Origin of the sequence: Dactylosporangium sp. NPDC051485, assembly GCF_040682015.1 — a bacterium.
In the GTDB taxonomy this organism is placed as follows: Bacteria; Actinomycetota; Actinomycetes; order Mycobacteriales; family Micromonosporaceae; genus Dactylosporangium.
The window spans coordinates 1-115,343 of record NZ_JBFAZW010000007.1; the positions used below are offsets into that span (position 1 = coordinate 1).

A 115,343-nucleotide genomic window follows, 5' to 3' on the forward strand; every position below is an offset into this window, starting at 1 on the left:
CAGTGTCGTTCACCCGCGCCAACAACCGCCGATCCGGCTCCCCCAACACCACCAAATCACCCACCGGCCGACCCACATCCACCGCCGCAGCTGCGGCTGCGGTGGCCAGGCCAGTCACCAAGCGGTCGACGTACCCATCGGGCACGGCCGAGTCGGTGTCGATCCGGCCTCTGAGCGCCGGGGTGACCTCGTCGACGGTGATCGTGAGGGCAAACTCGGCCGCTCGCTCCGGATCCGGCAGTTGCTCTACCCGTACGTTCGGCAGGTCGAGAGCGACCTTGGGTACGTTCTGGAAGGCAAGGAGCGCATCGAAGACGGGGTGGCCATCCCCTGCGTGTGTGCGCGGCGTCGCCCTCAGGATCCGGTCTGCCTCCATCGGTCGGTGGTCCAGGCCGTCGAAGTGGTCCGTCTCGACGGCGTTGACCAGGTCCTGGAAGGACTGCGAGTCGATGACGTGAACCGGCAGCGCAAGGGTGTCTGTGAACAGACCGATCGCATTCTCGTCGGCGAGGTCGCGAGCGGTGGCGGGATAGCCCAGGACAATCCGGTCGTGGTGGGTCAGCCGGCTCAGGACGAGCGCGAGAAGGGCAGCGACGACAACGAACTCGCTCGTCTCCAGCTGCTCGGCCAAGCCGTGCACCGCCGCCGAAGCGGCCTTAGTCAGCAGCAGGGGCCGGGACTTGGCCGATCCGGTCGCGAGCGATGCGTGCACCACTCCGGACCCTGAGCGATCCAGACGGAGGATGTTCGTCCAGTAGTGCCGGTTGCGTTCCCGCAGCTCGGGAGTGATGCCCTCGGCGTTGCGCGGCGCGAGGGGCTGATCGGCGGTCGCATTTATGGCCGGGGCCGAGCCCGTGGCACAGATCGTGCGGTACGCCCGGGAGACGTCGCGGAACAGGATGGAGGCCGACCAGCCGTCGAAGACGAGGTGATGGATGAGGATGAGCAGGTCCGCCTGCTGGGGACCGTATTGAAGGACGCCGACCCGGATCAGCGGAGGCCGGTCGAGCTGGAAGCCGGCGGCCATGGCGTCGGACATCCATCGCCGACTGACCTCGTCTGGGTCCTCGGCGTCCTCGGCTCCACTCGTCGGGAGAGGGGTGACCACGAAGGGACACCGGCAGGCGTCGGAGACCTGCCGTACCGGACCCTCGTCGGCCAGCCGGAATCCCGTTCGGAGTGACTGGTGACCGCGGACGACGTCATCGAACGCCTCGGCCAGCACTCGCAGGTCGATGGGGCCGATGAGCCGGAGCGCGATTGGGAGCACGTAGGCCCTGGCATCCACATGCGTCTGGGTGTGGAGCCAGATCCCGCGTTGCTCCGCCGACAGTGGTAGCGGCGGTCCGTGCGTCGCGTGGGGATCGAGTGCGCGCCGCGGGGTTGGCAACTGGCTCACCGGCGGTCACCCATTCGTTGATCGACGTCGACGAGAGAACGTCTGATGAAATCGCTCATCTCCGATATAGAAACAGAACGTATCTGTTCGACTACGCGCACGGCATCATCCGCGTGTACGCCGGCGGCGAGCGATTTGACCAGGTCGCTGGCCCATCCGGAGGGGCTGGCGTTGACGAGTAGCCGGGATGCGGCGACGGCCGCACGAGCTTGTTCCAGCATGCCAGGGGCTTGAATGTGTCGTACCAGTTCGGCGCCCGCGATGGTGCGCATCTCGGCGCCCGCCCGGTCGGCGTTGTGGGATGCCACGATGGCCTTGCACGTGAGGACCCGCCATAGACCCATGTCGTCGATCTGGCAGCGCACATCGTAGGACCAGCCGAGCTGCGTTCGGAGCCGATCGGTGAGTAGGCCGGTGCTGGGATCGCCGATCAGGTGCGCCGCGATGTCGGCGATGACTCGTTCGTGCTGGGGCTGATTGGGGACGGCCGTGGCCAGCCGGCAGGCGGACCGGTCGTCCCTGGTGGTCACGTGCCACACGCGCCGCGCGCATCCCCCGAGCTCATGTCCTGCCGACTCATGCTGGGTTTGCGCGATCAGGCCCGGTTCCGGGTGAGCGCGGTCCAGCAGGCTCGCCGCCAATTCCGCTACGGGCTGCGGATCGAGGTCACCAACGAGCACCAGCAACGGCCTCGTCGTCCGCAGTCGGTGCTGCGCTTCGGCAACGTCCTTCGCCGTTACGCTCGCCTGGATGGCGTCCTCGGTGTCGAACGGGCGCGAGTCCCCTAGCAAGATACGCAGGCACTCGCGGTCCGCCACGGTGTCCAGACCGTTGCGGCGGTGCAGCAGGTCCCTGGTGGTCCGGCGGCCGATGACCGCGGCCTGCTGGTCGCTGACGACGTTCTGGGTGAGCAGGGCGAGGATGGCTTGCAGCAGATCGCTCCAACCGTCGCGCCAGCAACTGGCCGCGATGCCGAAGCGATGGTCGTTGGCGTGGGCGGTGAGGTGGCTCGCCGCTAGGACGCCGGAGCGGGCGGACGAGGCGAGGTCCATGACCCTTTCCGCGAGCACACGATCGGCCGCGAGGCCCCGCTTGAGCCTGCCCGGGTGATCCCAGCGAATCCTCAGCTCGACCAGCGGCGAGGTGTGCGCCCTGACGGTGCACACCCGGTTACGCGGGGTCGCGGTCTGTGCCCAGGCCGCTGCGGGGCTCACGTCTCGCACCTCATGACAAGGCAGCCCGTTGCCTCCACGATCCGCGCCAGCGGGTCTGGGTCGTGGGCGGTGGCGCAGAGGACCGTCCATAGGTCCAGCCAGCAGGTGGCGCCGTCGAAAAGCGCCTCCATCGTGCCCAGCAGCCTGGCGCGTTCCATCGGGTGGTCGAATTTCCGGGTCAGGTCCAGCCGGTGCCGCGCGGCCAGGATGTCGAGATCGGGCTGTGACACGCGCTCGATCAAGCCGGGCAGCGCCTGTCGTAGCGCCATGGCCGATTCGGCAAGGCGATCCGAGCCGCCCCCGGTGAGCTCGACGGTCAGACAGAGACCGGTGCGCGACTCCCAGGGATTGTTGAACGTGTTCCACCACATTCGCGCACCGATACCTCGGTACGTGTCCCGTAGCCACGCGGCCACCGGACCGTCCGGAGCGAAGGCCGCTTGGCCGGTGAGGACGCGGCCGACGTGTGCGCGCAGGTCGTCGGCTGGATCGGGCAGGCGCCAGGCTAGCGCCACCGCGGTCGGCACTCCGGCGCGCCGGTACCGGACCTCCCGGTCTTGGACGAGGGGCCCGTTGACCGGCCACGGCTGGCGCGATGCGGGCTGTGCCGGGGCGCCCGCGAAGTATTCGGCGACGACATCGATGACCTCGTCGGGGCTGAAGTCCCCGACTACGCTCAGGACCGTGCGCGCCAGCGTGTAGTGGCGGCCGACGAAGGCGGTCACGGCGGCCGGGGTCTGGCGGTGCAGAGTTTGGGGGTCGCCGTAGCCGGTGCCGCCCTCGCCGACGGTGTCGTAGAGGTGCCGGGCCGCGAGGAACCGGGGAAAGAGCCCGTAGGGCCGGGCTTCGATAAGGTCCTGGTACTCACGTTCGATCAGCGCGGCCTCGATGTGCAATTCGTCGAGTTCGATGCTCAGGCCGGCCGGCCGCAGTACGCCAGCGTGGATCACGCCGGTGAGGGTGCCGCCGGGCGTGACCGCGCCGACGATGCTGTAGTCGCGCCGCGACTCAGCTACGACCTGCGCGCCGGTCCCGCCGCTGCGGGCCGCTCTCCGGGCAGTCCGCCCCATCAGATGCTCGACGAGGTGTGCCATTCCCGCGGTCTGTTCGTCCTCGTCGCGGAAACCTACCCGGTATGTCGTCGCCACGGCCGTGACTGGATGGGGTGCCCGTTCGGTGAGGACCGTCAGGCCGGAGGGCAGGATTAGTCTGGCCCGGCCAGGCCACGGGCAGGACGGGACTGCGGTGCGGAGCCGCTGTTCAGGCATGCCGGCTGATCGCGAGGTAGAAGTTGCAGACCACGCTCAGCCTGTGACCGGCGCGCAGGTCGCCGACGGCGTGCACCGTGTTGCCGGCGAACGCGACGAGATCGTCCTCGACGGGCTGCACCACAACCTGGTCCGGTCCCGTTCCGATGAGGATCTCACCGCCGTCGGTGTCGGACACCTGCGCGTAGTAGACGGCGGTGATCAACGGCGTGGTGCCGTCGCGGTTGTCGATGTGCGGTCGCTGGCTCGGGGGTTGATCGACCGAGCCGCGCATCCACACCGGAAACACCTGCGGGGTGAGCTGGTTCGGGTCGGGCAACCCGAACGCGTCGGCGGTGGCCGCGTAGCACGACGATGCCATGACCTCACGCAAGGTCGTCAGTTCGGCCGAGGTGTATCCAGAGCCGGGCATGAGCTGTTCGACTGCGCCGTTCCCGGTGTGCCCCAGCGTATCTGAGCGCGCCCGCTGGGCGTCCGTGGCTTGAAGGCTCTCGACCATGCGCGTCCGTCGAGTCGGGCCGAGCAGTGCCGGCTGTCGCAGGTAGTTCATCGCGCTCCTCGGTCAAGGTGGAGCTTGCCGTCGTCCAGAACGACCTGACCGCCGTTTAGGTAGGCGATGGTCAGCGCGGTGTGACGCTTCGCGTAGTCCAGCGGCGATTCGCCCTGCGCTTCCGCCTGTACCTTCAGCACCGCCGCGAAGTGGGACACGAAGGCCGCGGCGAACCCCCGCCGGGCCAGGAGGGACCGGGCCCTCATCGCGTCGGCGAGCATGGCCAGTGGTCCGTGCGGGCGCTTGGTAGGCAGGAGGGTGAGCACCAGCCCACGACACAGGTGCGTCGCGGCGGTGGCCGCCTCTGTCCACACCGCCTCGTCGGCCGACGGGATCGCCACGCAGTTCGTTAGCGTGTCGAGGTACTCGGTTGCCGCGGTCGCGGCGGGGAACTCCCACCGGTCGGCCTCGGCGTTCTCGGACAGATGCCGCTGCGCGTGGACCGACACCCGCAGGCACATCAGCCCGGCGCTGACCGGGCCGGTCGCCTCGACCTCCTGCGCAGCGGCCAGCTGGTCATCGCTGAGCAGCGCGCACAGCGCACGGTCAGCGCGGCACACCTCGCGCCGGTGGCGGGCGGGCGACTGGAGGATCCAGCGCGGTCCGTCAACGACATCCGGGCGGTTGGTGGGCGGGAACGCATATCTGCGCAGCGCATCCTCGAAGCCGAGCCTGGCTTCCAGGCCATACTCGTCCAGCATCGTGTTCATGGCGCTCCAGCGGGTGCTTTGGCCAGATCCTGGCTGGGCAGCGGCAGCTTGCTGAGCTGGAACTCGGACCTTGCCGACACCGGAAACACCCAGCAGAGTGGGTCGCCAGCGGCGAGCTCGATGATCTGTCCCGGCTGCGGAATCCGGACGATCGCATTAATGCTCGCCCAGGCGAGGTCTCCGTCGTGGTCCGGCCACAGCCGGTCCTTGCTGGGATACTCCAGCCCAGCCATGACCTCCACGTCGAGCCCGTCGACGAGCTGGGCGTTCGGCAACGGTCCTTGGTACAGGTACATGTCCCGCGGGAAGAAGAGCATCACGCCGGTCTGGATCTTCACGTACTCGGACCCGCTGATCCAGCTCGCGATGAAGCCCGTGTCGCCGATGGGCCACCGGTCGCCGCGGATCTCGGCAACGCCGTACGCGGCCAGCTCGTTTGTGAACAGCCGTTCGGTACGCCGATGCTCGGCGCGCTGCAGGACGACCCGGCCAGGGCACCTGATCATGAAACCGTACCGACTGATGACCCGAATGGGTCCGCAGTCGGCCGGGGTGACAGGACGGCCGAGTGCGGCGGCTCGCTGCAGGTCCTTCGGCGTGGGGGCCGGTCGCGTGCCGTAGTCGAGTCCGAGCTGGACCGGCGGCAGTGCACCGGCGTCACGGACGGCCGGATTCTCGAAGGCCCAGAACAGGTCAGCCATGGTTGACCTTCTTCGACAGGCGTGGGCCAAGCATGGCCTCGCCTCCGGTGCAGTGCCAAGTCTCGACACCGGGCACCAGCACACGGACTGCGGCGATCCCGTCCGGTGCTGCGAACTCGACCACGGCGACGTCGGCGAGGCCGGCGGACTCAAAGGCGTGCAGCACGTGCCCGAGCGGCTCTTCGGGAATGCGCATGAACTGCGCGGACGCGGTGTCGTACGACGTTGGCTCGCCGGGTGTCGCGAGCCAGTGATGGTTGAGCGTACGAGGCAGTCGACGCTTCTCGATGTCGTGCCGGTCCTCCCTGGCCCCTTGCAGGTCAGTTGCCCTGGTCTGAGCGAGTTCGAGCAGCGCGGCCAGGAGGGCTTCTTCCGGGTCACCCCGGACGCCGTACCCGGCGCAGCCGAGCACATGAGCTATCGATATCTGTTCCAGACACGCGGCTCCGAAGGCGGGAAGGTTGAAGTCGTTGGGTAGGGCCTTGACGACGACCTGCAGCCCGGCGGCGCTGAATCGGTCTACGAGTTCCCGCGCGGTAGGTGGGAGGGTTCGCAGATCGACCGTGACCGCGGACGACACGTCATCCCGGTACACGTTGGCCAGCCACCCGACGTCGATGCCGGTCTGCGCCCCGACTGCGGCGAGGAAGGACAGCCCTGCATGCGACGCGATCAGTTCGTAGTGCGAGACGATGTCGCGTTCGGCCACCTCGTACAGCGCATGAAGGATCGCCGCGTCGAGGTCCAAGGCCGCGCCGAGGCCGTTGCTCGTTCGCACCCGAAACGGCGACGCCGCGCGGACATGTGCGGGACGATGGCCGGTGAAGACCATGTCAGCAGGTAGCCAGACGCAGCCCGTTCCCGACACCAGTCGTCCGTTGACCCAAGGGATCGGGGCGGTCGCGGCCGTCCGGCGTTGGCCTTCGGTAAACCGGCTAGGTGCCCAGACCGGCCACGGCGACCGGTCGTCGAGCTCGGCTGCCGAGCACACCACTGTGTCCGCGGCCCACGGCCACAGCGCGCAGGTGCGCTCCAGGCACTCCATGATTGCGACGGCCCTCGCGTGTGGCTGGCTGCGTCCCTTTCCGCTGTAAACCCAGATCACGTCGGCCGTGCCAGGCTTCACGGCGCTGGCGGTAGGAATCCCGGTGCGATCGAGGCCAGTCGTATCGGCCAGCCGCGTGATGCCGAACTCCGCCAGCCTCGGTCGCAGCAAATCTTCCAGAGCGCTGATCTCCGTCATTGCTGGCCGACCTCCGCCAGCCCGGCGGCAAGCGGGCTGGCGTGCCGGGAACCGGCGAGCGCGCGGGCCGCATCGAGCGCTTTGACGTCGAACCTGGCCTCCATCAGCTGGTCGGCCGCCTCGGGTGCGATGCCGGCAGCCGAGGCAAGGCGTCGGGTCTCCGCCCCGGTGCGCTGCTCGAAATGCACGGCAGCCATCGCGGTCAGGAATCGGTCCGCCTGCTCAGCAGCGAGCACGCCCGCCTCCGTCAGGCACACCGCGGCGTACCGGAGGTTAATCAGGAAGAGCGTCACGGCTCGGCCTGTACGTGGGTCGAGCCGCGCAACCAGTTCGTCGTCGGCGGTGACCAGGCCCGACCCGTAGTTCTCGACCACCCATCCGACGCCCTCCATGCCGTGTTTGCGCAGTTCGACGGCACGCAACGCCCCGAGGCTGGCGGCGCCAACCACGCGAACGCGGCGCTGCATCAGCCGGTACACCTCGCTCGGAGACGGCGGATGGTCGTACACCATCACTCCATCGATCAGGAGTACCTCATCGAAGGCCGCCCTGTCGACGGCGTCGAGGTCGCCGCGGCGCGCTGGCGGCCGATACTCAGCCTCGGGCAGGATGCGCCTCGCTGCGGTCTCCGGCAACGATGGGCCGAGGAAGACGAGGGGCCGCGTGCCTTGGGTCATGGCCGCAAGCCGCTGCGCCGGAGCCGCTCACGGAAGGACGATCCGCGGTAGTTGAACGCGAAGACCCGCCGGGGCCGGTCATCGGTCATCGGCCCGCTGCGGTGCACCACGTATGAGTTGTGCACGAGGCAGCCGCCGACCGGAACGGGTGCCGGGACGAATGTATAGGCGAATGGGTCGACGAGTTCCGCACCGAAGTCGACAGTGGCCGACTGGCGGTGCGGCAGCAGAGACCCCTGGGCCGGGGCTGGCGAGCCGTACTCCAAAGTGCCCTGGCCGGTGGTCACCTCCTGTAGTGGGCACCAGAAGGTGATGGCGGGCTCATCGGCAAAGTGGTCCTGGTAGAACACCTGATCCTGGTGAGGTGGCGTGGGTTCGGCGCTCGCCCGGGGCTTTCCGAAGTACTCGGTGTGGATCGGCATGGCTGCTTTGTCGAGCAGAAACTCCGCCATGCCGCGCAGTTCGTCGGTACGCGCCAGGTCGAAGAGGAGTTCACTGCGGGCGTCGAGCCCGTTCATGACGAGGACCCCGCCGCCGTTGTCGGTGGCCGACTGCCGCCCGACGCCCGCCTGGACCGTCGCGAGCAGCCGCTCGCACTCGGTGGTCAACGCATCGAGCAGAGGACCGGGTAGTACGTCCGGGAGCATGGTCCACCCTTGGCTCCAGAGCTGATCGCGCGCGGACCGAAGCATGTCCTCCGGCGGAAGGACCGGAGCGAGAGTGTCAATGGGCGGGCGGGACATAGAGCGTTGGCCGCCTTTCCAGATCGATTTCGTCGGACACCAGGGCCGACAGAGGAAGATCGATGGTCTCTGTTGGCTCGACGAGGAACGCACCCGAGTGGACGATCTTCACCACGTGGTTCTCGCCATAGATCGGTGCAAGGAACTCGACCAACGGCTTGAGGGCGACACCCGTTGGCGTGGTGTTGACGACGAGCGGGTTGCACGTGGTCGCCAGTTGGAAGATGAGCAACGGCACGGCCGCGTTGGGCTGCCAACCATGGTTGAGCAGGCTGGTGCTGTCGTAGATCTGGACGCCATACCCATAGTCAATGCCGAGATCGCACAGCAACGTGTCGAACGAGCTGACCGCCGGCAGGACTGCGGTCACCAGTCCACGCTGCTTGGCCAGCGAGAGGGTGTACTCGGCCGCGCTGACGAGGAAGAGCGGGTGTCCGTGCACCAGGAAGGCGACGGGGCTGCGCCGCTCAGCCTCCTCGACTAGGAGGTTCGCTATGGCGGTGTAGACGTCCTGCCGCACGTCCTGGCCGTCGTAGAGGTGGGCCAGATCGCGAACGTCGGCGCACTGCTGCCGGACGTAGTCGAGCACCATGCCATCCGGATGCAGCACATGGACCGACGTGCAGGTCCGGAGTGCCTGAACCGTCTCGTTGGTGAAATGGAGACTTCCCCGGATGCCAGAACCGAGAAGATAGATGTCTGTGGTCAACCTTGGTCTCCCCGCCTACTCGGATGGTGTGGAGCTGGGGATGCCAGGCGGCGCCGACCAGCGCTTTCCGAGAGCGTTCACACGCGCTCGGACTCCGTCGCCGGTCACCGCCTGGCGTCCATCAATCAGCCGGTCTGGCGCAGTCGTCAGACCGGGTCGATGTCGTCGGGCACCGTGAGCTTGTTGCCGTTGTCGAGAACGAAGGACCGGAAGCTGCGCACGTCCACGCCCCACTCCTCCAACGCCACCCGACGCATCGAGGCGAGGACCTGGGCCTCTTCCTCGGTGAGATCGGTGTCCTTGAGTGCCTCCGTGGGGTTCTGCAGCAGCAGCTCACGGAACTCGATGTCCTCCGAGGCGCGACGCAGCACCGCCTCGACGCGCTCCTTGCCGTCCGCCGCAAGTGGCTGGACTTCGATCGGCATCTTGCCTCCCTACGATCAACGGGACCATGAACCTGACTTCGCACCCGCAAGGGCAAGGCTCCGCCAGCCATCGACTTGGCTGACTTCCCGACTCCTTCAGGTATGACTGCCGCCCGGTGCTACCAGAGGGCGCTCCGCCGATGCCTCGGTGACCCGACCCGGAGCGCTCAGAACTACATCGAGCGACATAACCATTGACTCGCATTCATCTCCGGGTAGCTATAGACGCCATGCGGACGACAGCCTTGTCCGCATGGCGTGCTCACCCAATGAGCACAAATGGCGCGAACCTGGCGCAGTGAGGCTGCCCGCGAACACCCCAGAATGCCGTGGACGAAGGGCTCCTCGAAGGGTTAGAACGGCGTGCCCGGGGCAACGGTGAAGACGTGACGCTCAGCGTCCGCGCACTCGTCGGCGGTTGTCTGGCGATGTGCAATCAGAGCCGCACCCTGCGCAGCCCCACGTCCGGGTCGACGATGTTAGGACTCCCCATGGCCCGGCTTCTCGTCCCCGCCCCATGACCTTGTACCCGCTGCCGGGCAGACGATCCGAATTGCGCTCGGAAGGCGGAACGCCCTGCCTCGGCGGCGTTGACAAAACCCACTCCGTCGCGCCACCGATGCGTGGATGCGGACACTAGCGGTGTCCGCATCGGCCTGGACGTCTTCCCTCAATTGCCGGATGGAAAGCGATGATCAAGCGGTGCGGGCTGCCAGCCCGACGCGGATGTGACTCGCGGTTGCGCCCGGTTGGCGGTCTCTGGGTTCCACCGCGCACCGCGGCGACGCAGGCCCTGGTCGCCGTGATCAAGACAGGCAGGAGACTGAGGACGAGAGAGGCGAACGGAGCAGGGCTGACCGTCAGCTGCCTGGTCCGGCAAGACGCCACCGTCTCCCACTCCGACAACGAACTGGACCTCGTGGCAGTCGTGGCACGATCCTATTGGCAAACAGCACCAAGGTCTGGAAGTCCGAAAAGCCGTTCCTGCTCCGGCATTTCACCCGGCTGAGTTGGTCTTGGGCGCCCGCTCACCAGGTTATCCGTGACAATGAGCGCCCCACCCTACTCGAACATCTCGACCGCGACGATTCGGTACTGCGTACGGTCCGCAGTCTTCGACGACGCGGAGCGAACCGCTGCCGCCCACTCCAGCAGAGTGCTCTGTTCGCCGCGTCATACGCGCCGGCGAATCCAACCGGCTCTGGCGCGTTGAGCTTAGCCGATGTCCTGATCGTTCGCCGTGCCACGGCAGGGTGGTGTCAGGACCCCCTCGGCAACTGCAATTCGTCGGCGAGAATGGCGTAGAGGTCAGAGTCGCGCCAGCCGTCGCGTATACGTTCGGTGCCCCGCATCCGACCCTCGTAGGTCATGCCGATCTTCTGCAACACGCGACTGGACGCGACGTTGCGCGGGTCGCAGGTAGCAAAGATGCGGTGCCGTCCCCGGTCGGCGAAACCGATGCGTAGCAGTTCCCAGGCCGTGGTCGTAGCCACGCCACGGCCCCAGAGCCGTGGATGCACGATGTAGGCGATCTCGGCCGTCGATGGCCCGCGAAGGTGGAGGTCGGCGCTGCCGGCGACGAGTCCATCCACCTCGATCGCGTAGCTGAACCGGGTCTGTGGCCGTACCGTCCAACTGTCGGCCGCGGCGGCGACGAACGCTGCCGTCTGCTCCCACGAGTTCGGTCCCCACGACTGATACCGGCACGCCTGTTCACGCCGCGCCCAGTCGTGGACCGCATCGGTGTCAGCGACGGCCAACGGCCGCAGATAGACCGATACTCGGCCGGCTCCCGCATCGTTGGTCTCAGTGTGATCACTGGACGAGCCGTTGCGGGTCAAGAGTTTTCCGGATTGTGCGCGGCCTCGTGGGCGGCGATCCGTTCACGCAGGACGACGAGCCGGGCAGCGGACTGACGCGATCGAAGCCCTTCGACCCGAAGGGCTTCACGCTGATCCGGCTCGAAGACGCGACGGCCAGCATGCCCCAGGAGAACCAAATTGAGACCAAGAACTGCTGCACACCTACACATGCCGGACCACCATTTGCTGTGCGCCGGCCATAGATAACACCGGCTTCACACGTCTTCCACTTCGTAGACGGAGACATGGCGCGAGCTTGCTGAATCGAAAACCTGTCGGCCCCAATCGTTGACACGCTCCACAAGACGAAGATGATGGAGGCGGCACATTAGGTCAAGTTCGGAAGGCCATATGTATCGTATTAGCATCGGGTACAGTTTAGTCCCGTTCGGTGCAAGCACGACGCGTTGGGAGAAAAGCGTCTGACCTACGGGGTCATGTCGGTTGAAATCCAAGCGGACTTGGTCGGCAGTCATCTCACCGAGTTGGATGCGCTCGGCTTGCTGGAAGTGCGCTGGATTCGGGACGAATGCCTGAACCACGAGCCTGCCATGGCTACGAAGTCGATCACGAACGTTCCCGAGACACCTGACTTGTTCTTCCTGCCTTGTCAGGAAGAACAAGGTGTTGAATACGATGTAGATCAGGTCGAACTGCCCAGGTGCCGCTACGTCGACGAAGTTCCCGATGGTGACGGGCAGGGCGGCACCGCCAGGCTTCGCGCGCAGCTTGGCTACCATCAGTTCGGACGCTTCGACTCCATGCACCTCGATGCCACGGCGAGATAGGGGTAACGCAACCCGGCCCGTGCCGATGCCGAGCTCTAACGCACGTCCGCCGTTAGCCTGCGCGGCGAGGAACACGGCGGCTGCGTCCGCCTCATGCTGGTCGTACGAGCCGACCGCGAACCAATCGTCGTACACGTCCGCAACGACGTCGCCGTAAGCACCCACACGGAGGTCCTCCATGTCGGCGAGCATCGCACGGCGGGCTTGTCGCCCCAACAAAATATCCTCTCGCCGTGACGGCCATGCAGACAGAGCATCGCCTTGGCCGACCTACCACACCTGCACGTCGGCTGACCATATGACATGTCTGCTGGCAGATCGGCTTCTGCCAGTTGAGCGGGTCCGCTGCTACGGATCTACGGTATCGAGGACTTGCTCGGGTCAGGAAGGTCAGGCCAGACGATGTCGGCGCCGGCGTCTCGCAGGGCGTCTTCGCTGTCTTTCCGGATGTGACGGCGACCGCGCCGTCACCGACGGCCGTCGTCACGTCAGCCGGCGCGGACGGACCCGCTCGCTGGCTTGCGCCCGCCGGGACCGGCCTCGGTGCCATACTGCTGGCCGCCGAGACCATGTTGACCACACCCGGCCCAGGCGGCGATCCCCGCGCTCGCCGGCCAATGAGTGACTCCGTCCGCAGGTGGGAAGGATCGGACGCACCTGTCAGGCGCTCTGCAAGGAGCTGCTCCACAACGCATCGTCCGGACCGGCGACAACCGGCGGCGGAACACCCCAACACCTGATCGGAGGGTAGCGGCGATGACCGTGCCCACCACCGAAGCCTCTTCGATGATCGCCGACGTCCTCGCGCACCGCTACGCGTTCGTGCCCGAACGCCTGGTGCAGCTACCGATCGGGCAGGGCACGATCAACTATCGGGCGACGTGCGCGGACCGCGACGTGTTCGTCAAGCACTATCCCCCCGATGCCGACATCGCCCGTGAAGCCGACGCCATCACCCTGTCGGCCCTCGCCGGCCTCGGCGGCGTGCCAGTCGCCGGCCTGCTCCGCAACCGCGACGACCAACCCATCGACACGAGCACGGCGTACGCCGTCTCGGTGTGGGAGTGGATGCCCGGAACAGTCGTCACCGCACAACCCACCCACGAACAGTCGCGGAATGCGGGTTCGGCCCTCGGCCGCATCCACACCATCTTCGCCTCCCTACCCGCCAGCACCGGGCCGTCGCCGCAGGCACAGGCATGGCTCGCCGTCGACCCAGCGGACCTGACCGCGACCGTCGACCGCCTCACCGCCATCATCGACACGCGCATCGCAGCCGGAACCGCCGATACCTTCGACCTCGACGCCGCCGCCACGCTCGCCGAACGGCGGGATTGCATCGGCGAGATTCCACAGCTCGTGGCCGAGCTGCCCGAGCTCACCACACAGGTGCTGCATGGTGACTACAGCCCCGTAAACCTGCTCTTCGATGGCGCCGAGCTCACCGCCGTCATCGACTTCCGGCCGCCGGACCCATTCTTCACCGCCTACGAGATCGGCCGCATGGCCTTCTACCCCAACGTGGTCGCCACCACAACGGACTGGCTTTCCACCGCACGCGCCCTGCTCAAGGGATACCTGCAGGCAAACCCCACGGTCGCCGCCGACGACATCCGCGCAAGCGCCCAGGTCGCGTTGCTGCAACTCCTCACCAGCCTGTACGGGGTCAAACAGCACTACCTCAAGCCAGGCCTGTTCCAGGACGCCGTCGACGAGTTCTGGCTCCTTCGCCACCGCACCGCACGCGTCCTGCTGGACCACAAAGCTGACACCGCCGCGCTCCTGCACGACCTCACCGCACACCGCTGACGACACGCATCTCGCCCGAGAGGTGACACCAGCACCGCGGCCTATCCTGATAAAGATCATCGCCGAGGTTGTGCACCTACCCGCCGAGCCTGACGCATCGCCACCCGGCAGAGCACGCCTCTGCTCGCTGTCACGCCGCGCCGACCGGTAGCCCAAGTACGAGCAGGAACGACGCGTCCAGACCCCCGGAGTGATGGGAAACTGCGTATGGAGTTCCGCCCGATCTCGCGTCTCGCAGGTGCGTTCCAGGAGACCGTGACTGCTGACGATCTCACAGCGATCTGTGCTCGAGTGTTCGGCCTGAAGTCGCGTCCACTCACGGCGACCGAGTTGGGTACCGGCCAATACAACACCACCTACCGTGTTCAGCTCGATGGGCACGCAGACCCCGTGGTTGTTCGGGTAGCGCCGGAGCCTGGGAAGCAGTTCCGTAGCGAGTGGCAGTTGATGCGCAACGAGTATGCGAGCCTGCCGTGGCTGGCGCCGTTGGCGCCGCTGATGCCCAGCGTGATCGCCGCGGACTGGTCGCACGAACTGATCGGCCGGGACTACCTCGTGCAAACGTTTCTGCCAGGTGTGCCAGCGCCGGATCATCTGAGCAACTACCCGCGACCGGCCTGGGCCGGCTTCTTCCAGCAGTTGGGGGAGATCGCCCGTGCAGTCCACGGCATCCGCGGGCCGCATTTCGGTCCCGTCAATGGACCAGGTGCTCCGACGTGGAGCACGGCGCTTGTCGCGGGCTTCGACGACATCGCCGCCGATGTCGAGGCGGCCGGGCTCGACGCCGCAGATCTGCGCAAGGTTTCGGCGGTCGTCGTTGCACGCAGGTCGGTGTTCGACGAGGTGGAGCAGGCACGGATGCTGGCCGGTGATCTGTGGACGGTGAACGTGATGCTCGACCGGGACGCGCCGGTGCCGACGATCACGGGTGTGCTGGACCTGGATCGCACCTGGTGGGGTGATCCGGCGGCGGACTGGACCATCCGGATGGCCTCGGCGAAGCCTGGCACGGAGCGGGATGCGTTCTGGGACAGCTACGGGTCGTTGGACCGCTCGATCGCCGCCCAGCTGCGCGCACGCGTGTATGAGGCTCGCCATCTTGGTGCGGTGCGGCTGGAGCGGCATCGGCTCGGCAACATCGAGGGCGTCGAGTCGACCTATCGTGACCTGGAAGCGCTCCTTGCCGACCTTTCCTGATGATCGGGACCGGGCACGCAGTGAATGCGCTTCGGCACGCAGTGGAGAGGCGGCTGGTGCATCGTTGTTCGCGGCGTTTCACCAGACAGGGTTCGTCGCCGATGCGGTAGCGTTCCGGAAAGCTGCTCGCCGAGTGTGCATGGGCCTGGTCAGGTGAGGCGTCCATGCCGATGGTGAGGGACACGCCGGATGGCAACTTGGGTGCGGTTCCTGCGGCGTAACTGCGGCGGCCCGTGTAACGGCTTGTAGATGCCACTGCGATGAAGGAGTCTCCCAGATGCTCGATCGGTCCACGATCGATGGACTGTTTCCTGCGAGTCTTCCCGAGCCGGACGTCTGGCAGGAGCGTTACCCCGATCGAGTCCTGGCCCCGGGTGCGAAGGTCACCCGGTTCAGTCCCAGCCCAACGGGTCACTTGCATATCGGTGGCGTGTACGCCGCGATGATCGACAAGGATGTTGCCCTGCACTCGGGCGGTACCTACTTCGTCAGGGTCGAGGACACCGACCAGAGCCGCGAGATCGACGGCGCCAAAGAACAGTTCTGGCGCGCATTCGAATACTTCGGGATCGAGCCGCTCGAAGACGACACGAACGGCGTCTACGGACCCTACCTGCAGTCGGCACGCGCTGACATCTACCTCACGTACGTCCGGCAGCTACTTCGTGAAGGCAAGGCCTACCTCTGTTTCGCCAGCCGCGAGGAACTCGCCGCAGCGACAGCAGCGCAGCAGGCCGCCAAGGTGCCGACCGGGTACTACGGGGCCTGGGCACTGTGGCGAGATGCGTCGCCGGTGGCCGTCGCCGACGCGCTCGCCGAAGGCCGGCCCTACGTCGTTCGCTTCCGCTCGCCAGGCGTTGCCGGGAATCGGGTGCAGTACGTAGACGCGATCCGCGGCCGCATCGAGATGGAAGACAACTACAACGACGTCGTCATCCTCAAGAGTTCGAACCAGCCGCTGCGGCTCCCCACCTACCACTTCGCGCATGCTGTCGACGATCACCTGATGCGGGTCAACCTGGTGCTGCGGGCCGAAGAGTGGATCCCCTCGGTGGCGTTGCACCTGCAACTGTTCGCCGCCCTCGGGTTCCCGACAATCGAGTACGCCCACATCGCCCAACTGCTGAAGAAGGAAGGCTCCAGCAAGCGGAAGCTCTCCAAGCGCAAGGACCCCGAGGCCTCGGTCGACTTCTACGTCGAGTCGGGCTTTCCGGTCCCGGCGGTCCTGTACTACCTCCGCGGTCTGGCGAACGGCCGGCTCGCCACCCTGCCACTGACGGAGGCGCTGGCCGCGCCCATTCTGCTGTCCGAATGCGGGTCGTCCGGTGCGCTCGCCGACCTGGTCAAACTCGAGGACATCTGCGCCGACCACGTCGCGACCATGCCGTCCGACGAGATCTACCGGGAGGTGCTGCAGTGGGCAGCGACCCACGACCCGGAACTCTGGCGCGTCATGGCCGACAACCAGGACGTCGCACTCCGCGCGCTCAAGATCGAACGGGAGGGCGTGCCCAATCCGCGTAAGGACCTCAAGAAGTGGTCAGACTTCCGGCCGATCTACGGCTACTTCTTCCACGAGCTCTTTCCGCTGGTGCACGACCTGACCGGGACACCGATGGCGGGCATCGACAGGGCCGTGATGAGCAGTCTCGCAAGCGATTTCGCCCGCTCGTACACGGATCTCAGCGACCCGCAGGAGTGGTTCGACCAGATACGCGCACTGGCACAACGGCACGAGTTCGCCGCAACCCCGAAAGAGCACAAGGCCGCTCCGGAGCAGTACCACGGCTCCGTCCGCGAAGTCGCCCAGATCGTCCGCGTCGCGCTGACCGGATCGACACGGAGCCCGGACCTCCACGCGGTCGCCGCCTCTCTCGGAGAGGCAGAAGTGATCCGACGCATGTCCGCCCTGACGGCGTAGAGATCTGCCAGGCTCGCGACGGACCTGAAGGATGGTGTGGCCGGACCACGTGTTCGTCGCCCGTCTACCAGCGCGGACGGCTCGGCCCCGGGCCGGTGGCGGTGATGGTTGGCGAGGACGAAACCACCTCGACCTCCTCGCCCGCGTCCGCTCCTGCTGGATGCCCCGAGACGTCCGGCACCACGTCATGACACCCGGCACCAGTATCCGCCGCACCATCCGTGCTGGGGCGGCTGGCCGAGCGGCCTGGCCATTGATCGGATTGTCGCCGAAGCACCGCCTGCGCAGCACCTGCAGCTCGTCGTCAGCCGCAGCGAGCGACCGGAACGGCCTCGGCCGGCGCCCGCGCCATATCAGCACTTCCCTCAGCTCGTTGCCCTCGGCTGCCAGTTCGGGCGCCGACCTCGAAGACGGAGTGGCTTCGGCGTACGCGGCAGCAGGAATCTGGACGGGGTCGGGGCCAGGTGCGGCGGATGGGCCATCACGGGCGAACGCGGTGATTTTCCGGGACGGCCGGTGCGGCGGGGCCAGGCCGGCAGACGCGACTTCAGCTCGTGTGTCAGCGGTCCTGGGCAGCCGTCGATGTCGACTCGGTGTGCTCGGCATCGGTGAAGAGGAGGGTGGGTTCGGCGAGGATGTCGCGGCCGGTTTCGCTTTTGTAGATCTCGTCGAACGGGGCCAGCCACTCGCTGTTGAAGCGGAAGTCGGCGTGGTCGAAGTCGAAGAACGGCGTGACCTGCTGACGGTAGGTCTTCATGTTGGCCGCGATGTCGTCATCGGTCAGCGGTGGCCGGTCAGCGACGCGGCCGGACGGGTCGCCGATCTTGGCCGTGATGTCCCGACGATGGGCACCACCCGGTGACCCATGCGCTGGAACCGGCTCGCGATGACCATCGGCACGGCGTGCCCGACATGGACGTCAGCGGCGGTCTGATCGATGCCGAACTTGACGATGACCTGCCGGCCTTCCCGCCCGGCCGAGGCCAGCAGTTCGGCGAGCTGGCCGATGGACGGCAGCAACTCCTGAGAACGCGCGCCGATCAGCGCGGCCTGCTCGGCGGGCGGCAGGTCAGACAGGTCCATCGCCCTGCGCTGGCGCAGCAACTCCAGGATGCCGGTCAGTTCAGGTCCTTCACGCAGGTCCAGAGCAGCACGAAGGATGCTCATCAGCGCGGTGTGGGATGCGCCGAGGCGGGTGTCGGTTGCGGGCATCGCGGATAGCCGTCCTCTTCAACGTTTGGGCATCGTCGGCCGTGGCAGCGCTCAGGTAGACAACCTTGATGGCGTGGATGCGGTTCGACGTCGTGTCCGGCATCCGCTACCGCGGTCGCGTCGACCCGGATGAGCGCAGACGCAATGGCCACCGAGCAGACGCGGACCTCAGGGGAGAAGGTCCCGTCAGTTCACCTGGATTCGGAACCTGTGGTGCGACTCGTCCTGCATCAATAGCTCCGGCCGACCACCGCGACAACGTCGACGGCGTCAGGGTCCGGTGGTACGGCACCCTCTGCGGTCTGCAGGCAGCGCACGCTGATGGCGTCCTCGGCCAGAGCATGCTCGCCCTGCACGCCGAGGATCCTCCACGGGATCCTGGCGAATCCCGTGCGGGCGGCCTCCCGCGCTTCCTGCAGCGACTCGGTGTCGACCATGCGCGACGTCAACCGCCGGACGGCGTTGCCGTGCAGCTCCTGCTGGACGGTGTCGAGCAGCTGTACGACGGTCGTCGCTACCTGCCCGGCCGGCACCGGAGTTTTCGCGCGGGTGTCCCGGCGGATCACGCTGACCTCGCCGTTGGCGAGATCGCGTGGGCCGATCTCGATCCTCAGCGGAACGCCTTTGAGCTCCCAGTCCGTCACCCGCCGGCCGAACCCCTGATCGGTCCGCAGGTCCACCCGCGCCCGTACGCCGGCACCGGTCAGGTCGACCGTCAGCCGGCGCACGGCGTCCAGGACCTGCTCGTCGTCCTTGACCGCCAGCACAACCACCTGGATCGGCGCCAACCTCGGCGGGACGACGAGCCCGTGATCGTCGCCGTGCCCCATGATCAGTCCGCCGATGATCCGGGTGCTGCTGCCCCACGAGGTCGTCCAGCAGTGCTGCCGCTGCCCGGCCGCGTCGGTGTAGGTGATGTCGAACGCCTTTGCGAAGTTCTGCCCCAGCTCGTGGCTCGTCGCCATCTGCAGCGCCTTACCGTCGCCCATCATGGCCTCACAGGACATGGTGTTGACGGCGCCGGCGAACCGCTCCCGCGCGGTCTTCACACCGACCAGGATCGGCAGGCCGAGGACGTTCTGCAGGAAGTCCCGGTACACCTCGAGATGGATGCGCAGCGCATACGCCGCCGCGTCCTCGGCCGTGGCGTGCGCGGTGTGCCCCTCCTGCCACAGGAACTCCGTCGTACGCAGGAACAGCCTCGGCCGCAGCTCCCACCTGACCACATTCGCCCACTGGTTCAGCAGCAATGGCAGGTCCCGGTGACTCTGGACCCACTTCGACATGAGCTCGCCGAACACCGTCTCGCTCGTCGGGCGGACGACGAGCGGCTCGGGCAGCGCCTTCCCGCCCGCGAGCGTCACCACGGCGAGCTCCGGGCTGAACCCCTCCACGTGCTCGGCCTCACGCTTCAGGTAACTCTCCGGGATGAACAGCGGCAGGTACACGTTCTCCGCACCGGTGAGCTTGATCCGTGTGTCAATCTCCGCCTGGACCCGCTCCCAGAGCGAGTAACCGAACGGACGGATCACCATCGTCCCCCGCACGGGGCCGTTGTCGGCAAGTTCTGCCTTGTCCAGCACCTCCTGGTACCAGCGCGGAAAGTCGGCATCCTGGGACGTGAGGACCGAGCCTCGACGAGCTGTGGCCATGAGCGACTACCTTAGGTGTCCGGCCCGTCGCTCGATAGTCAATATGCCCGGTGTGAGCGATAGCTGGCCGGGGTCAGCCTTCGGCGTCGATACACCGCGAGACTGGCGACGTCAGCCACATGTTCGTAGCCAACCGAATCCGACTGCTCCGGCCCTACGCGACCAGAGGCGCTGATCGACTGCTGACGTCCCTGCGCCGCGCCTACCTGGGCGTGCTCGAAATGCCGACAACATGCGAGCTCGTACAGCTGCACAAGGATGCCCGAGGTATTGAGCGCTTGGTCGCAGCGTTCGACGAGATCCTCGGTCGGCCGCCGTTGCGCCTTTTCGATCTTGCCAAGAAGGTCGCCAGAGACATGCACAACGGAACCGAGTCGTGCGAGGGAATATCCCCGTAGCACTCGCCAGGCACGCAACTCGGCGCCGAGGTAGTGAAACGGAGATTCGAAGGGCCTGAGTTCGGACGGTGTCTGGGCCAACTCTCTTCTCCCTCGCTCGAACCTCGACCAGAGATCTTCCCAGTCGGTCTCGGAGGCCGGGGGTGTCGAGCATTCCCCGGTTCAGGCCGCTATCGATCCACGTTGCCGTTACCGTGACGTCCACGCCCCGAAGTCACCGACACAGACGCGCCTGGCAGCAGGACACTTCTGCCAGTTTGGCAAGGTGCCGTCTCCCTCGTAGTCTCATGCTCACCGCAGGTGACATGGAACAACGCGGCTGTCTCCAGGCCGCTCCAAAATCGAGGGACAGCTGGACCGTGGACGATCTCGGCGTAACACTGAGGCGGGCTCGGCAAGCCGCCGGCCAGAGCCTGGCCGGAATGGCGAAGCGCACCGGATTCTCGCGAAGTTACCTCGGCAACGCAGAGACCGGTGAGCGGGCAGTCACGCCCGCGGTGATCCGGGCGTACGAGAAGGTGCTGGGGGACGACTTGAACAGGCGCGAGTTGCTGATCGGCGCCGTGTCGGCGCTCGCGGCAGTCGGCGTGCCAGATGAGGCGAGCGACATCGCCACGAGCGTCCGTGCTGAGCGCTACCACCTGCTCGCGTCCGCGCAGACCTCGCACGCGGTCGACAAGACCATCGCCGCGCTCTTCTCGCAGGACACGCCGAGCCTGGCCGCGTTGACCAAGTGGGCACAGAAGGGCACGCCGGTGCTGCGGGTCAACGCCTCGGGCATACTGGCGAAGATCGGCTCCCCCGTCCTCGACGGTCAGGTCGCCCGTTGGCTCGTCGCCGACGTCGAGGTGCGCGAGCTGTACGTCACCGCGGTAGTCTCCCGGGTCCTCGGGCTGCCGTGGGACGACGCCCGCCAGCTCGCTCGCAGCGGCTTCCCCCTCGCTGAACAGCACCAGCTCGACGCGCTCACCGCAGAAGTCACCAACACCGCCGACGCGGGCGCCCACTGGTGTTCGATCGTGCTGCTCGCCCGGACCAGGCCGGAGGCGCGAACGGCCGTAGACGATGCCCTGACGGGCGCGCTGAAGACCGAGATCAGCGGCGAACACCTACGTGCCATCGGCTACACGCTCGCCGGTCTCGACCCCATCGCCGTGTAGGAGGACAGGTGTTCATCGCCCACGTCGGTCGTGACGAGGAAGTGCTCGAGTCCATCGCCAAGCAGGCGGCAGAACAGGGTGTCAGAGACGCTGCGCTCACGCTGGTCGGCGCGGTACAGGAGTGCACGGTGTCGGTCATGCCGAAGGGCGACCCGCTCGATGACATCCTGACCGACTACGACCAGCCGTTCGAACTGACCGGCACCGGGGAGATCACCGACGGCAAGGTCCACGTCCACGTCACGCTCGGCGGTGACGGCATTGTCGTCGCCGGCCACCTGCACAAGGCGATGGTGCGCGACTGGTTCGTCCGAGCGTACGTCCAGCCGGTGGGTTGAACCGGTCTCACTCCTCGTTGGGTTGCAAGGTCAGCATTGCCGGGCCGTGTGCGGTAAGTCCACCTCTATATCGACGGCCTGGACGAATCGAAGATGAACAGCTCTCCGGTCGCACGCACGCCACCCAACAGCGACAACGATCACCGCCGTACTCGCTGCCGCAGGGGCACGCCTGGACCACATCCTGGGCAGTTCGACCCGCATGCTCGGCGGTCTGATCATGTGTCACGGCGACCCTGTCAACGCCTGTCCGGTTATCGGTCGCACCCCGACATTCAACCTTGGAGCGACGAGTCTGGCGCGGCGGGCGTGAGGCGGCGGACATGACCGGACCCGGCAGCAGCGTCCCGGACAGGCACGCTCAATAAATCGGGTGGTCGTCCCGGTAGGACCACAACCGGGTGCGACCGCCCGCACCGTCGAGATGGACCAGCAGCGGCTCGATCTCGGGCCGCGAGGCGAGAGAGGACGCCAGGACCTGCTTGGCCTCGGCCAGCGGCAACAGCACGGCGCCAGTGACCTTGCCGTCCGGGTCGCGCGGGGCGATCTCGCCGTCCCAGTCCGCGCAGTCGAAGGTCAGCACCACTGCCGAGGGGTACCGCTCGGTCGTCGTGTTCACGACGTAGGCCAGCGGGCCTACGGCGGCCAGCCGCAGACCGGTCTCCTCCCAGACCTCACGGATCAGCGCCTCGGTCAGCAATTCGCCGCGCTCGACGCCGCCACCCGGGATCGACCAGATCTCCTGGCCGTCGCGTTGTTCCCGGACGAGGACGATGTGGTCGCCACGCCACAACAGGGCCGCGACAACCTGCACACCGGGACCGGTGACCGCTGCGGAAACCGTCGTATCGGGTTCAATGGCAGCGATGAGCGCGATCCAGTTCGCCTCGATGAACGCCTTGACGGCCGCCGGCTTCAGGTCGACGGGTAGCTCGCCGTCAGCGCCGAGGACCACCCGGTCGAGGTCGTAGCGACCACTCCCGGGCTCGAGGAACTCCGGCCCGTGACGCCGGTCGAGGTCCAGATGCCGCAGGCGACACACGAAGAAGTGCTGCACCGCGGCCTCGCCCGCACCGATCTGATCCGAGACAAGGAACACTTGCTGCACTGCGGCGACCTCGGCACCGAGTTCCTCCCGCAACTCCCGCACCATGGCTTGCTCCACCGACACGTCGCCCGGTTCGACCCCGCCGCCGGGTGTCGTCCAGTACGGTGCCCGTCCCGGCTTCGTCCGTTTGATCAGTAGCAATCGACCGTCGTCGTCGATGACGATGGCACGGGCCGCGCGCTTGACCACACCGGTCATCGAAAGACCGACCCTTCGCCCGGACACTGGTGGCGGGTAGCCCGGCCGCGCAATCTGGTAGGTGTCCGGATCCTCATCGAAGCTTCGCCGCCGCCGTACCCGCTGATCGTCGTCAGCCACAGCCACCCACCCTGCCGCTGGCCGTAACACCCATCCGTGGCAGAACCAGCCGACAGGTCAAGAACGCGATCACGTCGCCCAAGGTAAATGAACGGTACGGACCGAGTCCGAGAGGCGGCCGTGACTGCAGGTCCGTCACGGCGAATCTCCGCTGAGGATCTTTCGTATCATCGGGAGTGGTAGCGCCTCCTGGCGAAGGCATCTGTTGCTCAGGAGCATCGTCACAACCATCGGCGCGAGTTCTTCGGGGAGCCACCTCGCGGCTGCCTGGATCCGTAGTGGGTCCGCTGGCTCCGCCTCACGGTCGGGCCGCTGTAGCAGGGCCTCATAGAGCTGGACTGCTGGCTGCAGTGGGGGCAAGCCGATGGAGATGCCACGGTCGGATGCGCGTTGCGCGATCTCCAAGCCCTCCACGTCGAGGTCGCCGAAGTACGAGATGGTGACAATACGGTGCCCGGTCTCGACGCTACGTTCGGCCAGCGAGGCGATCGACTGGATGACGAGTTTGCCTGATCCGAGGCAGAGCCAGCCGACCTCTGCGCGGTTGGCCGTAGCCATGTGCCGCAGGACACTCCGCAGGCTGGTGAACGTGGCGACGTTTTCGACGATCAACGCCCAGGGCGCGGAACCGAGTTCCACGATAGGCAGTGGTGGAGGTGTTGCGAAGGCGCGCAGATGCGTCTCCAGCGAGAGGAGCCCGGAGACGACCAGTCGCGATTCGGTGAGGTTGTCGAGGCGTTTTTCGTTTTGGAACAGTTGGTAGGAGCGTTCGCGGAGTGGTATCGGTTCGGCCGTCCGGCCGCCGTCCCGGAGGAAGTCGTTGATGCGGACCAATATGTTGCGTTCCGCTGGCGACAGGACAGCGGTGGCTGCGAATTCCAGTTCGTCCACCCATGCTCTTGGCGGTTCGGGCTGCCGGGCAGTTCGGCGGGCGTTGACGCGTTCGACCCATCGAGGCAGGGCTGGAAGGGCGGCGTAGTCCCATCCGCTAGCGCCGGACGGTAGTCGGACGACGTCGGCTGCGGCCAACTCTTGGAATGCTTGCCAGAGGCGGTCACGTCGATCGGGTTCGGTGAGCAGGCTGCTGTCTGCGGCGTAGGCAGCCTCGATCACGATGTCAGAAGGCACTCGAGCTCGCGGATGTGCGTTTACCGCGTGGGCCATACGTTCGGCGAGCCTGTTCACCTCGCCGTCGGCTCCTCATCGGAGAGACGGAGAGCCGTGCCGGCATCGCCGGTCGGTGCTGGCTCATGATCGGTTGGCTGGTCGGGAACGCGGTACAGGCGGGTTCCGGTGATGGTGTTGTCCTGGGCGTGGCTGACGGCGTCGCGGACCGCGTCGCCGAACCGTTCGACGATCTGGACGTACTGGGTCCGGGTGCGTTCGTCGGTGCCGTTGCGCAGCCGCAGGATGAGCGGGAACTGGCCGATGGCCAGCAGGTCACGCACGGCGGTGGCGTAGACGAGCTGGACGCCGTGGGCCGCAGCGACTTCACGCTGAAGTTTGAGGAACAGCACGTAGGTGGCCTTGCTGAACGGGTTGTCCAGCAGGAGCGTTCCCACACCGCCGGGCAGTCGCTTACCGCGGTTGGCTGCGCGAAGGCGGGCCAGGATGCAGTACAACATGACCGAGACGGTGAGCAACTCCCCGCCGGAGAACTTCTGGATCTGGGTGACGGAGACCCGTTCCACCGCGAGGTTCGGTTTGGGTTTGAGCACCTTGGCAACGACGTGTCCGCTGCCGCCGAGCGCGGCGAGGACGAGCCGTTTGGTCATCATCATCGGCTCGGGCAGGGCGGTGGCCTTCTGACTGTCCTCGGGGCCGACTGCGGCGACCATCCGGTCGATCTCCAGCGACAGCCGTCTGGCCAGTTCTTCGTCGCCGCCCCAGCGGGTCATCTCCAGCCCGAGGAACCGCTGACCCGACCATTTCCCGAGACCTTTGGGCAGGGCCGAGTGTTGGGAGACCTGGTCCAGATCGTCGAACACCGACTTGATCAGGCCTGCGCATTGCTGAACGAGCAGGAGTTGGTCGCGTTCGATCGCCTCCAACGTCGCGGCGACGAGCCGTTCTCGGAGGGTCACGTCGTCGATGAGTTCGTCGATCTTACGGCGGAGGATCTCGGGGTCGTCGGACAGCCGCTCGACGAGACGGCGATCGACGACCTTGGCGTACTCCGGACGCTGCGCGAATCCCTGCAACTGGCGTGACGCCTGAGCGAGTTCCTCTTGCGCCTTGCGGTATCCCTCGGTACGTCGGTTCAGGACGGCCTGGAGCCGCCCCTCCAACGACGGCAGGCCCTTGACGGTCAGGCTGGCCGCGTCTGCCCGGCCCAGGCCACCCTCGCGTTCGAGGATCTCATCGACGTCGGCGAGATCGCCGCTGTCGATGTCCACGACGGGCAGTGAGGCGACGGTGGCGGCCAGGACCCGTTCGGAACTGCGGAAGGTATCTGCTTCGGCTCGCGCCGCCGCGGCCACGCGTTTCCGATCGTCGCGGAGCTGTTCCTGGCTGTTGGCCGCGCTGCGGGCCGTGTTCGACGCGCTCTCCGCTTCGGCGAGTGCCAGGCGGGCGGTGGCCGCGTCGGGGTAGTCCAGCGGACCGGGATCCAACTCTGAGCTGTCGGGGTCGTCCTCGCGTGGGGAGGTCGTGGAGGTGAGGGACTCCGCGTCGTTGGCTTGCTTCAGGAGTGTCTTCGCCTCGGTCCGTTCGGCTTCGCTGGCCTCACGCAGCTGGCGGGCCTGGCTGAGGGCAGCTCGGCGACGTTCCGGCTCGACCGCGTCCGGGGTGTCACGCAGCAGACTCGTCTGCTGGAGTTCCTGCTCGGTGAAGTCGCTGAGCGCCTCGCGCACCTTCTCCAGTTGGGCTTTGACGACGCCCGCCTTGGCGTGCAGCGCGGAGTCGCCGATGGCTGAGTGCCACATCCGTTCGGCATCGCTGAACCGTCTGCGCAGCAGGTCCAGCGGCAGCGTCGCGAGCTCGTCGGCATCGAGGGCAGGGGCGGAGTCGTCGGGGATGTCCAGGTCGCGCGCTTCCGCGTCGTACCGGTCGACGTCCGCTCCTCGAAGCGTTGCCGCGCGGTGCTGCTGGGTGGCGGTGCGTTGGGCCTGTTCGGCACGGTCGCGGTACTGCTCGGCGAGGCGGGTCTGGCGCCCGTGTTCGGCCTCGGCCTCGGCCGCGGTCGTCTTGAACTGGGCGACGGCCTCGACGCGGCGGGCCAGGTCACGCATCGTCGGCAGCAGCGACGCCAGGGTCTCCAGCCGGGCGTTCAGTTCCTTCTCGGTCGCCTTTGCGGCCGTACGCTCGGCGTCCAGGCGGACATGCTCTGCAGCGGCGGCCTCCTCTAGGGCGTCAAGGTTCTCCATCTCCTGGGCCAGCTGCGCCAGACGTGCGTGCAGTTCGTCGCGGCGGTGCTGGTGGAATTCTTCCAGGTGGCTGCGGAGATCGGCGGCCAGCCGACGGTCCGTCTCCCGCTGCTCGGCGATTCGCTGACGTCGGGCGTCCAGACCTGCGAGGCGGACCTGCAGGAGGTGCTCTTCGGCGTCGGCCGCCTCCCGTTCGAGCAGGGCCGAGCGGAGCGGTACCACAACCTGCTGGTCGGTTGCCGTGCCAGGATCGGCCGCGACCAGCCGGCGGGCGGCCTGGTCGAGGCTGACCTGCACGACCAGCGTCGTGGTGAGGTTCGTCTTGTTGATCAGGCCGGGCAGATCGTCGTCGGGGATCTCACCGAGGATGACGACGCCACCGACGATCTGCGGAACGTTGCGGATCACCTCGGCGTGCCGGTCCGCGGTGACCGTGTCGCGCAGGAACTGCAGGCCGCTCACTGCCGTGACACCGGCGGCGTTCACCGCCTCCAGGGTCTGCTCGACGTCCAGCGGTGGCGGCAGGAAGTGGGTCTGGGCCAGGGCGAGCTGCGCGCGGCGGTCGTCGGACGCGGTTACCTCCTCGGCGACCAGGCGGGACTCGGCATGCTGCACCCGTTCGGTGAGCAGCCCGACCAGCCGTGTGCCGGCCACGTCGAGGTCGAGTCCGGCATCGGCGTCGGCTGCGGCCAGCTCGATCAGGCGCGGATGACGGGAGAGGGTGTGGCGTTGCCCGCCGAGCCGGGTGAGGGTGTCCCAGGTGGTGTCGTGCTGGTCCTTGACGTCGCGGTATCGCAGTGCGCGTTCACCGCGTTGTTCGGTGAGCGCGTGCAGTTCGGCGGTGATCGTCTCTGATCGTTTCGCGGCAGCGTCACGGCGATCGGCGGAATCCTGTCGCTCGCGCTCGTAGCGTGCGACCGATGCGGCCACGGACTCGCCGGCGTCGACCTGGCCGGCGGTTCGGGCTTGGCGCTCTGCCGCCTCCGTCTCGCTGATGGCCTCCTGGGCCTTGACCAATGCCGACGTTGCGGTGACGGCCGCCACGAGTGCCGCTTCACGGTCGATGCCGGCCTGTGTCACGTCGGCTTCGGAGGCAGCCGCTTGCGCTGCGGCATCGTCGCGTTGCACAGCCGCGCTGGCCTTCGCTGCGAGGAGCCGGTCATGCAGCGCGGTGGCGGCGCGGTGCCGGGCCTCACGCAACGGGGCCGCCCGCTGATCCTCCTGGGCGATGAGCGCGTTCAGCTCGTCGTACTGGCGTTGGTGCTCGTCGAGGTCGATCGCCGGCCCGAGGGCTTCCCACCCCCGTTCGGCCAGTCGCGCCTCGGTGACCTTCCGGTCGGCGGTCTCGAACCGTGTACGTGCCTCGGCGATCGTCAAGCGATTGACCACCTGGGTCAGGGCGGTGGCGCGTCGGGCGCTGCGTGCCCGCCGCCGGTACTCCTCGGTGGCGTTGCCGTGCGCCACGGCCGCGTCGGCGTCGGCGACCTCCGCGTCGGTGTCGCGGGCGGTGGCCCGGGCGACGATGTGGTTGCGGGCGAGGTCGATGGCCGCTGCGCTCTGCGCGAGGTCGCGGGCGCTGGTGGTCAGCGAGGCGGTCGCTTCGCGTACCGGCTGCAGCCGCAGCACAGCGGTTGACAGGAACCGTTGCTCAAGTTCCCGCGCCGGCCGCTGCGCGATCGTCCGGGCCTGCTGTTCAAGATTCTTCCGTACCTCGATGGGGAGCTTGACATCCACCACCAGGTCGATGAGGAAGTCGATGAACCGCTCGGGTGTGTCGAAGCTGAACAGTTCGGTGATCGCCCCCTCGTCACGGTTCATGTCCCGCTGGACCTTGAAGATGCGCGGGTCGAGACCGACGTTGGTCAGCGCGCCCTCCCATTGGGTCTGGTCCTTGGCCACGACCAGGTCGATGCGATGATTTCCTTCCATCACCGCGTTGAGCGCCTTGACGTAGGCGTTGAGGGACAACCTGCTCCCGTCGACGGCGACGGGCAACGAGTCCAGATCGAGGACCCCGGGGATCGGCCGGAACCTGTACCAGCGGCGGAGCAGATCGTCCCAGGACGCTTCCAGGTCGCGGGGGCGGTGACCGTTCTTCCACTGGTAGACCCCACCGGTGATCAACGCCGGGCCGCCCCACAGTTCGGTGTCGTCCTCCCATTCGGCGACGACATGGGCTGCGTCTCCACCCGCGAGATAGTCGGCGAGCGACTTCTTCTTCGCGTGCCCGATGAAGTCGACCTTCGCGGGCAGCAGCAGGCTGTAAAACAGCGCCAGCAAGCTCGACTTTCCACCACCGTTGCGCAGCCACACGATCGCGTCGACCGTCCTGGCGGTCGGATCGCCGGTCACGGTGACCTCGCTGCCGGTAAGATCGAGCACAAGCGTGCGGAAACGGGCGTCGGCATGACCGATCCGCTCAAAGCGCAGGCGACGCAGCCGATACATCAACGCTCCCCGTCTTCGCCGACACCGTCGGGCAGGACGACCTGACGCCGGCGCACGTCGGCGACCTTTTCGTAGACCAGCTGGCCTGCCGCTTCGGCGACCTGCAGCCGGAACCGGTGCAGGAGCCGGTAATGCCCGACACCGAACTCGGTCGCTCGTTGGGCGAGCCCTTGAGTGACCAGCCAATCGAGCACGTTGGTGATCCAATAGTGGGTGCAGGTCGGCGACAGGGTGTTGCGCCCGGTCGCCCTGTGGCTGGGCATCCGGTCGTAGTCGCGCCAGGCCTGATCGAATTCCGCGCTGGTAGACGTCAGGCCGGACTCGTCCTCGCCCGACCTCCGTAGTTCACTGATCAGGTGCCGGACGAACGTGTCGACCTCAACGACCGAGACGCGTTTGATGGTCTCCTCTTCCAGGTCGGAGGGGGTGGGGTACGCGCGGGCAGCGATCGCGACATGGATCAGACCGACCAGCATCCGCTCCGCCGGTTTGATCCCCTTCTGGTAGTCGACGAGGCGGTAGGTGAAGATGCCGTCGGGATGCGGATGCGCGACGATGCCCTCCTCCGGGTGCGCCGCCACGATCAGCAGGGTCAGCCCATCAGCGATCGCGTCCACCAGCTCCCGGAACTCACTCGAGCTGCGGTAGCGCTCCAGCAGCTGGTGGTAGGGCTTGTCGGCCAGCGGCCGCAACCGCGGCTGGCAGGCATAGCGCACCAGACGGGCCGCGTCCCGCGCGTCATCGATGACGGTCACGTTCATACGAGAGCCTCCGGGCGGGTCGGGCCGTCAGGGAGCGGGGCCGGTACGACGAGGAGGTCCCGGCCGACGTAACCACCGAGGTCGAACCGGGAGCCGTCATCGAGGACGACCAGACCGGTGGAGAACAGGTCGTCGAATTCCATCGGAGCTTCGTCGCCGTCGTCGTGCTCCGGAGCGAACGCCCACAGCACCGACAACGCGACCAGATCGACCACGGTCGGCCCGTGCGGCTCGGCCGCGTGCAGCAGCTCCGACAGCCGACACGGCCGCAGCAGGGCCACGCCCAGGACAGCACGGGCGCTCGCACGCTCCGCCTCGGTGTAGGGCTGGGCGTCGTCTTCCTCGTCGCCGAGCTCCGGGTCATCCTCGTCCGGGTGCTTGCCGATGCTCTCGCGGGCCGGAGCGAGCAGAAGATCGTAGAGATCGGCCAGGCGCGGGAGCCGGGCAACGACGGGCCCCGCGAGCGCTTCGGCGAACAGGCTGACAACCTCATCCGCGTCCGCTGCGCTCATGCGGATGATCGGGTGCAGCACCTCGTCGGTCATCGCCACCAGCCGGAGACTGGCGATCGGACGAAACCGTTGGTCCGCTTGGGCGTCCAGGAACGTCCGCATGGCCCGCAGCACCGTCCCGTGCAACTCGATGTGGCGCTGGTTGCCTCTGCCGAGCAGGGCGAGGATCCGCACGCACGTCTCCCGGACATCCCGGTCGCCGGCCTGGTTCCGCGCCTGGCGCATCCGCTCCATGAGGCCGTCTTCGGCATGCAGCCGTTCCTCCAGATGCGCCCGCGAGCCGTCCAGCAGCGCGGGCACCGCCTCCGCCCAGTCCACCGTGCGGACGTCGTGCTCGGTCTCCGCCAGCACGGTTCGCACCTTCTCGGCCAGCGCGACCGACAGCAGCATGCTCTTGGTGGCGCTCTCCTCCGCCCGGTTCCACTGCCCCCGACTGATCTGCGCGGTAAGCACGGCGTCCATCGCCAGCTGAGCGTCCTCCACCTCCAGGTCAAGGCCACCGATCAGCGCATTGATCGCCTGCACGCTAGCCCTGAGCACGACGTGTCCCCGTCGGCCGGTGCCCTCTTCCAGGAGCCGGAACGGCAGCGGGACACGCCTGTGCCCATGGCGGTAGTCGCTGTAGTGGACGACGAACTTCGCCCCGCCTTCGCGGTCATTGAGCAGTTCCTTCAGGACGAATCTCGCGACCGTGGCGTGGTCGGACGACGGCAGGTCCGGCGCCGCGAGCTGAGCGAGCCTGCCCAGCAACGCCAGGACGTCCTCACTGGTCGCCTCGTCCTCCATCCCCTGACGCGTGACGACCGCGTCGAGCGCGGCAAGGGCGAGACTGCGAAGGTCGTAGCGGTCTTCCGCGAACTGCTGCCACGCCTCCTTGCTCTCCATCGCGTGCAGCGGCGCCGAACGCGCCAGCACCGTGACCCGCCGAACGAAACCCGCATCCGTGACGAACTGCATCGACTCGGCGAAATCCATGACCGGACGCGGCTCACTCGCCAGCAGTTCGTGTTCCTCGGCGGTCAACATCGACAGCAGATCGGGAGTGAGCTCGACGCTAAACTCCTCGGCCGCCACGACCACCCCCACCGAGATCAACCAGCCAGAACGCTGCAACAGCCCACGGCAGTACGTCCCCAGGGCTCCTACAGACGACCAGCATCCGATCTCGTCGAGTGACGAACATATAGCGCACTGTAGAACACCGCCACGACATCGAACAGCCTCGCAATGTTTTAGGAAGCCATCGGTCTCGTCATTGCCCTCGCCGGAATCACCATGACCATCAGCTATGCGTGATACCGGGTGACCGGAGATCGTCGTCCCATCGTTGTCCCCGGCCGGCAGCACGCCGGTGACGCGCCGCCTCGAGATCCACGACATCGGCGACACCGTAGACGGCACGCCTACCCACCTGCCTCCGCCCAAATCCGGGGACAGCTGGCCGCTCGATCACGCCGACGCCGGCAAGCGCGATGCGCGGCGACGTCGCCGTGACTTCAGCCTGGTGGCCATCACGCACAGGTCGGCGCGTCCCTCGGTGCTCGACCTCCGCCAGTCGATACAGGCGTGACAGCGCACCGAGGCTGTCCAGGGCCACGTCGCAACGGCGGACGAGGTCCCGGGCCGGCCAGCGCTGCGCCTTCTCCACCTTGCCGATCAGGTCGCCGCTGACATGCACCGCACGACCCAACGCGGTCAGGGACATGCCGCGTAAACAGCGCCAGTGACGCAGTTCGGCACCGAGGAAGTGCTGAGCGGACACGAAGGGAGTCAGCTCCGCCGGTGCCTGAGCCATGCCGTACCCCCTCAACGATCTGGCGACCGCAACGAACGCCGTACGCCGCCCACCACGGTTGTTTTGATTGGATCGTCAGAAGCGGGGACCCCACCACTGCCGCCGACGGACTTTCCGGGACGCCAAACTGCTGCTAGAAACGTCCCCATGCGTCCCATGTTCTGTAGTGATGCCTGATGCCGAACGAGCGGCTGCGCGGTGCGATGGCCGCCCGTGGCCTCACCGTCGCCCGGTCCGCCGAATTGGTCGGCGTCGACGTCAAGACCGTGGAACGCTGGATCACCCGCGACCGGGTCCCGCATCGACCGCACCGCCACGCCACCGCGAAACTCCTCGGAGTCGAGGAGACCTACCTGTGGCCCTCCCTCACCGCCGACCAGCACACCGTCTCCGCCGGCCGGGCCGAACTCGTCGAGTTCTACCCGTCACGATCCTCAGTTCCCCCGCAACTGTGGCGGTCACTCGTTGACCAGGCCAACGAGTGTCTCGACGTGCTCGTATTCGCCGGTCTCTTCCTGCCAGAGATCCAGGACATCGGACGGCTCGGCGAACGCGCCCGCCACGGCTGCCGAGTGCGGCTCCTGCTCGGCGACCCCCACGCGACGGCGGTCGCCGTGCGCGGCGAGGAAGAGGGCTTCGGCAACGGCGTCGCGCACCGGATCCTGCTGACCTTGAAGTACTACCAGGCCATCCTCGCCGTCCCCGGCGTAGAACTCCGGCTGCACAACACCACCCTGTACGCGTCGATCTTCCGCAGCGACGACACCATGCTGGTCAACACACACGTCTACGGCTCACCAGCCGCCCACAACCCGGTCCTGCACCTCCGGCGCATACCCGGCGGCCGGGTCGTCGAGCACTACCTGACCAGCTTCGACAAGGTATGGGCCAACGCCACACCGACCACCGACGTCGAGCGGCTCATCACCGCGTTCAACCAGGAAAGGTAGCCCCACCATGGCCCGCAGGGACTACGTCGACGACCCGAACGCACCCACCGCCAACAGCGTCGTCGCCTCCGTCGTCGCGGCCGTCCGCAACGACGACGGCGACCTGTTGATGATCCACCGCACCGACAACAACCTGTGGGCACTACCGGGCGGAGGCCACGACATCGGCGAAACCATCGCACAGACCGTCGTACGCGAAGTCCGCGAGGAGACCGGCGTGGACGTCGAGGTCACCGGCCTGGTCGGCATCTACACCAACCCAAACCATGTCATGGCCTACGACGACGGTGAAGTCCGCCAACAATTCTCCATCTGCTTCACCGCCCGACCCGTCGGCGGCACCCTGACCACCTCCAGCGAGTCCCGCGAGGTCCTCTGGGTGGCCCCGGACAAGCTTGACGACCTGGACATCCACCCGTCCATGCGGCTGCGGATCGAGCACGCGCTGGCCGACCTGCCCCGCCCATACATCGGGTGACACCCGGGGACCTTTCGCGGACCTGCAAGACGTCCCGAGAGGACCCGCCCACGCCGTGGGCCGGCCCTCTCCCATCCGATTAGCCTCGAACCTGTGGACGATCTTGTCGGCAACGCCGCGGACCTCGCCCGGCGTCACCTGGACACACCGGCGCTCGCCGATCGATGGCGACACGTGCAAGCCGTCGCCCAGCGAGCCGGGCAACTCGTGGCCGCCGTGGACCTCGCAGACCGCAGCCTGCTCGTCGCCGCAGCATGGCTGCACGACATCGGCTACGCACCCGAGCTGGCCGAGACCGGCATGCACGCCATCGACGGCGCCCGGCACCTCCAGCACAGCGGCTACCCACTCCGGCTCGCCGCCCTCGTCGCCCACCACAGCGGCGCCCGATTCGAGGCCGCCGAACGCGGACTGACCCACGCCCTCGATGAGTTCACGCTCGAAGACGGCCCTGTCCCGGACGCGTTGGCGACCGCCGACCTGACTACCGGCCCGCAGGGGCAAGCGATGACATTCGACGCTCGCATGACGGAGATCCTGCACCGCTACCCACCGCGCAGCTCGGTCCACCAGGCCATGCTTCGGGCACGCCCGACCCTCGCCGTGCAGGTCGCACGTACAGCCGATCGTCTCCGCCGGACGAACACCGCTCGGTAGCGGTGGTCACGTCAAGCCCGACGAGCCGGCCGTCGCCCCGTCGTAGTCCGGGATGCCGAGGAGGGTTCAGGCTGGTCGCCTGCCCGCATCCGCGGTGGCCCGGCGACCGCCCAGGATCAGCCTGGCGTACTGGTGGTTATGGGCCGCGCCCGCCAGTCCTGGAAGTAGAACCACAGCAGGACCAGCAACCCGGGGCTGCTGCAGACGACGAGGGATGAGAAACAGGAAGTCAAGAGAACTTTGCGGATCGAGGATACTGCTCCGAGCCAGTGTGGACATGCCGCAGCGTTACCGCTCGGGTATGCCACGTTCGTCGTTCCCGAGCGATCCTCCCTGGCCCGATCCGGCTGGGTCACGGCCCGACGGGATCTGCAAGGTGATCGCGCATGAAGGGGCTGCGGGTGCCGTGCTAGAGAGACGGACAGGCCGCTGCCCTTTGTTGATGGGCACCGCCGCTACTTATACTCGCGGTTGGTGACCGTGCCGCCAAGAGCCTCTGCGGCTGCGGTGACCTTTTCAGCTGCCTCTGGCCTGAGGATGAGTTCCACGGTGCCCTGCGCGTAGCTGGCCTTACCGGCGTCAAACGTGGTGTAGAGGACGCGGAAGAGTTCGGTCAACGCGTCGGCTCGAACCGGATCGTCGAGGATCGCGCCGGCCAGCGAAAACCTGACGTGCCGATCTGCGATCGGGACGTTCGTCGGGTCGCTGTCACCTCCTGCGGATCCGCCGTGCTGCCCGCCGTCGGTGGGCTTCTGGTCGTCGCTGGAGTCATCCTCGTCGGTGGACGTTTTGTCGTCTTCGGGTTCCGGGGTGTCCGGTCGAGGCCGGACGAGCCGCAAGCCGGTTGAGGACAGGTTGATCTGTTCGGGTGTGGTCACGACGACATCTGTGTCGTAGCCGTCAACGATCCTGACCTTGCCGTCGCGGACCGCCTGGTAGATCGCCTGGCGGATGTCGTCTTCGCCGCCGTGTGGCAGTGCGAGGCGTGGCGTGTTCCAGAACGCGTCGCGTACTTCTGACAGGGGTCGTCCGTAGTCGACGTCACGCAGATTGAACACCATGACGTCGGCGTTGAACTGACCCGCGTCGAAAGTTTTCTGCCGGTCCGCGAGAGCCTTCCACACTTGAGTGCCGTTCAGTGCGGTCACTGTGCCGGTCTCGTCGTCGAACGAGTGCTGATCGACGACGCGGGTGTCTACGGGTTGGGCGAGGAACACAACATGCTGGAAGGCGCGTTTGATGGCTTTGAAGAGCTTGTCCTTGGCTTCCTTGGTTTCTCGCTCACCGGTGGCCTTGAGCCCTTCCTTGTCCGCCTGAACTTCCGGGGTGTTCAGTGCACGGGAACGGGCAAGGTACTCGGTGGCCAGGTTGCGGGCCTGCGCCCGGCGCTGGGCGTTGGCGACGATAAAGATGGCCGACGATGCCCACTGGACGGGTACGCGGTCTGCTCCGCGGCCGAGACCCATCGCAGCCTCGATGGCTGCCATGGTGCCGTCCTCCCCGCCGTTGCGCAGGACGAACTGCGCAGGGTCGAGCACGACCATGCGGGTGGTGCGGGCGTCGTCGATGCCGGCGCTGGTCAAGACCTGTACAGCGCTCCGTTTGGTGTCGGCGGCCACGAAGTGGCGCTTACGGAACGGCCCGGTGTTGGCCAACTCTTGGGCCAGTTCGGCGATGCAGATGTCGCGCTCGGCGTCCGTGACGGCTTTGCGGAGGTTGTTGACGAGCATCCGGTAGGTGAGTCGGGTGGAAAGGAAGTAGCGGGTCGGCTTATTGTGGCCCTGACCTGGGATGATCTCCAGGGCGGACATGCCGGTCGTTTCCTCGGTCAGTTCGGTCAGCACGCCGTCCGCTTCGGCGAGCGCATAGGTGATGGTCGGCACCGCGGTGGCGGCTTTGATCTCCGGCGCTGAGGCCCCCCGGCGGCCGCCCAGTCGGGCGCCGACCATGGAGGTGACGAAGATGAACGACGCGGCACGTTCCGACGCGCGCGGGTTGACGTCACGCCAGAAGACGTCGGACCGTGCGAGATCCAGCAGGCGCGCGGCGCCTCGCTGCTCGTCGAGGGTGACGATCTCGTTCTCGGACAGCGAACGGTAGTTGGACACCGTGCGTTCGTCCGCGACCAGCCCGGAGTCCAGCAGCGACTCGCGGACGGTCGTGTCGGACAGTGGCAGGTCGCCGGGCCCGATGAGGGGCGGTACCCAGTCACCGCGGTCGGCGCGCTGCTGCAGGGCGTAGACGGTTGCGGCGAAGATGCTGATCGTCGAGCGGACCCGTTGGAATCCGCTGACTTCAGCCCATTCGTCTTCGGCGAGATGGATCAGCTGCGGATGGAACGGGTAGCAGCGGGTCACCTCATCCTGGAAACGCTCGGTCCAGCCCTGTCCCAGAGTGGCCCATACCTGACGGACCCAGGCCGGATCGGTGAGCACCGGCTGCCACGCTGCTGCGGTCGCATCGATCACCTCCTGCTGCGGGGCGTTCTCAAACAGCCGGCGCCGCAGGATCGCGGCGAAGTCGGTGTTCTCGGTCACCGGTGCCCGGGAGCCGTTGCGCTCCAGCAGGGTGTTGATATCGGCTCGGCGTTCCCGTGCGCCCGCCGACTGCGCCATCGGGTCTTTCTCAGACGAGATCATGACGACCAGGGCCGCGCAGTGCGGCACGTCGTTGACCACGTCTGTCAGCGCCCGGAGGAATTCGATGTCCTGGCCAGCCAGGACGCTGTCTGCGTCCGAGGCGTTCCCCATGTAGTTCATGATCTCGTCGATGAGAACCAGGACCGGCCGTTGGACGGACCGTAGCGCTTCAGCGATCTTCGCCTTGTTGTTGAAGTACGGGGCGTACTGCTCGTAGACCGGGTAGTCCGGTCCGACGAGACGCCACAGGAACCGCTCCCAGAGTGTTTTGGCCGGTCCATCGAACTTCTGGTCGGATGCGCCGGGCGTCATCGAGTCACACGGCAGCACCACCACCTTCGGGTCGGCGAGGTCCTTGGGCAGTTCGACGCCGAGGATCTGCTGCGCTCTGGCGTGGACCGCCCTGCCGATCTCGGTGTCGGCGAAGGCGGCCGGGCTGGTACCCATGTGATAGGCGCCGATCACGGCGTGTGACTTGCCGCCGCCCATGCCCTGATCCGGTCTCCACAGCGCCCGACCCGCCTTGAGGTAGGCGCTACCTCCTGCCAGCCGCACAGCCAGCGAGCTGAGCAGGTCCACGAGCACTGTGGTCGGATGGGTGATCGCGCCGTAGTAGGTGGCGTCGGCGTATGGAGGCCGTTCGCTGCCGGTGCCGTAGACCGCTTGGTACAGGCTCATCTGTACGTCGTCGATCTGGCCGCCGCCGGAGATGATCTCCGTGCGCAGCTTCAGCGCCTTCCACCAAGGCGTCACCCGCATGTCGTTACTCCGCAAAGTCGTGGCCGTCCGGTCTGGCGTTCATGAGTGTTGCATCCGCCCCGTACACGAGCGGATCGGGACAAACATATTCGGTATCGCGGCGGGCTCGCTGCCCGCGTCGGATCGAACGCCCGATCAGAAGAGTGTCGGCTGATTGTCCTCCTGGATACGTCGCTCCTGCCCGGCGACACGATGTGAGGTCGCCCGCGACGCCGCGGATCCGACGCCAGAACGGTTGCGCAGCAGTGCAGTCCACGCCAACGAGTCTGCGTCGGATGCAGGCAGGCGGTTGGCCAGGAACTTCATCGAAGCCCACAGGTACAGATCATCGGTCTCCCGGCCTGCAGCGGCGAGGACCTCCCCGACCGCGTCGAGCCCACCCGGGTACGCTCCGGCCATCGCCAGCACCACGTCAATGACTGAGGAGTCCGGCGTGACCTCGTGTTTGTGCTGGGCCGCCGACACGAACCGCACACCCTTGTCGGCATCCGGTACAAGGTCCCGCACGTCGGCGAGCTCCAGCGAATCGGCGAGCGCCTGCCACCGAAGTTCGCTCTTGGACACGGCCCCGCGGCCGTAGAGACGCACCCACCACAGCGCGAACCGGCTACGAGCGTCGAACGCATCCAATGGATACTCGTCGACCTCGACCGCCATCGCCTCACGGACCGCAGTGCGCGCCAGCGGCAGGAACGTGGTGATGTCCACAGGCCGGGCCAGATGGTCCAACACCTCGCTGTAGCGCCCGGCGACCTCCATCGCCGGGCCGGCCGCAGCCATGAGCATGTCGGTGGGGGCCAAACCGAAACGTTCCCACTCCGGATAACGTTGACGGATCGTCGCACGGATCTCCGCCTCGACCGCCGCTCGTCTAGCTGCGGGCCGGTCCGCGGCGGCAGGCCGACACGCCATTGTCAGGGTCGTCTCGATGTTGGCCTTGCCCTGATGGCTTCCGGATTCGGTGTTGGCCGGCCACGACGCGGTCATGACCAGGCCGGCTTGTTTGATCGCAGCCAGCAGCCGCTGCCAAACCTCAGGTTCCCCGTGCCCGAACACGATCGTCACCAGGCCGTCGGCCCGAACCACACGGCTCATCTCGCGGAATGCCGCCGCCAGACTCGCGTCGTAGTGTGTTCGGGTCCGGTGCTCCTCGGGCGCCTCCCCCCGAACCCGCTTGACGATGATCTCCTCATCCTTCTCCTGTCCACCGTCGCTCGCGGCGGTGAACCCGACCTCTGGCCAGGTGGAGTAGAGACTCCGCTTGAGCCAGGCGTACATGATGTCCGACGAGTCGGCATAGGCGATCATCTCGTCGTACGGCGGATCGGTGACCACGGCATGCACGGTGCCGTCACGGAGCGGCAGCTTCGTCGCGGAGGCCCGGTACACCGTCGCCGGGCGACCGCGGATGCCTTCGATCAGCCCGCGGATAGTGCTGAGCGAACTCGCCGATATCGAGCTCCACGTGCCCGGTCCGTCACCGAGGCCGGCCTCGAAGAAGTCGTACGAGAAGGTGATGGACCCTTGGTTGGCGAACATGTCATGCACGCCACCTCTCGAAACATCGAGGGTGCACCCGCGGGTGGCGCGTCGAAGCTTACGGGCGAGCACCGCGCTGCTGTATCCGGTGATTGCCCGTGCGTAGTCGAGGCTGACTCCGCAGCGCATCAGCTCGGCGCCGACCTCGTTGATAGACCGTGCCAGACGCACGAACGACAGCGTCTGCCGGTCGCACATGAGGTCACCGTAGGTGCGGGCGCCGTAGATCGACGGACCGATGATGTTGTTGTTGCCCGGTCCGATGCGCTCATTGGGCACCGCCGGCAGCAGCGGGTTGAAGGCCGGCTCCTTCCGCAGAGCCTCGGTGGCGGCTGCTGCCCTTTCGCGTTCGGTGTCATCCGCCTCCCGGAAGTGTTTGCCGTACTCCGGGTCAAGATCGGCGACGATCAGCAGCGAGTCCTCGCCCAGTCCGGCATCAGCCAGCCGCCGGTGCACTGCGAGCGGATGCGGATGCTCGCAGAAGATGCAGACCGCCGACTTACCGGCGATCTTCTTACCGTCCCTGGTGGTGGCGTTCGCCAGGCTGGGTGTCCGTCGGGGCCGGCCGTCATGGACGACCACCCGGAACTCCCGATTATCGGCGGGCTCGACGTAGAACGACTGCCCGGGATCGTCGACCGCCGGCCGCGACCGCGTCGCCTTGCGGTGGCCCGGGCTGCGTAGCTCGTAGGAGCCGATCAGAGGAAACCGGCTGCCGCATTCCTGGCAGGGCAGCGTGACCGCCCACAGGTAGCCCCACGGAAAAGTCGCGTCACCGTACTCATCGACACCTGTGGCGTTGTAGACGGGCTCCATCGCAGCCCGGTACCGGCGACCGATCTCAGCGAAGACCGTTTCCAGGTCATCGACGAGTCGTTCCCCCCGAACCTCGATCGCCTTGTGCGCGAACGGTGCGGGTTTAAACGGCAGCGCGGGCTCGCCGGACCAGTCACGGAACGGGAAATCGATCAGCAATGAGCTGGCCAGATACGGAACGTACAGATAGTCCACCGCGGCAGCCTTGATGCCAAGGCGCGCAGCCTCCAACGGGATCATGCCGCGTCCGCTGAACGGATCCAGCACATTGACGTCGTCTCCGAACTCGGCATGCAGTTCGTCGCGGATGCTTTCCCACGCCGCGTACCGTCCGCTCAACGCCTTGCGTACCAACTCGCGCAGGTACTCCTGCCGCTGCGGATCATCCGACCAGGGCAGCAGCGAACACAGCACCGCAGCCTTCGCCTGCGCGGAGGGTCGGGCCGCGAACCAGGTGAACAGGTTACGCTCCGCGTTGCCGGACCCCCAGCCCGCAGTGCTGTGTCTGGATACCTCGGCGCACGGGAACCAGCGTTCGATCATTCGCGTCATGCTGTGCGCTCCGTCATGTGTCGCTTCGCCTTGAGGCTGCTGCCCGGGACCCGGAAGATCGCGTCACCGACAATGTCATCGGCGAACAGGAGTGCGGGGTTGCGGTATCGGCCGAACAGCGTCCCATGCCCGTCCTGGCATTGATCGACCACGTAAAGCCAGTAGTCGTCGCGGTGCTGGGTGGCGATCAGGACCTCGTTGCCGGTCATCCGGATGCCGGTGCTCGCCGCGGACCGCCAGATGCCCTTGACCTCGACCAGGCGATGTTCACGCCCGCGGCGGGCGAACAGGTCATAGCCGCGGTTGTCGCTGGCCACATCCGCGACTGCCCAGTCCTGGCTGGTGAGCAGGGCCGTCACGTGTGCCATCGCGACCAGCTCGGAGTCCTTCTCCTCCACGGTCGCCGGCACACCGCCGGGGTGCACACGAAGCCAGGTCACGTGGGTAGGCGGCGACACCTCCACCCTCGACAAGGTCTCAAGCTCCGAAAGTCGCAACGCCACCTGTCCCTCAAGCTGCGCCCGGAGCCGGAGGCGCTCCTGACGATCGGCGATACGCATCGTCAACGTGGTAGGCAATGCCTCCAGGTCTCGACGGGCCCGCGCGAACCATTCGTTGCGGACCTGCTGCTGCTGCGCCTGGGTGCTGGCGGCGAGCTTCGTCGCAGCCTGGTCGGCCGCATCCGTCCGACCGATGTGCGGCCGACCACCTCGCTGGCCCGTCGGCACCAGGTTCGCCAGCGTCTCCCAACGCACCGGATATGCCTGTCCCGTGCCGTCGACCCGGATCAGCGTGGCCCACTGCGTTGATTTGCGACCGCCGGCCTCGCTCAGCACGCCGTGGTAGGCGTGCAGCTCATAACCGGTCACGCTGGTCGGGTCCTCTGCGGCACCCGAACGATACAGATCCGGCGCCAATGCACCGTCGGCCACCGTGATGAGCTCCGCGAACGCGGGCTCGCCCGGACCGAGCGGTATCACGTTGCCGGTATCCACCGAAGCGGCATGCGCGAGCAGCGCGTTGCCGCTCGTCGCGATGAGCGTCGAGGACGCGCCGCCCAACGCCGTGGGCAACGGCGAATCAGACGACAGCTGCAGGATCCCTTCGCCGAGCGCGGTGGGTTGCACACGTACCAGACCGGCATCACCCAGCCGCCGCAGGTACGACTCGACGATCGCGGGATTGATGCGTTCCAACAGGTCGTTCTGCAACAGCGTCAGCGCCGCCATCGCGTCAACCGTGGTAGCGAGTTCTCGGTCGTCGTCGCGGACCTGCTGCGCCGCCCGTTTGAGATCCACCGCCTGCACCTTCCGCGCCGCCTGCTCGGCCGCCGCCCGCCGAGCGGGATCATTGCCGATCAGGTCGAGCAGCCACTGATCGTAGGCGACTCCGGTCAGCTCAGCGACGACGGACAGGCTATCGAAGATCTGACCGCCCAGCTCGTTCGCCGCGGTGACGAAGTTGTCCAGCAACACCGCCATCGTCTGGCCCTCACGGGTGTCCAGCGCGATCAGGTTGTACATCCGGACATCACGGTCCTGCCCCACCCGGTGGATGCGACCCATGCGTTGTTCGAGCTTGACCAGTGACCACGGAATGTCATAGTTGATCAACGTTTGCGCGGCCTGAAGATCGATACCCTCGTTGCCGGCGTCGGTCGTGACGATGATCTGGAAGTCGCCGCGCATGAACGCGGCCCGGATCTCGTCCCGATCCGCATGGGGAATCCGTCCGGAGTACACCCGGGTCGAGAACCCGGCTTTGGTCAGGCGACCGACCAGCCACTCCGCCGTGTCGGCGTATTCAGTGAAGATCACGGCACGTTCCCGGCCACCCGGATGGATGCCATTGGCGGCCAGGCAGTCCTCGGTGAGCCGGCGCCACTTCGACGGCTCGTATCCAGGATCGGCCACGATCCGGTCGATTTGCCCAAGAAGGTCGGTGATCCGGGACTGCTCCGCACGCGCGGCACGCGAACCGGCGGCCACGACCTTGGCCTCATCCCGCGCCTCGGCGTCGGCCTCGTCCTCGCGACTGGCCTCCAGGTCCGCCTCTGCCTCGGTCTGCGAGCCCATCTTCTCCGACCGCCTACGCAGGGTGATCGCCAGGGACGCCAGCGCCGACGCCGCACGCTTGCCGTACACCATCCGCGCCAGCGGCTGTGCCGTCGGTGGGAAGAAGTCGTCCACCATGTCGAGCGCCTGCTGATAGACGCCGAACTCCGGTCCGCTCAGCGGGATCGGAAAATTCTCCGCCTTACGACCCTTGAACAGCGCGGTCACGCCATCGTAGTCGCGCAGATCTTCCTTCATCCGCCGCAGGAAATGTGTCGAACCGGGCCTGAGGGCGGTCAAGTCTCCGTCGGACTTCAACCCCGGGTCCGGGTAGATCGCGGGGTCAGTCAGGTGCAACAGGTGTCGGAACAGCCACTCACTGCCACGATGAGGTGTCGCAGTCATCAGCAGCGCACGTGGCGTGTTTCGTGCCAGCAGCCGGCCTACCTGATGGAACGAACTCGCGGTCGGGGTCATCCTGTGCGCCTCGTCAAACACGACACAGTCCCAGCCCGCCTTGTCCGGCCGAACTGCATCCTGAACAGCGGGGTTAACCGCGGCAAGCTCAAGCGAGACGACCCACATGTCGTGGCCGCCGTCCAGCGCATGCTCACGAACCGTCTCCGCGGTGATCCTTCGCAGGCCGCCGCCGAAGAACCGACCGAAGTCAGCCTGCCACTTCGTCACCAGGTTCGCCGGCGCCACGACCAGAGCACGACGGATCAGACCGAGACGCTGCATCTCACGGAGATACAGCCCGGCCATGATCGTCTTACCGGTGCCCGCCTCGTCCGCAAGGACGAACCGAAGGAAGGGCTGCGGCAGCATCGCCCCATACACCGCGGCGGTCTGATGCGCGTACGGCTTCAATGGAGACGACGCCAGCAGCGAATTCGCGGCGTTGGAGGAGGCGGCACGCATCCATTGCGTCCACATCCCTGCCAAGATCCGCTCAGACGGAGCGCGGCCGTCCTGAGCCAGGATCTCCGTCTTCGCCGCTAGATCAGCCTCCAGCACGATCTTCCGCAGCGCGCCCTCATCGTCAGCCAAATACAGCGTCCATCGCCCGTCGGACATCTGCTGAGCCATGTCAACGGTGAACCAACCCGTCACCGGAGCCCCGGACGGAAGGTAGATGCGCTGCTCAGACTCGAATGCCACCCCGCTACGCTACTTGCTGCCGATCACCCCGCGCCTCCCGCTACCGGTCAGCTCCACCCAACGACACACCGGACGTTCAGTTGGCATGCGACCGAGCAGCGGCTATCCGCACCGCAGCTGATGTACGACGCCCTGGATCCGCCATACCCGGCACCGCGAACTCGCGGATCGCGACATGCGCCGCCGCTGACCACGTCGATCCAGCATGCCACCAAGAGTACGAATGCAGTCACGCTGCGCACTCGGCTGGTAGTCGCTCGATCCGGTCACGGTCAGGTCGACCCCCTCGCCACGAGGGACGCAGGTGTCGGCCGACGGCAGCCGGCCGTGCCGCGCTGCCTTCCGCTCGAGTACCGGCCCTGCCCTGGACCGGCAAGGGCGCCGCGACTGCACCCCGTCACCGTCATACGTAAAGCGACGGCACAGCGGCCGTCGGTGACGGGGCTCAGTCTTGACCCTGGCCTGTCTGCGGGCATCGGGCCGGTCCGCTACGGCGTCAGCGCGACCCGGCCCGGCTTGCCCCGGCCACGCGTCGCGACCTTCGCTCGTGAGGGAGTGCTCGAAGTGTCCGACTCATCAATATCCGTCCGACTCCGTAGTACGCCGGTTCTGCTCGGGATGGTGCCGCATCTGCTGAACCTCCATCCAGCTGACCGTGCCATGGCGTTGTCCGCCGGTGCGAGCGGAAAGATCCAGGTCACCGCTCGGGTCGATCTCGCTACGCCGGCGGTCGCGATCGCCGAGTCGGTACAACAGGTCATCGTCCGGCGCGAGATCCCCACTGTGGTACAGGTCAGTTACGGTCCCCGGGCCACCACATGCCGTCGGCCAGCGGCGGTGACCGCATGACCGGCGACGCCCTGAGGGCAGCTGTGATCCGACTGGCGGTCACCGTGCACCGCATCGGCGGGCCGGGCGAGCCATGGCGGGCCTATCTCGACTTTGGAGACGGACAGCCCACCGTGTTCACCGCTGAAGGCCGGCCCGAGGCCGACGCCCTAAGCGCCTTGGCCGACATGATCATGGGGGTCCTGGCTCGACTGCGGCACCGACCGGTCATTGTCATCGGTGGAGGCGCCGACTACGTCGACTGCATCCACCTGATCCTCGCCGAGGTATCCGGCTGGGTCGTGCACGTCATCCGCGACGGCCACGAAGTGGGTAGCTGGCACATCGACGCAGAGCGGGACGAATTATTGCGGCAGGTTCTCGACCACGTCGGCGGTCAGCCCACCGTCGTCAGGCTCTGATCCCGACGCTGCCACATGCAGCCTCTGTCGGACCCCTCCCCCCGTTTCGCTGCGCTGCGCACTGCCTGAACCGACCGGCACTTTACTACCCGTGTGTGGGCAAGCGGAACGAACGGGTCTCCTGATCGGCGCGGCGGTGGGTGTCTCCCATCGTGAACACCGCCTCCCGCAGCACGGCAACCGCCGCGCCGATCAAACGAGCACAGCCGACTCTCTACAGGATCGATGCCTGCTGCGCCCGCCCGGTCTGCGCGGACTGTCTGTACTGAGTGCCGGCGTTACGCAGGTCCGGTGCTTAGTGCTGGCCAGTGCCAGCAACGTGGCTCGGACGCCATGGCCAGGAGCGGTCGCCGCAGGGCCGGCGCAGATCACGCATCCAATGCCATCGTCGATGCGGGCGACGCCAAAGGGGTGGCCAAACTATCGACCAACGGCCAACTAGCGCGACTGGCCACAAACGGCGGCCCGGACTCATGACCTGCGGCGCTTGACGTAATATAGCCATGTGGCCCTAATATGGGCTGATGAGGTTCGACATCACGTCCGGTACGCGGTACCACCTGATCGCCGACGCGATCCGGGAACAGATCCTGGCCAGTATCTATCCGCCTGGTTCGCTGCTGCCGAGCGAGGAGTCTCTGAGCTTCGACTTCGGGCACAGCCGCGACACTGTGCGCGACGCCCTGGACGTGCTGCGTGCTGAGGGCCTCGTGGTGAAGGAACGCGGACGCCGGGCAATGGTCGCCCCGGTCGCCGAGCGGACCGCGGTGGCGCTCGCCGCCGGCTCGAGCGTGACCGCGCGGATGCCGCTGCGGACCGAGCTGCTGGAGCTCGGCTGCCGGGCGCAGACACCCCTGCTCGTGCAGACGCGACCCGGCGGCACCGTTGTGCTCCACCCAGCGGACCGGGTCCAGCTCGTCGTCACGACCTAAACCGTGCCGCCACCGCACGCCCGCTCGCCCTCGTCGCGCAGCGACGAGGGCGGACCCGGCGCTTCGGGAACTCGACATCGGGCGTCGGGCCCTGCGGGCTTCGTTGATGAGCCGGACCATACGTTGCACGGTTGGTGTCGGACCGCTGGCGTCAGCAGACATCGGCGATGACGATGCCGGTTGTCTGCAACGGCACCTGCGCCACGACCTCACCACGAGGGTTGATGACGCTGGTCGGCCCATAGCCGATACGGTGCTCGTCGCGTTCGCCGGTGACGTCCGCCGACACCAGCCACATCCCGGTCTCCCGAGCCCGTACCGCCCGGATGCGGTGGTGCTCGTCCTTCCACCGTCGTGCGGCGTCCCAGCGCATCACATTCTGCGCCGGCACGAGCAGCAGCCGCGCGCCCTGGGCCGCCACCGCCGAGGCCGCCTCAGCGAATTGTGTGTCGGAGCAGATGTTGATCCCGAACGTGACGCCCTGCATGGCGAAGGCGGGGTAGGCATCGCCGGCGTCGAACACCGACTCGCCCGGCATCAGATGGGTCTTGCGGTAGACGCCCAGGAGCGCACCGCGTGCGACGACTACGGCGGCGTTGAAGTACCGGCCGGCGTGCGCCTCGATGACGCCGAACACGAGCGTCTGCCCGATCGGGCGCAGCCGGCGCAGCACCGCCGTGAACGCCGGCGAGTCCAGGTCCAGCGAATGGCGGCGCACGTGCTCCTCGTCCGGGAGGTAGCCGTGCAAGAAAACATTCCGGGAACAGCAGCAGATCTACGCCGAGCGCGTCGGCCTGAACTGCGAAGTCCTCGATGCAGGCCAGCGCTGTCTCGACGTCGCCGAGCACCTCAGGGACCTGGCACGCACCGACCCGCAAGCTCCCACCCACGCCACGAGCATAGAAGTCCAGCGCAGCATTGGCTGGCACGACTGCGACGCTCGACACGGACCCCGTGCTCTCTCACGTCACCAGTGCGGCAGTCCAGCCTCGACGCCGGGCTGGCCACGTGCCGCAGAAGGGCTCGGCTTCCGCTGGCGCGAGCGCCAAGGTCATGCCGACCGACTTCGGCGGGCGGCGAACTCCTCCTCCGTGATCAGGTGCGCCGCCCACGGATCCTCCGCGGCCCCCGCCCGTACGGCAGCGGGCGCCGCGGGCACCGGCACGACCGTGAGCTGCGGCCGGCCCGTCGCGGGCCAGTCGACGGGTAGCCCCAGGTTAGGGACCGCTCCCGGCTGCGGGCCGGCAACCTCAACCAGGGACGGTGGCGGCATCGGCACCCACACCGCACTGGATGGTCGAGCCCGCCGCCCCGCCACCTCAACCCGGACGTCATGCCCGCGGATCCGGCCGCGCCCAACCCCGAGTCCGTGCCACCGATGACCCGTCACCTCAAGCACCACGTCCACACCCGGCCACAGCCCAGGCGGTCCGACCGGTACCAGGACGCAGCCCCGGCGCCGGGCCCGGGCGATCAGCCGGCCAGCAACGTCCGCCGACACCAGCCCCGGCACGGCAAGCACGACTAGGTCCAGACCGTCGATCAGTGCCGCAGCAACGTCCATCCACTTAGGACCAAGATTGGGAACGAAGGCAAGCTTCGCGAGGTCAATGGCGAATTCGGGCGCAGCAACCGCATTCAGCCGACTCGGACCCAGAACGGCGCACCAGGCGCCGGCCTGCTGCGCCGCACCCAACAACGACAGCAGCAGCGACGTCGACCCGACTGCCGCTACCGACGTCCCACGTCGCAAGCCGCCCTGCGGCAGGAGATGACGCAGCTCGACAGGGGCGGCCAGGGCGTGGGCCGGGTCCGCCGTCCGGTAGGGCACAGCCGAGCCACGATCGAGCACCGCCAGCGAGTCCGCAGTGGCGGCCCTGCGGCAGGCCCTGTCCCTCACCTCATCCAGCACCGTCGCAACGTCGTCGGGCCCGTCGACCCGCGCCGGACCCGGCCACGCCACAGCAGACGTAGCAGCAGCGGCGCGCAGCGGCATCACCAACATCTCCCCTTCGAGCAGCGCTCAGCACGCGGCCGGCCACGCAGGGGAAGAACGCCCGACACCGAACCGTCTTCGAACGAATGTATCAAAAGATGCTGGCGCGCGACCGGCACCGGATGATTCGAAGTGTCGTGTGACTACAGTCGTTAGTTGGCCACGTCGGCGCCGCTGAGCTCGCGTAGCACATACGTTTGCAAGGCCTAGTTGGCCATTCTTACAGGAGCTAGATCTAGTTGCCGCCCGCCCCATCGCGCTGCGCGTGGGTGGGTGCTGGGACCGGCATCCACGGGGGAAGACGCCGGTCCCGGCAGCAACCACAGAACACCGTCACTGATCGCGCCAGATCCCTCACGAAGCGCTTCCGCGGGCGGCTGCGGAGGGCACCCGAGACCAGTACGTGCGCGATACAACCCACAGCATCGCCCCAGGCCGTCGATGGCTTTGTCGGCTCGTCGCTCAGGCCCGTCGCGCACCTGGAGTCAGCGTGCGGATGGGGGCACGTCGTCGACAGGCCCGGCAACGCTACGGCGCTGATCACCGGCAGCGGCAGCCCCTTCACCGCCACGACCCGACGTGAGCAGAGCCTGCCGATGGTCCTTCGATCGTGGTCAACGCTGCTCGACCATGCGATCCAAATGGTGGTGAAGCGGATGCCGGCGTGCGCGGTCGTTCGAGGCCGGTGTGCCGCGGCGAGTGGGACAGGCACTGTCCCGCCCGGTCGTGCCGTCGTCAAGCCGGCCCGGCCGACGATCCCCGGTCGGATCAGCACACCAGGCGGGCCGGCTTGACCCCGGCTGTCCCCGGACGGGCCGTTCGTGCCGTCCCCTCCCCGACGGGCACACCACATCGGTACGCCCGACGGACCTGCACAGCGTTTGGAGGATCTGATGCCGCCCTCTACAAGTGGCTGCGCCTGCGGCGGGCCACGCCGTTGTCGTTGCCGGTCGACGGTGCGCTTTCAACGCTGTCGGCGGTCCGGCAGCCCCCACGCGGCGTCCGCGCGCCGGACCGTCTCGCGTTCCTGAAACCTTCCACATTCGGAGCACGTCATGTTCTCGCCTGACGCCTTCCACGCCGTCACCACCTCGCTGCTCACCACCGCAGGCCAACCCGACCTCACTGACACCCACCGGCGCCGCCGACCCCGCCGCGTCCGGCCCCTGCCCAGGCGCCGGACCGCGATCGCCCGGCACGACAGCCCACCGATCAGGTCCACTATGGACGGTATGACGTGACAGGCGACCCGGACGCGTTCGTCCTGTCCTTGCTGGTCGACCACCTGGCCCGCACCCGCGCCGAGGCACACCGGACCCTGGGGCATCTACTCAGGTCGTGCCTGCTCGACCTGCACGTCGCCACGGCCGCCGCCACCGCCGACCCTGACGGACATCCGCGGGACCTGCACGCGCTCACGATCGCGATCAAGCGCTGCTTGGACACGGTCCGCGCCGATCAGACGACCTTCACCATGCTGTCCCTACTGCAGGTCGCCGCGCTCAACCTGAGGTTCTTGCACCGCGAAGCCGAAACAGCCGACACCGCTAACCCGCTCTACAACGTCACCGACTGGCTGCTGGACGCGATCAGCGCCTGCACCACCCTGCTGCGCGCCGACGAGGCCCTCGCCACCGCCGCCAGCTTCACCACCGGACCGCCACCGCCCGAGCCGACGTGACCTTCACCCGACGGTAAGCGTCGATCAGCTCAGGCGCCGCCCGGACCGCCGCAACAGCCCGGCGAGCCCAAGCCGCACGGTCGCGCCACACCACCGCCTACGCCGACTCCGCTGCCTGCCAGCAGCCGCCGCGATGCCGCCCGCTCCATCGACGTCGAGCACGAATCCCGCCGCTCGACGTCGATACGTTCCCGAACCGACGACCGTAGCAACGGTCACCGGCCGATTGGCCGCGTCGCTGCGAGACCCACGACGCGGCCCGGGGTCGCGGACAGAGCCGTGGCACTGGACACCGCTGCCTGGCCGCGTAAGAGACCTCGGCATCCGACCGTCCGACGACACCGGACGGCACCGCACCGACCGCACCACCACCGCTGTCGACCCGGTCGGCACCGGTCCCGCTCGCCGCCGATCACGAGGCGGTCGATGCGCCGGGCACGTCCGTGTCCCGGGCGGCACACATCCCGACACCGGAAGGAACCCGATGACCTCCACCGACCGACCCACCGTGCGCATCACCGGCCCCGCCGACCTGCTGGCCCTGATCCCATTCGGCCTCGGCTACCAACCGCACTCCAGTCTGGTGCTGATCGTGCTCCACGAAACGTCCGGCATCCGCTTCGGTGCCAGCCTGAGCCTGCCCGGCACGGACGAAGACCTGCAGCCGCTGCGCGCCGGCCTGGACCAGGTGACCGCCAAGATCGACTCGGAGCCTGGCGTCTACGTCACCCTGGCCGGCTACGGCCCCGCCGAGCCTGTCCAGCGCGCGGTCAGCGTCGCGACACAGGCGTTGCACGCGGCGGGCGTCCCGACCGGTGCGGTGCTGCGCGTGGCAGACGGCCGGTTCTGGCACCTGGACTGCGACGACCCGGACTGCTGCCCGCCGGAAGGGACCTCGTTCGACCCGGCCACCAGCCCGGTCACCGCCGCCGCCGTCTTCGCGGGCGTGGTCGCCGAGTCCAGCCGTGACGCGCTCGCGGCCAGCCTGGCGCCGGTCACCGGCCCGGCCCGCGACACCATGATCGCCGCGACCGTCCGGTCCTGCGCGTTCCTCCTCGAACTGCTCGAAAGCGCCGCGTCGGCGGACGGCAGCGACCCGGACACCGCCCTGGACACCCCGGTCGGACGCGCGCTGCAGGGCGCGGCGCGCACCTACCTGACCCAGGCCATGGACAGCTACCGGGCCGGGCAACCGATCGACGACGAGCACGCCGCGACCCTGACCGTGCTGCTGGACATCGACTCGGTGCGCGACTTCGCCGCCCAGGCGGCCACCAGCGAACCGTGGCAGCTGCAGCTGTGGACCGACCTGGTCCGCCGCGCCGAACCCAGGTTCAGCACGGCACCCGCCTCGCTGCTCGCCCTGACCGCGATGCAGACCGGCCGGATGGCCCTGGCCCGGGTCGCCCTGCAGCGCGCCTTGGACGCCGACCCCGAGTATCGGCTCGCCCAGCTGCTCACGGCGACCATCGACGCCGGCATCGACCCGACCACCGTCACCCAGCTCCTGGCCGGCTGACCGGGCCTGGTCGACGACCACGAGGCCCTGCCGTTCGGTCCGTACCCCAAACACCCGGACCAGCCGAACCGGCCGACGCTCGAGGCCCAGGTCCGTGCGTCGCTCGCCGAGAGCGTCGAAGGCCCGCCGGCGCAGACACCGGCGTAGCCCGGCAGGGCGCCCGGGGCCTTGGTGCCCAATCCCGTCGCAAGGCCCTGCCTCAGATCGGTCAAGCGGCCCGCCATCCGGCGGGCCGCTTTTGTTGTTTGTCTGGAAGGAGCAGCCATGAACCACATCACTGCCGGAGTGCTGGCCTGCATCGTCGAACTGCTCCAAGTCGCCGCGTTCAGCTGGTGGTGGCGCCGTCGAGCCGACATGTTCGGCGTCGACGGCCTCACCGGGCTGCGCAACCGGGACGGGCTCTACGACGCCCTGCGCGGTTTGCGGTCGGCGCCGGGGATGCTGCTGCTGGACCTGAACGGGTTCAAGGCGGTCAACGACCACTTCGGTCACGACACCGGCGACGCGATGCTCCGCGGCGTCGCCGCCCGGCTCACCGAGATCGCCCCGCCGAGTGCCGTCATCGGCCGGCTCGGCGGCGACGAGTTCGTCCTGCTGCTCCCCGACGCCATCACCCGCGACCAGCTCATCGAAGCCGCCGGCCTGGTCCGCGCCGCCGTCAGCCGCGCGCAGCCGCTCCCCACCGGCGACGGTACCGGCGGCGACCGCCCGGTGCCGGGGGTGTCGTGCGTCGTCGGGCTGGCGCTGCCCGGCGCGCTACCGGATCCCAGCAAGCCGTTCCGGGCCGCGGACATCGCGCTCTACCACGCCCGCCACCACGGGCTGCCGTACGCGCTCTACCAGCCCGGCATGACCCACCCGGCCGCCGCCGACCGGCACGGTGACCGCCTCCGCGACCGCCGCCCGGCACCTCCCACGGTCGTCTTCGACAACGCCGCCTTCCACCAGCACACGGAGCCTGACCACACGCACCTCACTGACGCCGAAATGCTGCGCCTGGAACTGGCTGGCGACCCTCAAATGTCCGGATTCCCGGAGTTCCTTCAACCGCACACCCACGGCTTCGGCACCGACGTCGCCGACCTCGTCCAGCACTGCGCCGAACTCGGCGTGTTCCGCTGGCGCGCACCGATCACCGCAGTCGTCGCCGAGCCGACCACCGTCGGCGCGTACCGCGACGGTGGCCTGCGGGTGCTGGTCACCGTCAACGGCACCCTGACGCTCGCCTCACCACAGTGGCGGCCGGACTCGTCGACAACCCGCCACGACGGGCCGGTCGCCTCCACCGCAGCGGTCCTCGACGCGATCGCCGCTCTCGCCAGCCAGCTCTACACCACCTACGAGACGACCCTCGCCGCACCAACACCGGGCCGGCCACCGACCGCCACCGCCTCGACTGTCGCCGACCTGACCGACACCACCGGGCCCGTGCCGACCCCCGGGACGACGTTCACCGCCGCGATCGCCGACCTGCGTACGGCCACAGCCCGGGCCGGCTCCGGCACCCTCACCCCGCCACAGACGACCGAGGCCCTCATCGCCGCCGGTGACCTGGCCACCCGGCTCGACCTGCGCGCCTTCGAGGTGAGCACCGACGTCGGCAGCGACGACCTGAAAGAACTGGTCGTCATGACCGTGCACGGCGTCGACCTCGAGATCCGGGGCCGTTACGGCCCACACGGCGTCCAGGAGATCTACGTCCACATCGACGACCGGCGTCCCGAGGAGGAGACCGCCGGGGTGCCGCTGGTGGTGGAGGTGTACCCCTCGTAACCGCCACGCAGGGCCAGCGACGCGCAGCCGAAGGCGCACCCGTACCTGTAAGCCGCGGTAGAGATCACCCCGGCTGCGGCTGCGGCGGAGGCGCGTACGGAACCGCACCGACGTATTCGGCATGGTCGGCGCGATTCGGGACCGCCACCCAGACATCCGCGTTCGCGCCGCAAGCGCAGCCCGGCTGCTGACATCGCCGCTGGTGCGTCCTGGTGCCGTTGCACGGCTGCGGCCTGACCTCATGGACTGGTTCGAGGACGCACGCTCCCGCCCGGGCTGTCCGCCGTCAAGCCCTGTTCGGGCCGGCCACCGGCGGCGGACCGGCCACTGCGGTGCCCGGCCTGCCCCAGGGCTGTGACGGCGCATGGCGCTCGGCGGGCTGCGGGTCCTCATCACCAGCGCCCATCGGCGGCCACGCCACCGTCGGCGACGCAACCACATCGCTGCCGCATCCGGCGTCACGGTCGCCACCAGATTGCCACCCGTTTGGAGACCCAACATGGACCAGTACGACGAGACCGATGCAGTGACCGACCGGCGCCGGCCGGGCTGGCGGGCGCGGCTGATCGTCGACGACGACGCCGGCCAACCATGGGGCGACGCCCTCGCACCCGCCCTCCTGATCGACCGCGACCGGTCAGTGCGGGTCGCCGCCGACGTGTATCAGGACCAGCACGCCAGCCACATCAAGTACGCCTGGCAGCACTTCAACGACCACGACCTGTTCGCCCGCTACCTGCGGCTGTCCCACGGCACCACCACCGTCGCGACCGTCACCAGCGGCGACACCACCGTGCTCACCTTCGACACCAGCCGCTACCGCGAACACGTCGGCATCACCGGCGCCACCGACCTCACCGGCGAACGCGACGAATGGCAGGCATGGCTGGACGGCGACGTCTACGGAGTGATCGTCGAACACACCACCACCCCTCACCACAGCATCCACTGTGGACATATGCAGGCGCCCGAGTGGGTCGAGGTCGATGCCTGTTGGGGCTTCTACGGCCCCCGCTACGCCACCGAGCAGGCCCTGCACCTGCTCCGCGCCGCCGCCCGCAGCTGACCACACGCCGCTCTGCGCCGCACCGCCTCGAACCCCAGATCACCGCGAGAGGAACCCGACCATGACCATCAGCAGCGGGCCGTTCCCCGCCGACCAGCAGTTCAGCACCCGGTGGGGTGTCACCTTCACGCCGTGGCACGACCCGGACGGCCGAATCGGGTTCCGCGCCAGCCGCGGCGGCCTGACCATTCTCGTGTATCTGACCCTGCCCGCTGACCCCGGCGACGGCGAGGAGCCGTCCGTCGACGTGTGCACCCGAACCAGCGACGCCGGCGAGCACGACCCGGACACCCACACCGGCACCGTCCGGCTGGACATGATCGGCCCGGTCACCGTCCACCCATGGACTGACGGGTTCAGCGTCGGCTGGCACGTCGTGGGCCTATACGACAGCCGGTACGTGTACCTCACGCCAACCGTCGACGGCCGCCCGGACGACGACGTCGCCGACGTATACGTGTACGCCAGCGACAGCGACAACCCGCGCGACGCTGACACCGCGCTGTGGCTACCGATCCACGACCGCACCGCCGAACTGCTCATCGCGGCCGGGCCGGTCACCGGACCGGGCGTCGTGTTCGACCCGGCCGCATTCGCCGACTGGTTCCGCACCGTGGACACCCAGCAGGCGCTACCCCGGCTCGCCACCGCCCCGTACGACCGAGCCGACCCCGACGACAGCGCCGGGCTGCGGGCGCAGAAGCTGCTCATCGACCGTCTCCCGGCCACCGTGTGGCGGCTCGGCGCCGGAGTGTCCGACGTCGCGGTCTGGCCCACCACCGACGCGAGACGCACCCCGGCCGGCGACGGCGGGGCCGTGCTCACCGTCCGGTACGGTCCCGTCGACCTCAGCGCGGGCCACCTGGCCCCCGACGAACTGATCCCACGCTTGTGCATCGCCGGCGGCGGCACCGTCGGGGCCACCGCGCTGCACGCCGCCATCCAGGCCCTCACTGCGATCGCCACCCGGGTCAACGACACGATCCGGCACTTCGTCCAAGTCACCGACCAAACCGCAGCAGACGCCACAACGCCAGCCGCGACAACCTTCGAGACCGCCGAAAGCGGCGCCCGTGCAGCGCAGCAGCCGGCCGCGGCCCCCGGCATGGCCGAGTCAATGACCGCAGCACCCGACGACGACGCACCGGGCGGTGTACCGGTCAGTCTCGTGACCGGTTGGGCCACGCAGACGATCCTCGTTGACCCGGATCTCGAGGACGCCGTGGTGTTCGTGACCGTCGGCGACCCGGCCGGCTACCCCTTGGACATCGTCGGGATCGACTTCAACGCCGGCACTGTCGGCGTCTGGGCCGGGCCCAACGACAACCAGGAGTGGACCGTGGTCCATCACCTCGACGCCGACCAGATCCGCGACCAGGGCCAGCCTGCGACAACCAGCTGAACCCGGTCCCCTGTCGCGGACATGGCGCATCTCCGCCGATGCCCTGTCGACCTTCGCCGCAAGTGTCGACAAAGGACTCGCGGCAGACACCGTATCCGAAGGTTGCTCGACTGGCGGGACATCAGTGCGTCTCCGACTCCCCACCGTGGACTTCACGGATCACTGGATGAGACCGAACGTGCGAGCACTTGCCATACCGCTCCCGGTCGCGCGTCACGCCACACCTGGCAGACGGCCGCCCAGAGGACCCGGCGGGTCGGCGCGCCCCGGGATCGGCGACGTGCCCTGCCGGGATGGCGCTGTCCCGCGGCGTACCTGCTGCACAGCGTCGCAACACAACCGGGACGCCGCGCACACAACACAGAACAGGAGACCCATGTCATGGCCAGATCCAGCACCGCACAGGAGCGAGCGGAATTCCTCGAACACGCCCACACCGACTTCGAAGCCCGCCTCACCCGGATGGCGGCCGAACCGGCGCACTGGATCGAGTTCCTTGACACGGTCGCCCTCTGGGGCGCCCGCTACAGGACCATGAACCAGCTGCTGCTGATGATGCAGGCCGCCGAACGCGGCATCCAGCCCCGATACTTCATGCCCTACGGCAAGAAGGACGGCAGCAGCGGCTGGCTCAAACACGGCCGGCAGGTCCGCAAAGGCGAGACCGGCTTCAAGGTGTGGGCGCCGAACCGGCGCCGCCCGACCAAGGCGCAGGCCACCGAGTGGGAAGCCGCCGGGCGGAAGGTCCGCCGCGACCCGGACGGCCGTCCCGCCATCCAGCTCGTCGGGTTCCTCCTCGAGTCGACCTTCGACATCAGTCAGACCGACGGGGATCCATTCACCGTGCCGACCATCCAGGTCCTCCGACGGCGCAGGGTCACCGCTGCCGGTCTCCCGCAGCTGCTCACCGGAGACGACCCGACCGGTGCGTTCGACGACGTGGTCAAGCTCATCAAGGACGAGGGCTACAGCTTCGACCTCGTCGTACCCGGCAGCCGCTACCTCGGCGACGCCAACGGCGTCACCGTCGCCGGCACCAGACGGCAGGTCCTCCTCCGCGACGGCATGTCCCCGGCCCAGCTAGTCAAAACCGGTCTGCACGAGCTCGGCCACATCCGCTGCGGCCACCTCGGCGACGACCAGGACGGCGTCATCATCCACCGCGGCCGGTGCGAGACCGAAGCGGAATCGGTCGCGCACATCGTGTGCGCCGCGCTCGACCTCCACACCGCCGCCTACAGCGACGCCTACGTCCTGGGTTGGGCCGACGGTGACATCAGTCTGGTCAAGCAGACCGCTGACACGGTCCTGCGCGTGGCCAAGACCATCCTGGGCGACCTCACCGGCGAGCTCGACACGACCGATGACAACACCGCACCACCACCGGGAGCGCAGACCAACCGGCGGCCGTACCGACCGCAGCACCGCACCGACGACGCTCATACGCCGCCGAGTGTCCCTTGTAGACGACGCAGCGTCGGCCCGTCGTGCTGCCGCCAGCACGGGTTACAGGCCCGACGTCACCGCAACACGGCGCCGACGACGTGACGTCGGCGATCTCCCGCCCCTGATCCGGGCGTGCCGCAGCTTGCGTCCACGCCCGGATCTTCGACGTCCAGGAGGCGTTTGGTATGCCACATCGCGTAGTGCTGAGCCTCGGTCTGGGCATCGATTCGACCGGGATCTTGGTCCGCTGGCGGTAACCGCCAAGGACCAGTTCCCGCACTGCACGACCGCCAGCTGATTCCGTGCCGCACTGTCGAACTGAACTGCGGCCGTCCGCCACGGGACGCCGGTAGCGGCTCACGGCGGTGCAGGTGCCATCGCGGTGGCACCTGGTCTGGGGAACGTCCGGGCGCGGCTGCCCTGCCGTGCTTGTACCGTCCCCGTCCTCGCCCGGCAAGCCCGCCGGCCAGCACCCGGACCACAACATTCCCGGCGGATAGACCTGCGGCCCGGCAGACAGCAAGGCGGCCGGCGGGCCTGGCCTGGCCACGGCCGTCGGGACGGTCCGCACATCGGGTCAGCGCGGCCCAGGACGGCATCCCGCCCCGGGTCGCCCACCCGCACGGACCGCACGCGCCTCGTCTCGCCGGCCACACCCGGCCGGGACCGCGTCAGGCGCAGCGGTCCGCGAGCGGCCATTGCGAAAGGAACCCTCGAAATGCTGATGGTCACCATGTACCACAACATGCGCACCTGGTTCAGCCCGTACCGGGACGGGCAGGTCCTCGCCGCCACCACGTCGCACCGGTTCACTCCTCCGGTCGGCTGGGACGCGGATGCTGTTGCCGAGTGGGCGTTCGACGCGTGCAACGCCGACCTCCACGACCTCGAAACCCGCCGGACTACGCCCGAAGGTGAAGCCGCGTTCCTGGCCGGCTGCGTGTACCGGCTGCTCGGGTTCCGGTCCCTGTCGACCGGCGACGTCGTGCACATCGAGTACGACCCGGCCAGCTCGGACGGCACCGGCAGCACGTGGCTGGCCTGCGACCCGTTCGGCTGGCGACCGATCAGCGCACCGTCCAACCGCACCGGTGAGCCGCTCACCGCCGCCAAGGTCTACCAGCACCTCACCAGCCAGCGCACCGGCACCGCAGCCACGCCCAGCCGCGTGTAGCCACCCTCGTGGCGCACACCGATCGCGGCGGTCACCCGACATCGACCGCCTCTCGTCGTCATCCGCGACAGAGGCTGCGAATCCGGCCCCGACCGCCGCGATCGCGGGCGACCGCCGCGATCGCGGGCGCCGCAGGCATGCAGGGAACCCGCCCATCGCAGCCCGGCCGGTATCAACCGGCCGGGCTCGCTGTGCGACCAGGACCGGCACCCACGACCCGTCAGGAGCAGGACACATGCACGAACTTCACGACGACCAGCACGTACCAGTGACCGTCACCGCGGTCGCCGTCACCGGTGACACCGCCCGCCTCGTCGTCATCCACGCCAGCGCGGCCGGCACGGCGGCTGCTGGGGCGCCGGTCGTCGCCATCACCGGTCTGGACCCGGACGACACCAGGGCCACGCTGGACCGGGTCCGGGCCGCGGTTACCTTCACCGGCCTCCGCTGGCCCTCCCGCCCGGTCACCGTCGAGGTCGGTCCGGCCACACCGACCGTCCCGGACGCCGGCCTGGACGTCGCGGTCGCCGTGGCGATTCTTGCCGCGTCCGGTCAGGTCCCGACCGGCGCTGCCCGCGCGGTCCTGGTCGGTGAGCTCGGCCTGGACGGCGGCCTGCGCACCCCGCGTCACGTCACGGAGCGGCTGACGGCCGCCGCTGCGGCGGGCGCCGCGCTGGTGATCGCGCCCGCAGGGGCGTGTGCCATCGCGGCCTCCGTGCCGGGCATTACCGTCTGGTACGCCCACCACCTGCGGGAACTCGTCGACGAACTGTATGCCGCCGCGGCCCACGACACTGCCACCGCAACCGGTCCGGCGAGGCCGGGTGGGGCCGGGTGGCCGAGCCCGGGGGTTCCGGTCGCCGACCTTGCCGAGATCCCGGCCGAGCATCTGGGCCGCCGCCTCGTGGAGGTCGCCGCCGCCGGCGGTCACCGCCTGGCTATGATCGGCACCCCGAGCGCCACCACCGCGGTTGCGCGGTGTCTGCCCGGCCTGCTGCCCGACCTCGACGACGACACCAGCCGGCAGGTCGCCGACCTGTACCGGGCAGCCGGTCTCGTCCCGGCGCAGGTAGCCGCCATGCGGCGGCCACCGTGGCAGGCGCCGCACCACACCAGCAGCACGCCCGCGCTGATCGGCACGCGCCGCAAACCCGGCGCGGTGAGCCTCGCCCTCGCCGGCATCCTGTTCCTCGCGGACGCCGCCGAGTTCCGAAGCCACACCCTCGAGGCCCTGTCCGCGCCGCTGGACACCGAATGGATCCGGTTCGCCGGCCCTGACGGTCCGGTCGCCTACCCGGCCCGCGCTCAGCTCGTCGTGACCACCAGCGGCTGCCCGTGCGACGACCTTGATGGCTGCACCTGTACGCCGGTACGGCGTCGGCGCTACCTGCAGCGCCTGCAGCCGTTGCTGACCCGGGTGGCGATCCGTGCGGTCGTGCCGCCGATGTCACCTCCCGGTCCAGTATCCGGCGAATCGTCCGTTGTGGTCGCCGCCCGGGTCGCTGCAGCTCGGGCCGCGGCGAGGGCCCGGTGGGCGCCGCACGTCACCGCGACCAACCACGACGTTCCCCACGCCGTCCTGCAGCACGGCAGCACTCGGATCAGACCTGTCGATCTGGCGCAGCTGCGCAATGCGATCGACACCGGAACGGTGTCCTACCGCACGGCCGGCCACGTTCTGCGCCTCGCGTGGACGCTCGCCGACCTCGCCGGCCGAGACCTCCCCAGCGACGACCACGTCGCCGAGGCTCTCATCCTCACCGCGGGCGCCCGCTACTGACGATCCCGGGTGGTCCGGCTGCCGGCCCGGGGCGGGCTGCGGCCGCCGGCGCAGATCGGCGACGTTACGGCGTCGCTGCGCAAGATGCTCGCCCGGTCCTGGCGGGTGCTCTGCGACGCCAGTCCTCCCACCGGTTCGCGGCCGACAGCCGTTCGGGCCGACCGACGCCGGCACCGAGGTGATGCCCGGTCCGCGGCCGGCGGGTGGTCCGCACCGGCGATGCCGGTGCGGACCACCCCGTACTACAACGGCTGTCTACGAAAGCCTCGGCGTGCAGGAGCCGCCCGGGTCTGGTGCCGTCCGGACGCGGCTGCCCTGCCGCGCTTGTACCGTCCCTGCCCTTGCCCGGCAAGGCACGCCGGCCAGTACCTCCTCCACCGCCGCGCAGGAGCACGCACCCGTTCACCGGGTGGCAGCAAACGGGCCGGCGGCCGTGCCTGGCCGCGGCCATCGGGACGGTCTGCGCATCGGGTCAGCGCGGCCCGGGACGGCGCACACCGACCCGGCGCTGCCCCACGCCGGGCCCGGCGGCTGTCCGGGTTCGGCGCCGATCGGCGTTCGCTGGTCGTGCCTGTGATTGGAGTGCTCATGCTCAACGCTTCCGCACCACAGCGGCTGCACGGCCCGGAGGATCTCCTGGGCAAGATTCCCTACCTGTTGGAGTTCCACCCGTCCGACAGCATCGTCACCCTCTACCTGGGGCCGGGAGGACGAGTCCTCGCCACCAGCGCCATCGCTATCGACGCACCCACCCAGGTCGTCGTCGACGACCAGCTCGATGCCGCCAACCGCTCGAACGCGGCAATGATCGCGATCGTGGGCTACGGCCCGCTGACCGCGTCCGGTTCCGTCACCGCCGTCGCCGACGCGATGAGCCGGCACGTGCAGGTGTTCTCCACCTATCTCGTTTCCGGCGGCTACTTCTACTGCCTGAACACCGGCTGCGCGTGCGCCGCGGTCACCGGTGCGCCGTTCGACCCGAAGGCCACCACGATCGCTGCGCACTCGACCGTCCTCGGTGAAGTGGCGTTGCCGTCCCGCGCCGCGCTGCTCGCCCTGGCCGCGCCCGACCCCGTCGCGCAGGCCGCCGTGCAGGCCGCGTTGCCGCAGGCCCGGACCATCCACCGGCCGGAGCTGGTGGAGCTCGACGAACTGCTGGAGCGGGCGATGCTCGACCAGCGCCTCACCACCGACGAGGTCGCCCGCCTGGCGCTGCTGCTGCGGCGTCCGCAGGTGCGGGATGCGGCGTGGCAGCAGACGGACCAGCTGATGTGGCAGCGCAACCTGTGGCTGGACGTCACCCGCCGGGTCCCGGAGCGGTACGTGACCGCTCCCGCTTCGCTCGCCGCGTGGTGCGCGTGGCGGCGTGGGGAGTCGGTCCTCGCCATGGCCGCCGCTCGCCGCGCCGCGGCCGTCGACCCGAGCAACACCATCACCCGGGTTGTCGTTGGCGCGATCCAGTCCCGGATCCGTCCGACCGAGCTCATCCCCGTGTGGCCGCTGCCGCCGACCAGTCCCACCGTCGCGGACCTGCGGTGAACCCCACCGACAAGCGCGCCGACCACCCGGCCGGCAGCCGTCGCGCTGCCGGCCGGGGGCCGCGCCTCGCTGCCGACCGTGCCGCGTCGGCGTCGGTGCTGCTCGTCACCGGCGACGGGGCCGTCCGTGCGCAGGTCCGCCGGTGCGCGGACCGGGCCGGGGCGGACCTCGCCGAGTACCCGGATCTGGCGTCCGCGCAGCGGCACGGCGTCGGCGCCGCGGTTGTGCTGATCGGCGCCGATCTGCTCGACGTTGCCCTGCTCGGCGCCGACCGGTCGGGTACCGCCCTGCAGACGGTTGCCGGTGCGTGGCCGGCCACGGCGGGCCGGCGCGGGCAGTTGCTGGTGCTTGTGGCTCGCCGCGCCGACGTCGAGCTATTCGTCACGGCAGCGGCCTTGCACGCGTCGTACGTGACGCTCGCCCCGACCGAGCTGGCGTGGCTGACCGACCAGCTGCGGCCCGCGGCGGCGGGGGCCGTGGACCGGCGGCGTCAGACCGACGGTCGCGGCGGAGGGCAGCGCTCATGATGCCGTGGCGCCGGGACCCGGCTGCGGCCACCGACAGCGACGCGCTCGACAGGATCCGTGGCCTGCTGCAGCGTCCGCACGACCCGGTCCAGCTCCTCGACCTCGTCACGATGATCGTGCGGCGGACCGGTCGGGCCTGCCTGCCCTACCGCCGCCCTGGCAACGGGGTGACCGTGCGACTCGACAGCACCACAGTGGCAGCCCCGGCCGGTGTCGTGGACTTCCCCGGTCTCGGGACCGCGACCGTCCGTATCGCCAACACCGATGCCGGGCCACAGCTCGCGATCACTGTCACTACAGCACCTGGCGCTGCCAGCCGATCGATCCGCGTCGCTGTCGACGGCCACACCACGTTCCTCGGTGCCGAACCGAGGTAGCTAGAGCCGGCCCCCAACCTCACCGGAGTCGATCTCCGCCGGCGGCCGGCACCGCCCGCGTGCCGCATCCAAGCCTGCTGCCAGCGTCCGCATCTGCATCCCATCCGCACGCCGCCCCGACCGTCCGTCCGCGCCTGCGCTGGACGGGTGGTCGGGGCCGCGCTGTTCCGGCGCATCTCCATCATTTTCGAACAGGAGCCGCTCATGACCACCAGCTCGACATCGGGCCGCCACCGGCCCGCCCGGGCCGCGTCCACCACGGTGCCACACACCGTCCGCAATGCGGGACGCGGCGACCCGGCCGCCCGCGGACGGCTCGTCGACCAGCTCATCACCGACGCGCTGCGCACCGGTGCTGCGCCGGCTCCCGACCGCGCCCGTGACGGCTATGTGCCGACCCCGGAGGACCTGGCCGACGAACTGTGCGACGTGCCGAACACCGACCTGCGGTTCCTGCCCGCCGGCGCCGTGGTCCTGGAGCCGTCCGCCGGGGACGGCGCGCTCGTCGCGGCGATCCGCCGCGCCAACCCCGCTGTGCGGGTCGTGGCCGTCGAACCGAACCCGGTCCGCGCCGCCGTCTGTACCGCCGACCACCAGGCCGCCGACCCCGCCGTGCAGGTGCACACGAGCACGTTCGAGCAGTACGCCGCCAGGGCCACCGCCGACGGCATCATGTTCGACGGGGTCGTGATGAACCCGCCGTTCGCGTTGCCCGACGATCCGCACATCTGGCTGGACCATGTCCGGATGGCCTGGCATCTGCTGCGGCCCGGTGGCTGGCTCGTCGCCGTCGTCCCGGACAGCCTGTCCTACCGCAGCGGCACCCAGCACGCCGACGCGCGGGCGTTCATCGAACACCACGGCAGCCACCACCGGCTGCCCACCGACGCGTTCGCCGCGTCCGGCTCGATGTCCGCCTGCCGGGTCGTGCGCCTCACCAAACCGCTGCCGGGGGCCGCCACCGGCACGGAACACCTGCTGAGCGTGCCGCAGCACCAGCCGGTCCGCGTCACCGCACCGCAGCTCACCGCCGCAGCCGCTGTGGCCATGCCGGTACAGGTGTGGTTCGACGGCTGGTCCAGCGGCGACCGCACCATGCGCTACCAGGGCCGCTGTGTGCTGTGCCGGTGGCTGCTGTGGGGCCGCGACGACGGCGACAACGACCCCCGCGGCGTCCTCGGCCCCTTCTCCGCCGGGCTCAGCCTCGACCCCGCCGAGTTCGGCATGGCCGGGCCGACCGTGGGGCTGTGCCCCAGCTGCGCCAGCAACGGCGCCGGCTACCGCACCGGCTACCAGCAAGCTCGCCAGCACTGGACGACCCCGCACCGCAGCCGCCCGGGCCGCTGACCGGGACCTGCCCGGCTTCCCAAACGACCGGCCACCGGCAGGAAGCCCGCTGCGGCGCACAGCCGCCAGCTGCTGATGTCCCGGGTGCCGTCGCGATGGTCCGGCAAGACAGGGGCTGCGGAGGCGACGCTTGGCCGTGGCCGAGGAGCAGCCTGCCGACCGTTGCGGGAAAGCGGAGGGGCCGGGCGGGCGGTGGTTCCGAGCCGGTGCCGCGGCGGCCGGGTGCGGATGCCGGGCCCTCGATCCTGGCCGACCCCGTCTGGTCCCGCTAGGCCCACCCGGACACCCGACGCAGGCGGCACAGTCTCCGCGGGCCGGGTGGGCCTTGCGTGCCTGCGCCGATCGGTCGGCCGGGCGGATCGGGCCAGCACCGCCCACCGGCCCGCACGCGGACCCCGGGAGGGCGGTGATCCGTTCCACCCTCCACGAAGGACGAACAGCATGAGCATCACAGTCCTGCCCGTCGCCCCCGGCGACGCCCCTGATGACGATGCCCAGAGCATGGGCAGTGAGATCGAAGCGTTCGGCGAGGTCATCGACGGTGAACTCCTCGATCGGGAGACCGCGGTCGAGGAGGCCCCAGAGGTCATCGACCACCTGCCGCCGCTCATCGCCGAATACCTGGACCCGCGGGACCTGATCGACAACCCGAACAACGCCCGCAAGGACATCGGCGACCTGGAGGACCTGAAGGCGTCGATGGCGCTGATCGGCATCCTGTGCCCGCTGGTCGTCATCCCGACCTTCGTCGACGGCCGCGACAACGCCAAGAAGATCATGATCGGGCACCGGCGGAAGTACGCGGCGATCGCGCTGAAGATGTTCCGGGTGCCGTGCATCGTCGCCTCCGACGAGGGTGAGGCGCTGCAGATCATCGCGCAGCTCGCCGAGAACGGTCACCGGGTCGGGCTCACCGCGTCCGAGGAGGCCGAGGCGTACTACCAGCTCACTCTGCTGGACTGGACGCCGGAGGCGATCGCCAAGGTCCGGGCCATCCCGTTGCCTGCGGTGCAGCAGAGCCTGAAGCTGCGGCAGCTGCCCGCGGCGGCGGTCACGGCCGTCGACAACGGCACGCTCACCCTGAAGGAGTCCGCCGACCTCGACAAGCTCACCGACGACCCGAAGGCCCTCGCACGCGTCCTCAACGCCGGGTCCGGCTACAGCTTCAAGCACGCCCTGGCCAGTGAGCTGTCCAAGCGCGACGCCGGGAAGGCCGCCGCCATCGCCAAGGCGGAGCTCGTCCTGGCCGGCGTGCAGATCACCAGCAAGCCGAAGAGCTTCGGCTACGGCAGCACCGAGGTCGACGCCCGGCACCTCGCCGACGCCGACGGCAACCAGCTCGATCCGGCCACGGTGCAGACGATGCCGGGCTTCGCCGCGTTCGTGGAGAAGGTTGGCAGCGGCGCCAGAACCGTCGTGTACTGCAAGGACCCGGCCGCGTGGGGCTACACCCGGTTTAAGCCCAGCAACGGGCCGGGGCTGTCCGCCGAGGAACTCGCCCTGCGCGCCGAGCGGGAGCGGGCCCACGCCGAGCAGCTCGCCGCGCTCCAGGTCGCCGCCGGTGTCCGGCACGCGTTCATCAGGGACCAGTACGGCTCGGCGAAGGCCGCCAAGGCCCTGTTCCCGCACGCGCTGCGCGGACAGCTCACCGGGATGCACCGCGTGCACTACGCCGACGTCGACGGCCTGTACGCCGCGCTCGGCGGTACCAGCGACGAGGTCCTCGCCACCGCCGGGGAGGACCGGCTGCGCCGGGCCCTCGTCGCCCGCTGGGTCTGCGCACACGAACGCAACCTCGCCTTCACCACCCAGGAAGACGCGTGGGCCCTGGACCGGCGGGCGGTCGTGTTCTGGTACGAGCGGCTCACCGCCGACGGCTACGTCCTCGCCGACGCCGAGGCAACCCTGCTGGATTCCCTCACCAACCCTGGCGCCACCGGCGACGAGGACGACGAGGACGAGGAGAGCACGGCTGGTGACGGTGCCGACCCGGCCACCGACGCCGAAGCCCTGCCCGGTCGTCGCGCTGACGGTGTCGGCGCCGATGACGGTTCCACCGTGGACGACGAGCCGGCCGACGTGACCGAGGAGGACCTCGTCACCGTCGGCTGACCTGCTGATCCGTGCTGTCCCTTCGACGGCGGGAGCCCCGCGCACATGCGTGGGGCTCCCGCCGTCGCTGCGTGTCTGGAGGCTCCTCGTGTCCTTGACCCTCACCGATCTGTTCTGCGGCGCCGGCGGCTCCTCGTTCGGCGCCGAACTCGTCCACGGCGTGCTGACCGTCATGGCCGCCAACCACTGGCGGCGGGCGATCGACACCCACGCGCACAACCTGCCGCACGCGGCGCACGACTGCGCCGACATCTCACAGGTCGACCCGCGCCGCTACCCCTCCACCGAGCTGCTCTGGGTCTCCCCGGAGTGCACGAACCACTCCCAGGCCAAAGGCATCCGCGACGCCGACAAGATCCCGGACCTGTTCAACCAGACCCTGCCCGACGAGGCCGCGGAACGCTCGAGGGCGACGATGTGGGACGTCGTGCGGTTCGTCGAGGTGAAACTCCTCGCCGGCCGTCCGTACCTCGGGTTCGTCGTGGAGAACGTCGTCGAGGTCGTCAAGTGGATGCCCTACCGGGCCTGGCGCATCGCCCTGGAAGACCTCGGCTACTGCCTGCACACCGTCTACCTCAACTCGATGTTCGCCCAGGCCGGCGGCCCCGGGGCGCCGCAGTCCCGCGACCGCTGGTATACCGTCGGGCACCAGGCGAAACTCGGCCGCTGCCCGGATCTGCGCCGCTGGGCCCGGCCCGACGCGACCTGCCAGCGGTGCGGCATCACCGCCAAGCCGATCCAGGCGTGGAAGAACCCGGACCGGCCGTGGGGCCGCTACGGCGACCACGGCCAGTACGTGTGGGCCTGCCCTACCGCGGCGTGTCGGGGCGCCCGCGTGCACCCGGCGGTCCTGCCGGCCGCGGTGGCGATCGACTGGAGCCTCCCCGGCACCCGCATCGGTGACCGAGGCACACCCCTGGCCGACAAGACGATGGCGCGGATCACCGACGGCCTGACGCGCTACGCGCGGCCGCTCATGGTGCCAACCGGCGGCACCTGGCGCACCGACGCCACCCCCCTCGACACGCCGATGCCGACCCGCACGACGCGGGAGAACGACGGCGTCGCCGTGCCACCCGTACCCGGCAGCACCACGACGACGCCGGAACTGGTGGCGCCGCCGCTGGTCGTCGGCCTGGAAGGCAGGGCCACCGTCGCGCACGTCCGCCCGGTCGACCGGCCACTGCGTGCCCAGACGGGCCGGCACCAGGACGCCCTCGTCGTGCCGATGCGCAACCACGGCATCGCCCGCCCGGCCGTCACCGACGCGCTGCCGACCGTCACCGCAGCCGGGAACCATCACGGGCTGCTCACCTGGCCCGAGCTGCTCATCCCGTACTACGGCACCGGCGTCCCGCGCCCGGTCGAGCAGCCCATGGGCGCATTGTCCACAGTAGACCGGTTCGGGTTCCTCGACGGTGGTGAGTCGGCGGCGCTGGACCCCCTCGACTGCTTCTTCCGGATGCTCGCCCTGCACGAGATCCAGGCCGGGATGGCGTTCGACCCGGGCTACACGATCCTGGGCACCCGCCGCGAACAGGTCCGCCAGGCCGGTAACGCCGTCACTCCGCCCGCCGCCCGCGACCTCGTCGCCGCGCTGGTCGAAGCGATCACCGGCGACACACCGCAGATCCGCACGACCACCGCCGCCCGTGAACTTGTTGGAGCGCACACATGACGACCACCGGCACCGAGACGCCCGAGGACGCTCGGCACACCGACACCGCCCTTGTCGACGAGCTCACCGCGTACCTCAACAGCACCTACGAGCCGTCCGGCGGCGACCTCATGGAGCTGGTCTGTCAGCTCATCTCCGGCAGCGGCCGGCCGCTGCTCGACGAGCGGTGGGACTTCGACGCCGAGGTGAGCGAGGACCGGCACGGTCTGCTCACCGGCACCGTCACCGCCGGCCGCTACACCATCCGCGTCACCCAGCCCACCGACATCAGCGGCGACCTGCACATAGACGTCACCACCACCGACCCCGACGACGCGGACGCGCAGCCCGACGACTTTGGGCTCGCCATCACCATCGACGGCCGGCGGCTGCTCGATCCGATGACCTGCACGTGGCGCAGCACCGTCCCAGCCGACCTCCAGCTCACCGAGGAGACCCGCCGATGACCCGCACCATCCCGGCTATCGCATGGCAGCAGATCAGCGCCTGCCTGGACGTCACCACCGCCCGGCTCAGCGGCCGCTGCCTGCGCCGCGCGATGTTCGCGCTCATCCCGCCCGGGCAGCTCACTCCGGACGCCGCGCTGCAACTGCATGCCAGCATCCAGCAGCCGATCGCCGCCTCCGCCGGGCCGGACACCATCTGGTACGTGGTGTCCGTCGACGGCACCCCCGTCGCCTGGCTCACCCGCGCTGCCGCGGTCATCACCCCAGCGGCCGACCTCAGCACCTTCCAGCTCGACCTGCAGCAGCAGGCCGCCGCCGCCCTGTCCCAGCTCACCCGCTCCGCGATCCTCGAACTCGCCGCACTGCGCGATCAACGCGAGCAGCGCATCCCCGGCGACCCCCCGGTCGGCCTCGACGACGAACCCACCCCTGGCCGTGAGCCCGGGCCACGGGTCCTCGTCGCCGACCCGGCCGACCCGACCCTCACCTTCTGGAGCCGCATCACCCCCGACCCGGACGTATCCTGCGCCCACCTCGCTGCGGTCACCGGCATGACCGTCCCAGCCGCCGACGGCGGCACCAACACCGATCTGGCCGCCGTACCGCCGCGCATCCTCAACGTCCACGGCTACGGCCGCTACGCCGACAACCGCGACACGTTCGACCTGACGGTGCTGTGCGCCATCGAACGGCTCGCCGCCGACCACGACCTGCCCGCGGCGGCGGTCGGTGACTGGCTGCGCCTCGAAGCCGGCTCCAGCGCCGACCCCGGCCCGGAACAGATCACCGCCGCCTTCGCCGACGCCTACACCGGTCTGTACCCGGGCCGGCGGGACTTCACCATCGCCGAACGCGACCGCCTCGGCTGGACCACCGCCCTGGCCGCCGCCGGCATCCCCGACCGGCTGTTCGACCTCGACGCCTTCACCGCGCTGCTGTTCGACCGGCACGTCCACGGCATCCCCATCGGCGGACGCCTCGCCGTCTTCCGCCGGATGACCACCCTCCAGGCCGCATAAGACCACCCCACCGCCCCTCAGCGCCCACGTCGGCGCTGGGGCCACCGTCTATGAAAGGAAACCCGAACCATGTCCGACACCACCGCCGCGACCGGGCCCAGCTCCGGCTACCGGGTCCGTCGCCCGCTGACCACCACGGAACTGACCGCCCTGCGCGACCGTATCGACACCGCCCCGACCGTGCAGGACCTGCTGGTCACGGTCGTGGTCGGGGTGTTCGGCGCGCTGCTGGACGACCTCGGCGAGACGGTCACCGACCGCAGCCCCGACGACCGCGTCGACCCGCGCCAGTACGCCATCCCGCAGACCCAGTGGCAGGCGATCACCGCGGCGGCGACCAACCGAGCCAACGCCTTCGGCGACGCCGTCACCCTGGCCCTCGAGCTCACCAACCTCATGCCCGCGGTCTACGACGACCCGGCCATCCCGGTCCCGGATCTGACCGGCCGAGACCACCGCCCCGACCAGTACCGGCTGGAGTTCAGCCGCGACGCCGGCGACGAGATCGCCGCCTGCGAGGCGCACCTGACCGCCCTCGCCGGGCAGTACGGCACCGGCAGCGCCACCTACCGCATGGCCCTGGACAGCTGGCACCGGCAGCTCGCCGGCCTGTTCAGCACCCGCCTCGGCGCCGCGACGACCGTGCACCGCGACGGCCTGCTGTCCTTCACCGTCGTCACCGAACCCGGCCTCGTGTACGGCGTCATCTTCCACGGCCAGCAGCGGCGATGCACCAGCGGTGACTGCCACGCCGTCGCCGACGCCACCCCACCGGGGTCCGCAGAGCACCCCACCTGGCGTCCGGCGCACACCGGCGCCGCGGTTCTGGACCACGAGCACATCCCCACCTACCCGTTCGGCGCCCCACAGCCCGGCACCTGGACCAGCCACTCCTGAACCAGTTTCCGGCCAGTCCCGTTCGAGCTCCTCCGCCGGGGACGTCACGCCGGCGCGGCCGGAGCGTGTCAGGGCTGGCACACCAGAAGAGGGGCAGCACTCATGATTGGACCGCGCGACTTCGCCCCCTACCGATCAGAAATCGGCGACTGCCACTGCCAGCTCTGCCGTAACTGTTCCCATGCGGCCACTGGCCACGGCAACGCGGTACAGGCCGCGACAGCGTTGCTCGACGCTCTGCAGGCCGGACGTCACCAGCACGTCACCTTCGCCGAGCACGTCGCGAAGGCGAAGGACGAGCACGCCGCTCGGGTGGCGGCGGCTTGCATCGCCGGGAAGTCCGAGCTGCACATGCTTGGACTCCGCCTCGGCTACCAGGGCGGAAACGTCGAACGGCTCTACTACCGGGAGCCCTACAACGCTGACTTCATGGTCGGCATCGGGCTCGGGATGACACCCGGCCGGCACGCTGCCGCAGATGCCCGGTTGCAGGAGTCGCGGCGCCGGTCCGTGCAGCGCCGAACCATCGAGGTCGAGCGGCTGATCCTGGCCGACCAGCGCAACCGATGCACCCATTTCCGGATGTCCGGAGAGCTGTGCACCACGCACGCCGAGCAGTACCCGCCACCTGGCTGACACGCCCTCGCCGCACCGACGAAGGCAACGACCGAACCGGGGCCGTGCCGCCGCCTGCCGGGTGTGGACCCGACACGCCGGTAACCGCCACCAGCCCGTTCCCCCTCCGACGTCTGACCGCCCGGCAGCGCGTAGCCCCACCAGCACGGATGGTACTGAGACCGCCGTCATCGGTCGTCGCCCGCAGCCGCTCCAACATCCCCATACCCCCGGCCCCACCCGAGCTCAGCTCAGCCCACCCCGAGTCGCCCGTCCGCGCCCCGCGCCGGCCGGGCGTTTTCCATTTCCGGCCACCGCAGCGAAGGGACGCAGCATGGCGACACTCGTCATCACCCACACCCACGCCGACGGCACGATCCTCTCCGGTTCCAGCCGCGGGGACGGCGTGTACGACATCGCCCGCCGCCACGGGTTCACCTACCGCCCCGAGCCGGGGATCCACATCCGCGGGTCGCGGGACCGCGACGCCCGCCGCCGCAACATCGAGGCGTGCGCCGCGGACCTGCGCACGGCCGGCCACACCGTCGACATCGACATCAATAACACGCCCCGCACAGCCGCCGAACGCCGGACCGCCCTCGACGAGCGCGCCGACGACCGCGTCGAGCGGCTGACCGAGCGGGCCGGGAAGGCCACCGCGGAGTCCGACCGGCGCACCGCGGCACGGCACGCGATCACCGACGGCATCCCGTTCGGTCAGCCCGTGCAGCCGCCCGGGCACCACTCCCGCAACAGGCACCTGCGCGCCCTGGACCGTGCCGACACCCACCGGCAGAAGGGCGTCGAGGCCGCCGAGAAGGCCGAACACCTGACGTCGCGGGCCGCCGGTGCCGTCGCGCACGCCGCGCACCGCAACGACCCGCCCGCGATGATGCGCCGCATCGAGACCCTGCAGACGCAGCGCCGCGGCTACGCCCGCGAGCTGGAGGGCTACACCCGCGAGCACCGCAACGGCGCCGGGGAGATCATCTACCGGGACGAGTTCCCGCCCGCGACCGGCGGGCGTGCCGAGGATCTGCGCCGGTGGGACGCCCGCGACGCCGAAGAGGTCACCTACCTGCGGGAGCAGCTCGCCGCGCTGGCCGGCGCGGGCACGTTCGTCGCGTGGACACCCGAGCACTTCGTCAAAGGTGACGCGCTGAAGGTGTCCGGGCACGGCTGGTACGTCGTGACCCGGGTCAACAAGAAGTCCGCGAGCCTGGACACCGACGGCGCGTGGCCGCGCACGATCACGTGGGACAAGGTCGCCGGACGCCGCCGCGACGGCCTGCAGTGGGACACCCCGCACGGCGAGCCATGGCCGGTCGAACTGGCGCAGCGCGTCGCCCGCTGGGCCCGCCTGACCCGGTCCGCGTCCCGGCAACGCGACTATCCGGTCGGGTCACCGCAGTGGTGGGAGGCATCCCATGTCGCCACCGCGGTCCGCCTGGTGCACGGCCTCCTCAACGACGCCCCGGCCGCGCAGGTCGACGCGATCCGCGCCAGCATCACCGGCACCGACGCGACCCGGGCCCTCGCCTCCGCGTACCTGGCCGTGTGGGAACGGCTCACCGCCGGCGAACTGGTCCCGGACATCGCTGCCACCCTCACCCCGATCACCGGTGCGCCGGCCTGGTCGCTGCCGGTCGGCGTGGAACCCGAGACCCGCCGCGCCGGGCCCGGCTGGCCGCACACCAACCGGCCGCTGGTCCAGGTCGGGGACCTGGTCGCCGGGATCTACGACCGGGGCGGCACGGACGGACGGCACCTGCACACCCACTTCTGCGGCCCGGTCAGCGCAGTGTCGCCCGTCAACGACCGGCGCGAACGCGGCGAGTTCGTCACGATCACGCTCGCCGGAGGCGCCTGCGAAACCCTCGACGTGACGCGGTGGCTCGCCGTCCACCCGGCCGGCACCTGGGAGCACCCCGCCGCCGTCGATCACGCCGCCGACCATGCTGACGGTCACACCGACCGCGCCTGTGCAGTGGCCGTCAACGGTGAGGCGGCGCCGCCGGGGCTGGTCGTCACCAGCACCGGCCGGTGCCCTGCGTGCGGCGCTGTCGCCGCCGTGGCCGGTGTCCTGGCCTGCGCGTTCTGCGCGGACTGCCAGGCCACGGTGCCGCTGCAACCGGTCGAGCGGTTGGGTGCGGGCCCGTACCCGCATCCGCCGGTCACCGTGACGACCCCGGACGGGCCGGTCACCTACCGGCCGGGCGACGGGACCGCACCGGCTACTGCTGTGCGGATCATCCGCGGGCCGCTGCCGCCCGCACCGACCGTACGGACCTGCGACGTCGGCGGCGAAGACCTGCCACGCGACCACATGTGGTGGCTGGTAGCCATCCACGACCCGACCAACCCCGACGATCGGCACGCAGCATGCGCCGCCCACACCGGCGTCGACGCGATCACATACCTGCCTCCGATACACGCCGACCCGGGCAGCGGCATCGCGGATACGGCAGACGGCGAGCCCATCGCCGCGCGGTGAGCGTCGCCGTCCCGCCTGGACCGTCACCGCGCTCGAACTGCGCACCGTGCCGCACCTGACCTCCCGCCGCCGGCCCGTCCACTTCCCGGCTCGTCCCTCCCGGAACGCCCGGTCCGCGCTCGCGTGGGCCGGACGTTCGCCGTCCACCGCGTCCTGCGCCTGCCCCAGCCGGGGCGCGCATCGCCAACCTGGAAGGAACCCTGATGTCAGAGCACGAGTTCGTGATCGGTGACCGCGTCATCTGCGACCCCGCCCAGACCCCGCCACGCCTGCACGGTGTGGTCTATGTGATCGACCGGTTCGGTCCCGTCAACGCGATCCTGTCCCGGCCCGACGGCGGTCAGGGCCTGCGGATCCACCCGTCGGCGCTCCTGCCGGCACCCGCCGCCGGCACCGCGGTGGTGACCAACGTGCCGTTGCCGCCGCCGCCGCTGGATCTCGGCTCGGTCGTCACCGTCGCATCACCGCGCTGGACCGGCGGCACCGACCTGCACGTGGTCCTCGCCGACCACGGCGACACCGTCAAGCTCGTCCGGCTCGGCGGCAACGGCGGCCGGTACTGGCCGAAGGTGCCCCGCGCCTGGCTCACGCCCGTGGCAGCCGACGCGCTCAGCGCCGCCGTCGCCCCGCGCACCGGCACAGCCCGGTGACCCGTCACAGCCTGCGCTGCCGCACCGGGCGCAGGCACCCGACTGTGCAAGGAGAACCCGATGACCACCACAACGACGACAGCGCCCGCGCCGGGCGGTCTGCTCGACGCGGCGCTGGCCTACGCCGCCGCCGGCATCGCGGTCATGCCGCTGCACACCCCCGACCCCGTCCATGGCTGCAGCTGCCGCGACGGCGCTGACTGCGGCTCCCCGGGCAAGCACCCGCGGCTCAAGCACGGCGTCCTGGACGCCTCCACCGACCTGACCCGCCTGCGAGCCTGGTGGCGGCGGTGGCCGGACGCCAACGTCGGCGTGGCCACCGGCACCATCCTGGACGTCTGCGACGTGGACACCAACGACGGCCTCCGCGCCGTCCTGGACGTCCTGGACGTGGTCCGGCCCGCCGGGCCACTCGTGCGCACCGGCAACGGCTGGCACCTGTGGTTCGCGGCCTCCGACCTGCCCAACCGGGTCGGGATGCTGCCCGGCGTCGACTGGCGTGGCCGTGGCGGGTCCGCCGTCGCACCGCCGTCACGGCACCCGGCCGGGCGCCGCTACACGTTCCAGCAGCCCTGGACCGCAACCGCGGACCTGCCCGCTTGCCCGCCCGTCCTGCGCCGGATCGTCCTGCCACCTCCACCCCCGGCACCTGCGGCACGGTCCGACATCGCCGACCTGGACCGTTACACCCAAGCCGCACTCACCGGCGAGGTCGCCCGGATCCGGGCAGCGCCACGCCCGGTCTACCGCAGCGGCGAACGCATCACCGGCGGCGGCCGCAACTGCGCCCTGCACCTGGCCGCGTTCCGGCTCGGGCAACTCGCCGCCGACGGCGCCCTCGACCGGAACACCGTCTGGGCCGAACTGACCGACGCGGCCCTCGCCGTCGGTCTGGGCCAGGCAGAGGTACGCCGCACCATCGCGTCCGGATGGCAGGCCGGCCTCGGCCGGCCCCGGACCAGACCCGGCTGATCCGCAACCCTGGCCGGGTCGTTCGCCGGACCTCCGCGGGCCGCACCGAGCCGGTGCGGCCCGCCGCGACGCCCGCACCCGGGCGCGCAGACACCGCCGCAGCGAAGCCCGCCACGCATCCGGTGCGCGGCAGCACCCGCGGCGAACAGCACACCACACCGCAGCCGAGCCCGCCCGCCGCACCGCTCGGACAACGGCAGTACCGGCCGCCGTCCCGGTCGTCGCAGACCGTCCGGCCGGCGCAACGAACGCGGCAGCCCGCAACGCGGGCCTCGTCGTCAGGTCGAGCGGACGCCGGTTATCCGCCAGCCGCCCGGCCGACAGTCTCCAGTGGCAGGCCGGATACAGGCGACCCGTGGATCGCCGGAGGCGCCACTTCTGAAGGGACCCAGGTCAGCCCACCCGTGCCAGGGGCGCTGAGCCCCCTTGCCAAAACATCTTGGCGGACACGTCTCGCTCCGCTCGACGCCAAGATCTTTTGACCGGTGGCTTGCACCCCCGGCGTGGGCGGGCTCTGACCGGACCCGTCAGAGCGGCACCCCAGCACCCGGATCACCTCTTCGATCCGGTCAACCGGGACCGCGCAGCCGAGCACCGGATCGGAGCACCGTCACCATGTTCGACTTCAAGTTCGAGGGCAACCTCGCCGCCGACGCCGAGTTCCACTTCACCCCCACCGGCAAGGCCGTCACCACCCTCCGGGTCGCGCACAACACCCGCCGCCGCAACGCCAAGGGCGAGTGGTCCGACGGGCCGACCATGTGGGTCCGCGTCACCGCCTGGGAGAAGCTCGCCGAGAACACCTCCGAGCTGCGCAAGGGCGACACCGTCATCATCGACGCCCGCGACGTGACCGCCCGCGCGTACCTCAACGAGGGCAAGGCCGAGGCGCAGCTGGAGGCCACCGCCAACACCGTCGCCCTCTCGATGCGGTACGCGGGCGCCACGTCCACCCGCGGCGCCAAGACCACGGCCGACGACGAGGACCGCTGGAGCACCGAGAACCTCCGCGAGCCCGAGCACGTGTAGCCCGCCCACCCGGGGGGCCGGTCACCGCCGGCCCCCGGATCGGTCCCGCACGCCCCGAACGCACTCGCCGAGCTTGGAGTCCACTGTGCAGTTCCACGTCACCATCGAAGGCCGGCTCACGACGTCCGCCATGAGCGGCGCCACCCGCAACGGCCACGAATACGTCACCTTCACCATGATCCACCGCAGCCGATACCGCGACAACAACGGCAAGTGGGTCGACGGCAAGGCCATGGAGTTCGACGTCATGTGCTGGGGAGAACTCGCCGGCCGCGCCCGCCACCTCACCCGCGGCGACGTCGTCACCGTCGAATGCGGACAGCTCCTGCCCTACATCAACGACGACGACCTGCCCGCCCTGAAGGTCCAGGCGCGCAACATCTCCATCAGCATGCGGTTCACCGACGCGCAGCCGGTCAAGGGACCCCGATCCCGGCGCGGCGACCTCGTCACCACCGCCGACGGCGAGAAGGTCACCGCCGACACCTACCCCGAGGTCGTCACCGACCGGGAACTGCAGCACCACTAGCCGAACCGGATACAGGCCGGCCGCGATCGACCGCGGCCGGCCCCGGCAGCCGACGCCGGCATGGAGCCTCGCACCGCCGATCCCGTCCATCGCCGCCACATCCGCCCGGCCGCATCAGCGGCCGGCCCACGGCGCCGCCATGGCGGCGCCGCCCGGCACATCAGTGAAGGGAACATTGGATGCCCAACCAACCGACCCGTGACGTCGAATACGCCGCCGGGTCCATGCACATCCACTGCCGCACCATCGTCTTCGGCTGCATCACCGACGACGGACCGGTCACCATCGGCATCATCGTGGACGAGGAGGTCCTCGCCTCCGACATCGCCCGGGTCATTGCCGGCCTGGCCCTGCTCGCCGGCGACCACGCCGAACTGGCCGAACTCACAGCGGAACACGGCCGCCGCGACCGCGACGGTGTCAAGGCGTCCCCGGCACGCGACCCGCGGCCGTCGACAGCACTCGCCGCCCAGCACCCGGTACCGGCCGTCCCGTTCGACCTGCTGCGCACGCCCGCGGAACGCGCCAGCGACCAGCTACCGCTGTTGCCGCCGCGGCCCGGCGGGCCGGGATCGAGTACCGCGAAGGGACGGTCGCCCACCACGGCGGCCAGTACGTCGCACCGGGCCGGCGGGTCGTGGCCGGCACCTGGCGCTACGCCTCGCCCGAGGTCTGCGCCGACGACCGCCGCACCGGCGTGTGGATCGGGCCGCCCGACCGCCAGGACGAGCAGGTCGTCGTCTGCGTCTCCTGCGGCCTCGACGGCACCTGACCGGCGTGAGCCACACCGTCGGGGGCCGTGACCCACACAGTCGCGGCCCCCGACGCGTACCCGCCCCGCCCGAGCTCGGCCCAGCACACGGAGGTATCCGCTCATGAAGCCATCACGCCCACGACCCGATCTGCTCCTCGCCCGCGCCGAAGCGCACGGCATCGCCGAACTCGCCGGTCAGGTCTGCTACCGCTACGACCCCAAGATCGCCAGTGGGACCGGTCACGCGAGCCCCGGCGACGTGCTCAGCCCGATGTTCGAGCGACCCGACGGCGTCTACGACCGCTACGCCGATCTGGACGTACGCGCCAGCATCGACACCGGCGGCATCACCGGCGACGGGCGCTGCTGGGGCTGGCGGCACGGATACCGGCCCCGCACCGTCGAGCTGCCCCGGGCACAGAGCATGACCGCGTTCCTGCGCCACCTCGGTCGGCAGCTCGAAGCCCTCGATACGCAGCTCGGCCAGCCCACCAGCTTCGCCGACTACGTGGCCCGCTTCGCCACCGCACTCGGCATCAGCCGCTACGCCGTCTACAGCCCGAAGCTACGCCCGGACGGCACCCACTGGATCTGGCTCGACACCGACGGCATGCGTGACTGGGTCCACCACCACGAGCGCCCGGAGCCGACGCCATGGCCATGACCACGGTCAGCCCGAACCCGGCCCAGACTGTGCCGGCCAGCCCCAACACCGATGCAAATGAGATGCTGCACGTGGTGCAGTTCTCCGGCGGGATCGGCTCGTGGGCGACCGCGATGCGCGTCGCCGCCGAACACGGCACCGACCGCCTCGTCCTGCTCGCGGCCGATACGAAGGTCGAGGATCCGGACCTGTGGCGCTTCGTCCGTGAAGCCGCTGCGCACCTCGGCGTCACGCCGGTCGTCGTCGCTGACGGCCGCAACCCCTGGCAGGTCTTCGCCGACCAGCGGTTCATCGGCAACAGCAGAATTGCTCCCTGCTCCCGCGTCTTGAAGCAGAAGCCGTGCCGGGACTGGCTCACCGCGAACGCCGACCCGGCCACCACGGTCCTGTACGTGGGGATCGACTGGAGCGAACAGCGCCGCACGCCGGCGATCGAGCGTGGCTGGCAGCCGTGGACGGTGCGGTTCCCGATGTGTGAACCGCCGTACCTAACGAAGGCGCAGATGCTGGAGTGGGCCCGCGCCGAGGGCATCGAGCCACCCCGGGCCTACGCGGAAGGCTTCAGCCACAACAACTGTTTCGGGGCGTGTGTGCGAGCCGGGCAAGGGCAGTGGCGGCACCTGCTCGCCGTCGCCCCCGAGCGGTTCGCCGCCGCCGAGGCCGAAGAGGAGCGCCTGCGCGACGAGCTCGGCGATGTGGCGATCCTGCGGGAACGACGCAAGGGCGTCAGCCGGCCCTTGCCGCTGCGCGAGCTGCGCCGCCGTGCCACCGCCATCGCTCCGCCCGAGCGCGGCCCCGATGCTGCGGCGACGAACCGCAGCGCGTAACGGCCGCAAGATCGGGTGGGCCTGGACCTCGCGGCCGGACATTGCGCCGCGCCCGGCGTGCATGCGCAGCACGGCACTGCCGCGCTGCCGGGGCCTGGGATCGCAGCGGCAGTCGGAGACGACCGCTGCGGAGGGACACAAAGGTCAGCCCACCCAGACCGGGGACAGCTAAGCCCCGTGCAGAACATCTTGGCACCCATGTCTCGCTCCGCTCGACGCCAAGATCTTCTGCCCGTTGGGCTTGCAGCCCCGGCCCAGGGCGGGCTCTGACCGGCCCCGTCAGCGCGGCACACCGACGCCCCGGGATTACCCGAACCGGCGCCCAAGCAGGTGAGCCGCAACCGCAACGCCCGATGGGAGCCCAACACATGACCTCCACCGCAGGCCCCGAGCACACCGACACCACCACGCCCGCCGCGAACACCAACCGGCACGTCGCCCGGCACGCGGCCCCCCAGGGCCAGCACCGTCACACCCGCGCCGCCGCCGAACACGCGCTGCACATGGGCAAGCACGTCGCCGCGCTCGTCGGCCTGCACGTCGCCGCGCTCGGCGTCATCGACAAGACGCCGCTGCTCGCACTGCTCTCGCTGCACTGACACCGCCCGGTGGGGCGCCGCACCGCGGCGCCCCACCACCGTGCCCGCCGTCGCGCCCATCCGCGCCGGCCGCACGGCTGGCGGCCACCTCGCCTCCGAACCAGCAGCCCGCCGGTCACCTGGCCGACCGGGCCGCTGCCATGCCCTGTCGCCGACCGGCGACACGAAAGGAAACCAACATGAGCGCCTGGATCGTCGGCACCGACCACCTCGACCTCCTGCTCACCGCCGCAACCGAATGGCAGATCATCAGCCCCGAACTCGCCGATGAGACCGGCCGGATGCTGTGGGCGGAAAATCTCGCCAGCGTCGCCTATCTGTACCCGCACGACAGCGACGGCGACCGCCCCGCCCCGGACGACTTCAGCGACCACGACGTCGACCGCTACCGCTTCCACCGCTACCCCGGACGCATCGACCCCGAGGTCGTCGCGACCGCAGCCAGGTCGCTCATCTACCAGTCCTGCGAACACCCCGGCTGGCCGGCCAGCGCCGCCTGCAGCTGGACCACCCACCTGCGCGACCAGGCCGCCGCTCGGGTCCCCGCCTACGTCGAGGAGTTCGGGCCGGTCGACCCCGCGCGCCAAGCCCCCGGCGATCGCAACTGGTACTTCGTCATCGACCAGCACGGCCACCGCAAGGTCAGCAGCAGCGACGCCTGGGCCGTGCCCGACCGGGACGTCTTCCACCGCGCCGCCGCACTGCGCGTCGCCCCGGACCACCCGGCGGACACCCCGGCAACACCCTGACCCGGCAGCGACGGCCGGCGGCACTGCCCACCGAACCGTCCGAACCGTCCGAACCGTCCGATCCGGCCGCCCCTGCACGCCCATTGACAGCCAGCCAAGGAGAAGCCGATGACCACCGACCGCATCGCCTACCTCGTCCTCGCCCACCTCACCGAACCAGGCAACCACGAGCTCGGCGCCCTCATCCGCAGCACCGGACCCGCAGCGGCGCTCGACCGCGTGCTGCACGGCCACGACCTCAGCCCCGCACTCACCGACGCCGTCACAACCCGACTCGCCGCCAGCGGCCTCAGCCCCACCACCGCGCACCGTATCGCCGCCACCATGCAGCACCGCGCCGACCAGCTCGACGCGCGCATCGTCACCCCGGCCGACGAGGAATGGCCGGCCACGCTCGACCACCTGAGCACGATCACCGACGACACCGACCCGCACCACCGCAACGACGGACCACCGCTGTGCCTGTGGGCGCGCGGACCGCGAGGCGTCGCCGAGACCCTGACGCGATCGGTGTCGATCGTCGGTGCGCGGGCCATGACCGGCTACGGCCAGTTCGTCGCGTCGGAGTTCGCGCACGGGCTCGCGGAGCGGGGATGGACGATCGTGTCCGGTGGGGCGCTCGGCATTGACGCCACAGCCCACCGCGGGGCGCTCGCTGCAGGCGGCCGGACGGTGGCGGTGCTCCCGTGCGGCATCGACGAGGTGTATCCGGTATCCAACTCGGCCCTGTTCGAGCGGATCCCCGAGGAAGGGCTCCTGCTGACCGAGTGGCCGCCCGGCACCCGACCGCACCGCGCACGCTTCCTGTCCCGCAATCGCCTGATCGCGGCATCGCAGGGCACCGTCCTGGTCGAGGCCGCATCACGCAGCGGGGCCCGCAGCACCCTCGGGTACGCCCGGCTGCTCCAACGCTCCGCGATGGTCGTACCCGGACCGATCACCTCCGCAATGTCGGTCGGCTGCCACCTCGAGCTCCGGCGGCCGGGCACCGTGCCGGTGACCCAGGTCCAGGAGATCATCGACGAGGTCGGCGGCACCGGCGAACCGGCGCCGCTACCAGGGCGTGACGCGGTCCAAGGGCGTGCCCGACCCGTTGCAGGCCCGCATCCTGGCGCTGCTCAGGACGCACAAGGCCACCTCGACGGAGCAGATGGCCGCTGAGGCCGCGGCCAGCGGCCACGACGCCCGGCCGACCGTGCAGCCGCTGGCCGGTTCACATTCGTCGTGTCCGGCCGGACGGCTACCAGCGCAGTGGCGCCCCGGGGAACTGTCGCCGGTAGCGCCGACTGACACCGTCCCCGGCGCCGCAGCACAGCACACCGCCCACGACGGGCGTCGGGCCCGCAGGCACTGGAACGTCGCGTACGGCCACGACCCGTTGTCATCGCCGTTGGCCAGCCATTCGGCGGGCACCCCGTCCCGCTACATGGTGCGGAACCAGAGCCAGTCGCCCATCCCCGGCACCTTCAGGCCGAGCGTGTTCAGCGCCTGGTCAAGGTCCGCATCCCACTGCGAGCCGTTGGTGATCCACATGCTGGGTGGCGGATCGTCGTCGCAGTCCACCACCGTTTCAAGAAGCACCAGTGCATACCGCGGCGCGAGTGCGCCAGCCCGGACCCGCTCCACCTCGTCGACGGCCAGCCGCCCGGCCGGCACTGGCGGTGCTGCCGTCTGCGGCGCCCAGCCGGCCGGGGACAGGTCGACAACCGTGCTCACGGTGAACCCGTGTTCCGCACCGAACTCGGCGTCGAGCTGCAGTTCGGCGCCAGCCGCGAAATCATGGCCAGGGACCGTCTCATCGAACCAGGGCAGGCGCACCTGCTCTGCACCGCTGTAGCCGACCAGGTTCCAGGAGCCCGGCCCACCGAGCACGACGCCGTACGCGATATGGGTGAAGATCGGCGGCAGTGACATGGAGCTGACGCTATCGGCCGCGTCGTACGCGGGGCCAGAGCCAGATCCGTTCGAACGAACCCTGCAGTGGTCCTCCGAACGGCTGCCCGACGCTGATGCGGCACCAGCCGGTGGCAGGTCTGCATCGGGACTGTCTCACCCGTGCTGCCACTGAGCGATCACCACACCGGCGCCCACCGCGTCAGGCCGCTCCGGAAGCTGCCACGCCCGCCGGAGCACCCGCCGGTCGCACGGCGTCGACCGGCGCTGCGGACCTCAGATCGATCGAACGCCAGGGCGCTGCTCGCCGGCAGCGCATTCGGGCGGAGCCCGCTCCAATGGATCCGCGACGGCTTGCCGGGAGCGAGCTCCCGCGAGCACCGGACCGCGATGCCCCGCAGGCTCACCGCCGCCGAGCGGCGCCGTGAGGCCCTACCCGCTCGTCGTGCAGCTCAGCCGCGCGAGTGATGACGCCGTGCCCGGCGCCGCAGGACCGCAGGTGCGCTGCACCACCTGACCATCCTCAACCCTCATCAGCCCCGGCCACCGCCGGGGCTTCAGTCTGCGCAAGGGAGGCACCATCCATGGCACCGAAGGATCTGCCCGAGGGCCTGGCAGAGCCAGACCTTCAGGTCACCTACGTCAGCGGCCCGCTGCCGCGGTGCTCGCTGCACTGGGAGCTACGGCACGTGACAGTCGAAGCCGCCTACGACGGCAAGACCAAGTACGGCCCCTGGGCCTACATGTGCGTGCACTGCTTCGTCGACCACGGCGTCGGACTGGGTACCGGACGCGGCCAGCGTCTGCTGCCCGGGCCACGCCCCACCGGGACGGCGGCGCCCGAGTAAGCACGCCTGACCCGCCGCAGCCGCCCGAGCTGCAGCATGGACACATCAGCGACCGCCATCCGCCGTAGCTGACGAGCTGAGGTGCAGGAGGCGCTGCCGACGCACACCGCACGGCGCCGCCAAGCCGGCGTGGAGCGCGGGCAGGCCGAGCGCGGACCGGGGCCACGCCCGGCAGCCCCAAGCGATGACCGGACAGACCGGCACCTGCCAAGCACCGCCCCCAACGGCCCGGCCCGGCTTGCTTCGCCGCGCCGGCCGCTGCGCTGCCGACCCGTAGTAGGACTGGCCTACGGCCTGCCTGCCAGACACCGGCCGACCGGTCCCACCCAGGACCGCCAGCGCGGCACCGCCCCGCACCACCGGGCCTGCCGCACCTTCCACACCGACCAGGAGGTCACCGCCGTGGGCAGCTACTTCGAGATCGCCGAACCGCACCCCGACGAGCAGCACAAGTCGCGCCGCACCGACGCGCACATCGTCACCGTCGGCAAGAAGGAGCACTACGACCTGCGCTCCGCCCGCGACGCCGCCGAGTACCGCATCGTCCTCGGCTACAGCAAGCGCTGAGCCACCCGCGCACGGGCCGGCCCCGCGCGGGGCCGGCCGCGATGCAGCGCTCCCGACACGAAGACCTGCCGACCGGCCGAGCCAGCCCACCACACCCGGCCCACGCACGGCGTCATGCCCACCGCCGCGGCGCCGCGGCACGGTCGACCGAGCCGCCGACAGCCCGGTACAGTAGATCGGTATCGGCCCTCGCCTTCGGGCAGGCTGGTTTGGGTAATGGTGGGCGGGGTGTGCTAACACTCCACGAGTGATCCCCGTCCACCGCCACCCATCTCCCGCGGCGGAACACCGACGTTGATAGGACCGCCACGCCGTGCTGACCAAGCCCATCCGCGGCCACGAGTGCACCGACCGTGCCGGCGTCGCCGAACTCCTCGGCCGCGGCATCCAGACCGTCAAGTACCTCGCCGCCGACCGCGCCACCACCGGGTTCCCCCAACCATTCGACGTCGAACTCACCGGCCGCGGCGTACGCACCAACGCCGACGGCACCAAGACCGGACGCGAGTGGTACCGCGTCGACCAGATCCTCGAATTCAAGACCGAATACCTCACCAGAGTCGCCGAAGCCGGCCAGCCGCGAAGCCACGGCGCCAAGCTCGAAGGTGACCCAGCCGAGCTGCTCGACCCGGCAGCGTTTGCGGCCTTCCTGCGCATCGGCGGCGGCACGTTCAGCCGCTACGTCAACGACAGCAAAGCCACCTGGCACGCCTACTGGACCGCCGCCCGTCACGCCACGCTCGACGGCAACCAGCTCGTCGTGCACGCCACCGCCGACAGCGGACGGTTCCTGGTCACCGACGATGGCGAGACTTTCGAGCTCGACACCGATGTCCACGATGCCTTCGCCCGCCACGGCGGTGTATGGCAACCCACCCTGCCCGGCTACACGTTCCCCGGCGATGCCCGCGAAGCACTGACCATCCTGCTCGCCGGCGACGACTTCTACCTCCCGCCGCCGGACGAGCGGCAGCACGGCAGAGGCGGCATCCACCGGCGGTGGCGCGGCGACACCGCGCAAACCTTCGCCGACAAACGTGACGGCTCCGCAGCATGGCCGCGGCGCCGGCGCCGGCGCACACCACAAGCGCCATGAGCGCGAGTCCATCAGGCCGAGCTACGCATCACCTCGGCAACGCGCCGGGCTCCGAAGATCGGCGCCACGAGCCGTCGCCCTGACACACCGCCGGCGACTTCCGCAACGTGACCGGCCTGGCCGCATCTGGCCACGGTCCGCCCGGCTCATCGTCCGCAGCTCCCGCGGGACTCGGGCCGGGGCCCAGCATCCGCTGGCCCTGGCCCTGCGACTCCGCGGATAGTTCCGCCCGCACCAAATCCGTCGTGCACCCGGCCGCCGGCGGACCCAGTCCCCGGTCACACGCGCCGAAGTTCTCGGGACTCCGTCCCGAACCCAGCGCCTCGCCGGCGAGGCAGCCTCCGAGATGGCCCAACCACGACCGGCCCTGCACCGCCCGAGGGTGGGTGCCTCGCGCTCCGGGCCATCCCGCCGCCTGACCCCAAGGGGTATGCCACACCGCGCGGGCGGGTGCAAGCGGGCGGCTTTTTGCTCGCTTGCACCCGCCCACCCGGCGCGACACATCAAAGATCAGACGACGAGATAGCCCTCCACACGAGACACAAACTCCGTAGAACCTGCCGCTACGCGGCACAACAAACCCCGCCCCACCTGCGGAAACATCGCATCAACACTGGTCAACACCCGCATTATCATGTACTATTAAACCAGGTCGTTAGCACCGGCCAAACCCAAACCGGCAACCCCGCACCGAAGGAGCCACCGCGTGACCCTCGCACTCACCACCACAAACCTCATCACCCTCGGCGACCAAGCGATCATCGCCTACCACCTCGGCGACACCGACGCCTACCAAGCCGCCCTCAACCAGATGCACGACCACGGCTGGGGCCACTACGTCGACGTCATCGCCGCCATCCTCACCGGCGACACCCCGCCCAACCCCGAGGACTTCCCCGAGTACTACGCCGGACCGGTCACCGTCACCGCCGACGACCTGCAGACCTTCCACGGCGAGCCGCCGTTCTAGCCGCCCCAACGGCGCCGGGCGAACCACGCCCGGCGCCGCCCGGACCCCGAACGGCCAGCCACCGCGAAAGGACGCGCACGCCATGACGCAGCCAACCAACCCCGAGCCGACCAACACCGACCGCAACCCCACCAACTGGGCCCCCTGGATCTTCCTCGCCGCATACGCCCTCGGCCTCATCCTCGGCATCCTCGACGCCATGAACGGCCGCTGATCGTTCACACGGCCGCCGTGCGAGACAATCGACCCGCACGGCGGCGCCACCGCCGACCGCCCACCACAACCAGGAGACGCCCCATGGTCCAGCCACCAGACCCCACCCGCGACAGGATCGGCCACACCATCGTGCGCGGCAACTGGGTACTCATCGGCGCCGGGATCCTCGCCGCCGTGGCCGCCCTCGGGCTACTCGCCGCCGCTCTCATCATCGGCCGCCCCTGAACCACCACGCGGCCGAACATCCCGCACCACAGCCGCCGCAGCCCGCACCGCCGCACGGTCCGCCCGCCGCCGCGCCGCCCGCACCTCCACCACCGGCACATCAGCCGTAGCCGCCGCCGTACCGTCGCCGACCAAGTCGGCCAGCACCACGAGCGCAACGTCCAGCGCGGCGCGTGCGTCCGCCTCATCGGCGCCCAGCTTCGCCAGCACCGCCACACGCCGCGCCACCACCGCCGACACGTCAGCCTGCGCCCGGCCGACCACGCCCGCCGCCCGCCGCTGCGCGGACTGCACCTCCCGCAGCCGCGCCACCGCCGCATTCACGCCACGACTCGCCATAGGCACACCGTAAACAGGCCGCCGTCATTGCTGCCACATGTTGAGAACGCGCAAACTCACGCTATCCAGTGGTGTCTATTAGCGCCATCTCGCTACAACGGGTGCGAGCAGCGCACCGTTTGTTGGTGGGTAGTGGCCGGGGTCCGTTGTAAGGCTTTTTTGGGGCACACCACATGGCATTAAAATGTCATCAGGTCAGTTGATCTTGTACGTTTGCCGCATGCTTTCCGTCGTCAGAATCGCACCCGGCGACGGCATCCGCTACCTCATCGACCAGGTCGCCACCGGCCGGCACGACTTCCGCAAAACCCCTGAAAACGCCGCCGTGGCGTACATGGCCGACGCCACCGCGCACGGCGAAGCACCCGGCTGGTGGGCCGGGCAGACCCGCGAACTGTTCGGCATCAGCGGCATTGTCGACCCCGAACACCTGCACCGACTCATCGGCAAAGGCCAGCATCCGGTCACCGAAGAACAGCTCGGCCGGATGTGGCGCATCTACCAGCCGATGACCGACGAATACCGCGCCGCCGCATACGAAAAGGCCCTCGCCAAACTGCCCGCCGATGCGACCGTGGAACAGAAGGCGAAGCTGTGGAACGACATCCACCTGATGCCGGAACGCAAGGCAGTCGCAGGGTTCGACGTCACCGTTTCCATGGTGAAAAGCGGATCCCTGCTGTTCGCGTTCGGTGACGACCGGGTCAAGTCCGCGGTGATGGCCGCACAGCACGCGGGCGTCCGCGCCGTCATCGAGCACCTGCGCGCCCACGGCGCGTTCACCCGAACCGGGGTCAACGGCGTCGTCCAGATCGACACCGACGGGCTCGCGGTCGCGGTCTTCGACCACCGCATGTCCCGCGCCGGTGATCCGCAGATCCACTCCCACATCGTCATCTCCTCGAAGGTCCGCACCACTGACGGCAAGTGGCTCGCCCTGGACAGCAAAGCCTTCTACCAGGCCACCATCGGCGCGCGGATCGCCTACGACCGCGCCGTCGAACACGAGCTGCACCAGCGGCTCGGGGCCCGGTTCGCGGCCCGCGAAGGCTCCCCGATCCGGGAGATCGTCGGCATCACCATGGCCTCGATCCGGCACTACTCCAAGCGCCGCACCGCTATCGAAGCCAACGTGGCCGGCGCCAAACCAGCCGGGATGCGGGTGCCCGACTCGCGGTGGCGGCGGGTCGCGCAGATCGCCACCCTACGCACCCGCGCCCCTAGAGACCTGCCCGAGTCGACCCGGGAGATGGAGCAGCGGCTGCGCCGCGAGGACGCCGCCGCCGGCCTGTCCACGGCCGCTGATGTCCGCCGGGTCGTGGCCGGCCGCGTGTCCGACGACGTCCATGACCTCGCCGTCCGAGCCCTGAGCGTCGCCCGCCGCGTGGCCACCGATCCCGTCCGGCTCACCGAGACCGACGTCGACGCGGCGTTGCAGCGCCTCGGCGTCCACGACGACCGGCGCCCAGCGGTCATCAACGCCGCGGTGCGCCTCGACGAGCACCTAGCCGTCGAACGGGCGGTCGCCAACCTCGCTGAGGAGCGGGCGGTGTTTCGCCTCGACCACGTCGAACTGCACGTCGGCCGCGTACTCGGCCTCGCCCCGGACTGCGATCGACGCGTCGATTGGCGGCGGGTACAGCGGCTCGCCGCGGAAGCGGTCCGCACCCACGCCGGCGGACTGCGGGTGCTCACCCCGCCCGAACTCGTGGATTGGGATCCGACCCTCATCCGCCCCAGCGACGGCCAGGGCGTCTACACCCGCCACCGCGACTTGCACCTGTCCACCCGCACGGTCCTGGGCGCAGAAAACGAAGTCATCGCCTACGCCGCCCGCACCGGCGCTGCCCCCGCCTCTGCAGAGCTGCTCGACGATGTCGCCGCCGAGCTCGACCTCAGCCCGGACAAGGTCGCCGCCCTGCACCATGTCATCGGCGACGACCGGCGCGTCACCGGCGTCATCGGCCCCGCCGGATCCGGCAAAACGTTCATGCAGAAGGCCGTCGCCGTCGCCGCAGCACGCGCCGGCATCCCGGTCCTCGGTCTCGCTGTCGGCCAGCACGCCGCCGACGTCCTCGCCGACGCCACACGCACCCCCGACGGTACCGTGATGCGCACCGAAAACGTCGCCATGTGGCTCCACTCCCAGCACACCCCACCCGCCGGGACGAGCACCGAGGAGCACTGGAGCTTCAAACCGGGGCAGTGGCTCATCCTCGACGAGGCGTCCCAAGCCTCGTCGCTGCAACTCGCCGAACTCGTTCGTCTCCTCGACAAGGTCGGCGGAAAGTTGATCCTCGTCGGCGACCCAGAGCAGGTCTCCGCGGTCGGTCCGGGCGGGCTGCTGCGTTACCTCGCCGGGCTCGGCCTCACCGCCGAACTCGCCGACCTGCGCCGCTTCACCAACCCGTGGGAAGGCCCCGCATCGCTGCGGCTCCGCGAAGGCGACATCACGATTTTGGTCGAGTACGAACGCCGCGGCCGCATCATCGCCGGCGCCCACGACGACCTCATCCCGCAGATGCTTCCCGGGTGGGCCGGCGACACGCTCAACGGCCTGGACAGCCTCCTGCTCGTCGAAACCCAGGCCGAAGCCGCCGACCTCGCCGCCCAGGCCCGAACCCTGCTCATCCAAGCGGGAATCGTCGAGCGCGGCCGGACTGTCGCGCTCGCCGACGACAACCGGGCCAGCGTCGGAGACCGGATCGTCACCCGCCGCAACGACCGCCGCCTCGAAACCGAGACCGGGTTCGTCGCCAACCGCGACACCTGGCGCATCACCGCCATCAGCCCGCGCGGCGAGGTCGAGGCCGTCAACACCCGCACCGACGACGCGGTCGTGCTGCCCGCCGAGTACGTCGCCGTCCACGTTCAGTTGGCCTACGCCTCCACCGTCGACGCCGCCCAAGGCCGCACCGTCGACACCGCCCGCAGCCTCATCGACGAAGCCACCACCCGCGGCCGGCTCTACGTCATGGCCACCCGCGGCGCCCTCACCAACCTCCTCTACGTCATCACCCACCACCGCCCCGAAGAAGCCCACCACCGGCAGACCCCCGGCGCTGGCGTGGCCACCCTCGCCGAAATCCTCACCACCGACACCACCGACACCACCGACCGCTCCGCCACCGAAACCGAACAACGTCTCGCCGCCGACCACGACTCGCTTAAGGCCTGGGGGCCGATCTTCGACGACCTCATCGGCCGCACCGACGTCGCCGAACACGCCGCCACCATCGCCAAGGTCGCCGGACGCCACCACCCCGACCCCAGCAGCGCCGCCGCGGCCCGGACCGCGACCACCGCCAGCCGAATCGCCGCCCGCCTCGTCAACGACCCCGCCCTGCCCGCCCTCACCTACCGGCTCAGCCAGCTCACCGCCGCCGGTTACGACCCAGGCCAAGTCCTCGACGCCGCAGTCGCCTGGAGGGAACTCGACACCGCCCAGGACATCGCCGCCGTGCTGACCTGGCGCGTGGAAATGATGTACGCAACCGCACTCGCCGACCCGCGCGCCGCCACCCGGCCCGACCAAACCCTCACCTACACCGACCGCGTCCCAGCCACCGCCACCGGCGGTCTCCGCGACGCCCTCGAACAGGTCGCCGGCGTCGCCGACCGGCGCATCGCCGGCCTCGCCGAACTCGCCGCCGCCCTCCAGCCGACCTGGACCGCAGCGCTTGGACCGGTCCCCGACGACGAGCACGGCCGCGCCCAATGGATCGGCCGCGCCGCCGTCGTCGTCGCTTACCGCGACCGGCATACCGTTCCCCGCGACGAGGCCATCGGACCCGAACCCAGCCACCGTGACGCCGCCCGCTGGGCCGCCTGGCACCGGGCACGTATCGCCCTCGGCGTCGCCACCGTCGCCGGCCAAGTCGCCGCCGCACCCGACCACGAACTCCGCGAATGGGTCGCTCTCCAGCGCGCCGCCGACCGAACCGCCCCGGCGTACGTCGGCGACGAACTGCGCGCCGCACACCTCCAGTTGGCCGCCGCCGAACACCGCGTCGACGACCTCCGCCAGCGGTTGGCCGCAGCCGAGTCCGTCGCCGAGCGGCTCCGCACCACCGCACCGGCCCGCGCCCCGCGGTGGCGGCGCGCCAGCACGATCGACGCGCAGACCGCCACCCGAACGGCCAACCAGCAACGCGCCGACGACCGCGTCGACCGGCTCACCGCCCGCCTCGACGACGCCGACCGCGTCGTCGCCGACCGGCAGACCGCTGTCGACCGCCTCGAGGACCGACACACCACGTGGACGACCAACTACGAGCACACCCTGCCCATGCGGTACCTCGGCCTCGCCGCCACAGCCGAACAAGCACGCCGCGCCCACGCAGCAGACCGCAGATCTGATGAGCTCCGGGCAGCGGTGAAAGCGGTCACCGCCAAGGTCCACGCCGTTGACGACACCCGACCCAAACCGCACACCGAACCCGTCGACACACGGCTTCCGCTGTACGCCGACGCGGGGCGTGAACGCACCGACGAAGCCATTGGCGACGTCGACGCGGATATCGCCAACGTTGAGCTGTGAGCACCAGGCGGACCTGTCGCCGTTTGAAATTGACATGCAGACGCAACCGGCTCGTGCGAGCGGGCCATCGATTTGGGGGTCGCTTTCCGCCGATGAATATGGATACGATCACGCACAGATGGTCAATGGTTCGACCACGGTCCGTAACCAGAAGCTGGAGCCGCCAGCGGCGCGCCGGAGGTGCAGGGCGAGTGACAGGTACGGACGAAACGGCGGGTCAAGGCTTGCAAATGCTGGCTGCCGTTGCCAGCGTCGCCAGCGACCCGCACGGCATCGATACCTTCGCGCGCTACGTCTGGCAGGCCAAGCAGGCAGTCCGGCAATGGCTGACGTGCCTGCAACTCGCCGACGGACCTGCGTTCTTGGTGTGCGAGCACGTCGAGGATGTCGCCTTGGTCTATACCGACAGAATCCGGTTCGTGCAGCTCAAGACTCGCGATCGAGGATCGTGGAGCGCCTCGGCGATGTGTGATCGTGGACTCGACGCTCTGGTCCGCTCGTACACCGCGGCCCGCAACGCCGGCCTGCATGAAATCTCCACCTTCGAACTGTGGTTCGAAGGTCCGATCTCCGACAGAGCAGATACAGAAGCCTTCGTGCACGTGCCAGCGAGCGCCAGCAGCACGATCAAAACAAAGATTGTAAAACTTGGCCTCCGCCGTGGATGGCTCCCCGACTTCCTGCAGCGGCTGGTCATTGCGCCGAACCAGCCGACCCGCAGCGACATCGACGCGAAGGCAATCTGGGAACTGAGCGCACTCTGGCCGGGTCTGACGCGGCCAGAGTTGGCGCAAACGTACGAACGACTACTCGACATGGTCGTCAGTGCTCAAGCGGCTGCAGCCGCGCCTGCATCGATCCAAGCGCACCTTGCTGTGGCACGACCATTCGTCGGTCGGGACCTACCCGAGCCTCACGATCCAGGCGGTGCTGCCTTCAATGCCATTCGAAATCAGGTCCTGAGCCACGCCACGCTCGTGGCCCTGACGCCGCCGCAGCCAGGGGCGTCCGTTGAGCAGTTGTTGGCTCGCATCTCAGCCGGCGACGCCGCTTCTCTCCTTGAGCTGAAGATGACTTCTGCGGGCGCCAGTTCGGAGACTATCCACCGCACGCAAGGAATGCGTGCCGACATGGAGGTCGAGCGGCAGCTGCTGCTGGCCAGCCGCGCGAACGCGGAAGCCGACCTGGAGCGGCTGGCGGACCGGCTCCTCAACGTCGCACATGCCACCGCCGTTAAGGTCGCGATGTTGGCCGGAAGTAACCCGGCCGCCGCCGGCCGACCAGCTGAGGTGATCGCGGCAGATCTGCTCAGCCGGCCCTCGGATTTGGCAATTTGCGATCGTCAAGGGCTGTTTGATCGCGATAGTCAGCTAATCTTCGGATACCTCGGTCACCTGTCCGATGTGTGCCGCTTCGGATGGCGAGCGGCATGACGGTCACCGTCACAGCCTCGGGAACCGACATGGGCGCAGGCCCGCCACCAGCTCCGGCGACACCATCGGCCCGGGAACGATTCCGACCGTCACGAGAGGCCGAGGCTCGACTCCTTTTGCTCATCGACGCCTTCAGCCTCAAAGCGAACGGAACGGTCAGATACCTCGAAGGCCGGGTAAAGCTCGCCAAACTCGACTTCCTCCTGCGCTACCCCAAGTATCTGCAAAGGGTTCTGCTGGCCCGAGGAGTCGGACCCGAGCAAGCGGCCAGCGTCGACCCAGACGAGGCACCTCTGGACGCGCGGATGGTGCGCTACCGCTACGGGCCATGGGATCCGTCGTACTACGCGGTACTCGGATCGCTTATCGGCCGCGGCCTGGTCGAGGTCGCACCGCTCTCCGGGAGCGCAGGGTTCGGCTACCGCACCTCAACGCTCGGTGCGCAGCTCGCCGCCGACCTCCGAACCGACGAGAGCTTTGCTCGCATCACCGACCGCCTCCGGCTGCTCCGACGGTACCTCGACAAGTCCGGAAACGTTTTGAAGAACTACCTGTACGAGCTGCCCGAGATCGCCGATGCCGCCTGGCACGAGGACCTGACGTGACAACGCCACCGAACGAGACCGACGCCGCCGGTTCAACCAACCCGCATCTCCTAGAGATTGCCAGGGTCGATCTCGTCGGCGGCGGACGCAGCGTCAACTTCCGGCCAGGGCTCAACATCATCCTGGGCGACATCACGACGGGCAAGACAACCCTCGTACGACTCATCCGGGCAATGCTCGGCACCATGCCAAGCGGTCTTCCACCGGAGGTCGACTACATCCAGGCCATCCGCGGCCACGTCACGCTCGGCGGCAGCGCCTGGCAGATCTACCGACCTCGAACCACGACGAGCGATGCGCTTGTCGAGGTCAGCGAGGAGCATCCGGACGCCGAACATGAACCAATCTCATTGCGGCTACCTGTCGCCGGGAACAACCGCTCGTACAGCCTCTTCCTTCTGGACCGCCTCCAGATCCCCGCTGTCAGCGTGCCGCAGGCCCGAACGGAACCGACCGGGACACTCACACCAGTCACCATGACCGACTGGCTCGGCTACTGCATCGTGACCGGTGATGAGCTGGACACACAGGTCTTCGGCCATCAACGGCACTGGCGCGACGTCAAACGTCGATGGGTCTTCCAGCTGGCGTACGGCTACTACGAGCCCGAGCTCGCCCGACTCAACGCCGATATGCGGCAAGTCGAACTTCAGCTGGCTGCCCTCGACCAAGACGCCGCAATCCGGGCCAGGTTTCTGGCCGACACCCCGTTCTCCAACTTGGACCACCTGGCCCTTCAGCTCGCCACCCGGGAAGCAGAGCTCCTGCAAACCATCAGCCAGCGCCAGCGGCTGGGCGCCGCCGCCAGCGAGATTCCAGGCGTCCAAGAGCTCCGTCAGACGCTCCTCGCGACTCGCGCCCGAGGCGCCGAAGTGGCCGACCGACTCCGCCGGATCGAGGCCCAACTGATCGATCTGACCGACCTCCGACGACAGCTTTCGACCCAGTCCGCGCGGTTGACCCGCGCGATCGTCGCCGATGAGTGGCTCGTCGACTTCGACTTCATCGTGTGTCCCCGGTGCGGAAACGATGTCAATGCCGGCCGCACCGACCCGCATCTGTGCTACCTCTGCCTCCAGCAACCACGGCCTGCGACTTCGCAGGCCCAGCTACTCACCGAGCAGGATCGAATCGCAAGCCAGATCAAGGAGACCGACGAAGTCATCACAAGCCGGGAGGGAACCCGGCAGCAGCTCCGACTTGAGACCCAGCGTTTTGATCGTCTTGCGTCCGAACTTGCTGCGCGGCTCGACCAGCAGACCCAGGCGTTCGTGTCCGACCGGGCAAGCGAAATCGAGCACTTCGCCGCCGAACAAGCCCGGGTTGAAGGCGAGATCAAACGTCTTCGCGAGTACATCGATTTGCTGCAACGTCACCAGCAGCACATGTCAGGACGGGAAGCGCTCGAGGCGCGACGCGACGAACTCGCCGCACAGATCAACAGCCGCGAGTTGAGCCAAACCGACGCCGAAGCAAACGTGGTGGCACTCGAGCAACGAATGCTCTCCTACCTGCGCGAACTCCACATCCCCAACCTCGGCCAGGAACTCACTGTCAAGATCAATCGGACTACGTACCTCCCCGAGATCACCGGACGGACCTTCGACGAGCTGTCCAGCCAAGGACTCAAAACCCTGGTCAACATTGCCCACGCGCTGGCGCATCACACGGTCGCTATTGATCGTGGCCTACCACTGCCTGGGTTGCTCATCCTCGATGGCCTGTCCGCCAACGCCGGACACGAAGGGTTCGACCTTGCCCGCGTCCGCGACGTGTACCGCCTTCTCGGTACCGTTGCCGAGCAGTATCAGGGCGCTCTACAGATCGTCGCCGTCGACAACGAGCTTGCACGAGGCATCTTGCTTGAGTTCGCCGCGTACGTCGTGTTGACCTTGACACAAGACGACCGTCTCATCAGAATCCCGCTCGCCGCCGAGACGGTCCCTGAATAGAAGCACAGGCGCCGGCTGGATAACCGGCGTGGCTCAACCGGTCAGGGCTGGCATCCCTGGGGGCGATGGTGCTTCGACGCCAACGCCGACGCCGACCCCGACGACAGCGGCACGGCTGGAAGCCGTGTTGCGCCCAGTTCAGGCTTGCCGGCACCCGCGGCGACCGCTTCGAATATCCGCGATCGTGCGCATGCTGTTGCTGCACCATCACCTGCTGCTCGCGTTCGGAGCCTGGCTCTGGTTGACCGATGCGGACCGGAACCAGGCCGGTGGCACGCGAAGGCGAAGACACGGCCGCCGGGCTAGCCTTCGCGCAGGCTGCGTGCGCCCCGGATTACGGCGCGACCCGCGACCGCCGGCTGCCGTGCAGGAGCCGTTGGGAACAATCGAAGATACTGGATCGTGATCCTCCGAGGCGATCCAGCCGCTGGCGGGCCTACCGCACTTTCCGCGTCGGCGACTGACTGTCAGGCGGCGGTTGCCTGGCCGCGAGCCGGGAAGCGACCGGATTGCCGGTGCAGAGCGAGATGCAGCGGGGTCGCTGTGGGTCGGTGTTTCGCGACGAATGCATGGCGTCGCTCACTGAACCTTTGGCGGTCGTCGAAAATGTCCCGGGCCATCTCGCCGAGCTCGACAGCTTCCGCATAGGCCAACTCGGCCGCGCGGCGTGGCGCACGGTTCTGCTTGGCCTCAACGACCGACGGCCACTGCGAGGCAACCACGACGTGTGCCGCCTCGACCACCCACTCGGCAAAAGGAGTGCTGGCGGCAGGTCCGTTACGGTCGACAAGTCCGACCCCCAGGGCGTACTCGACACCAACCGGCATCCGGTCGGTCAACAGTCGTCGGGCTGCGACCGCACCGACCCGATCGGGCAGGACGAGGGTGTGCAGCTCGGAGCCAGTTAGCCCGATGTTGTAATACGGGTTGATCACCACTCCCTGGCGGGTGACAACGTGGTCGGCACTGAGGGGCACCATGGCGCCGCCAGCGCCGGCGTTGCCGGTGATGGCCGCGATGGTGATCTGGCTGGTGTCGGCGGCGAGGGTTCGGCAGATGGCGTTGATGGCGCGGATGCTGGCCCAGGCGGCTTGGGCGGGGTCGTTGGCGGCGTGGATGTGGTTGAGGTCGATGCCGTTGCTATAGACGTCGCTGCTGCCGGAGAGGATGAGCGCGCGGGTGTGCCGGGCGAGTGCCTTGCGTAGCGCTGCGGCGAGGCGTCGGGACCTCGTCGGCGAGAACGCCCCGTTGTAGATGTCGAAGTTCAGTTCGCCGACGTCTGTGCTGTGGCGGATATATTGGATTCTTCGACTCCCGCCGATTCGTCGGGTGCTGGCGAATGCGGCTGGGCCGAGGACGTCGGCGGCGGGCAGCTTGATTCCCGTGTCCGGCTGTTCCGGGATGGCCCTGGCCTGGCCGATCCAGAGGCCGGTCGCGTCCCCGGTCGCGATGAGGACTGCGTCGTCGTCGTTGTGTCCGAGAATCGTCCCGGGCCGCTCGCGGCGGGTCATGACGAGTTCGGCGTCGTACACGTAGATGTCGCGCCCGGCAATGGTGGTGCGCACACCGGGTGTGCTGTCGGCGGCCCGGATGCGGCGCAAGATGTGCGCGCCGGGCTCGTCCCACCCAAACGCACGGTCGGCCTGCCGCATCAGTGGCCGCAGTCCGGTCCCGGGTACGGTCCGCCGAGCCTGCTCAAGCGGCGTCGGCACGAACCGAGAGTCGGCGGCCTTATCGAGGACTTCGAAGATGCAGGCGATGGCGGCGTCGGCGACGGGTCCGTTGTAGAGGCTGGACTTACGCGGCGGTTCGTCCGGCATGGGGAATGTTCGGGTGGCCCAGATCGGTCCGGCGTCCATGTCGGCGACGGCTTGCAGGGCGGTGACGCCCCAGACGGGTTCGGCGTTGGTGATGGCCCAGTCGAGGGAGCTGGGCCCGCGGTCGCCGACAGGACCGGGGTGGATGATGATCGTTGGCCAGCGCCGCCAGACGGCTTCGGGGACGCGGTCTTTGAGGTACGGGCAGATGATGATGTCGGGGTCGGCGAGGTGAGCTCCGGCGATCATGGTGTTGTCGTCGATGGCGAACTCGACGGTGATGTCGTGCCCTGCGCCGCGCAGGGCGCACCAGGCGCGTTGGCTGAGGCCGTTGAACGCGGAGACGATGAACAGCACGCGCACGGGACGAGCTCCAATCTGGATGGGTTTGTTTGCGGTTGAGCGGGCGTCGGCGGGATGGGTCAGCGGCGCTGGTGGGCGGCGCGTTTGCGGCGTCGGCGGCTGCGCTTGCGCCGGACCGGCGCTGGCGCGTTCGGTGGCTGGCGGCCCGGCCGCACGACAGCGCTTCCAGCCGGTGCGCGGGGCACCGTCGCGGGCAGATGCATCCGGGGCCGTCGCGTCTGCGCCGCGTTCGGCGAGGCCGCCGCTGGCACGGCCAGCGGTGGCGGCGTCCTCTGGTGGCGGGTGGCGCGCCAGACGAGCGCGGCGCCGGCGACAGCGGCGGGGATGAGGAGGTTGGGGCCGGCGGTGCCGAGGACGGCGGCGGTGATGGCGGTGCCGGTGACGGCTGCGAGGGTGTACCAGCCGGTGGGCAGGAGTATGGCGGCGGCTGCCATGCCGGCGAGGGCGACGGCGGCGAGTAGCACGGTGACGAGCCGGATCAGCTGGCCGGGTGGGACGTGCCAGTAGGCCGCGGCGGTAGTGAGGGCGATGGTGGCGGCAGCTTGGATGGCGAGGCTGCGCCGGGCGACTCCCGTGGGCTGGTGCGCGAGCCAGGCTGGGAGATCTCCAGCGGCGGCGAGGGCGGCGCCGGAGCGTGCGGCGCCGGCGAGGTAGGTGTTGGCGGCGCCGACGGTGAGCAGCAGCGCGACCGCGGCCACGATGGGTGGGGCGGCGGGCCCGAGGCCGGTACGGATGACCGCGGACAGGGGGACGCCGGTCTGGGCGGCGGTCGCGCCGAGGGTGCCGATGGTGGCGGTGGCGAGGCCGAGGTAGACGACGCCGACGACGAGCAGGGTGGCGGCGGTGACCCGGGGCAGGGTGCGTCGGGGTCGACGGACGGCGTCCGTGAGGGTGGCGCATGCTTCCCAGCCGGCGACGCCGACGAACAGCGTGGCGGTAGCTTTGGCGACCGCTGCGTATCCGTGCGGGTTGAACGGGGTGAAGTTGTCGGGGTGTAGGTGGCGGGCTGCGGCCGCGAGGCTGATCGTGATGAGGGTGAGCAGGACGCCGACGACGGCGAGTTGGGTGCGGCCGGACATTCGGATGCCGGCGGTGTTCGCGGCGATGACGGCGGCGAGGATGACGCCCGTGACCGCGAGGGCGGTGTGTGGGCCGGCGCCGAGGGCGGCGGCGACGTACTGGCCGCCGAGCAGGGCCGCGGCGGACGCAGCGAGGGGGACGGCGGCGTAGAACCACCAGCCGACAACGGTGCGAGCATCCGGTCCGAAGGCTCGCGCGGCGACAGCCGCGATCCCACTGCCGGACGGATACCGCACGGCGAGGGCCGTGAACGTGGCCGCGATCGGGATGCTGAGGATCAGCAGCGCCACCCACGCTAGGAGAGACGCAGGTCCGGCGTGGCCAGCGGCAATGCCGGGCAGGACGAGGACACCGGGACCGAGCAGCGACCCGGTGTAGAGCGCGACCGCGGGTCCGAACCCGATCCGTTGCCCGCGCACCGGCGCAGGTGCCGTAGCGGCCGTGGTCGGGTCAGGTGCCGAAGAGACTGGCACCGCTGGCTGCGGGACCGGTGGACGCGGTGTGGGTTGCGCCGGGGTGGGTGCGGACGGGCGCAGGGTGATGGTCGTCATGCGGTGGCTCCGAGCGTTGCGCCATGGGCTTCCATGAACACGGCGGGGTTTTTGCTGTTGGTCTTGGTGAGTTGGCAGCGGCTGCCGGAGCAGTCGACGCCCTCGTGGACCTCGAAGTGCAGGTGCGGGCCTGAGGAGTGCCCGGAGGTCCCGGCGAGGCCGATGCGTTGCCCGGCTTCGACGTGCTGGCCGACGCGGACGTCGGGTCGGCGGATCATGTGGCAGTAGCGGGTGGCGATGCCGCCGCCGTTGTTGATGTCGACGTACCAGCCGCAGCCCGGCGTGCCGGGGCTGCCGTCGATGTCGCAGTTGCCGGTGCTGTGATCGCACGCGGCGTAGCTGACAGTGCCGGCCGCGGCGGCAACGATGACATCGTTGCGTTTCGCGGCGAGGTCGACGCCGGCGTGCAGCTTCACCTTGCCGTCGGCGTCGCGGCGCTCACCGTACGGGGAAACGATCTTGCCAGGGACTGGCCGCACCCACCCTGACGCTCCGGGGGTCCCTGGCGTGGTGATGCCGTCGCAGTTCGCAAGGGATGCGCCCGGGACCTCTTCGATGACGGTGGCGCCGGTGACGGCAGCGACGACGCGTTCGGCGTCCTGTTCCCATTTGGCGTAGGCGTCGGGGTAGGCGGAGCGTTGGATCTTCTGCGCGGCGTCGGTGAGGGCCATGGTGTCCCAGCCCTTGATGGTGAGCAGTCTCTTGTAGAACTTGGTGCTGGCGTAGACGGGGTCGAGGAGTTGTTCGGGGGTGCCCCAGCCTTGGCTTGGGCGTTGCTGGAACAGTCCGAGTGAGTCGTGGTCGTTGCGGGTTCCGAGGTTGGGTAGGTTGCGCAGGCTGGACTCCTGCATGGCGGTGGCGACGGCGATGACCCAGCCGCGGGCCGGGATGCCGAGGCGTTGGCCGGTGGCGACGATGGTGGCGGCGTTGCGGACCTGCGGGTCGGCTTTCCACCGTCCGACGTCGGGCAGCCCTTCGGTGCGCACGGTGAGGCCGCCGGGTGGGGTGGGTGCGCACGCGTTGGCCTCGCCGGCGCCGATGACGACGACGAGTCCGGTGCAGCAGCCCAGCACGAGGAGGATGCCGGTGATCCAGGTGAGGAGTTTCATGATGTTGCCTCGGGGTCAGGTTCGGGTGGTTCGACGTTGACGACGAGCCATCGACTGTTGAGGCGTACGCAGGTGACGGTGATCGGTCCGGCGTCGGTGGCGACGACGGCGACGACGGCGTCAGCAGTCGCCGTGCATGACATGGGCGCGCCGGTGATCTGGGTGGCCGGGACGGCGGCGGGGTCGACGGTGGCGAGCTTGTCGGCGTAGGCCGGGGTGCTGTAGCGGGCGACGTCGGCGTGCCAGCGGCGTTGGTCGAGGCCGGGCCTGGCCCAGGCGGTCATGAATGCGCTGATGACGTCGAGCGCTGCCGGGTCGGCGGTCGTGGATTCGTCCGACTGGGTGCCGTCGTCGCCGTCGTCCTGATGTGCGTTGTCGTCCGCGCCGGTGGTCCCTGCGGATGCGGTGGTGGATGGTGCGGTTGCGGGACCGCGGTGCGGGCGACTGACGCAGCCGGACAGCGCGGTGGCGGTCACCGCCAGCAGGATGCTGGCGGTGACCGTGTACCAGGCCATGGACCGGCTGAGGCTGCGGTTCATGCGGCGTCGTCTTCGGGTGGGGGCGGCGGCCAGCCGCCTTGGGCGTCGTTGAGCAGCTGCCCGGCCGCGCGGATCGCGGCGTGCAGCTCGACGAGGCGGCGGGCGCGGTCGCCGGCCGGGGCGCGGCGGCTGCGGTGCAGTAGCTGGTGGACCTGGTCCAGGCGGGACTCGACGTCGTCGAGGGTCCGTGAGTACCGGACACGGTCGACGACCTGCCGGTTTGATTCGCTGGAGCCGGGGGCGGTCGGCTGCAGGGTCGCGTTGGTCATTCGGCGTCCAGGCCGTAATCGCCGTCGACGCGGCCGTCGTCCTGTGCGTCGAGCTCCTCTTCGCGGCGGCGTTCGTCGTGTTCGAGTTCCTCGTCGCGGCGGTGGTCGTCGTTGCCGGGGCTGGTCATGTCCTGCTCCTGTCTGAGTCGTTCCAGGGCTTCCGCGAAGTCCTCGCGGAGGTCTCGGATGTCGTCGACGGTCTCCTCGAGTGCGTCGACGACGTCGCGCCAGTCGGCGGCGGTGGTGACGGGTGCCGGTTGGCTCATGCCGGGTCACCTCCTGCTGGATCAGCAGCCGGCGGCGCGTCCGGCGGGGCCGGGACTGCGCTCGTGGCGGGTATGGGCCGGCCGGTGAGATCGGCTTCGACTGCGTCGAGGGCGGTGTCGCGCCAGTCGGCGGGCCAGGTCAGGTCGGTGGACGGTGGGATGTGGTTGCCGTTGCGGCAGCGGCTGACGTCCCAGGCCCGTAGCCGCTGCCGGCAGCGGGCGAAGGACTCCAGCCAGCGCAGCGGCGCGTCGGGGTGGGCGCGGCTGTCGTAGGAGGCGTGCCAGGCTGCGGCGAGCGCGGTGAGCTCCTCGACCATCGGCGGGTGCTGCGGCCAGCAGGGCGGCAGGTCGGCGGCGAGGCCGAAGCGGCGGTTGAGCCAGCCAACCCAGGCGATCAGCCACAGCCACAGCGCCGTAGCGGCTGGCCGGTCGAGGTCGGCCCAGCGCAGCATCGTCGGCGCGCCCGCCGCCTGCTCGCGCGCCTTGTCGCGTTCCTGGTCGCGTTGCCGCTGTTGCAGGACGTCCTGCTGGAGGGTGAGGTGCGCTTCGGAGAGGTCGGCGAGCATGACGCGGACCTCGGCCAGGCCGGCGCCGAGCAGCGCCACCGCGCGCAGGTCCGCTGCGGCGTCGTCGGGCAGCTCGAACCGAAACGGCGCCCCGGCGGTCATGACCCGCCCCCGGCCTGCGCGGTGGCGAGCATCCGCCGGAACGCGGTCTGATCTTCGCGGAGCCCGGCGGCGTCGTCGCGTTCGTACCAGGCCGGGATGCTGAGCTCGACCGGCGGAAGGTTCCCGATCAGGGCGACCGCCCGCCCGGCAGGCAGGGTGCGCAGCTCGGCGAGGTCCAGGACGTGCTCGCGGCGGACCTGTTCGGAGACGTTGGCTCGGCCGCTGCCCCAGCTGTGCGACGACGACACTTCGCGAACCTGCCCGGCCAGGGCTTGGGCGTCGCGCAGCGACTGGACGTCGGCGGACCCGCCCAGGTGCATGAGGCAGTTCGCGGACGCTTCGATCGCGGCGCCGCCGTCGCGGCCCCACCGGTCGTGCAGCTGGTGGCGGTTCTGGCAGAAGACGTCGACGATGACCCCGGACCCGCCGCCCTCCGACATCAGCGACGGCAGCGAGGTCAGGGGCGCGACGTTACTGATCTCGTCGCCGACGTAGTACAGCGCCGGCTCCAGCCGGCCGCCCGGGGCGAGGAACGACTGTTCCCGGGCGCGGTAGAGCAGGTCTTCGGAGATCGCGGCCAGCAGAGGAGCGACGGATGCCTGGGCGTCGCGGGTGCCGACTAGGTAGAGGGTGCCCTGCTCAGCCAGCCACTGCTCCGCGTTGAACTGCTCCCCGCGGGGCGGGGACACCGCGGCGAGGACCCGCGGATCGGAGACGGTGTCCATGGCGCCGGAGACGACGGCCTGGATGCTCTCGCGGCCGCGGCCGGATGACTCGCGGTGCAGGGCGAGCCGGTCCGCCCACGCGTGGACGCCGTGGTGGCGCAGGATCCGTTCGGCGCGCGGGTCCCCGGGGGTCTGTGCCCAGCCGAGGACGTCGGTCATCGTGGCGTGCTCGTCGAGGGCGGCGGCGTGCAGCAGCGCCCGGATGAGCATCGCGGCCTGCTGCCGGAAGTACTCCCCGTTCTCCACGCCCGTGGACAGCCCGGCCCCGGCGGCAAACCCGTTCGCGCGGATCCAGGCAACCGTGGGGTCTTCGGCGCCGTCGATCGGCGACCACCGCAGCCGCGGGATGCCCGGGACGGTGCCGCGCGGCTCGAACACGTAGGTCGGGCCGAGCTGCTTGCGGCGTTCGAAGGTCACCTCGGCGGCTTCGAGGCGGGTGCCGGTCGTGATCACCGCGCCGCGGGCGTCGAGGATCGCCGGGATCACGATCCGCGACGTCTTGCCGGAGAACCTCGGCACGCCGGCGGCAAGCCTCGAGTACTCGTTGGCCAAGAAGAGCCGCTCGCCGGTGAGGGTGTCTGTGCCGAGGAACCGGCCGGTCTCGAGGGGGTCGGCGCGGCGGGCGGTCTTGGCGGCGGCTTCGGCCGGGGTGTCGCGGTCGGTGACGGTCAGGCCGGGCCGGACGATGTCGGTGCGGCCGCGGACCGCGTCGGCGGACAGCAGCCCGTCGACGTCGCGGCGGCGCGCGAACCCGGTCCGGCGCGCGTACTTGCGGGCCAGCAGCACGGCGCCGGTGACCGCTGCGCCGAGGTGCCCGGCGAATAGCACCAGCCACAGCCCGTACAGCAGCCAGCTCGGCGGGAGGGCGGCTCGTGCGGGGGCCGGCCAGGCGGCAGCGGGATCGCCGAGGTGAGTCGGCAGCCGCAGCAGGATGCCGGTCGCGTCGCCGGGGCTGGTGGCGGGCCACGTGCCGTGGGTGAGGACGCCGCCGAGTTGCCCGGCCAGCCACAGCGTCCACGCCGCCACCACGGCCATGACGGCGATCCCCGCGAGGAGTCCGCCGCGCATCCAAAGGTCGGCGCGGGTCCGGCCCCGCTGCGGCAGCTGCCGGCCCGGCGACGACAGCGGCGGGCGGCCCATCACGCCACCCCGATCGGTGCCCGCGCCGGCGGGACCTCGCCCGGCTCGTCCGGTTCACCGCGTTCGTCCGGTGCCGTGCGGCGTGCTGTCCGGCGGCTACTGCGGCGGCCGTCGTCCTCGTCGTGGTGGTCGTGGTGGTCGTCGGCGTCGGGGAGGTCGTCGACGCCGGGCACGTACTCCATCCGGCTGTCGGTGGCGACCATCTGCTGCTCGGCGGTGGACAGCTGGTGCTTGACGACGTAGGGCTTCGTGCCGATTCGCCAGAGGCCGACACCTTGACGTAGGTAGCGCAGCAGGTCGGTCTCCACGTCGGAGGTGCCCAAGAACTCAGCGGCTTGCTCCAGGGAGCCGGCGGCCTGCCGGTAGCTGATCCGCACGCCGGTGTCCTCGATGAGGCCGCGGGCGATGCGGACCTGCTCGGAGTTCGCGGAACCGGACGCGGCGAGGTCGCTGAATCGGTGGAAGGCGAGGAGGTTGGTGACGCCGAGCGCGCGGGCGAGTTTCAGCTGCTCCCGCATCCGCCTGACGAGCGGCAGATGGCGCGAGATCAGCGCGAACTCGTCGTAGATGCACATCCGCGGCGGCGCGTCCGGGCGGGACAGTTCCGCCTCCAGCCATGCCTGGGCGCAGCTCATCGCCATCGCGGTCATCTGGTCACTGGTGCGGATCGCCCGCAGGTCGAGGACCGCGCCGGCCTGCGCGAAGTCCAGCCGGGTGCCGGCGCCGGACCCGGTGCCGTCGAACAGACCGCCGAGCGCGCCGGTGACGAGGCGTTGCAAGGCGAGGCGGACACGGCGGGAGTCGCTGGCGAACTGCTCCAGGGGGTAGTTGAGGCCGGTGAGGTGGTGCTGCCACCGGTCGGGTTGGCCCATCGCGGCGAGGACTGCGGAGAGCGTCGGGGTGGCTTGGCGGTCCGGGTCGACGCCGGTGTCGTCGCCGGTGACCGTGTCGACGGCGTACCCGATCAGCGCCCGCTCCGCCTCCTGCAGCGGACCGCCGAGCTGGATCTCCAGCAGGCCCTCCAGCAACAGCAGGCGGCGGGTGCGCTGGATCTGCTGCCACTGCTCGACCGGCATCCCCGAGTCGCGGCGAATCCCCGTGAGCGGGTTCATGACGACCCCGAGACCGGGGCCGATGCGGACCGGGTTGATCCCGGCGAGCGCGGCGAGCCCGTCGTACTCGCCCTTGACGTCGACGATGTAGAACCGCACCCCGAACGGAACCCCACGCAGCGCCAGGCACTTGAGCAGCGAGGACTTGCCGGAGCCGATCTCGCCGGTGAGTACGACGTTCGGGGAGGTGATGACCCGCGCCCGGTACAGCTCGTGCACGCTGAAGGTGAACGCCGCGCGGGAGAACACCTCGAGGCCGACCAGCGGCCCGTCGACCGGCAGCCCCGGGTCGGCGACGAACGGGTACACGCTGCACAGCTGCGCGCTGGTGGTGACCAGCGGTGGCAGCCGCAACGGCCAGCCGACCCGTCCGGCGGCACGGCCGTGCCCGCCGCGGCGGTCGGTGCCGGGCGGGTCGAGCAGGCGCGCCTCCGCCCGTTGCAGCACCGCCTGCTGCCGCTGCAGGTCGCGTTCAGCGGCGGCCACGTCCCGGGCCTCGGCCAGGGCGGTGAGCCGGTCGCCGAGGCTGGTCTCCCTGCGCAGCCGGACCTTGCCGAGGTCCCGGCCGGGCTGCTGGGTGTGGTCGGGCTTGCGGCGGGTCATGCCGACCACCAGCCGCGCACCGGGGCCAGGCCTCGGCCGAGCGGCAGCGCCCCGGCAAGAAACCCTTGGTCCTGCTCACCGAACAGGACCACGCTTTCGCAGCCCGCCCGGGCCAAGATGCGTTTCACGGTCCGGGTGTCCTGCTCCAGCTCGTCCATGCTGGGTGCGGTGACGGTGACCAGCAGGGCGTACCGGTAGCGCGTGTGCCCGGCGGCCTGCTCACGGTCGATCTGCGCAACCGACCGGGCTTCCTCCTGTTCCCGGGCGGTGCGCACGAGCCGGAGCTTGCGTTTGGTGACCTCGTCCCCAGCCCGGGAGACCTGCTCGCGGCGCGCGGCGAGGTTCGCCAGCGCCGCGGGGATCGGCTGGGCGACGAGGGTGACGGTGCGCCGGCCGGTGACCCGCGTGTAGAGGCCGGTCAGCCACGTCGCGCCGACAAGGGTGCGGGGCATCTCGGCCACCCACAGCGTCCGTGAGAAGCCGGAGTCGTGCCGCAGCGCGCTCCACCCGACCGTCTCCACCGCGGCCGGGCCCGCCAACCGCGGCTCGGCCCCCACCGCGACGCCGTCGCCGCCGCGGACGTCGAGCTCTGCCTGGTCCGCCGGATCCCACTGGGACCGCAGCACGCCCGCGTAGGCGCGCGGGGTCAGCCAGCCGCCGGTGGCGACGCCGGCCTCGCTGACCGTGGCCTCGATGCCGCCGAGCTTGTCGAGCACGACCGCGGCGACGGCGGCGTCCCCGCCGCCCGCGTCGGCGACCTCGCCGGACATGCGGGCCACGTCGAACACGCAGACCAGGTAGGTCTCGTGCCGCTGCGCGGACGGCGCCGCCGCGGCGGTCAGCTCGGCCAGGGACTGGTAGGCGGGGCTGGTCGTGTCGATCGCCCGGTCCGCCAGATAGCGCTGGGCGCGGTTGCCGGTGTCCGGGACCGCGCGGGTGGTCAGCGCCCACCGCACCATGCCGAGGTCGGCGTACTCGGTGCCGAGCACGTTGAGGACCTGCGCCCAGTCGACGAGCCGCTGTTCCTGCACCGAGCTGTCCGCGAGCAGGTAGTTGGCGCCGAAGCACAGCAGCGCGGCGGTGACCGTGCGCTCCCTGCGGTGGGCGAGCAGCCCGACCGGGGTGGTGCCGTCGCCGGCGACAGCGGGCAGCCACCGGTAGCCCGCGGCCTGGCCCGGCATGTCCAGGTGCTCCCCGACGCTGCCCGGGGCGAACACCATGCCGCGGTAGCGGTCCTGCCGACCCGCCCGCTGCACCAGCGCCCCGCCGATCACCGGCAGCCACTCGGTGACCCGCCGCCCCCGCAGCCGTAGCAGCCCTAGCACCCACAGGACGGCGGCAGCCGCGAACAGCCCACCGGCGGTCCACCGGGCGCCGGTCACCAGGACGTTGACGCCGGTGACCGCGCACAGCACCCCGCAGGTCACCATGACGATCTGTGACCAGGTGAACCCCATGACCGCGCCGCGGGTCGACCGCGGTGGGAACGAGAACTGCATCAGCACCTCCACGTGCGCTGGATCAGCCGGGGACGCGACCCGCGCCCCGAGGGAATGGCAGGGGTTAGACCGGCACGATCGGGATGTCCGCCGCGCCCGCTGCAGCGCCGCCGGACGCACCGCCGCCACCGCCCGATCCGGGCGGGCCGCCTGACCCCCCGCCGCCGGGCGGAGGCTCGGCGTCGCCGGACGGCGGCTGACCGGACTGGCCGGGCGGGTCCGATGACGATCCGGCGCCGTGCTCACCGCCGCTGTTCAGGTCCTGCGGATGCGGCGGTTCGGCCTGCTGGTGGTGCTGGTCGGCGTTCGCCGCCGCAAGCATCGGGTCGGCGTCGGCGGACGTGCCCGCGCCGCTGCCGTGCCCAGCGTCGGCGCCACCCGAGCCGGCGCCACCCGAGCCGGCGTCGCCGGCGCCGGTCGTGGCGACGGTGCTGCTGGCGTTCCCGCCGGTGGTGTTCGAGCTCGTGGCGCCCGCGCCGGGAGCGGCGTTGCCACCGGTCGTGCTGCTCGCGGCGTTGACGTCGGACTTGGCCTGCTGCGTGTGCTGCTGCACACCGGCTGCCTCGTCGGCGTTCGGGTGATCCCCTGCCCCGCCCGACCCGCCGTCGGCGCCGGTGCTCCCGCCGTCGCTTGGGCCGGCGGTGCCTGAGCCGGGGGTGCTGCCATCCCCGGCGGTGCCGACCGCGTCGGCGGTGCGCTTGCCCGGCCCGTCGCTCAGCCCGAGCTGCTGCTGCGCCTGGTCGACGCCGGACTTGGCCTGCTCACGTCCGGTGTCCGCCGACGACTTGGCGGTGGACGGCAGGTCGGCGAGGTTGGCGTTCATCATCTGCGCCGCGTGCTGGGCAGGGTTCCCCGTGCTCCCGCCGTTCCCAGAGCCCCCTGGTCCGTCGCCGGCTGCTGCGGCAGCCTGCGCACCGGCTGCGGCCAGCACCGCCCGGCCGTTGATGTCGGAGAGGTAGCCGTCGACGATCGTCAGCAGCCGCAACAGCACCCACGGCGTCATGACCATCATCCAGATCAGCAGCAGCCCCCGCAGCGCGGTGCGCAGGTCGTCGGACTCGTACGTGGTGCGAGTGCCGTAGATCCACAGCTCGACGATGAAAAACCGGGACATGCCCAGGGCGTTGAGGGTCCAGAACCAGCGCCGCAGCCAGTGCTGGGTCTCCGACGACACCTGACCGGTCGCCGCGATCACCCCGACCAGCGCGGCGCCCTGCGCGATCTCGCCGCGGAAGATCTGCGTGATCAGCACCAGCAGCAGCCCGATGCAGGAGAAGCCGGCGATGCCCAACGCGATCAGCCCGGTGCCGGCGCCGGCGGTCAGGTTCGACAGCGCGGTGACCCACGCCGAGGCGTCCCACTTCTGGTTCTGATTGGCGGTGATCAGCGAGTTGGTCGCGTCGTCCCAGGCGGCCAGGATCACCCAGGCGATCCCGCCGCAGAAGAAGATCCCGAGGATCGCGCGGACCAGCCCGCCGAGCGTCGCCACCGGGCTGGGCCCGTTGACCCGCAACCCACTGCGGATCACCGAGACGATGAAGAACAGCACCAGGAACAGCAGGATGATCCCGGCGGCGGAGTTGTAGGTGAGGAAGAACGCCCCGTCCGGCTTCGTCGGCGCTGTCACCGTGAACACGGCCTTGGCCAGGTAGCCGAGCAGGACCGCCATCGTCTGCACCACGGCGTTCACGAGGCCCTGGAAGCCGCTGGTGATGACGCCGTTGACGATGTCTTTGACCTGGCAGGACACGTCGGTCAGCCCGCACGACGCCTCGTGGTGGCCCGGCGGGGTGGTGGGCGGTGCTGTCGGTGGCGGGGTCGGGTTCGGGACGTCGGGCTCGCGGAGCTGGAACGACAACGTGCGGGCGGCGATCTTGCACCGGTCCCGCTTGTAGTTCCACCGGTTCGCGTTGCCCGGATCGGCCGCTGCCCGGTCGGCGAACAGGTCGCAGCGCACCAGCTCCGGCGCGGTCGGCGTGCCCGGCGCCACGTCGCCCAGGACGGTCGGGGTGCCGTCGCCGGGCCGGTCGTCCAGCGTGAGCGCCACCGTCTGGCACTCCAGCATCTGGTCGGTGGTCAGCGACCGCGCGCAGCCCGTGATCCAGTGCGATGGCGCACCCGCCGGCGGGCTCGCCGTATACCGGACCCACAGGAAGCACCAGCGCTTCTGCGTGCTCGGCACAGTTCCGCCGCAGAACGGGTTGTCCGACGACGGCGGCGGGGTACCCGGCGCGGTCGGCGAGGCGGTCGGGGTCGGCGTCGCCCCCGGCGGTCCGGGAGTCGGTGACGGCGCGGGCGTCGGCGCTGCCACTGCCGACGCGGTGCCCACCACTCCGGCAAGACCGGAGAACAGCACCACGAAGAGCGCACCGAGCAGCAGCTGCGGCAGCACGCCGCGGGATGGCCGCCGCACGGCGTTGTTGGCAGGGTTCGCCGTGATCCTCGGGGTCGGCCGGGTAGTCCGGGGTGCCGGGGTCATGGCGTCGTTCCGGGGGCCCAGCTGTCCGGGCCGAGGACCCGGCCCAGCAGCTGCGGGTCGCGGGGGCCGTTGTCGCGGACGGTGCCGCGCACATCCGGCGGCGGCGCCGGGACCGGTGGCTGGACCTCGACCAGCCGCCATCCGGCGTCGGTGAGCTCTACGGTCAGGTCGTGCACCGCCCACCCGCCGGTCAGCTCACCGCTGCTGGCCGACCCCTCTGCGGCGGCGCCGAGCAGCGCGAGGCCGTAGGTCTGCACGGCAACGTGGGTGCCGACCGGCAGGTTCGCCGGGTCACCGGCGTTGTCGGCCCAGACCCGGGCGATCACGGTCTGCCGGATCCCACCCGGAGCTGCCGATGTCGTGGCGCCGGCCGTCAGCCGGTCCGCCAGCCCCGTGGCGTCGGGGGCGAGCAGCGCCGCGATCCGGGCCCGCGTTTCGTCCGCCGGACGGCCGGTCGCGGCGGTCAACTGAGTCTCAAGGTCGGCGGCAGCGTCACCGGCCCCGCGGACGGTGGCCGGGAAGTGCTGCGCCGCCTCGCTCGGCTGGTCCGGTGCAACTCCCGACGCGGCCGGCGCTGCCGGCTGGTTCGGGTGCGGTAGCAGCCACCGATCCATGGCCGCTCCGGCGCCGAGCAGCAGCACCACGGCGAGAAGCACGCGCAGCGCGCGCGAACCGCCGGCGGGTTCGTCGAAGACGGGCCTGTAGTCGCTCATCGCGACCGCCTACTGCTTCAGGAAGAAGCTGATGATGGCCACGGGCGACCCGACGATGATGGAGACCAGGCTCGCCTTCCACATCATCGTCTTGCCCCGGTCAGACAGGATGTGCGCGCCGAACACCGGCCCGATCCCGAAGGCGATCGCGCCGCCGACGAGGCCGGTGAATGCCGCGACGATGCCCAGGAACAACGCGCCGTTGATCAGGCTGTAGAACAGGTCGGAGCGCGGCACGTCGGTCGGGGAAGGGCCGATCTTGTCCCAGTCGAACCCGCCGGGCAGCCCGCCGCCGCTGGGGTTCGGGGTCGGCTCACGCAGGGCCGTCTGAGTGACGGCGGCCTTCGCCGCCAGCCACACACCGAAGTGGGCGAGCATCACAGGTGCCCCCCATCAGCAGCCACGGCACGCGTCGGACGGGACGAGGCCCGCGACGCGCCGGCCGGGGTCAGCAGCCCGGCGGCTAGCTCAGGGTCGGCGGGGCAGGCGGCCAGGACTGCGTCGGCGAGCTCGACCAGCGCCCGGCGGGTCGGGGCGCGCATCCGGCCGAGGTCGACCGGTTCGGGTCGGGCCAGGTGCGGATCGAACGGCACGCTGACCACAGCGGCGACCGAGGCGCCGAGCTGGCGTACCGCGGCGCGGACCTCCCGCGGTGGTCGCGGCATGCTGGCCACGACGGCCACGACCGCCTTGTCGGTCGCCGCCTGCAGGCCCCCGGCGCGCAGTTGCGCGACCAGCCGCATGGTGTGCTGCACGCTGTCGACTCCGGCCCTGGCGACCAGTACCGGACAGATTGTCCCGGCCAGCAGCCTCCACACCGGTGCGAGGTCGGCGACCGGGGCGTCGATCAGCAGGAGCGGGTATGCGCCGCGCAACGCGTCAACGACCTGGATACTCTCGGTCAGCACCGTCGGCCTGCGCGACGTGCTGCGCTGCACCTCACCGACTGCGGTGTGCAGGCCGGACGTGCCGAGCTGCATCATCGCGTCGATGGTGTTCTGGTCGAGCTGGCCGGTTCGCGTCCAAGCCGCGTAGAGGTCCCAGATGGTGGCGTCGTTGCGGCGCAGCACGCGATGCTCCAGGCCGCCCCAGCCGCGGCCGGTCGCGTCGACTGCTGCTGGAGGCCGCGGTGTCGCCGCCGCCAGGACCGCGCCGAGCGCGGCGACAATCGTCGACCGGCCGACACCGCCGTCGGCCGACGACACGACGATTGGCGGGCAACCCGGCCGCAGGGCCGCGGCCCGCAGCCATGCTCGGCGCAACGTCGGGCTGTCGCCGAGTTCCCGCGGCACCGGCCGAGGCTCAAACACGTGGTCGTATGACGGTGTCGGCCGCGGCACGGTCGCCGCACGGGACTTGTCCCGGCGGCCGGTCAGGACGGCCGGGACGGCAGGCGATCGGCGTGGCGCGACGACCGTATCCGTTGGTGCACGGGACGGCACAGCAGCGCTCCTTCCACAATGGACGACGAAGTCCGGGAAGGGGACCCAGGCAGTGGGTCACGGCCGCCTGCACGCAGGCGCACGGGGTCCACCCGTACAGACGGCCGCCGCTGGCGTGGCACCGTGCCGGGCTCTCCGGCTGCGGCGCGCCGCGAAGTCCGCCCGTCAACGGTGGTTGAGCCACCCGCACGAACGGAGCCAGCGCTTCCCGTGCCTTCGAGGCTGCCAATCGGGAGGCCGCCGCAACAGTTGGCCAGAGTTAACCAGCAGCTGCCGAAAGTCCACAGTGGACCGCGTGCGGGCCGGTCCATCCAAGGCGTCCGGGAACGGACTCGCCCAGGCTCGGGACGATGCGGTAGCCGCCCGGCCGCGTGGTCCTCGGCAGACTGCCGTCAGGCCGTCCGGAACCTCAGGGCATCAGGCCGAAGAGCGCCCCGGCGAGACTGCCGAGCGCGATGAGCAGCATGGTCAACTCGATGACGAGGCGTCGGATGCGCCGGATCGTCCTGGTCCACTGGTGGGTTCGTGAGGTGCGCTTCATGTCCACTGATGCTGTTGCATCAGTTTCAGATAGGCTTAAATGATGCGAGAAGATGAGCTTCGGGAATCCACCCGCAAGGCGCTGCGCCGCACTCCAGCCGTGTTCGAGACCGTCTGGTCCGAGCTGCTGAGCCTGGGGTACGTCGCGGACGTTCAGTGCGGTGCCAGGGAACCGGTCTGGCTCGCGGAGCCGGGGGCGCGAGATTCTCGCGCGCGGCACTGCTGCGGAGCGCACGGACGGTGCAGCTGACGAACAGCCACCAACCGGTGCCGAGCGGGTGTGGGCGCTGTCCCAGCTCGTCGCGCACCAGGCCGCCGACGACCCCGACGTGGTTGCCTTTCGCCGGGCGCATCTGGCGGACGAACTGATCGCCTGGGACGACGTCGAGGGGTGGCTCAACGCCCGTGCCGACGAGGACGGCGAGTGGACCTCCGACGTGTCATTCACCATCCCGCCGGGGACGACCGTGGAGTGGGACGGGCCGACCGCCAGGTTCAACCCGCCGATCGCGGCAGTGCCGGCCGGGATCCGTTTCTCCCATCGGACACTCGCCTACGCACAGCCGGGTGACCGTGGTGTGCGACGCCGGTCTGTGACAGCGGGCGGCACGCTCGACAGACTGCGGGTCCTCACCGAGAATCTGGCGGACGCGTTCGCATGGCAACCAGCGCTGGCCGCAGTGTTCGTCCTGACCGGCATCACACCGATGATCCCAGCTGCACGGATCGGGGTGCCCGCAATCAAAGTGCGGCACCACACGGGACTGGACTGGTCCCGCCGGATCGCGCTGAACGTCGACCCGGCGGCGAGCACGCAGGAGGTGCTCGCAGCGTTCGAAGACGCCCGCCGGGAGTACGAACGGCACCCACGTCCGCACCCTGCACCTGCCAATCACGGCGGGCGGCGGCAAGCGTCGGCCAAGCACTATCGGCTTGCGGCGTTTACCGGCGCCGAGCATGTGGACAAGCCGTGGGCGGAACGCCTCCGGCTTTGGAACGAACGCTTTCCCGACTGGGCTTATCCGGGGGAGTCGAACTTCCGCCGTGACGCCGGCGTCGCCCAGCGGCGCCTGCTGTCGCCATAGGTCCACGAAGCGGCCGCGGCCAATCCGCAGCGACAGCGACGCAGGGTTGAGGGTACGTTGTAGGGCTGCGCGGATCTCGACGTGGCGGAGACGGGCTCCTGCTCCCGGGTGTAGGAGGCGCTCGATGCTTGAGATCACGATCGAGTACAAGGGCATGTCGTTGCACATGCATCGGAACGGGATGCTGCCCGCCAACGGCATGGCCTACGCGGTGAGATTCATCGCCACGATTGACGGTGACACCGTCGCCTCGTACGACGTGTCGATCACCAGCGAGGCGTGGTTTCGCGCCACAACGGTTGTGGAGCGCACGCGACGCCTGACCGGCAATCCCGGCCACCTCGTCCACGACGCCATGATCAGGTTCGGCATCCGTGAGATCCAGGCCGCCCTGGACGACAACTTCCGGCACGGCCTGCGACGCGGCACGGTGCAACAGCAGCGGGAGCTCGTGTTCGACGACATCGGGTGGCTGCTCGCCATCCTCGACGACAAGGACTGCGATTACCGGGTCCGCCAGCGGCGGGACCTGTTCTCTACCGCGGCGGCGCCGGGGGACATGACGGCGCGGATCGAGATCGAGGGGCGGTTGAGCGCGCCGACGTCCCGGCCGCTGTGCGGTTCCTGCGCCCTTCCACCGGCAGATCTTGTGTGTTCGCATCTGCTGCATCCGCAGGTGTCCAGCGTGACCGATGCTGGCGGGATCAAGTCTCGGGACGTGGTCTCCGCGCTCTGCGACCGGGGGCACAACGAGGTCGCGGAGCCGGAGGGCTGTACCGCCGGCGGGCACTCGTGTTGGCAACGCCGCGTCGAGATCGAGCCGGTGCGGCCGGTCCGTCTGCCGCCGCTGAGCGTTCCCGAGGCATTCGATGTCACCGATCTCGCCTGGCGGCTCGCGTTCGGGCAACGTGAGCGCTTCGCGGCAAGCCAGGGTCGATGAAGAACACGGCCTCCCTGGCGGTTGACTGCACGGACCTGGAGGAGTTCGAGTCCCGGATGAGCGCGCTCGCCGACGTCATCGACCAGATCTGGCCCAGCGATGCCCTGTTGCCAGCCGAAATCGATGCAGAGAAGGCAGGCAGGAGCCTTGACCGGTTGACGGAGGTACTGCTGCATCGACTGCCCGCGGGCCAGCACGCGCGCGTGGAGGACGCGGTGTCGGCGTTGCGCAGGGTTCGGCAGGTCCGCAACGCGATCCAGCACAGTCGCGTGCGTGGTGGTCTGCTCGCTGCGCTCCGCAATCTTGGCGTCAACGACGCGTCACCGAGCTGGGCCGACACGTGGAACGTCGTACGGGCACAGACGGTCGAGGCACTGAAGGTGTTGCGGGAGGAACTGGTGCAGTTCAGCGAGACTTCAGCGGCCTCCACGTAGGTGGCACCGTCGGCCCGTGCCGCGATGACAGTCCTGCTGTACTGGGCGGCCTGTCGCTGGCGGCTACCGTAACTGGCGACGGACCGCCCACGAAAGCTGCTACACCTGGCACCTCGGCCAGGTCGCCGCATGCTGGGTGGTGGCCGCCCTGGTCCACGCATTGATCAACGCGTACTGCGCTGGGGCCGTGCCGTGGCCGTTGATCGAATGTCCTGCGTTGGGAACGACGGCCGCGTACAGCGGGGCGCCCGGCGGGTAGAAGCCGCGCTCCCGGGCGCAGATCTGCTTTGCGGTGCTGCAGGGCAGGCCGGCGGCGGTGTCGCAGGACAACATGTCGTGGTCGCCGACGACGAGCAGCACCGGGGCGGTGATGGTGCGGCTGTAGGCCGGGTCGCGGGCCAGGCTCATGGTGGCTCGCTGCCCTGTTGTGCCGGTTGCTTTGGTCCGCTCGTCCGAGGCCAACGCCGTACGGGTCGCGCCGGGCAGGTAGTAGAAGCTGGCGCCACGGGTCCCCGGTTTCGTGGTGACGTAGCCGTCCGGCGGCGGGTCGTCGGCGAACGCGGGGTCCTGGCTGGCCGGGTACAGTCCGGCGGCGATCGCGGCCTGTTACACGGGGTTGGCCTGGTGCAGGTATCCGGTGAGGACCAGGGCGTCGACGTCGTGGTGGCTGGCCGCTTCGACCATCCAGATGGCTGAGCCGTAGGAGTGCCCAACTCCCATGACGCGGCGGAAGCCGCCGTCGTGCCGGAGCTGCTGCACCAGTTGATGGGCGACGAACGCCTCCGTCACGACGGTCACCTGGTCGGCCGGCGGCCGGTCGCTGGCCCCGACACCGATCCGGTCCACGGTGTAGACCGCCATCCCGGCCTGCAGCGCCGCGCGCACGTACGAGCGGTCGCCGACCTCCCAGTACGTGTGGTCGTAGGTGAAGCCGGACATCAGCACCTGAACCGTGCCGGTCGGCCGCGACGGGCGGCACAGCCAGCCCGCGACCCGGTGTCGCACCGATGCGGCGGGGGTCAGCGCGACCGAGGTGTCTCGCCGCTGGCAGGCGGGTCCGCGCGCCTGCGCCGCAGCTGGCGTCAGCACGACGATCGCCGAGACGAGCAGCGGCAGCACAATCAGCAGCCGATGCAGCCATCTGCGGGATGCCGCACCGAGTTGGACGTTCGCCGTCAGGACGCCAAGCATGATCATTTCCTCTCGTGAGCGTCAGTGGCCGTATCCGGCGGCCGTCTGCACCACGAGCGGGGCAGTGCAACGGCTCTCGCGGTGGCGGGCTGGGTCCGCCGCTCGGGACGGACCCAGCCCGCTCCCGCACCGGGCGAGCCGCTGGATCAGCCGGTGACCGGGGCCTTCGTCTTGCCGGGCGACGGCGGCGCGGCCGTCGGCGTGTCGGTCGTCGGCGGCGCCTGGGTCGGGTTGCCCGTCGGCGGCGCGGTGGTGGGCGAGCCCGTCGGCGGCGCGGAGGTGGGCTTGCCGGTCGGTGAGCTCGTGGCCGTCGGTGAGGCGGTCGCCGAGGTCGACGGCTTCGCAGTCGTCGGCGTGGTGCTC

The 115,343-nt window shown here is 69.7% G+C and carries 98 protein-coding genes and 1 pseudogene (1 of these 99 running past the window's edge); 53 read left to right on the top strand and 46 right to left on the bottom strand.

Annotated elements, in window-relative coordinates; all coding sequences use genetic code 11:
• From AB0M46_RS05335 to AB0M46_RS05390, 12 genes are all read right to left on the bottom strand, one after another.
• Positions 1–1,399: condensation domain-containing protein (locus tag AB0M46_RS05335; protein WP_363333069.1), on the bottom strand; the 1,399-nt coding region annotated here is incomplete at its 3' end.
• Entirely contained in the window at positions 1,396–2,613 is a 1,218-nt protein-coding gene (locus tag AB0M46_RS05340; protein ID WP_363333070.1) for an insulinase family protein, read from the bottom strand. The genes AB0M46_RS05335 and AB0M46_RS05340, both read right to left, overlap by 4 nt.
• Entirely contained in the window at positions 2,610–3,761 is a 1,152-nt protein-coding gene (locus AB0M46_RS05345) for an insulinase family protein (RefSeq protein ID WP_363333071.1), read from the bottom strand. The genes AB0M46_RS05340 and AB0M46_RS05345 overlap by 4 nt, the downstream gene beginning before the upstream one ends.
• Positions 3,762–3,873: 112 nt before the next feature.
• Complete coding sequence (locus AB0M46_RS05350; protein ID WP_363333072.1) at positions 3,874–4,431, bottom strand: hypothetical protein; 558 nt, start codon at positions 4,429–4,431, stop codon at positions 3,874–3,876.
• Positions 4,428–5,141: a hypothetical protein gene (locus AB0M46_RS05355; protein ID WP_363333073.1), complete on the bottom strand. Its 714-nt coding sequence runs from the start codon at positions 5,139–5,141 to the stop codon at positions 4,428–4,430. The genes AB0M46_RS05350 and AB0M46_RS05355 overlap by 4 nt, the downstream gene beginning before the upstream one ends.
• Complete coding sequence (locus tag AB0M46_RS05360) at positions 5,138–5,842, bottom strand: hypothetical protein (RefSeq protein WP_363333074.1); 705 nt, start codon at positions 5,840–5,842, stop codon at positions 5,138–5,140. The genes AB0M46_RS05355 and AB0M46_RS05360 overlap by 4 nt, the downstream gene beginning before the upstream one ends.
• Positions 5,835–7,085: a YcaO-like family protein gene (locus AB0M46_RS05365; RefSeq protein WP_363333075.1), complete on the bottom strand. Its 1,251-nt coding sequence runs from the start codon at positions 7,083–7,085 to the stop codon at positions 5,835–5,837. Before AB0M46_RS05365 ends, AB0M46_RS05360 begins: the two co-directional genes overlap by 8 nt.
• Positions 7,082–7,762 carry a TfuA-like protein gene (locus AB0M46_RS05370; RefSeq protein ID WP_363333076.1) on the bottom strand — a complete coding sequence of 227 codons (681 nt, stop codon included), beginning with the start codon at positions 7,760–7,762 and terminating at the stop codon, positions 7,082–7,084. The genes AB0M46_RS05365 and AB0M46_RS05370 overlap by 4 nt, the downstream gene beginning before the upstream one ends.
• Positions 7,759–8,505 carry a phytanoyl-CoA dioxygenase family protein gene (locus AB0M46_RS05375; protein ID WP_363333077.1) on the bottom strand — a complete coding sequence of 249 codons (747 nt, stop codon included), beginning with the start codon at positions 8,503–8,505 and terminating at the stop codon, positions 7,759–7,761. The genes AB0M46_RS05370 and AB0M46_RS05375 overlap by 4 nt, the downstream gene beginning before the upstream one ends.
• Positions 8,486–9,214, bottom strand: coding sequence for an SAM-dependent methyltransferase (locus AB0M46_RS05380; RefSeq protein ID WP_363333078.1), 729 nt, complete (start codon positions 9,212–9,214; stop codon positions 8,486–8,488). Before AB0M46_RS05380 ends, AB0M46_RS05375 begins: the two co-directional genes overlap by 20 nt.
• Before the next feature lie 146 nt (positions 9,215–9,360).
• On the bottom strand, positions 9,361–9,639 hold the full coding sequence (locus tag AB0M46_RS05385; protein WP_363333079.1) for an Os1348 family NHLP clan protein: 279 nt from the start codon (positions 9,637–9,639) through the stop codon (positions 9,361–9,363).
• Positions 9,640–10,898: 1,259 nt separating this feature from the next.
• A complete protein-coding gene (locus AB0M46_RS05390; RefSeq protein ID WP_363333080.1) occupies positions 10,899–11,480 on the bottom strand; it encodes a GNAT family protein in 582 nt (193 codons plus the stop codon).
• A gap of 14 nt (positions 11,481–11,494) precedes the next feature.
• Here AB0M46_RS05390 and AB0M46_RS05395 point away from each other — a divergent pair, with 14 nt between their 5' ends.
• Entirely contained in the window at positions 11,495–11,704 is a 210-nt protein-coding gene (locus AB0M46_RS05395; RefSeq protein ID WP_363333081.1) for a hypothetical protein, read from the top strand.
• A 12-nt stretch (positions 11,705–11,716) separates the two neighbouring features.
• Here the strand turns inward: AB0M46_RS05395 and AB0M46_RS05400 are convergent, their stop codons facing one another.
• Complete coding sequence (locus tag AB0M46_RS05400; RefSeq protein WP_363333082.1) at positions 11,717–12,469, bottom strand: class I SAM-dependent methyltransferase; 753 nt, start codon at positions 12,467–12,469, stop codon at positions 11,717–11,719.
• A 576-nt stretch (positions 12,470–13,045) separates the two neighbouring features.
• Between AB0M46_RS05400 and AB0M46_RS05405 the strand changes: the two genes are divergently transcribed.
• The 3 genes from AB0M46_RS05405 (at position 13,046) to AB0M46_RS05415 (ending at position 17,216) form a co-directional block, all read left to right on the top strand.
• Positions 13,046–14,098, top strand: coding sequence for a phosphotransferase (locus AB0M46_RS05405; RefSeq protein ID WP_363333083.1), 1,053 nt, complete (start codon positions 13,046–13,048; stop codon positions 14,096–14,098).
• Between the two features lie 207 nt (positions 14,099–14,305).
• Complete coding sequence (locus AB0M46_RS05410; RefSeq protein WP_363333084.1) at positions 14,306–15,295, top strand: aminoglycoside phosphotransferase family protein; 990 nt, start codon at positions 14,306–14,308, stop codon at positions 15,293–15,295.
• Positions 15,296–15,572: 277 nt separating this feature from the next.
• Positions 15,573–17,216, top strand: a complete 1,644-nt coding sequence (locus AB0M46_RS05415; protein ID WP_363333085.1) for a glutamate--tRNA ligase family protein — start codon at positions 15,573–15,575, stop codon at positions 17,214–17,216.
• Between the two features lie 559 nt (positions 17,217–17,775).
• Here the strand turns inward: AB0M46_RS05415 and AB0M46_RS05420 are convergent.
• From AB0M46_RS05420 to AB0M46_RS05430, 3 genes and pseudogenes are all read right to left on the bottom strand, one after another.
• Positions 17,776–18,428, bottom strand: a pseudogene (locus tag AB0M46_RS05420) (hypothetical protein).
• A gap of 230 nt (positions 18,429–18,658) precedes the next feature.
• Positions 18,659–20,080, bottom strand: coding sequence for a proline--tRNA ligase (gene proS / locus AB0M46_RS05425; protein WP_363333086.1), 1,422 nt, complete (start codon positions 20,078–20,080; stop codon positions 18,659–18,661).
• Between the two features lie 38 nt (positions 20,081–20,118).
• Positions 20,119–20,559 carry a helix-turn-helix transcriptional regulator gene (locus AB0M46_RS05430; protein WP_363333087.1) on the bottom strand — a complete coding sequence of 147 codons (441 nt, stop codon included), beginning with the start codon at positions 20,557–20,559 and terminating at the stop codon, positions 20,119–20,121.
• 224 nt (positions 20,560–20,783) lie between these two features.
• Here AB0M46_RS05430 and AB0M46_RS05435 point away from each other — a divergent pair, with 224 nt between their 5' ends.
• Entirely contained in the window at positions 20,784–21,638 is an 855-nt protein-coding gene (locus tag AB0M46_RS05435; RefSeq protein WP_363333204.1) for a helix-turn-helix transcriptional regulator, read from the top strand.
• Positions 21,639–21,646: 8 nt separating this feature from the next.
• Positions 21,647–21,976, top strand: coding sequence for a PPC domain-containing DNA-binding protein (locus tag AB0M46_RS05440; protein WP_363333088.1), 330 nt, complete (start codon positions 21,647–21,649; stop codon positions 21,974–21,976).
• Between the two features lie 361 nt (positions 21,977–22,337).
• Here the strand turns inward: AB0M46_RS05440 and AB0M46_RS05445 are convergent, their stop codons facing one another.
• From AB0M46_RS05445 to AB0M46_RS05465, 5 genes are all read right to left on the bottom strand, one after another.
• A complete protein-coding gene (locus AB0M46_RS05445) occupies positions 22,338–23,402 on the bottom strand; it encodes an NUDIX hydrolase (protein WP_363333089.1) in 1,065 nt (354 codons plus the stop codon).
• A gap of 135 nt (positions 23,403–23,537) precedes the next feature.
• Positions 23,538–24,293: a hypothetical protein gene (locus AB0M46_RS05450; protein ID WP_363333090.1), complete on the bottom strand. Its 756-nt coding sequence runs from the start codon at positions 24,291–24,293 to the stop codon at positions 23,538–23,540.
• A 290-nt stretch (positions 24,294–24,583) separates the two neighbouring features.
• Positions 24,584–29,401, bottom strand: coding sequence for a hypothetical protein (locus AB0M46_RS05455; RefSeq protein ID WP_363333091.1), 4,818 nt, complete (start codon positions 29,399–29,401; stop codon positions 24,584–24,586).
• 571 nt (positions 29,402–29,972) lie between these two features.
• The gene (locus AB0M46_RS05460; protein WP_363333092.1) at positions 29,973–31,601 is read right to left on the bottom strand and encodes a hypothetical protein; all 1,629 of its coding nucleotides are present in this window, start codon (positions 31,599–31,601) and stop codon (positions 29,973–29,975) included.
• Positions 31,602–31,770: 169 nt separating this feature from the next.
• Positions 31,771–32,283 carry a helix-turn-helix transcriptional regulator gene (locus AB0M46_RS05465; RefSeq protein WP_363333093.1) on the bottom strand — a complete coding sequence of 171 codons (513 nt, stop codon included), beginning with the start codon at positions 32,281–32,283 and terminating at the stop codon, positions 31,771–31,773.
• A 176-nt stretch (positions 32,284–32,459) separates the two neighbouring features.
• On the opposite strand from AB0M46_RS05465, the gene AB0M46_RS05470 reads away from it, so the two are divergent.
• The 3 genes from AB0M46_RS05470 (at position 32,460) to AB0M46_RS05480 (ending at position 34,368) form a co-directional block, all read left to right on the top strand.
• On the top strand, positions 32,460–33,233 hold the full coding sequence (locus AB0M46_RS05470; protein ID WP_363333094.1) for an XRE family transcriptional regulator: 774 nt from the start codon (positions 32,460–32,462) through the stop codon (positions 33,231–33,233).
• 7 nt (positions 33,234–33,240) lie between these two features.
• Positions 33,241–33,711 (top strand): NUDIX domain-containing protein, encoded by a 471-nt coding sequence (locus tag AB0M46_RS05475; protein ID WP_363333095.1) that lies wholly within the window; start codon positions 33,241–33,243, stop codon positions 33,709–33,711.
• 93 nt (positions 33,712–33,804) lie between these two features.
• Positions 33,805–34,368 (top strand): HD domain-containing protein, encoded by a 564-nt coding sequence (locus tag AB0M46_RS05480; protein ID WP_363333096.1) that lies wholly within the window; start codon positions 33,805–33,807, stop codon positions 34,366–34,368.
• 455 nt (positions 34,369–34,823) lie between these two features.
• On the opposite strand, the gene AB0M46_RS05485 is transcribed toward AB0M46_RS05480, so the two are convergent.
• From AB0M46_RS05485 to AB0M46_RS05495, 3 genes are all read right to left on the bottom strand, one after another.
• Positions 34,824–37,766 carry a DUF499 domain-containing protein gene (locus AB0M46_RS05485; protein ID WP_363333097.1) on the bottom strand — a complete coding sequence of 981 codons (2,943 nt, stop codon included), beginning with the start codon at positions 37,764–37,766 and terminating at the stop codon, positions 34,824–34,826.
• Between the two features lie 135 nt (positions 37,767–37,901).
• Entirely contained in the window at positions 37,902–40,664 is a 2,763-nt protein-coding gene (locus AB0M46_RS05490; RefSeq protein ID WP_363333098.1) for a hypothetical protein, read from the bottom strand.
• 5 nt (positions 40,665–40,669) lie between these two features.
• Positions 40,670–43,888 carry a helicase-related protein gene (locus AB0M46_RS05495; RefSeq protein ID WP_363333099.1) on the bottom strand — a complete coding sequence of 1,073 codons (3,219 nt, stop codon included), beginning with the start codon at positions 43,886–43,888 and terminating at the stop codon, positions 40,670–40,672.
• Between the two features lie 845 nt (positions 43,889–44,733).
• On the opposite strand from AB0M46_RS05495, the gene AB0M46_RS05500 reads away from it, so the two are divergent.
• Positions 44,734–45,138, top strand: coding sequence for a hypothetical protein (locus AB0M46_RS05500; RefSeq protein WP_363333100.1), 405 nt, complete (start codon positions 44,734–44,736; stop codon positions 45,136–45,138).
• A 524-nt stretch (positions 45,139–45,662) separates the two neighbouring features.
• Positions 45,663–46,070: a winged helix-turn-helix domain-containing protein gene (locus AB0M46_RS05505; RefSeq protein ID WP_363333101.1), complete on the top strand. Its 408-nt coding sequence runs from the start codon at positions 45,663–45,665 to the stop codon at positions 46,068–46,070.
• 151 nt (positions 46,071–46,221) lie between these two features.
• Here AB0M46_RS05505 and AB0M46_RS05510 read toward each other — a convergent pair whose 3' ends face one another.
• Together AB0M46_RS05510 and AB0M46_RS05515 are read right to left on the bottom strand one after the other, a co-directional pair.
• Positions 46,222–46,818: a carbon-nitrogen hydrolase family protein gene (locus AB0M46_RS05510; RefSeq protein ID WP_363333102.1), complete on the bottom strand. Its 597-nt coding sequence runs from the start codon at positions 46,816–46,818 to the stop codon at positions 46,222–46,224.
• Positions 46,819–47,121: 303 nt separating this feature from the next.
• Positions 47,122–47,982 (bottom strand): hypothetical protein, encoded by an 861-nt coding sequence (locus AB0M46_RS05515; protein ID WP_363333103.1) that lies wholly within the window; start codon positions 47,980–47,982, stop codon positions 47,122–47,124.
• 1,321 nt (positions 47,983–49,303) lie between these two features.
• Between AB0M46_RS05515 and AB0M46_RS05520 the strand changes: the two genes are divergently transcribed.
• The 29 genes from AB0M46_RS05520 (at position 49,304) to dprA (ending at position 80,892) form a co-directional block, all read left to right on the top strand.
• Positions 49,304–49,747, top strand: coding sequence for a hypothetical protein (locus tag AB0M46_RS05520; protein WP_363333104.1), 444 nt, complete (start codon positions 49,304–49,306; stop codon positions 49,745–49,747).
• A gap of 484 nt (positions 49,748–50,231) precedes the next feature.
• A complete protein-coding gene (locus tag AB0M46_RS05525) occupies positions 50,232–51,266 on the top strand; it encodes a DUF4192 domain-containing protein (protein ID WP_363333105.1) in 1,035 nt (344 codons plus the stop codon).
• Positions 51,267–51,530: 264 nt separating this feature from the next.
• A complete protein-coding gene (locus AB0M46_RS05530) occupies positions 51,531–53,039 on the top strand; it encodes a GGDEF domain-containing protein (RefSeq protein ID WP_363333106.1) in 1,509 nt (502 codons plus the stop codon).
• Between the two features lie 499 nt (positions 53,040–53,538).
• Positions 53,539–54,105 carry a hypothetical protein gene (locus AB0M46_RS05535; RefSeq protein WP_363333107.1) on the top strand — a complete coding sequence of 189 codons (567 nt, stop codon included), beginning with the start codon at positions 53,539–53,541 and terminating at the stop codon, positions 54,103–54,105.
• Positions 54,106–54,166: 61 nt separating this feature from the next.
• Positions 54,167–55,507: a hypothetical protein gene (locus AB0M46_RS05540; protein WP_363333109.1), complete on the top strand. Its 1,341-nt coding sequence runs from the start codon at positions 54,167–54,169 to the stop codon at positions 55,505–55,507.
• Positions 55,508–55,888: 381 nt separating this feature from the next.
• On the top strand, positions 55,889–57,055 hold the full coding sequence (locus tag AB0M46_RS05545) for an ArdC family protein (protein ID WP_363333110.1): 1,167 nt from the start codon (positions 55,889–55,891) through the stop codon (positions 57,053–57,055).
• A gap of 616 nt (positions 57,056–57,671) precedes the next feature.
• The gene (locus AB0M46_RS05550; protein ID WP_363333111.1) at positions 57,672–58,127 is read left to right on the top strand and encodes a hypothetical protein; all 456 of its coding nucleotides are present in this window, start codon (positions 57,672–57,674) and stop codon (positions 58,125–58,127) included.
• A 235-nt stretch (positions 58,128–58,362) separates the two neighbouring features.
• Entirely contained in the window at positions 58,363–59,907 is a 1,545-nt protein-coding gene (locus AB0M46_RS05555; RefSeq protein ID WP_363333112.1) for an ATP-binding protein, read from the top strand.
• A 588-nt stretch (positions 59,908–60,495) separates the two neighbouring features.
• A complete protein-coding gene (locus AB0M46_RS05560) occupies positions 60,496–61,446 on the top strand; it encodes a DUF4192 domain-containing protein (protein WP_363333113.1) in 951 nt (316 codons plus the stop codon).
• Entirely contained in the window at positions 61,443–61,973 is a 531-nt protein-coding gene (locus tag AB0M46_RS05565) for a hypothetical protein (RefSeq protein WP_363333114.1), read from the top strand. The genes AB0M46_RS05560 and AB0M46_RS05565 overlap by 4 nt, the downstream gene beginning before the upstream one ends.
• The gene (locus AB0M46_RS05570) at positions 61,970–62,350 is read left to right on the top strand and encodes a hypothetical protein (protein ID WP_363333115.1); all 381 of its coding nucleotides are present in this window, start codon (positions 61,970–61,972) and stop codon (positions 62,348–62,350) included. Before AB0M46_RS05565 ends, AB0M46_RS05570 begins: the two co-directional genes overlap by 4 nt.
• A gap of 204 nt (positions 62,351–62,554) precedes the next feature.
• Positions 62,555–63,697 carry a class I SAM-dependent methyltransferase gene (locus tag AB0M46_RS05575; protein WP_363333116.1) on the top strand — a complete coding sequence of 381 codons (1,143 nt, stop codon included), beginning with the start codon at positions 62,555–62,557 and terminating at the stop codon, positions 63,695–63,697.
• Between the two features lie 441 nt (positions 63,698–64,138).
• Entirely contained in the window at positions 64,139–65,809 is a 1,671-nt protein-coding gene (locus AB0M46_RS05580; protein ID WP_363333117.1) for a ParB/RepB/Spo0J family partition protein, read from the top strand.
• A gap of 88 nt (positions 65,810–65,897) precedes the next feature.
• Complete coding sequence (locus tag AB0M46_RS05585; RefSeq protein ID WP_363333119.1) at positions 65,898–67,487, top strand: DNA cytosine methyltransferase; 1,590 nt, start codon at positions 65,898–65,900, stop codon at positions 67,485–67,487.
• Complete coding sequence (locus AB0M46_RS05590; RefSeq protein WP_363333120.1) at positions 67,484–67,933, top strand: hypothetical protein; 450 nt, start codon at positions 67,484–67,486, stop codon at positions 67,931–67,933. Before AB0M46_RS05585 ends, AB0M46_RS05590 begins: the two co-directional genes overlap by 4 nt.
• Positions 67,930–68,952: a hypothetical protein gene (locus tag AB0M46_RS05595; RefSeq protein ID WP_363333121.1), complete on the top strand. Its 1,023-nt coding sequence runs from the start codon at positions 67,930–67,932 to the stop codon at positions 68,950–68,952. Before AB0M46_RS05590 ends, AB0M46_RS05595 begins: the two co-directional genes overlap by 4 nt.
• Before the next feature lie 69 nt (positions 68,953–69,021).
• Complete coding sequence (locus tag AB0M46_RS05600) at positions 69,022–69,849, top strand: hypothetical protein (protein WP_363333122.1); 828 nt, start codon at positions 69,022–69,024, stop codon at positions 69,847–69,849.
• A 225-nt stretch (positions 69,850–70,074) separates the two neighbouring features.
• Positions 70,075–70,485 carry a hypothetical protein gene (locus AB0M46_RS05605; protein ID WP_363333124.1) on the top strand — a complete coding sequence of 137 codons (411 nt, stop codon included), beginning with the start codon at positions 70,075–70,077 and terminating at the stop codon, positions 70,483–70,485.
• Positions 70,486–70,798: 313 nt separating this feature from the next.
• Positions 70,799–72,958 (top strand): DUF3560 domain-containing protein, encoded by a 2,160-nt coding sequence (locus tag AB0M46_RS05610; protein WP_363333125.1) that lies wholly within the window; start codon positions 70,799–70,801, stop codon positions 72,956–72,958.
• Between the two features lie 203 nt (positions 72,959–73,161).
• Entirely contained in the window at positions 73,162–73,608 is a 447-nt protein-coding gene (locus AB0M46_RS05615; RefSeq protein WP_363333126.1) for a hypothetical protein, read from the top strand.
• Positions 73,609–73,668: 60 nt separating this feature from the next.
• Positions 73,669–74,580 (top strand): bifunctional DNA primase/polymerase, encoded by a 912-nt coding sequence (locus AB0M46_RS05620; RefSeq protein ID WP_363333127.1) that lies wholly within the window; start codon positions 73,669–73,671, stop codon positions 74,578–74,580.
• 615 nt (positions 74,581–75,195) lie between these two features.
• Positions 75,196–75,609, top strand: coding sequence for a single-stranded DNA-binding protein (ssb, locus tag AB0M46_RS05625; RefSeq protein WP_363333128.1), 414 nt, complete (start codon positions 75,196–75,198; stop codon positions 75,607–75,609).
• An 85-nt stretch (positions 75,610–75,694) separates the two neighbouring features.
• Entirely contained in the window at positions 75,695–76,138 is a 444-nt protein-coding gene (locus AB0M46_RS05630; protein WP_363333130.1) for a single-stranded DNA-binding protein, read from the top strand.
• Between the two features lie 637 nt (positions 76,139–76,775).
• Positions 76,776–76,910: a hypothetical protein gene (locus AB0M46_RS05635; protein WP_363333131.1), complete on the top strand. Its 135-nt coding sequence runs from the start codon at positions 76,776–76,778 to the stop codon at positions 76,908–76,910.
• Positions 76,911–77,013: 103 nt separating this feature from the next.
• Positions 77,014–77,556, top strand: a complete 543-nt coding sequence (locus tag AB0M46_RS05640) for a hypothetical protein (protein ID WP_363333132.1) — start codon at positions 77,014–77,016, stop codon at positions 77,554–77,556.
• Complete coding sequence (locus tag AB0M46_RS05645) at positions 77,547–78,383, top strand: hypothetical protein (RefSeq protein ID WP_363333133.1); 837 nt, start codon at positions 77,547–77,549, stop codon at positions 78,381–78,383. Before AB0M46_RS05640 ends, AB0M46_RS05645 begins: the two co-directional genes overlap by 10 nt.
• A gap of 368 nt (positions 78,384–78,751) precedes the next feature.
• Positions 78,752–78,982 (top strand): hypothetical protein, encoded by a 231-nt coding sequence (locus AB0M46_RS05650; RefSeq protein ID WP_363333134.1) that lies wholly within the window; start codon positions 78,752–78,754, stop codon positions 78,980–78,982.
• Positions 78,983–79,161: 179 nt separating this feature from the next.
• Complete coding sequence (locus tag AB0M46_RS05655) at positions 79,162–79,731, top strand: hypothetical protein (protein ID WP_363333135.1); 570 nt, start codon at positions 79,162–79,164, stop codon at positions 79,729–79,731.
• Positions 79,732–79,839: 108 nt separating this feature from the next.
• A complete protein-coding gene (dprA, locus tag AB0M46_RS05660; protein WP_363333136.1) occupies positions 79,840–80,892 on the top strand; it encodes a DNA-processing protein DprA in 1,053 nt (350 codons plus the stop codon).
• Between the two features lie 261 nt (positions 80,893–81,153).
• Here the strand turns inward: dprA and AB0M46_RS05665 are convergent, their stop codons facing one another.
• Positions 81,154–81,645, bottom strand: a complete 492-nt coding sequence (locus AB0M46_RS05665) for a hypothetical protein (RefSeq protein WP_363333137.1) — start codon at positions 81,643–81,645, stop codon at positions 81,154–81,156.
• A gap of 563 nt (positions 81,646–82,208) precedes the next feature.
• Here AB0M46_RS05665 and AB0M46_RS05670 point away from each other — a divergent pair.
• The 6 genes from AB0M46_RS05670 to AB0M46_RS05695 all read left to right on the top strand — a co-directional run bounded on the left by AB0M46_RS05670 (position 82,209) and on the right by AB0M46_RS05695 (position 85,546).
• Entirely contained in the window at positions 82,209–82,472 is a 264-nt protein-coding gene (locus AB0M46_RS05670; protein WP_363333138.1) for a hypothetical protein, read from the top strand.
• 402 nt (positions 82,473–82,874) lie between these two features.
• Positions 82,875–83,039, top strand: a complete 165-nt coding sequence (locus AB0M46_RS05675) for a hypothetical protein (protein WP_363333139.1) — start codon at positions 82,875–82,877, stop codon at positions 83,037–83,039.
• A gap of 313 nt (positions 83,040–83,352) precedes the next feature.
• Positions 83,353–84,135: a hypothetical protein gene (locus tag AB0M46_RS05680; protein ID WP_363333140.1), complete on the top strand. Its 783-nt coding sequence runs from the start codon at positions 83,353–83,355 to the stop codon at positions 84,133–84,135.
• 706 nt (positions 84,136–84,841) lie between these two features.
• Positions 84,842–85,105, top strand: a complete 264-nt coding sequence (locus AB0M46_RS05685) for a hypothetical protein (protein ID WP_363333141.1) — start codon at positions 84,842–84,844, stop codon at positions 85,103–85,105.
• A gap of 82 nt (positions 85,106–85,187) precedes the next feature.
• Positions 85,188–85,319, top strand: a complete 132-nt coding sequence (locus tag AB0M46_RS05690; RefSeq protein ID WP_363333142.1) for a hypothetical protein — start codon at positions 85,188–85,190, stop codon at positions 85,317–85,319.
• 83 nt (positions 85,320–85,402) lie between these two features.
• Complete coding sequence (locus AB0M46_RS05695) at positions 85,403–85,546, top strand: hypothetical protein (RefSeq protein WP_363333143.1); 144 nt, start codon at positions 85,403–85,405, stop codon at positions 85,544–85,546.
• On the opposite strand, the gene AB0M46_RS05700 is transcribed toward AB0M46_RS05695, so the two are convergent.
• Positions 85,511–85,885 carry a hypothetical protein gene (locus tag AB0M46_RS05700; RefSeq protein WP_363333144.1) on the bottom strand — a complete coding sequence of 125 codons (375 nt, stop codon included), beginning with the start codon at positions 85,883–85,885 and terminating at the stop codon, positions 85,511–85,513. The genes AB0M46_RS05695 and AB0M46_RS05700 overlap by 36 nt on opposite strands.
• Positions 85,886–86,105: 220 nt before the next feature.
• On the opposite strand from AB0M46_RS05700, the gene mobF reads away from it, so the two are divergent.
• From mobF to AB0M46_RS05720, 4 genes are all read left to right on the top strand, one after another.
• Positions 86,106–90,425 carry a MobF family relaxase gene (gene mobF, locus AB0M46_RS05705; RefSeq protein ID WP_363333145.1) on the top strand — a complete coding sequence of 1,440 codons (4,320 nt, stop codon included), beginning with the start codon at positions 86,106–86,108 and terminating at the stop codon, positions 90,423–90,425.
• Positions 90,426–90,616: 191 nt separating this feature from the next.
• Complete coding sequence (locus tag AB0M46_RS05710) at positions 90,617–91,858, top strand: dsDNA nuclease domain-containing protein (RefSeq protein WP_363333147.1); 1,242 nt, start codon at positions 90,617–90,619, stop codon at positions 91,856–91,858.
• Entirely contained in the window at positions 91,855–92,463 is a 609-nt protein-coding gene (locus tag AB0M46_RS05715; protein WP_363333149.1) for a hypothetical protein, read from the top strand. Before AB0M46_RS05710 ends, AB0M46_RS05715 begins: the two co-directional genes overlap by 4 nt.
• Positions 92,460–94,415 carry a hypothetical protein gene (locus AB0M46_RS05720; RefSeq protein ID WP_363333151.1) on the top strand — a complete coding sequence of 652 codons (1,956 nt, stop codon included), beginning with the start codon at positions 92,460–92,462 and terminating at the stop codon, positions 94,413–94,415. Before AB0M46_RS05715 ends, AB0M46_RS05720 begins: the two co-directional genes overlap by 4 nt.
• Before the next feature lie 467 nt (positions 94,416–94,882).
• Here the strand turns inward: AB0M46_RS05720 and AB0M46_RS05725 are convergent, their stop codons facing one another.
• From AB0M46_RS05725 to AB0M46_RS05795, 15 genes are all read right to left on the bottom strand, one after another.
• Positions 94,883–96,595 (bottom strand): enoyl-CoA hydratase-related protein, encoded by a 1,713-nt coding sequence (locus AB0M46_RS05725; protein WP_363333153.1) that lies wholly within the window; start codon positions 96,593–96,595, stop codon positions 94,883–94,885.
• 59 nt (positions 96,596–96,654) lie between these two features.
• Complete coding sequence (locus tag AB0M46_RS05730) at positions 96,655–98,226, bottom strand: amino acid permease (protein WP_363333154.1); 1,572 nt, start codon at positions 98,224–98,226, stop codon at positions 96,655–96,657.
• Complete coding sequence (locus AB0M46_RS05735) at positions 98,223–99,335, bottom strand: M23 family metallopeptidase (protein ID WP_363333155.1); 1,113 nt, start codon at positions 99,333–99,335, stop codon at positions 98,223–98,225. Before AB0M46_RS05735 ends, AB0M46_RS05730 begins: the two co-directional genes overlap by 4 nt.
• A complete protein-coding gene (locus AB0M46_RS05740) occupies positions 99,332–99,874 on the bottom strand; it encodes a hypothetical protein (protein ID WP_363333156.1) in 543 nt (180 codons plus the stop codon). Before AB0M46_RS05740 ends, AB0M46_RS05735 begins: the two co-directional genes overlap by 4 nt.
• A complete protein-coding gene (locus AB0M46_RS05745; RefSeq protein ID WP_363333157.1) occupies positions 99,871–100,143 on the bottom strand; it encodes a hypothetical protein in 273 nt (90 codons plus the stop codon). The genes AB0M46_RS05740 and AB0M46_RS05745 overlap by 4 nt, the downstream gene beginning before the upstream one ends.
• The gene (locus tag AB0M46_RS05750; protein ID WP_363333158.1) at positions 100,140–100,409 is read right to left on the bottom strand and encodes a hypothetical protein; all 270 of its coding nucleotides are present in this window, start codon (positions 100,407–100,409) and stop codon (positions 100,140–100,142) included. The genes AB0M46_RS05745 and AB0M46_RS05750 overlap by 4 nt, the downstream gene beginning before the upstream one ends.
• Entirely contained in the window at positions 100,406–101,077 is a 672-nt protein-coding gene (locus AB0M46_RS05755) for a hypothetical protein (protein WP_363333159.1), read from the bottom strand. The genes AB0M46_RS05750 and AB0M46_RS05755 overlap by 4 nt, the downstream gene beginning before the upstream one ends.
• Complete coding sequence (locus tag AB0M46_RS05760; protein WP_363333160.1) at positions 101,074–102,942, bottom strand: TraM recognition domain-containing protein; 1,869 nt, start codon at positions 102,940–102,942, stop codon at positions 101,074–101,076. Before AB0M46_RS05760 ends, AB0M46_RS05755 begins: the two co-directional genes overlap by 4 nt.
• Positions 102,942–104,657 carry a hypothetical protein gene (locus tag AB0M46_RS05765; RefSeq protein WP_363333161.1) on the bottom strand — a complete coding sequence of 572 codons (1,716 nt, stop codon included), beginning with the start codon at positions 104,655–104,657 and terminating at the stop codon, positions 102,942–102,944. Before AB0M46_RS05765 ends, AB0M46_RS05760 begins: the two co-directional genes overlap by 1 nt.
• Positions 104,654–106,156 (bottom strand): SCO6880 family protein, encoded by a 1,503-nt coding sequence (locus tag AB0M46_RS05770; protein WP_363333162.1) that lies wholly within the window; start codon positions 106,154–106,156, stop codon positions 104,654–104,656. Before AB0M46_RS05770 ends, AB0M46_RS05765 begins: the two co-directional genes overlap by 4 nt.
• Before the next feature lie 64 nt (positions 106,157–106,220).
• The gene (locus AB0M46_RS05775) at positions 106,221–108,569 is read right to left on the bottom strand and encodes a hypothetical protein (protein WP_363333163.1); all 2,349 of its coding nucleotides are present in this window, start codon (positions 108,567–108,569) and stop codon (positions 106,221–106,223) included.
• 62 nt (positions 108,570–108,631) lie between these two features.
• A complete protein-coding gene (locus AB0M46_RS05780) occupies positions 108,632–109,348 on the bottom strand; it encodes a hypothetical protein (protein ID WP_363333164.1) in 717 nt (238 codons plus the stop codon).
• 9 nt (positions 109,349–109,357) lie between these two features.
• On the bottom strand, positions 109,358–109,708 hold the full coding sequence (locus tag AB0M46_RS05785; protein ID WP_363333165.1) for a hypothetical protein: 351 nt from the start codon (positions 109,706–109,708) through the stop codon (positions 109,358–109,360).
• A 17-nt stretch (positions 109,709–109,725) separates the two neighbouring features.
• Positions 109,726–110,640 (bottom strand): hypothetical protein, encoded by a 915-nt coding sequence (locus AB0M46_RS05790; protein WP_363333166.1) that lies wholly within the window; start codon positions 110,638–110,640, stop codon positions 109,726–109,728.
• Positions 110,641–111,199: 559 nt separating this feature from the next.
• Positions 111,200–111,331: a hypothetical protein gene (locus tag AB0M46_RS05795; RefSeq protein WP_363333167.1), complete on the bottom strand. Its 132-nt coding sequence runs from the start codon at positions 111,329–111,331 to the stop codon at positions 111,200–111,202.
• Between the two features lie 277 nt (positions 111,332–111,608).
• Here AB0M46_RS05795 and AB0M46_RS05800 point away from each other — a divergent pair, with 277 nt between their 5' ends.
• The 3 genes from AB0M46_RS05800 (at position 111,609) to AB0M46_RS05810 (ending at position 113,789) form a co-directional block, all read left to right on the top strand.
• Complete coding sequence (locus tag AB0M46_RS05800; protein ID WP_363333168.1) at positions 111,609–112,415, top strand: hypothetical protein; 807 nt, start codon at positions 111,609–111,611, stop codon at positions 112,413–112,415.
• 259 nt (positions 112,416–112,674) lie between these two features.
• On the top strand, positions 112,675–113,355 hold the full coding sequence (locus AB0M46_RS05805) for a hypothetical protein (RefSeq protein ID WP_363333169.1): 681 nt from the start codon (positions 112,675–112,677) through the stop codon (positions 113,353–113,355).
• Positions 113,352–113,789 (top strand): hypothetical protein, encoded by a 438-nt coding sequence (locus AB0M46_RS05810; protein ID WP_363333170.1) that lies wholly within the window; start codon positions 113,352–113,354, stop codon positions 113,787–113,789. The genes AB0M46_RS05805 and AB0M46_RS05810 overlap by 4 nt, the downstream gene beginning before the upstream one ends.
• Before the next feature lie 99 nt (positions 113,790–113,888).
• Here the strand turns inward: AB0M46_RS05810 and AB0M46_RS05815 are convergent, their stop codons facing one another.
• From AB0M46_RS05815 to AB0M46_RS05825, 3 genes are all read right to left on the bottom strand, one after another.
• Entirely contained in the window at positions 113,889–114,197 is a 309-nt protein-coding gene (locus tag AB0M46_RS05815; protein WP_363333171.1) for a hypothetical protein, read from the bottom strand.
• A 198-nt stretch (positions 114,198–114,395) separates the two neighbouring features.
• The gene (locus tag AB0M46_RS05820; RefSeq protein WP_363333172.1) at positions 114,396–114,980 is read right to left on the bottom strand and encodes an alpha/beta fold hydrolase; all 585 of its coding nucleotides are present in this window, start codon (positions 114,978–114,980) and stop codon (positions 114,396–114,398) included.
• Between the two features lie 146 nt (positions 114,981–115,126).
• Positions 115,127–115,343, bottom strand: partial view of a hypothetical protein gene (locus AB0M46_RS05825; RefSeq protein WP_363333173.1) — the final stretch only. The gene runs 551 nt beyond the window's last position; the window shows 217 of its 768 coding nt (coding positions 552–768); its start codon lies beyond the right edge, outside the window; its stop codon occupies positions 115,127–115,129.

What these genes read in the sequence shown, in the direction of transcription:
- AB0M46_RS05400 (WP_363333082.1), bottom strand. Translation starts at nt 12,469, where the DNA reads ATGGAGGACCTCCGTGTGGGTGCTTACGGCGACGTCGTTGCGGACGTG.
- AB0M46_RS05690 (WP_363333142.1), top strand. Translation starts at nt 85,188, where the DNA reads ATGACGCAGCCAACCAACCCCGAGCCGACCAACACCGACCGCAACCCC.
- AB0M46_RS05765 (WP_363333161.1), bottom strand. Translation starts at nt 104,657, where the DNA reads ATGACCCGCCGCAAGCCCGACCACACCCAGCAGCCCGGCCGGGACCTC.
- AB0M46_RS05405 (WP_363333083.1), top strand. Translation starts at nt 13,046, where the DNA reads ATGACCGTGCCCACCACCGAAGCCTCTTCGATGATCGCCGACGTCCTC.
- AB0M46_RS05740 (WP_363333156.1), bottom strand. Translation starts at nt 99,874, where the DNA reads ATGAACCGCAGCCTCAGCCGGTCCATGGCCTGGTACACGGTCACCGCC.
- AB0M46_RS05735 (WP_363333155.1), bottom strand. Translation starts at nt 99,335, where the DNA reads ATGAAACTCCTCACCTGGATCACCGGCATCCTCCTCGTGCTGGGCTGC.
- AB0M46_RS05350 (WP_363333072.1), bottom strand. Translation starts at nt 4,431, where the DNA reads ATGAACTACCTGCGACAGCCGGCACTGCTCGGCCCGACTCGACGGACG.
- AB0M46_RS05715 (WP_363333149.1), top strand. Translation starts at nt 91,855, where the DNA reads ATGACGGTCACCGTCACAGCCTCGGGAACCGACATGGGCGCAGGCCCG.
- AB0M46_RS05560 (WP_363333113.1), top strand. Translation starts at nt 60,496, where the DNA reads ATGCTCAACGCTTCCGCACCACAGCGGCTGCACGGCCCGGAGGATCTC.
- AB0M46_RS05540 (WP_363333109.1), top strand. Translation starts at nt 54,167, where the DNA reads ATGACCATCAGCAGCGGGCCGTTCCCCGCCGACCAGCAGTTCAGCACC.
- AB0M46_RS05600 (WP_363333122.1), top strand. Translation starts at nt 69,022, where the DNA reads ATGTCCGACACCACCGCCGCGACCGGGCCCAGCTCCGGCTACCGGGTC.
- AB0M46_RS05650 (WP_363333134.1), top strand. Translation starts at nt 78,752, where the DNA reads ATGACCTCCACCGCAGGCCCCGAGCACACCGACACCACCACGCCCGCC.
- AB0M46_RS05620 (WP_363333127.1), top strand. Translation starts at nt 73,669, where the DNA reads ATGACCACCACAACGACGACAGCGCCCGCGCCGGGCGGTCTGCTCGAC.
- AB0M46_RS05820 (WP_363333172.1), bottom strand. Translation starts at nt 114,980, where the DNA reads ATGCTTGGCGTCCTGACGGCGAACGTCCAACTCGGTGCGGCATCCCGC.
- AB0M46_RS05750 (WP_363333158.1), bottom strand. Translation starts at nt 100,409, where the DNA reads ATGAGCCAACCGGCACCCGTCACCACCGCCGCCGACTGGCGCGACGTC.
- AB0M46_RS05665 (WP_363333137.1), bottom strand. Translation starts at nt 81,645, where the DNA reads ATGTCACTGCCGCCGATCTTCACCCATATCGCGTACGGCGTCGTGCTC.
- AB0M46_RS05590 (WP_363333120.1), top strand. Translation starts at nt 67,484, where the DNA reads ATGACGACCACCGGCACCGAGACGCCCGAGGACGCTCGGCACACCGAC.
- AB0M46_RS05580 (WP_363333117.1), top strand. Translation starts at nt 64,139, where the DNA reads ATGAGCATCACAGTCCTGCCCGTCGCCCCCGGCGACGCCCCTGATGAC.
- AB0M46_RS05730 (WP_363333154.1), bottom strand. Translation starts at nt 98,226, where the DNA reads ATGACGACCATCACCCTGCGCCCGTCCGCACCCACCCCGGCGCAACCC.
- AB0M46_RS05770 (WP_363333162.1), bottom strand. Translation starts at nt 106,156, where the DNA reads ATGCAGTTCTCGTTCCCACCGCGGTCGACCCGCGGCGCGGTCATGGGG.
- AB0M46_RS05365 (WP_363333075.1), bottom strand. Translation starts at nt 7,085, where the DNA reads ATGACGGAGATCAGCGCTCTGGAAGATTTGCTGCGACCGAGGCTGGCG.
- proS (WP_363333086.1), bottom strand. Translation starts at nt 20,080, where the DNA reads ATGGCCACAGCTCGTCGAGGCTCGGTCCTCACGTCCCAGGATGCCGAC.
- AB0M46_RS05355 (WP_363333073.1), bottom strand. Translation starts at nt 5,141, where the DNA reads ATGAACACGATGCTGGACGAGTATGGCCTGGAAGCCAGGCTCGGCTTC.
- AB0M46_RS05695 (WP_363333143.1), top strand. Translation starts at nt 85,403, where the DNA reads ATGGTCCAGCCACCAGACCCCACCCGCGACAGGATCGGCCACACCATC.
- AB0M46_RS05360 (WP_363333074.1), bottom strand. Translation starts at nt 5,842, where the DNA reads ATGGCTGACCTGTTCTGGGCCTTCGAGAATCCGGCCGTCCGTGACGCC.
- AB0M46_RS05370 (WP_363333076.1), bottom strand. Translation starts at nt 7,762, where the DNA reads ATGACCCAAGGCACGCGGCCCCTCGTCTTCCTCGGCCCATCGTTGCCG.
- AB0M46_RS05535 (WP_363333107.1), top strand. Translation starts at nt 53,539, where the DNA reads ATGGACCAGTACGACGAGACCGATGCAGTGACCGACCGGCGCCGGCCG.
- AB0M46_RS05470 (WP_363333094.1), top strand. Translation starts at nt 32,460, where the DNA reads ATGCCGAACGAGCGGCTGCGCGGTGCGATGGCCGCCCGTGGCCTCACC.
- AB0M46_RS05570 (WP_363333115.1), top strand. Translation starts at nt 61,970, where the DNA reads ATGATGCCGTGGCGCCGGGACCCGGCTGCGGCCACCGACAGCGACGCG.
- AB0M46_RS05815 (WP_363333171.1), bottom strand. Translation starts at nt 114,197, where the DNA reads ATGAGCCTGGCCCGCGACCCGGCCTACAGCCGCACCATCACCGCCCCG.
- AB0M46_RS05530 (WP_363333106.1), top strand. Translation starts at nt 51,531, where the DNA reads ATGAACCACATCACTGCCGGAGTGCTGGCCTGCATCGTCGAACTGCTC.
- AB0M46_RS05435 (WP_363333204.1), top strand. Translation starts at nt 20,784, where the DNA reads ATGGAACAACGCGGCTGTCTCCAGGCCGCTCCAAAATCGAGGGACAGC.
- AB0M46_RS05505 (WP_363333101.1), top strand. Translation starts at nt 45,663, where the DNA reads ATGAGGTTCGACATCACGTCCGGTACGCGGTACCACCTGATCGCCGAC.
- ssb (WP_363333128.1), top strand. Translation starts at nt 75,196, where the DNA reads ATGTTCGACTTCAAGTTCGAGGGCAACCTCGCCGCCGACGCCGAGTTC.
- AB0M46_RS05795 (WP_363333167.1), bottom strand. Translation starts at nt 111,331, where the DNA reads ATGAAGCGCACCTCACGAACCCACCAGTGGACCAGGACGATCCGGCGC.
- AB0M46_RS05575 (WP_363333116.1), top strand. Translation starts at nt 62,555, where the DNA reads ATGACCACCAGCTCGACATCGGGCCGCCACCGGCCCGCCCGGGCCGCG.
- AB0M46_RS05415 (WP_363333085.1), top strand. Translation starts at nt 15,573, where the DNA reads ATGCTCGATCGGTCCACGATCGATGGACTGTTTCCTGCGAGTCTTCCC.
- AB0M46_RS05410 (WP_363333084.1), top strand. Translation starts at nt 14,306, where the DNA reads ATGGAGTTCCGCCCGATCTCGCGTCTCGCAGGTGCGTTCCAGGAGACC.
- AB0M46_RS05760 (WP_363333160.1), bottom strand. Translation starts at nt 102,942, where the DNA reads ATGGGCCGCCCGCCGCTGTCGTCGCCGGGCCGGCAGCTGCCGCAGCGG.
- AB0M46_RS05640 (WP_363333132.1), top strand. Translation starts at nt 77,014, where the DNA reads ATGAAGCCATCACGCCCACGACCCGATCTGCTCCTCGCCCGCGCCGAA.
- AB0M46_RS05810 (WP_363333170.1), top strand. Translation starts at nt 113,352, where the DNA reads ATGAAGAACACGGCCTCCCTGGCGGTTGACTGCACGGACCTGGAGGAG.
- AB0M46_RS05500 (WP_363333100.1), top strand. Translation starts at nt 44,734, where the DNA reads ATGACCGGCGACGCCCTGAGGGCAGCTGTGATCCGACTGGCGGTCACC.
- AB0M46_RS05755 (WP_363333159.1), bottom strand. Translation starts at nt 101,077, where the DNA reads ATGACCGCCGGGGCGCCGTTTCGGTTCGAGCTGCCCGACGACGCCGCA.
- AB0M46_RS05385 (WP_363333079.1), bottom strand. Translation starts at nt 9,639, where the DNA reads ATGCCGATCGAAGTCCAGCCACTTGCGGCGGACGGCAAGGAGCGCGTC.
- AB0M46_RS05700 (WP_363333144.1), bottom strand. Translation starts at nt 85,885, where the DNA reads ATGGCGAGTCGTGGCGTGAATGCGGCGGTGGCGCGGCTGCGGGAGGTG.
- dprA (WP_363333136.1), top strand. Translation starts at nt 79,840, where the DNA reads ATGACCACCGACCGCATCGCCTACCTCGTCCTCGCCCACCTCACCGAA.
- mobF (WP_363333145.1), top strand. Translation starts at nt 86,106, where the DNA reads ATGCTTTCCGTCGTCAGAATCGCACCCGGCGACGGCATCCGCTACCTC.
- AB0M46_RS05555 (WP_363333112.1), top strand. Translation starts at nt 58,363, where the DNA reads ATGCACGAACTTCACGACGACCAGCACGTACCAGTGACCGTCACCGCG.
- AB0M46_RS05745 (WP_363333157.1), bottom strand. Translation starts at nt 100,143, where the DNA reads ATGACCAACGCGACCCTGCAGCCGACCGCCCCCGGCTCCAGCGAATCA.
- AB0M46_RS05545 (WP_363333110.1), top strand. Translation starts at nt 55,889, where the DNA reads ATGGCCAGATCCAGCACCGCACAGGAGCGAGCGGAATTCCTCGAACAC.
- AB0M46_RS05490 (WP_363333098.1), bottom strand. Translation starts at nt 40,664, where the DNA reads ATGATCGAACGCTGGTTCCCGTGCGCCGAGGTATCCAGACACAGCACT.
- AB0M46_RS05655 (WP_363333135.1), top strand. Translation starts at nt 79,162, where the DNA reads ATGAGCGCCTGGATCGTCGGCACCGACCACCTCGACCTCCTGCTCACC.
- AB0M46_RS05375 (WP_363333077.1), bottom strand. Translation starts at nt 8,505, where the DNA reads ATGTCCCGCCCGCCCATTGACACTCTCGCTCCGGTCCTTCCGCCGGAG.
- AB0M46_RS05485 (WP_363333097.1), bottom strand. Translation starts at nt 37,766, where the DNA reads ATGCGGGTGACGCCTTGGTGGAAGGCGCTGAAGCTGCGCACGGAGATC.
- AB0M46_RS05615 (WP_363333126.1), top strand. Translation starts at nt 73,162, where the DNA reads ATGTCAGAGCACGAGTTCGTGATCGGTGACCGCGTCATCTGCGACCCC.
- AB0M46_RS05550 (WP_363333111.1), top strand. Translation starts at nt 57,672, where the DNA reads ATGCTGATGGTCACCATGTACCACAACATGCGCACCTGGTTCAGCCCG.
- AB0M46_RS05645 (WP_363333133.1), top strand. Translation starts at nt 77,547, where the DNA reads ATGGCCATGACCACGGTCAGCCCGAACCCGGCCCAGACTGTGCCGGCC.
- AB0M46_RS05780 (WP_363333164.1), bottom strand. Translation starts at nt 109,348, where the DNA reads ATGAGCGACTACAGGCCCGTCTTCGACGAACCCGCCGGCGGTTCGCGC.
- AB0M46_RS05525 (WP_363333105.1), top strand. Translation starts at nt 50,232, where the DNA reads ATGACCTCCACCGACCGACCCACCGTGCGCATCACCGGCCCCGCCGAC.
- AB0M46_RS05475 (WP_363333095.1), top strand. Translation starts at nt 33,241, where the DNA reads ATGGCCCGCAGGGACTACGTCGACGACCCGAACGCACCCACCGCCAAC.
- AB0M46_RS05670 (WP_363333138.1), top strand. Translation starts at nt 82,209, where the DNA reads ATGGCACCGAAGGATCTGCCCGAGGGCCTGGCAGAGCCAGACCTTCAG.
- AB0M46_RS05610 (WP_363333125.1), top strand. Translation starts at nt 70,799, where the DNA reads ATGGCGACACTCGTCATCACCCACACCCACGCCGACGGCACGATCCTC.
- AB0M46_RS05595 (WP_363333121.1), top strand. Translation starts at nt 67,930, where the DNA reads ATGACCCGCACCATCCCGGCTATCGCATGGCAGCAGATCAGCGCCTGC.
- AB0M46_RS05465 (WP_363333093.1), bottom strand. Translation starts at nt 32,283, where the DNA reads ATGGCTCAGGCACCGGCGGAGCTGACTCCCTTCGTGTCCGCTCAGCAC.